Origin of the sequence: Actinokineospora inagensis DSM 44258, assembly GCF_000482865.1 — a bacterium.
GTDB lineage: Bacteria > Actinomycetota > Actinomycetes > Mycobacteriales > Pseudonocardiaceae > Actinokineospora > Actinokineospora inagensis.
Map to the genome: position 1 here is coordinate 237,561 of NZ_KI519517.1, position 114,626 is coordinate 352,186.

General features: G+C 70.6%; 109 protein-coding genes and 2 pseudogenes. 44 read left to right on the forward strand and 67 right to left on the reverse strand.

Annotated features, from left to right (window positions below; translation table 11 throughout):
- Positions 1-31 precede the first annotated feature (31 nt).
- Positions 32-760 (reverse strand): zf-HC2 domain-containing protein, encoded by a 729-nt coding sequence (locus H504_RS42710; RefSeq protein ID WP_026425641.1) that lies wholly within the window; start codon positions 758-760, stop codon positions 32-34.
- A gap of 65 nt (positions 761-825) precedes the next feature.
- Between H504_RS42710 and H504_RS0128975 the strand changes: the two genes are divergently transcribed.
- From H504_RS0128975 to H504_RS37595, 3 genes are all read left to right on the forward strand, one after another.
- On the forward strand, positions 826-1,380 hold the full coding sequence (locus H504_RS0128975) for a sigma-70 family RNA polymerase sigma factor (RefSeq protein ID WP_026425642.1): 555 nt from the start codon (positions 826-828) through the stop codon (positions 1,378-1,380).
- 63 nt (positions 1,381-1,443) lie between these two features.
- Positions 1,444-1,671: a hypothetical protein gene (locus H504_RS0128980; protein WP_157440697.1), complete on the forward strand. Its 228-nt coding sequence runs from the start codon at positions 1,444-1,446 to the stop codon at positions 1,669-1,671.
- A 97-nt stretch (positions 1,672-1,768) separates the two neighbouring features.
- Positions 1,769-2,242, forward strand: a complete 474-nt coding sequence (locus tag H504_RS37595) for a DUF6292 family protein (RefSeq protein ID WP_245614496.1) — start codon at positions 1,769-1,771, stop codon at positions 2,240-2,242.
- A 4-nt stretch (positions 2,243-2,246) separates the two neighbouring features.
- Here H504_RS37595 and H504_RS0128990 read toward each other — a convergent pair whose 3' ends face one another.
- On the reverse strand, positions 2,247-2,882 hold the full coding sequence (locus H504_RS0128990; protein ID WP_026425644.1) for a response regulator: 636 nt from the start codon (positions 2,880-2,882) through the stop codon (positions 2,247-2,249).
- Positions 2,879-4,000: a sensor histidine kinase gene (locus H504_RS0128995; RefSeq protein ID WP_026425645.1), complete on the reverse strand. Its 1,122-nt coding sequence runs from the start codon at positions 3,998-4,000 to the stop codon at positions 2,879-2,881. The genes H504_RS0128990 and H504_RS0128995 overlap by 4 nt, the downstream gene beginning before the upstream one ends.
- Before the next feature lie 147 nt (positions 4,001-4,147).
- Between H504_RS0128995 and H504_RS0129000 the strand changes: the two genes are divergently transcribed.
- Both H504_RS0129000 and H504_RS0129005 read left to right on the forward strand, forming a co-directional pair.
- A complete protein-coding gene (locus H504_RS0129000) occupies positions 4,148-5,062 on the forward strand; it encodes an ATP-binding cassette domain-containing protein (RefSeq protein WP_026425646.1) in 915 nt (304 codons plus the stop codon).
- Positions 5,059-5,829, forward strand: a complete 771-nt coding sequence (locus H504_RS0129005) for an ABC-2 transporter permease (protein WP_026425647.1) — start codon at positions 5,059-5,061, stop codon at positions 5,827-5,829. The genes H504_RS0129000 and H504_RS0129005 overlap by 4 nt, the downstream gene beginning before the upstream one ends.
- A gap of 50 nt (positions 5,830-5,879) precedes the next feature.
- On the opposite strand, the gene H504_RS0129010 is transcribed toward H504_RS0129005, so the two are convergent.
- Positions 5,880-7,301, reverse strand: coding sequence for an APC family permease (locus tag H504_RS0129010; RefSeq protein ID WP_051386366.1), 1,422 nt, complete (start codon positions 7,299-7,301; stop codon positions 5,880-5,882).
- Positions 7,302-7,439: 138 nt separating this feature from the next.
- On the opposite strand from H504_RS0129010, the gene H504_RS0129015 reads away from it, so the two are divergent.
- Together H504_RS0129015 and H504_RS0129020 are read left to right on the forward strand one after the other, a co-directional pair.
- A complete protein-coding gene (locus H504_RS0129015) occupies positions 7,440-8,045 on the forward strand; it encodes a TetR/AcrR family transcriptional regulator (RefSeq protein WP_026425649.1) in 606 nt (201 codons plus the stop codon).
- A gap of 1 nt (position 8,046) precedes the next feature.
- Complete coding sequence (locus H504_RS0129020; RefSeq protein WP_026425650.1) at positions 8,047-9,123, forward strand: DmpA family aminopeptidase; 1,077 nt, start codon at positions 8,047-8,049, stop codon at positions 9,121-9,123.
- Position 9,124: 1 nt separating this feature from the next.
- Here H504_RS0129020 and H504_RS39110 read toward each other — a convergent pair whose 3' ends face one another.
- The gene (locus H504_RS39110) at positions 9,125-10,360 is read right to left on the reverse strand and encodes a serine/threonine-protein kinase (RefSeq protein WP_157440699.1); all 1,236 of its coding nucleotides are present in this window, start codon (positions 10,358-10,360) and stop codon (positions 9,125-9,127) included.
- A 206-nt stretch (positions 10,361-10,566) separates the two neighbouring features.
- On the opposite strand from H504_RS39110, the gene lexA reads away from it, so the two are divergent.
- Positions 10,567-11,205 (forward strand): transcriptional repressor LexA, encoded by a 639-nt coding sequence (gene lexA, locus H504_RS0129030; RefSeq protein WP_026425651.1) that lies wholly within the window; start codon positions 10,567-10,569, stop codon positions 11,203-11,205.
- On the opposite strand, the gene H504_RS43730 is transcribed toward lexA, so the two are convergent.
- From H504_RS43730 to H504_RS0129050, 5 genes and pseudogenes are all read right to left on the reverse strand, one after another.
- Positions 11,202-11,324: a hypothetical protein gene (locus H504_RS43730; protein ID WP_281173676.1), complete on the reverse strand. Its 123-nt coding sequence runs from the start codon at positions 11,322-11,324 to the stop codon at positions 11,202-11,204. The two genes, lexA and H504_RS43730, sit on opposite strands and share 4 nt — an antisense overlap.
- A 35-nt stretch (positions 11,325-11,359) precedes the next feature.
- Positions 11,360-11,508: pseudogene (locus H504_RS40615) on the reverse strand (ABC transporter ATP-binding protein); the annotation flags it as partial.
- 408 nt (positions 11,509-11,916) lie between these two features.
- A complete protein-coding gene (locus H504_RS0129040; protein ID WP_026425652.1) occupies positions 11,917-13,251 on the reverse strand; it encodes an LLM class flavin-dependent oxidoreductase in 1,335 nt (444 codons plus the stop codon).
- Positions 13,252-13,354: 103 nt separating this feature from the next.
- The gene (locus tag H504_RS0129045; RefSeq protein WP_051386368.1) at positions 13,355-14,536 is read right to left on the reverse strand and encodes an ROK family protein; all 1,182 of its coding nucleotides are present in this window, start codon (positions 14,534-14,536) and stop codon (positions 13,355-13,357) included.
- Positions 14,537-14,652: 116 nt separating this feature from the next.
- A complete protein-coding gene (locus tag H504_RS0129050; RefSeq protein ID WP_026425654.1) occupies positions 14,653-15,219 on the reverse strand; it encodes a TetR/AcrR family transcriptional regulator in 567 nt (188 codons plus the stop codon).
- A gap of 77 nt (positions 15,220-15,296) precedes the next feature.
- On the opposite strand from H504_RS0129050, the gene H504_RS0129055 reads away from it, so the two are divergent.
- On the forward strand, positions 15,297-15,929 hold the full coding sequence (locus H504_RS0129055; protein WP_051386369.1) for a hypothetical protein: 633 nt from the start codon (positions 15,297-15,299) through the stop codon (positions 15,927-15,929).
- Here the strand turns inward: H504_RS0129055 and H504_RS0129060 are convergent.
- The 9 genes from H504_RS0129060 to H504_RS0129100 all read right to left on the reverse strand — a co-directional run bounded on the left by H504_RS0129060 (position 15,926) and on the right by H504_RS0129100 (position 24,941).
- Positions 15,926-16,186 carry a hypothetical protein gene (locus tag H504_RS0129060; RefSeq protein WP_026425656.1) on the reverse strand — a complete coding sequence of 87 codons (261 nt, stop codon included), beginning with the start codon at positions 16,184-16,186 and terminating at the stop codon, positions 15,926-15,928. The genes H504_RS0129055 and H504_RS0129060 overlap by 4 nt on opposite strands.
- Positions 16,183-17,388 carry a putative T7SS-secreted protein gene (locus H504_RS37605; protein WP_051386370.1) on the reverse strand — a complete coding sequence of 402 codons (1,206 nt, stop codon included), beginning with the start codon at positions 17,386-17,388 and terminating at the stop codon, positions 16,183-16,185. The genes H504_RS0129060 and H504_RS37605 overlap by 4 nt, the downstream gene beginning before the upstream one ends.
- A complete protein-coding gene (locus H504_RS37610; RefSeq protein WP_157440701.1) occupies positions 17,388-17,696 on the reverse strand; it encodes a hypothetical protein in 309 nt (102 codons plus the stop codon). Before H504_RS37610 ends, H504_RS37605 begins: the two co-directional genes overlap by 1 nt.
- 953 nt (positions 17,697-18,649) lie before the next feature.
- The gene (locus tag H504_RS0129075; RefSeq protein WP_245614497.1) at positions 18,650-19,912 is read right to left on the reverse strand and encodes a multidrug effflux MFS transporter; all 1,263 of its coding nucleotides are present in this window, start codon (positions 19,910-19,912) and stop codon (positions 18,650-18,652) included.
- Complete coding sequence (locus H504_RS0129080; protein ID WP_026425658.1) at positions 19,882-20,895, reverse strand: alpha/beta hydrolase; 1,014 nt, start codon at positions 20,893-20,895, stop codon at positions 19,882-19,884. Before H504_RS0129080 ends, H504_RS0129075 begins: the two co-directional genes overlap by 31 nt.
- Positions 20,892-21,902 (reverse strand): alpha/beta hydrolase, encoded by a 1,011-nt coding sequence (locus tag H504_RS0129085; RefSeq protein WP_051386372.1) that lies wholly within the window; start codon positions 21,900-21,902, stop codon positions 20,892-20,894. Before H504_RS0129085 ends, H504_RS0129080 begins: the two co-directional genes overlap by 4 nt.
- Entirely contained in the window at positions 21,902-22,858 is a 957-nt protein-coding gene (locus H504_RS0129090) for an aldo/keto reductase (RefSeq protein WP_026425660.1), read from the reverse strand. The genes H504_RS0129085 and H504_RS0129090 overlap by 1 nt, the downstream gene beginning before the upstream one ends.
- Before the next feature lie 19 nt (positions 22,859-22,877).
- Positions 22,878-23,984 (reverse strand): zinc-binding dehydrogenase, encoded by a 1,107-nt coding sequence (locus H504_RS0129095; RefSeq protein ID WP_026425661.1) that lies wholly within the window; start codon positions 23,982-23,984, stop codon positions 22,878-22,880.
- A 234-nt stretch (positions 23,985-24,218) separates the two neighbouring features.
- A complete protein-coding gene (locus H504_RS0129100) occupies positions 24,219-24,941 on the reverse strand; it encodes an SDR family NAD(P)-dependent oxidoreductase (protein ID WP_026425662.1) in 723 nt (240 codons plus the stop codon).
- Positions 24,942-25,656: 715 nt separating this feature from the next.
- Between H504_RS0129100 and H504_RS0129105 the strand changes: the two genes are divergently transcribed.
- The 6 genes from H504_RS0129105 to H504_RS0129130 all read left to right on the forward strand — a co-directional run bounded on the left by H504_RS0129105 (position 25,657) and on the right by H504_RS0129130 (position 32,275).
- On the forward strand, positions 25,657-27,201 hold the full coding sequence (locus H504_RS0129105; RefSeq protein WP_026425663.1) for an ABC transporter substrate-binding protein: 1,545 nt from the start codon (positions 25,657-25,659) through the stop codon (positions 27,199-27,201).
- 70 nt (positions 27,202-27,271) lie between these two features.
- Positions 27,272-28,213, forward strand: a complete 942-nt coding sequence (locus H504_RS0129110) for an ABC transporter permease (RefSeq protein WP_026425664.1) — start codon at positions 27,272-27,274, stop codon at positions 28,211-28,213.
- Positions 28,210-30,069 (forward strand): dipeptide/oligopeptide/nickel ABC transporter permease/ATP-binding protein, encoded by a 1,860-nt coding sequence (locus H504_RS0129115; RefSeq protein ID WP_035306622.1) that lies wholly within the window; start codon positions 28,210-28,212, stop codon positions 30,067-30,069. Before H504_RS0129110 ends, H504_RS0129115 begins: the two co-directional genes overlap by 4 nt.
- Positions 30,066-30,899, forward strand: a complete 834-nt coding sequence (locus tag H504_RS0129120; protein ID WP_026425666.1) for an ATP-binding cassette domain-containing protein — start codon at positions 30,066-30,068, stop codon at positions 30,897-30,899. Before H504_RS0129115 ends, H504_RS0129120 begins: the two co-directional genes overlap by 4 nt.
- A 20-nt stretch (positions 30,900-30,919) precedes the next feature.
- On the forward strand, positions 30,920-31,510 hold the full coding sequence (locus tag H504_RS0129125; protein ID WP_026425667.1) for a TetR/AcrR family transcriptional regulator: 591 nt from the start codon (positions 30,920-30,922) through the stop codon (positions 31,508-31,510).
- 42 nt (positions 31,511-31,552) lie between these two features.
- Positions 31,553-32,275, forward strand: coding sequence for an alpha/beta fold hydrolase (locus H504_RS0129130; protein ID WP_026425668.1), 723 nt, complete (start codon positions 31,553-31,555; stop codon positions 32,273-32,275).
- Between the two features lie 71 nt (positions 32,276-32,346).
- Here H504_RS0129130 and H504_RS0129135 read toward each other — a convergent pair whose 3' ends face one another.
- Positions 32,347-32,778 (reverse strand): PPOX class F420-dependent oxidoreductase, encoded by a 432-nt coding sequence (locus H504_RS0129135; protein WP_026425669.1) that lies wholly within the window; start codon positions 32,776-32,778, stop codon positions 32,347-32,349.
- A 793-nt stretch (positions 32,779-33,571) separates the two neighbouring features.
- Between H504_RS0129135 and H504_RS0129140 the strand changes: the two genes are divergently transcribed.
- Positions 33,572-34,231 carry a papain-like cysteine protease family protein gene (locus tag H504_RS0129140; protein ID WP_026425670.1) on the forward strand — a complete coding sequence of 220 codons (660 nt, stop codon included), beginning with the start codon at positions 33,572-33,574 and terminating at the stop codon, positions 34,229-34,231.
- Between the two features lie 79 nt (positions 34,232-34,310).
- Here the strand turns inward: H504_RS0129140 and H504_RS0129145 are convergent, their stop codons facing one another.
- Entirely contained in the window at positions 34,311-35,123 is an 813-nt protein-coding gene (locus H504_RS0129145; protein ID WP_026425671.1) for a S1 family peptidase, read from the reverse strand.
- 272 nt (positions 35,124-35,395) lie between these two features.
- Here H504_RS0129145 and H504_RS0129150 point away from each other — a divergent pair, with 272 nt between their 5' ends.
- The 4 genes from H504_RS0129150 (at position 35,396) to H504_RS0129165 (ending at position 39,642) form a co-directional block, all read left to right on the forward strand.
- Positions 35,396-36,544 (forward strand): actin cross-linking domain-containing toxin, encoded by a 1,149-nt coding sequence (locus H504_RS0129150; protein WP_026425672.1) that lies wholly within the window; start codon positions 35,396-35,398, stop codon positions 36,542-36,544.
- Between the two features lie 159 nt (positions 36,545-36,703).
- The gene (locus H504_RS37615; RefSeq protein ID WP_157440703.1) at positions 36,704-37,495 is read left to right on the forward strand and encodes a CmcJ/NvfI family oxidoreductase; all 792 of its coding nucleotides are present in this window, start codon (positions 36,704-36,706) and stop codon (positions 37,493-37,495) included.
- A gap of 90 nt (positions 37,496-37,585) precedes the next feature.
- Entirely contained in the window at positions 37,586-38,008 is a 423-nt protein-coding gene (locus H504_RS0129160; protein WP_026425673.1) for a TIGR03667 family PPOX class F420-dependent oxidoreductase, read from the forward strand.
- 746 nt (positions 38,009-38,754) lie between these two features.
- Complete coding sequence (locus H504_RS0129165; protein WP_026425674.1) at positions 38,755-39,642, forward strand: SDR family oxidoreductase; 888 nt, start codon at positions 38,755-38,757, stop codon at positions 39,640-39,642.
- Positions 39,643-39,649: 7 nt separating this feature from the next.
- Here the strand turns inward: H504_RS0129165 and H504_RS0129170 are convergent, their stop codons facing one another.
- The 4 genes from H504_RS0129170 to H504_RS0129185 all read right to left on the reverse strand — a co-directional run bounded on the left by H504_RS0129170 (position 39,650) and on the right by H504_RS0129185 (position 43,122).
- The gene (locus tag H504_RS0129170) at positions 39,650-40,204 is read right to left on the reverse strand and encodes an RICIN domain-containing protein (RefSeq protein WP_026425675.1); all 555 of its coding nucleotides are present in this window, start codon (positions 40,202-40,204) and stop codon (positions 39,650-39,652) included.
- A gap of 226 nt (positions 40,205-40,430) precedes the next feature.
- Positions 40,431-41,402 carry a D-alanine--D-alanine ligase family protein gene (locus H504_RS0129175; RefSeq protein ID WP_026425676.1) on the reverse strand — a complete coding sequence of 324 codons (972 nt, stop codon included), beginning with the start codon at positions 41,400-41,402 and terminating at the stop codon, positions 40,431-40,433.
- Positions 41,399-42,514 carry an alanine racemase gene (gene alr / locus H504_RS0129180; RefSeq protein WP_026425677.1) on the reverse strand — a complete coding sequence of 372 codons (1,116 nt, stop codon included), beginning with the start codon at positions 42,512-42,514 and terminating at the stop codon, positions 41,399-41,401. The genes H504_RS0129175 and alr overlap by 4 nt, the downstream gene beginning before the upstream one ends.
- Positions 42,511-43,122: a M15 family metallopeptidase gene (locus H504_RS0129185; protein WP_026425678.1), complete on the reverse strand. Its 612-nt coding sequence runs from the start codon at positions 43,120-43,122 to the stop codon at positions 42,511-42,513. The genes alr and H504_RS0129185 overlap by 4 nt, the downstream gene beginning before the upstream one ends.
- Before the next feature lie 180 nt (positions 43,123-43,302).
- On the opposite strand from H504_RS0129185, the gene H504_RS0129190 reads away from it, so the two are divergent.
- The 7 genes from H504_RS0129190 (at position 43,303) to H504_RS37620 (ending at position 48,886) form a co-directional block, all read left to right on the forward strand.
- A complete protein-coding gene (locus H504_RS0129190) occupies positions 43,303-43,641 on the forward strand; it encodes an ArsR/SmtB family transcription factor (protein ID WP_026425679.1) in 339 nt (112 codons plus the stop codon).
- Positions 43,638-44,102, forward strand: a complete 465-nt coding sequence (locus H504_RS0129195; RefSeq protein WP_026425680.1) for an SRPBCC family protein — start codon at positions 43,638-43,640, stop codon at positions 44,100-44,102. The genes H504_RS0129190 and H504_RS0129195 overlap by 4 nt, the downstream gene beginning before the upstream one ends.
- Positions 44,099-44,686 (forward strand): dihydrofolate reductase family protein, encoded by a 588-nt coding sequence (locus H504_RS0129200; protein WP_026425681.1) that lies wholly within the window; start codon positions 44,099-44,101, stop codon positions 44,684-44,686. The genes H504_RS0129195 and H504_RS0129200 overlap by 4 nt, the downstream gene beginning before the upstream one ends.
- Positions 44,687-44,755: 69 nt before the next feature.
- Complete coding sequence (locus tag H504_RS0129205) at positions 44,756-45,835, forward strand: M20 family metallopeptidase (RefSeq protein WP_026425682.1); 1,080 nt, start codon at positions 44,756-44,758, stop codon at positions 45,833-45,835.
- An 86-nt stretch (positions 45,836-45,921) separates the two neighbouring features.
- Complete coding sequence (locus tag H504_RS0129210; RefSeq protein WP_035306627.1) at positions 45,922-47,145, forward strand: ABC transporter substrate-binding protein; 1,224 nt, start codon at positions 45,922-45,924, stop codon at positions 47,143-47,145.
- Positions 47,142-48,029 (forward strand): carbohydrate ABC transporter permease, encoded by an 888-nt coding sequence (locus H504_RS0129215; protein WP_026425684.1) that lies wholly within the window; start codon positions 47,142-47,144, stop codon positions 48,027-48,029. The genes H504_RS0129210 and H504_RS0129215 overlap by 4 nt, the downstream gene beginning before the upstream one ends.
- On the forward strand, positions 48,029-48,886 hold the full coding sequence (locus tag H504_RS37620) for a carbohydrate ABC transporter permease (protein ID WP_084468348.1): 858 nt from the start codon (positions 48,029-48,031) through the stop codon (positions 48,884-48,886). The genes H504_RS0129215 and H504_RS37620 overlap by 1 nt, the downstream gene beginning before the upstream one ends.
- 85 nt (positions 48,887-48,971) lie before the next feature.
- On the opposite strand, the gene H504_RS37625 is transcribed toward H504_RS37620, so the two are convergent.
- Complete coding sequence (locus tag H504_RS37625; protein ID WP_051386375.1) at positions 48,972-50,120, reverse strand: MFS transporter; 1,149 nt, start codon at positions 50,118-50,120, stop codon at positions 48,972-48,974.
- Between the two features lie 135 nt (positions 50,121-50,255).
- Here H504_RS37625 and H504_RS37630 point away from each other — a divergent pair, with 135 nt between their 5' ends.
- The 5 genes from H504_RS37630 to H504_RS43410 all read left to right on the forward strand — a co-directional run bounded on the left by H504_RS37630 (position 50,256) and on the right by H504_RS43410 (position 54,357).
- The gene (locus H504_RS37630) at positions 50,256-50,948 is read left to right on the forward strand and encodes an HAD family hydrolase (RefSeq protein WP_051386376.1); all 693 of its coding nucleotides are present in this window, start codon (positions 50,256-50,258) and stop codon (positions 50,946-50,948) included.
- Positions 50,949-51,216: 268 nt separating this feature from the next.
- A complete protein-coding gene (locus H504_RS0129235) occupies positions 51,217-52,425 on the forward strand; it encodes a S1 family peptidase (protein ID WP_051386377.1) in 1,209 nt (402 codons plus the stop codon).
- Between the two features lie 96 nt (positions 52,426-52,521).
- Positions 52,522-53,442, forward strand: coding sequence for a helix-turn-helix domain-containing protein (locus H504_RS37635; protein ID WP_051386378.1), 921 nt, complete (start codon positions 52,522-52,524; stop codon positions 53,440-53,442).
- 158 nt (positions 53,443-53,600) lie between these two features.
- Positions 53,601-54,137: a transposase family protein gene (locus H504_RS44145; protein WP_245614498.1), complete on the forward strand. Its 537-nt coding sequence runs from the start codon at positions 53,601-53,603 to the stop codon at positions 54,135-54,137.
- Positions 54,022-54,357: a transposase family protein gene (locus H504_RS43410; RefSeq protein WP_245614499.1), complete on the forward strand. Its 336-nt coding sequence runs from the start codon at positions 54,022-54,024 to the stop codon at positions 54,355-54,357. The genes H504_RS44145 and H504_RS43410 overlap by 116 nt, the downstream gene beginning before the upstream one ends.
- 60 nt (positions 54,358-54,417) lie before the next feature.
- Here the strand turns inward: H504_RS43410 and H504_RS0129250 are convergent, their stop codons facing one another.
- The 11 genes from H504_RS0129250 to H504_RS0129305 form a co-directional block, all read right to left on the reverse strand.
- Entirely contained in the window at positions 54,418-54,867 is a 450-nt protein-coding gene (locus tag H504_RS0129250; RefSeq protein WP_026425686.1) for a cupin domain-containing protein, read from the reverse strand.
- A 20-nt stretch (positions 54,868-54,887) separates the two neighbouring features.
- Positions 54,888-55,595, reverse strand: a complete 708-nt coding sequence (locus tag H504_RS0129255) for an alpha/beta hydrolase (protein WP_026425687.1) — start codon at positions 55,593-55,595, stop codon at positions 54,888-54,890.
- On the reverse strand, positions 55,592-56,596 hold the full coding sequence (locus H504_RS0129260) for an LLM class flavin-dependent oxidoreductase (protein ID WP_026425688.1): 1,005 nt from the start codon (positions 56,594-56,596) through the stop codon (positions 55,592-55,594). The genes H504_RS0129255 and H504_RS0129260 overlap by 4 nt, the downstream gene beginning before the upstream one ends.
- Positions 56,593-58,260 carry an FAD-dependent oxidoreductase gene (locus H504_RS0129265; protein ID WP_035306630.1) on the reverse strand — a complete coding sequence of 556 codons (1,668 nt, stop codon included), beginning with the start codon at positions 58,258-58,260 and terminating at the stop codon, positions 56,593-56,595. The genes H504_RS0129260 and H504_RS0129265 overlap by 4 nt, the downstream gene beginning before the upstream one ends.
- On the reverse strand, positions 58,260-59,588 hold the full coding sequence (locus H504_RS0129270) for an NtaA/DmoA family FMN-dependent monooxygenase (RefSeq protein ID WP_026425690.1): 1,329 nt from the start codon (positions 59,586-59,588) through the stop codon (positions 58,260-58,262). Before H504_RS0129270 ends, H504_RS0129265 begins: the two co-directional genes overlap by 1 nt.
- Positions 59,585-60,421, reverse strand: a complete 837-nt coding sequence (locus H504_RS0129275; protein WP_026425691.1) for an ABC transporter ATP-binding protein — start codon at positions 60,419-60,421, stop codon at positions 59,585-59,587. Before H504_RS0129275 ends, H504_RS0129270 begins: the two co-directional genes overlap by 4 nt.
- The gene (locus H504_RS0129280) at positions 60,418-61,263 is read right to left on the reverse strand and encodes an ABC transporter ATP-binding protein (protein WP_026425692.1); all 846 of its coding nucleotides are present in this window, start codon (positions 61,261-61,263) and stop codon (positions 60,418-60,420) included. Before H504_RS0129280 ends, H504_RS0129275 begins: the two co-directional genes overlap by 4 nt.
- Positions 61,260-62,120 carry an ABC transporter permease gene (locus H504_RS0129285; RefSeq protein ID WP_026425693.1) on the reverse strand — a complete coding sequence of 287 codons (861 nt, stop codon included), beginning with the start codon at positions 62,118-62,120 and terminating at the stop codon, positions 61,260-61,262. Before H504_RS0129285 ends, H504_RS0129280 begins: the two co-directional genes overlap by 4 nt.
- A gap of 354 nt (positions 62,121-62,474) precedes the next feature.
- A complete protein-coding gene (locus H504_RS0129295; protein WP_026425695.1) occupies positions 62,475-63,458 on the reverse strand; it encodes an ABC transporter permease in 984 nt (327 codons plus the stop codon).
- Positions 63,448-64,971: an ABC transporter substrate-binding protein gene (locus H504_RS0129300; protein ID WP_211239420.1), complete on the reverse strand. Its 1,524-nt coding sequence runs from the start codon at positions 64,969-64,971 to the stop codon at positions 63,448-63,450. The genes H504_RS0129295 and H504_RS0129300 overlap by 11 nt, the downstream gene beginning before the upstream one ends.
- Before the next feature lie 23 nt (positions 64,972-64,994).
- Complete coding sequence (locus H504_RS0129305; protein WP_026425697.1) at positions 64,995-66,383, reverse strand: LLM class flavin-dependent oxidoreductase; 1,389 nt, start codon at positions 66,381-66,383, stop codon at positions 64,995-64,997.
- 300 nt (positions 66,384-66,683) lie between these two features.
- Between H504_RS0129305 and H504_RS0129310 the strand changes: the two genes are divergently transcribed.
- The gene (locus H504_RS0129310; RefSeq protein ID WP_026425698.1) at positions 66,684-67,553 is read left to right on the forward strand and encodes a LysR family transcriptional regulator; all 870 of its coding nucleotides are present in this window, start codon (positions 66,684-66,686) and stop codon (positions 67,551-67,553) included.
- 8 nt (positions 67,554-67,561) lie between these two features.
- Here H504_RS0129310 and H504_RS0129315 read toward each other — a convergent pair whose 3' ends face one another.
- Positions 67,562-67,972, reverse strand: a complete 411-nt coding sequence (locus H504_RS0129315; protein WP_026425699.1) for a hypothetical protein — start codon at positions 67,970-67,972, stop codon at positions 67,562-67,564.
- A 163-nt stretch (positions 67,973-68,135) separates the two neighbouring features.
- Here H504_RS0129315 and H504_RS0129320 point away from each other — a divergent pair, with 163 nt between their 5' ends.
- Both H504_RS0129320 and H504_RS0129325 read left to right on the forward strand, forming a co-directional pair.
- The gene (locus H504_RS0129320; RefSeq protein WP_026425700.1) at positions 68,136-69,287 is read left to right on the forward strand and encodes a helix-turn-helix domain-containing protein; all 1,152 of its coding nucleotides are present in this window, start codon (positions 68,136-68,138) and stop codon (positions 69,285-69,287) included.
- 16 nt (positions 69,288-69,303) lie between these two features.
- Positions 69,304-70,257 (forward strand): annotated as a pseudogene (locus H504_RS0129325) (NsdA family TPR-like regulatory protein); the annotation flags it as partial.
- 67 nt (positions 70,258-70,324) lie between these two features.
- Here the strand turns inward: H504_RS0129325 and H504_RS0129330 are convergent.
- Entirely contained in the window at positions 70,325-70,810 is a 486-nt protein-coding gene (locus H504_RS0129330; protein WP_026425702.1) for a carboxymuconolactone decarboxylase family protein, read from the reverse strand.
- Positions 70,811-70,952: 142 nt separating this feature from the next.
- Between H504_RS0129330 and H504_RS0129335 the strand changes: the two genes are divergently transcribed.
- The gene (locus tag H504_RS0129335) at positions 70,953-71,834 is read left to right on the forward strand and encodes an RNA polymerase sigma-70 factor (protein ID WP_026425703.1); all 882 of its coding nucleotides are present in this window, start codon (positions 70,953-70,955) and stop codon (positions 71,832-71,834) included.
- Between the two features lie 5 nt (positions 71,835-71,839).
- On the opposite strand, the gene H504_RS0129340 is transcribed toward H504_RS0129335, so the two are convergent.
- Together H504_RS0129340 and H504_RS0129345 are read right to left on the reverse strand one after the other, a co-directional pair.
- On the reverse strand, positions 71,840-72,772 hold the full coding sequence (locus tag H504_RS0129340; RefSeq protein ID WP_026425704.1) for an Acg family FMN-binding oxidoreductase: 933 nt from the start codon (positions 72,770-72,772) through the stop codon (positions 71,840-71,842).
- Positions 72,769-73,617 (reverse strand): universal stress protein, encoded by an 849-nt coding sequence (locus tag H504_RS0129345; RefSeq protein WP_026425705.1) that lies wholly within the window; start codon positions 73,615-73,617, stop codon positions 72,769-72,771. The genes H504_RS0129340 and H504_RS0129345 overlap by 4 nt, the downstream gene beginning before the upstream one ends.
- 154 nt (positions 73,618-73,771) lie before the next feature.
- Here H504_RS0129345 and H504_RS0129350 point away from each other — a divergent pair, with 154 nt between their 5' ends.
- On the forward strand, positions 73,772-74,068 hold the full coding sequence (locus tag H504_RS0129350; protein WP_026425706.1) for a trypco2 family protein: 297 nt from the start codon (positions 73,772-73,774) through the stop codon (positions 74,066-74,068).
- The gene (locus H504_RS0129355; protein WP_026425707.1) at positions 74,055-77,744 is read left to right on the forward strand and encodes a trypsin-like peptidase domain-containing protein; all 3,690 of its coding nucleotides are present in this window, start codon (positions 74,055-74,057) and stop codon (positions 77,742-77,744) included. Before H504_RS0129350 ends, H504_RS0129355 begins: the two co-directional genes overlap by 14 nt.
- Here H504_RS0129355 and H504_RS43735 read toward each other — a convergent pair.
- The 10 genes from H504_RS43735 to H504_RS39115 form a co-directional block, all read right to left on the reverse strand.
- On the reverse strand, positions 77,741-78,598 hold the full coding sequence (locus H504_RS43735) for a zinc ribbon domain-containing protein (protein ID WP_051386379.1): 858 nt from the start codon (positions 78,596-78,598) through the stop codon (positions 77,741-77,743). The genes H504_RS0129355 and H504_RS43735 overlap by 4 nt on opposite strands.
- A gap of 599 nt (positions 78,599-79,197) precedes the next feature.
- Positions 79,198-79,752: a phage tail protein gene (locus H504_RS0129370; protein WP_026425710.1), complete on the reverse strand. Its 555-nt coding sequence runs from the start codon at positions 79,750-79,752 to the stop codon at positions 79,198-79,200.
- On the reverse strand, positions 79,749-80,153 hold the full coding sequence (locus tag H504_RS43910; RefSeq protein WP_026425711.1) for a hypothetical protein: 405 nt from the start codon (positions 80,151-80,153) through the stop codon (positions 79,749-79,751). Before H504_RS43910 ends, H504_RS0129370 begins: the two co-directional genes overlap by 4 nt.
- Positions 80,150-82,087 (reverse strand): putative baseplate assembly protein, encoded by a 1,938-nt coding sequence (locus tag H504_RS0129380; RefSeq protein ID WP_026425712.1) that lies wholly within the window; start codon positions 82,085-82,087, stop codon positions 80,150-80,152. Before H504_RS0129380 ends, H504_RS43910 begins: the two co-directional genes overlap by 4 nt.
- A complete protein-coding gene (locus H504_RS0129385) occupies positions 82,087-82,521 on the reverse strand; it encodes a GPW/gp25 family protein (RefSeq protein WP_026425713.1) in 435 nt (144 codons plus the stop codon). Before H504_RS0129385 ends, H504_RS0129380 begins: the two co-directional genes overlap by 1 nt.
- 1 nt (position 82,522) lies before the next feature.
- Positions 82,523-82,819, reverse strand: coding sequence for a PAAR domain-containing protein (locus tag H504_RS0129390; protein WP_035306637.1), 297 nt, complete (start codon positions 82,817-82,819; stop codon positions 82,523-82,525).
- A gap of 58 nt (positions 82,820-82,877) precedes the next feature.
- Positions 82,878-84,644 (reverse strand): VgrG-related protein, encoded by a 1,767-nt coding sequence (locus H504_RS37650; RefSeq protein ID WP_051386380.1) that lies wholly within the window; start codon positions 84,642-84,644, stop codon positions 82,878-82,880.
- Complete coding sequence (locus H504_RS0129400) at positions 84,641-85,351, reverse strand: CIS tube protein (RefSeq protein WP_026425715.1); 711 nt, start codon at positions 85,349-85,351, stop codon at positions 84,641-84,643. Before H504_RS0129400 ends, H504_RS37650 begins: the two co-directional genes overlap by 4 nt.
- 13 nt (positions 85,352-85,364) lie before the next feature.
- Positions 85,365-85,787, reverse strand: coding sequence for a phage tail protein (locus H504_RS0129405; RefSeq protein WP_026425716.1), 423 nt, complete (start codon positions 85,785-85,787; stop codon positions 85,365-85,367).
- Positions 85,788-85,796: 9 nt separating this feature from the next.
- Entirely contained in the window at positions 85,797-86,351 is a 555-nt protein-coding gene (locus H504_RS39115) for a hypothetical protein (protein WP_026425717.1), read from the reverse strand.
- Positions 86,352-87,702: 1,351 nt separating this feature from the next.
- Between H504_RS39115 and H504_RS41705 the strand changes: the two genes are divergently transcribed.
- Positions 87,703-88,233 carry a hypothetical protein gene (locus H504_RS41705; RefSeq protein WP_157440704.1) on the forward strand — a complete coding sequence of 177 codons (531 nt, stop codon included), beginning with the start codon at positions 87,703-87,705 and terminating at the stop codon, positions 88,231-88,233.
- A gap of 311 nt (positions 88,234-88,544) precedes the next feature.
- Here the strand turns inward: H504_RS41705 and H504_RS42200 are convergent, their stop codons facing one another.
- The 9 genes from H504_RS42200 to H504_RS0129460 form a co-directional block, all read right to left on the reverse strand.
- Positions 88,545-88,703 carry a DUF6760 family protein gene (locus H504_RS42200; protein WP_169735477.1) on the reverse strand — a complete coding sequence of 53 codons (159 nt, stop codon included), beginning with the start codon at positions 88,701-88,703 and terminating at the stop codon, positions 88,545-88,547.
- Positions 88,700-89,158 (reverse strand): hypothetical protein, encoded by a 459-nt coding sequence (locus tag H504_RS0129425; protein ID WP_026425718.1) that lies wholly within the window; start codon positions 89,156-89,158, stop codon positions 88,700-88,702. The genes H504_RS42200 and H504_RS0129425 overlap by 4 nt, the downstream gene beginning before the upstream one ends.
- Positions 89,155-89,595, reverse strand: coding sequence for a phage tail protein (locus tag H504_RS0129430; RefSeq protein WP_026425719.1), 441 nt, complete (start codon positions 89,593-89,595; stop codon positions 89,155-89,157). The genes H504_RS0129425 and H504_RS0129430 overlap by 4 nt, the downstream gene beginning before the upstream one ends.
- A gap of 29 nt (positions 89,596-89,624) precedes the next feature.
- Positions 89,625-91,139, reverse strand: a complete 1,515-nt coding sequence (locus H504_RS0129435) for a phage tail sheath family protein (RefSeq protein ID WP_026425720.1) — start codon at positions 91,137-91,139, stop codon at positions 89,625-89,627.
- A 125-nt stretch (positions 91,140-91,264) separates the two neighbouring features.
- Entirely contained in the window at positions 91,265-92,923 is a 1,659-nt protein-coding gene (locus tag H504_RS39120) for an eCIS core domain-containing protein (protein ID WP_051386381.1), read from the reverse strand.
- 26 nt (positions 92,924-92,949) lie between these two features.
- Positions 92,950-94,926, reverse strand: coding sequence for an ATP-binding protein (locus H504_RS0129445; protein WP_026425721.1), 1,977 nt, complete (start codon positions 94,924-94,926; stop codon positions 92,950-92,952).
- The gene (locus tag H504_RS0129450) at positions 94,923-95,600 is read right to left on the reverse strand and encodes a Pvc16 family protein (RefSeq protein WP_026425722.1); all 678 of its coding nucleotides are present in this window, start codon (positions 95,598-95,600) and stop codon (positions 94,923-94,925) included. The genes H504_RS0129445 and H504_RS0129450 overlap by 4 nt, the downstream gene beginning before the upstream one ends.
- Before the next feature lie 10 nt (positions 95,601-95,610).
- Positions 95,611-98,619, reverse strand: a complete 3,009-nt coding sequence (locus H504_RS0129455) for a DUF11 domain-containing protein (RefSeq protein WP_026425723.1) — start codon at positions 98,617-98,619, stop codon at positions 95,611-95,613.
- A 153-nt stretch (positions 98,620-98,772) separates the two neighbouring features.
- The gene (locus H504_RS0129460; RefSeq protein ID WP_245614500.1) at positions 98,773-99,396 is read right to left on the reverse strand and encodes a response regulator transcription factor; all 624 of its coding nucleotides are present in this window, start codon (positions 99,394-99,396) and stop codon (positions 98,773-98,775) included.
- Positions 99,397-99,548: 152 nt separating this feature from the next.
- Here H504_RS0129460 and H504_RS0129465 point away from each other — a divergent pair, with 152 nt between their 5' ends.
- The gene (locus H504_RS0129465) at positions 99,549-100,832 is read left to right on the forward strand and encodes a COG1470 family protein (RefSeq protein WP_026425725.1); all 1,284 of its coding nucleotides are present in this window, start codon (positions 99,549-99,551) and stop codon (positions 100,830-100,832) included.
- 14 nt (positions 100,833-100,846) lie between these two features.
- Here H504_RS0129465 and H504_RS0129470 read toward each other — a convergent pair whose 3' ends face one another.
- From H504_RS0129470 to H504_RS41710, 5 genes are all read right to left on the reverse strand, one after another.
- Entirely contained in the window at positions 100,847-102,229 is a 1,383-nt protein-coding gene (locus H504_RS0129470) for a GH1 family beta-glucosidase (RefSeq protein ID WP_026425726.1), read from the reverse strand.
- Positions 102,230-102,235: 6 nt separating this feature from the next.
- Positions 102,236-103,054, reverse strand: coding sequence for a carbohydrate ABC transporter permease (locus tag H504_RS0129475; protein ID WP_245614501.1), 819 nt, complete (start codon positions 103,052-103,054; stop codon positions 102,236-102,238).
- 8 nt (positions 103,055-103,062) lie between these two features.
- Complete coding sequence (locus tag H504_RS0129480; protein WP_425394089.1) at positions 103,063-103,962, reverse strand: carbohydrate ABC transporter permease; 900 nt, start codon at positions 103,960-103,962, stop codon at positions 103,063-103,065.
- Entirely contained in the window at positions 103,959-105,209 is a 1,251-nt protein-coding gene (locus H504_RS0129485; RefSeq protein WP_026425729.1) for an extracellular solute-binding protein, read from the reverse strand. The genes H504_RS0129480 and H504_RS0129485 overlap by 4 nt, the downstream gene beginning before the upstream one ends.
- A gap of 1,016 nt (positions 105,210-106,225) precedes the next feature.
- A complete protein-coding gene (locus tag H504_RS41710) occupies positions 106,226-106,432 on the reverse strand; it encodes a hypothetical protein (protein ID WP_157440705.1) in 207 nt (68 codons plus the stop codon).
- A gap of 10 nt (positions 106,433-106,442) precedes the next feature.
- Between H504_RS41710 and H504_RS41715 the strand changes: the two genes are divergently transcribed.
- Positions 106,443-106,637: a hypothetical protein gene (locus H504_RS41715; RefSeq protein ID WP_157440706.1), complete on the forward strand. Its 195-nt coding sequence runs from the start codon at positions 106,443-106,445 to the stop codon at positions 106,635-106,637.
- A gap of 458 nt (positions 106,638-107,095) precedes the next feature.
- Here H504_RS41715 and H504_RS0129500 read toward each other — a convergent pair whose 3' ends face one another.
- Positions 107,096-107,728, reverse strand: coding sequence for a helix-turn-helix transcriptional regulator (locus tag H504_RS0129500; RefSeq protein WP_026425731.1), 633 nt, complete (start codon positions 107,726-107,728; stop codon positions 107,096-107,098).
- Positions 107,729-107,805: 77 nt separating this feature from the next.
- Entirely contained in the window at positions 107,806-108,186 is a 381-nt protein-coding gene (locus H504_RS37665) for a hypothetical protein (RefSeq protein ID WP_051386382.1), read from the reverse strand.
- Between the two features lie 183 nt (positions 108,187-108,369).
- Between H504_RS37665 and H504_RS0129510 the strand changes: the two genes are divergently transcribed.
- From H504_RS0129510 to H504_RS0129520, 3 genes are all read left to right on the forward strand, one after another.
- A complete protein-coding gene (locus H504_RS0129510) occupies positions 108,370-110,160 on the forward strand; it encodes an AfsR/SARP family transcriptional regulator (protein WP_026425732.1) in 1,791 nt (596 codons plus the stop codon).
- A gap of 40 nt (positions 110,161-110,200) precedes the next feature.
- Positions 110,201-113,824: an ATP-binding protein gene (locus H504_RS0129515; RefSeq protein ID WP_157440707.1), complete on the forward strand. Its 3,624-nt coding sequence runs from the start codon at positions 110,201-110,203 to the stop codon at positions 113,822-113,824.
- A 188-nt stretch (positions 113,825-114,012) separates the two neighbouring features.
- Positions 114,013-114,626: transposase family protein (locus tag H504_RS0129520; protein WP_084468377.1), on the forward strand; the 614-nt coding region annotated here is incomplete at its 3' end.

Genomic DNA, 114,626 nt, shown 5'->3' on the forward strand with positions numbered 1-114,626 from the left:
CAAGACCGCCCCGGTGCGGTCAAGCCAGGTCTTACGCCGCTCGTCTGTGGGCGGTTGGGCGGAGGTGGCGCGGCCTGTGCTTTCGCGGGTTTGGCGCCCAGTCCCCCGGCTTGGCACTAGGACCCAAATCCTGGTCACCCTCCACCGCCGGCGTGCCGGGGGTGGGTTCGCGGCGGTGTGCGCGGGCGACGAGGTAGAGCAGGGCGAGGCCCGCCAACAGTGGACCGTGCGAGACCACGCGGATGGCGGTGGCGCTTCCGGCGATGATGTCGTGTGCCGAGAACAGCAGCAGGATGCCGACGAATCCGCTGAGGGTGGGGAGCAGGCCGGTGGCACGGTGCGCCTGCACGGCGGCGACGAGCAGGCCGATGCCGAGGGCGAGGTTCCAGGCGGCGCCCTCGTTGAACAGGTGGCTGGCCAGGTCGTGGCCGGTGAGTTCGTGGCCGGCGTGGTCCCCGGTCGCGCCGGTGAGGAACTGGGCCATGGCCAGCCAGACCTGGATCAGGGCGACGACGACGAGTGCCACCCGGGAGCCCAGTGCGGTTGGTTTGGGGCGGACCGCCAGTACCGCGTCGACGAGGTCGGGGGGTTGTTCGGCGGGGCGGACCCGGATGGTCCTGGTCAGGTGTTCGGCCTTGGCCTGCCACTGGGCGCAGGTCGGGCACTGGCCGAGGTGCGCGTCGACGTCGGCGGTGGGGGCGGGTTCGGCCTCGCCGTCGAGTCGGGCCGAGAGCGCTTCACGGCAGGTTTCACAGTCCACGTGGTGAATGGTCGCGCCGGTCGGCCCGTTGGTTCCCGACGGGGGTGTGGTTACGATCCGCGACCGTGAGCACACCCGATGACGACGTGACGCGCTGGGCGCTGCGGGCCCGGTCCGGTGACCGGGACGCCCTGGAGCGCTTCGTGCGGGCCACCCAGCGGGACGTCTGGCGGTTCGTCGCCCACCTCGCGGACGTCAGCGTGGCCGATGATCTCGCGCAGGAGACCTACGCACGGGCGCTCACCACGTTGCGTGGGTTCGCCGGGCGTTCGTCGGCCAAGACCTGGCTGTTGGTGATCGCTCGCCGGGTCGTCGTCGACCAGGTGCGGATGGCCCGGTCCCGGCCGCGACTGGCCTCGGGGGCGGGCTGGGAACTGGCCGCCGATCGCGGCTCACCGGTCAGCGGCGCCGAGGCGGTGGTCGAACTGAACATGTTGCTCGACGCCCTGGACCCGGACCGGCGCGAGGCGCTGGTGCTGACCCAGGTACTCGGCCTGCCCTACGCCGAGGCGGCGGCCGTGGTGGGCTGTCCGATCGGCACCATCCGCTCCCGGGTCGCCCGAGCGCGTGAAGACCTCGTCCGCGCGGTCGAGGGTGGTTCCGCCACCGAGGTGGGTTGATCCACTGGTCACCCGCCCGTGTACACCGGCACGGGGGTGGACGACATGCAGTACGGTCGGTTCATGGCGGATGAACCCGGTGGTCCCGTGCTCGGCCCGACGCTGGCCGAGTGGCGCAAGGCCCGGGAGGAGACGGAGCGCCACCTCGCCACCGAGACCGACCTGCCGGACGTGCCGTGGGTGCAGCGACTCGCCGATCTGCTGACCACCGAGCGCTCGTGGCAGGACCAGTACACCGAGCTGGTCGCGCTCGACAGCAGTGAGGGCCGGTTCCCGCCGTCCAACCGCTGAGTCCGCAATGCACAGTCCGCAGTGCACAGTCCTCAATGGACTGTGATGGAATGCCGAAGCGACAAGGAGATCGACGCGTGGTCGAAGGAACAGCCAAGTGGTTCGACGTCGAGGGCCCGCGCGCCGCAGCGGTGCCGGTCCGCTGACCGCCGCGCGGCGCGTCGTGGTCTCGTCGGACGTGAACGCCCGGGGCGAGCCGGTGCGACTCGTCGCCGCGCTGGAGACCTACGTCCACCAGGTCGCGGTGCTGATCGGGGTACCGGTCGAAGCCGTGGCGCACGAGGTCACCGACACGGCCACGGCGTACGTCGGCTTGGCCGAACGACTTCCCGACTTGCCCGCCGGTGACCTGATGCTCGTCTGGGACGAGCGGCTCGGGTGGTACATCGGCGTCGAGCCGCACGGGTCCGTGATCTCCTACCTCGGCGGCCACGTCGTCCCCACTCCGGCTGAGGTGGCCCGCTTCGTCGCGGACGTCATCGCCGGTCACCACCTGAGCGAGGCGGGCACCGTCACCCCGCTGCCCGACCGCCAGGCGCTGGCGGCGCGCATGGTCGCGGTCTCGTCCTGAGCGCTCACGCGGTGGCGAGCCCGGCCTGGTAGGCGAGGATCACCAGGTGGACGCGGTCGCGGGCGGAGAGCTTGAGCATGATGTGGGCGACATGGGCTTTGGTGGTGCCGGGGGTGATGTGCAGGCGTTGGGCGATCTCGCTGTTGGACAGCCCCGCGGCGATGAGGGTGAGCACTTCGCGTTCTCGTGGGGTGATGGCGGTGAGCCGGTCCGTGCGCGGTGGGCTGGTGTACGCGGCGATGAGTTTGCGGGTGACGCTGGGGGAGAGGAGCGCGTCGCCCGCGGCGACGACGCGGATGGCGGCGAGGAGGTCGGTTGACGGGGTGTCCTTGAGGAGGAATCCGCTGGCGCCCGCGCGGAGGGCGGCGAAGACGTACTCGTCGAGGTCGAAGGTGGTCAGGACGAGTACGCGCACCTCGGGCAGGGTGGCGGTGATCCGGCGGGTGGCCTCGATGCCGTCCAGTTCGGGCATGCGGATGTCCATGACGACGACGTCCGGGGGGTCGGCGGTCGCCAACTCGACGGCATCGGCCCCGTTGGCGGCCTCGGCGATGACGGTGAGGTCGTCGGCCGAGTTGACGATCTCGCGGAAGCCGGTGCGGATGAGGGCTTGGTCGTCGGCGATGAGCACCCGGATCACGAGTGGTCCCCGTGCGGCAGTCGGGCGGCCACCTCGAAGCCGCCGGGTATCGGGCCTGCGCTGAGTTCACCGCCGCAAAGCGTCGTCCGTTCGCGCATTCCGATGAGGCCGTGACCGCCGGGACCGGGTGAGCCGCCGCGGCCGTTGTCGGTGATCGTGAGGAGCACGGCGTCTTCCGCGTAGGCGATCGTGACTCGGCAGGTCTGGGTCTCCGCGTGTTTGACCACGTTGGTCAGGGCTTCCTGCACGATCCGGTACGCCGAGACGTCGATCCCGGCGGGGAGCGGGTGGGGCGTGCCGTGCAGCACGACGTCCACGTCGACCCCCGCGCTGGACGTGCGTGCGACCAGCTCGTCCAGCCCGGCGAGGCCGGGGGCCGGTTCGAGTGATCCGGGGGAGCGCAGCACGCCCAGCATGCGGCGCAGTTCGGTCAGCGCTTCGCGGCCGGTGGTCTCGATGACGCCGAGGGCGGCCGCCGCCGCGGCGGGCTTGCGGTCGAGGACCAGCCTGCCCATGTCGGCTTGAACGGTGATCACGCTCATGCTGTGCGCGACGACGTCGTGCAGTTCCCTGGCGATGCGCAGGCGCTCGTCGGTGACCAGCGCCGCGCGCTCACGTTCCCCCTGCGCTGCCAGGGTTTCCGCGTAGACGCGGTACTGGGCGCGCAACATCCCCGCACCCCAACCGATCACCACGACAGCGCCGGGTAGCAGCACTGTCACCCACTGTCCATTCCAGACTACCCCGCCCGCGACCACGGCCAGGACGACCGCGAGCGCCACATAGGACCGACGGGAACCCAGTGCTGCCAACGAATAGGCGACCAACGCCATCGGCACCGACGCGAGCGGCACCACCGGCACCACCGACGTGGCCAACGACAGTCCGAACGCCGGGACGCCCAGCCCGAACGCCAACCACGGCCGACGGCGCAGCACGAGCGGTACGGCGAGGAGCGTGGCGCCGAGCAGACCGACCAGGCGCGACGTGGGCCCCGTCCCGCTGATCAGCGGACCTCCCCACGCCAGCACGACAGCGACCGCCGCGAGGCAGTCGAGCGCGAACCAGTGTCCCGGTCGCAGCCGCCGCAGCAGCGGTGGGCGCACGTCGATCCCCATCGGCCGACCGTAGCCGAGCGGCCGGAGCGCACACATCATTCCCCGGTCGTATGCCCACGGGCATACGCCGGTGGGTACCCGCCCGCGCGGCGATGACGGCCCCGCCCCCCGCCGGGCACGGTGAACCCCAGCAGAAAGGACACCACCATGATCGAAGCCGATGAGTTGACCAAGACCTACGGCCGCCGCCGCGCGGTCGACCGGTTGACCTTCCACATCCCACCCGGCCGGGTGACGGGGTTCCTCGGGCCCAACGGCGCGGGCAAGTCCAGCACCATCCGCCTTGTCCTCGGCCTGGACTCGCCGACCCACGGCCGGGTGCTGGTCAACGGGCGGCCGTACCGGGCGTTGGACCGGCCGTTGCGCCGGGTCGGCGCGCTGCTCGACGCGAACGCCGTGCACGGCGGCCGCCGGGCCCGCGACCACCTGCGATGGCTCGCCGAGACCAACGACATCCCGCGGGCCCGGGTCGACGAGGTGCTGGGCCTGACCGGCCTGACCGAGGTGGGACACCGGCGGGTCGGTGGGTTCTCGCTCGGGATGAAGCAGCGGCTCGGCATCGCCGCGGCGCTCATCGGCGACCCGGAGATCCTGATCTTCGACGAGCCGGTCAACGGCCTCGACCCGGACGGGGTGCACTGGATCCGCGGGCTGATCCGGTCGCTGGCCGCCGAGGGGCGCACCGTGCTGGTCTCCAGCCACCTGATGAGCGAGATGCAGTTGACCGCCGACCACCTGCTGATCCTCGCCCGGGGCAGGCTGCTCTCGGACGCGGCCATGGCCGACCTGGTCCGCTCCGGCGGCGGTGACGTGCTGGTCCGCACCGCGGGTGACTCACCGCTCGCCGCGCTGCTGACCGCCGGGGGCGCCACGGTGACCCCGGAGTCCGGCCGGGGTTTGGTGGTGACCGGGCTCGACCCGACCCGGATCGCCGAGGTGGCCGCCGCGCACGGCATCGCACTGGTCGAGTTGACCCCACGCGCGGCGTCGCTCGAAGAGGTCTTCCGCCGCATCACCGATCCCGAACTCCAGTACCGCGCCGACCGGGAGGGGACCCGATGACCGGCCTGATCGCCGCGGAGTGGACGAAGCTCCGCTCGGTGCGCTCGACGCCATTGGTCCTCGCCGTGGCAGCGGTGTCGACCATCGTGATCGCCGTGGTCCAGGCCCGCTCGGCGGCGAGCGCGTGGGACAGTTGGGGTCCGCGCGCCCGCGCCGAGTTCGACCCGGTGTTCTCGACCTTCTCCGGATTCCAGTTGGCGCAGTTGGCTTTCGGCCTGCTGGGTGTCCTGGCCGTCACCGCCGAGTACGGCACCGGCACGGTCCGGGCCACCTTCGCCGCCGCACCCCGGCGCGGCCGGGTGCTCGCCGCGAAACTCCTCGTCGTCGGCACGCTCACCCTGGTCGCGGGGGAGGTGCTGGCGTTCGCGGCCTTCTTCGCGGGCCAGATGGCGTTGGCGGGCAAGCACTTGGACACCGGACTCGGCGACCCGAACGTCCTGCGCGCGGTGCTGGGCCAGGGTTTCTACGTCGCCACCGTGGCCGTCCTCGGCGCGGCGATCGGCACCGTGCTCCGACACACCGCAGGCGCGACCGCGCTCACCACGGGACTGTTGTTCCTCGCGCCGACAGTGCTCAAAGCCTTCTCCGCCAACGGCTCCACGGCGTTGACCCACTGGGCGCCGGGAGTGGCCGCCGAGGGCCTGACCTGGACCAGGTTCCACGACCCGGAATGGCCGACAGCCGGGTTCGCGCTGCTGGTCTGCCTCACCTACCTCGCGGTGACCGTCGCCGCCGCGGCCTGGTGCTTGACCCGCCGCGACGTCTGACCCGCCTGAACCGCGGTGGTGGCCACCGGCGGATGGCCACCACCACCGGGTCATGCGGTCGCTTCCTGCTCCTCAACCGACCCGTGCAGTTCCCACTGCCCGCGCCTGCGCAGGACGAACAGGTAGTACAGGGTCGCCACCACGGCGATGCCGATGGTGGTCAGCAGGCTGGGCCGACCGACCGCCGGGTCGAGCGCGTTCTGCCAGATCACGTACACGAGGGCGGCCAGGGCCACCACCGGGGCGATGGGGAACCACGGCATCCGGTAGGCGGCGTGTCGGGTTGAGCCGTTGCGGCGGCCGTTGATCACGGCGACGCACAGGAACGCGTAGACCGCCACGATCGAGGTTGAGGTGACGACCAGCAGGAAGTGCTCGTCCACGAAGCACAGGGCCGTGCCGAAGATGCCGGTGACGATGGTGGCGATCCACGGGGTGTTGGTGCGCGGGTGGATGGCGGCGAGCGCCCGGCTGATCGTTCCCGGCCAGGCGGCGTCGCGGCCGGTGCTGAAGACCATTCGGGAGGTGATGAGGATGATGGCCAGCACCGCGTTCAGGATGGCCAGCGCGATCGCCAGGCTGATGACGGTGTTCAGCGTGGACCCGCCGCGAGCGGTGACGAAGTAGCTCATCATGTTGTCCGAGGAGAACAGGTCGGTCAGCGACGGGGCGCCGATGAGGACCGAGGTGACCGGGATGAGCTCGGCCAGCACGGTGATGCCCAGCGCCCAGAGGATGGCGCGGGCGATGCCGCGGTGCGCGTTGGTGGTCTCCTCGCCGAAGTAGACCGCGGAGCCGTAGCCGTTGTAGGAGAAGATCGCGACCGCCGCGGCCGCGGCGATGATGCCGAACGAGGTGGGGCTCAGCCCGCCGTCGCCGGTGGCCGCCATCGGGGAGGCGACCAGGTCGCCGATGCCGCGGGCCGGGTTGACCAGGCCGAGGGCGGTGACGATCACCAGCGCGACCATCTCGATGGCCAGGAAGACGCCGGTGATCCAGGCGTTGACCTTGATGTCGAACACCGCCAGCACGGTGGCCGCCGCCGTGGTGACGCCGGCGACGACCGGGCCGTTCAGGCCGGGGATGAGCACCGACAGGTAGGTGCCGACGCCCAGGGCGATGACGGCGATGATGAGCAGTTGGGTGATCATCAGCAGCCCGAGCGTCACGAAGCCGGGCAGCTTGCCCAGGGTGCGCGCCACGATGGCGTACTCGCCGCCGCTGAGCGGGTAGGCCGAGGCCAGTTCCGCGTAGACGAACGCCATGAACACGCCGACCACGGCCGCGATGACGAAGCTCCAGAACGCGCCGCTGCCCGCCTGGGTCACCACACCGGGGGCGATGATGAAGACCGAGGACGCGGGCGAGATCGCCGACAGCGTGATGAGCAGCGTGCCGAGCACTTTCAGGCCCCGGCGCAGGCCGGGGGCGGGGGGTGACGAGGTGGGCAGGGAGGGCGCTGGATCCGGCATGGCGGGTCTCCTCGAACGAGTTCTTTGACTGGTCATCAAAGAACTCAATGTGGCGTACGTCAATAAGGAACCACAAAACATCTGTGTTACGGCACCGAGTACTTGCGTTCTTTGATGATCGGTTGAAGAATCACCGGCATGCCGAGACCCAGCAGGGCGCACCACAAGCGTGGTGAGCTGATCGCCGCCGCGCGGCAGGCCGTCCTCGACCGGGGCGTGCTCGACCTGCGGTTGCGCGACGTCGCCGACCAGGCCGACATGTCCACCGGATCGGTCCTGTACTACTTCCCGACCCTCGGTGACCTGCTCTACCAGGTGCAGACCGAGGCCGTCGAGCGGTTCTGCGTGGACCGCGAGGAGGCCGCCCGCCAGGAGCCGGACCTCCGGCGCAGGCTGGTCGCCACCATCCGGGCCGGGTTGCCCACCGGCCAGGACGACGAACTGTGCGTGCTCATCTACGAACTCGGCGCGTACGCCCGCCGCGACCCGGCCTACGCCGCCCAGCACATCCGGTTGTGCGAGCGGCAGGTCGCGCTGTACTCCACGATCCTGGAGACCGGCGCGGCCACCGGCGTGTTCCGGCTGACCCGCGACGCCACCACGATCGCGCGCAGCCTGGTCGCCCTGGAGGACGGGCTCGGCCTGCACCTGACCCAGGCCGTGCCGACCTTCACCACCCCCCAGGCCGAGGCGATGCTGATCGCCTACGCCGCCGACGCCACCAACTGCCCCCTGGAGTCCTGACATGCGCGCCCGCGACCTCGGCCTGCGGCTCACCGGCGTCACCGGTCCGCACAACGCCATCACCGACGTCCCCGGTGTCCAGGTCGGCTACACGACCCTCGTCGACGGCGACGCGGTCCGCACCGGGGTCACCGCGATCCTGCCGCGCCCGCCCGCCGACGTGCACCTGCCGTGTGCGGCGGGCCGGTACTCGCTCAACGGCAACGGCGAGATGACCGGCTCCGCGCTCATCGACGAGATCGGCCTGGTCCGGCTCCCGGTGCTGATCACCAACACGCACGCCGTCGGCCCGTGCCACCGCGGCGTGATCGACTGGGTGGTCCGGGAGAAGCCCCAGGTCGCCGAGCAGTGGCTGCTCCCGGTGGTCGCCGAGACCTGGGACGGCTACCTCAACGACATCAACGGCCCGCACATCCAGCCGTCGCACGCCGTCGCCGCCATCGACGCCGCCACCGGTGGTCCCGTCGCCGAGGGTTCGGTCGGCGGTGGCACCGGCATGAACTGCTACGCCTTCAAGGGCGGCAGCGGAACGTCTTCACGCGTAGTCGAATACGGCTCGGATTCCTACACGGTCGGCGCTTTCGTCCAGGCGAACTTCGGCTCCCGGCACGAGCTGACGGTCACCGGTGTCCTGGTTGGACAGTCCATTGCGGACGACAACCCGATGGAGGACACCGACTGGCTGATCCCGCCCGGCGCGGGCTCGGTGATCGCCGTCATCGCCACCGACGCCCCGCTGCTGCCCGGCCAGTGCACCGCGCTGGCCCGCCGCGTCCCGCTCGGTCTCGCCCGCACCGGCACGACCGGCTCGCACTTCTCCGGCGACATCTTCCTGGCGTTCTCCACCGGCAACCGGCACACGCCGTCCGAGTTCCCGCACGGCGACCCCGGCTACGACACCGTCCGGCACATCCCGTGGAACCGGATGGACGACTTCTTCGCCGCCGTGGTCCACTCGGTGGAGGAGGCCGTGCTCAACGCCCTGGTCGCCGCCGAGACCATGACCGGCCGCCTCGGTCACCGCTCGCCCGCGCTGCCCACCGACCGCCTGCTCGACCTGGTCAAGTCCGCCCGGTGAACTAACGGCCCGGTCCGCGGTGGGTCTTCTTGACCTGTCCGGGTGGGATCTTCTTGGCCTGGTCGGTCGCCACCGTGGTGTCGGTGGTGTCCTGGGTGTCCTTGTCGAGGTTGACCACCACCTCCGGGGCGGTGGTCGCCTGCGCGGGGGTCGTCGTCACGGGGGCGGCGGCGGTGGACGTGACCGGGTCGCGGGTCGCGGGTTTGTGTCGCGGGACGACGAGGGTCGAGTCCGCGGACGACGGTGCCGGGAGCCGCGCGGCCGGTGTGCCGGGTGTCGCGGTGGTGTCGGGCGGCGGGGGCGCGTCCGACGAGGTGGTCGGGGTGGACAGCGACCACGCGAGCACCCCGGCGGTCAGCGCCGTCACCGCCGATCCCGCGACGACCAGCACCCTCGGCGCGACCTTACGGCGCGACCGGACCCGCTGGTCGGCGCGCAGGACTCGGGCGCAGCCCGCGGCATCGGGTCGGCGGCGCGGCGCCAGGGCGGTCATCAGGGAGAACAGCCGCACCAGGTCGTCGGGCAGGTCCCTGGGCACGGCGGGTGGCCGGTGCAGTCGGGCGACGGCGGTCTCGATGTCGGTGCCCTCGTACTCCGGCTTGCCGCTCAGGCACTCCAGCAGCACCAGGCCGAGCGCGTAGATGTCGGCGGGGCAGCCCACCTCCACCCCGGCGACCTGTTCCGGCGCCAGGTAGGCCGCGGTGCCGGTCATCCGGCTGCTGCTGGTCAACCGGGGCGACCCGAGCAGCCGGGCGAGGCCGAAATCCGCCAGCACCGCCCGGTCGTCGCGGGTCAGCAGGATGTTCGACGGCTTGATGTCGCGGTGCACGATCTCGTTGCCGTGCACGCAGGCCAGCGCGTCGGCCAGGTTCGCGCCGAGCCTGCGCACCCGCTCCAGCGGCAGCGGCCCGTCGGCGATCGCGTGCCGCAGGGTCGGCCCGTCGACCAGGCCCAGCACCAGGAACGAGTGCGTGTCGTGGATGCCGCTGTCGTGGATCGGGACCAGCCCGGGGTGGTCCAGGCTGCGCAGGATGCGCACCTCGGCGTCGAAGCGCCTGCGGTCGGCCAGGTCCGAGTCGCGCCGGAACACCTTGACCGCCACGAACCGGTCCAGCGCGCGGTCGCGTGCCCGGTAGACCTGGGCCATCCCGCCGATCCCGATCACCTCCGCCAGCCGGTACCGACCGGCCAGCAGGTCCCCGGGCGCGGGCAGCGTCACCCCTCGTTCGTCTGGCACTCCAGCAGCATGCCCTGTCCGCCCACCGGATACCAGCGGCCGTCGAACCCTCCGTCGTCCTACTGTCCACAGGGGACCGACGGTGTATCGGGCAGGTTCACTAGCCCGATTGGACTACGTCGCCCGCCGACCGCGCCGGGCCGTTCGGGCCGGGGAGCGCCGACACCCCAGGTCGCGGGCAGAACCGGGTTGCATAAGATCTCCCGGTGGCCGACTTCGACGACTACCCAGACACCACCGTTCTCCCGGTGCGCCAGCAGCAGATCTTGGCGGCGGTGCGGGACTGGGTGGTGGAGCACGGCTACTCGCCCAGCACCCGGCAGATCGGCGACGCCGTCGGGCTGCGGTCGTCGTCGGCGGTGAGCAAGCACCTGGCGAGCCTGGAAGACCGGGGTTACCTGCGGCGCGGCACCTCCGTCACTCGCCCCATCGACGTCCGGCTGTTCCTCGGCCCCGCGCCGGGCAACGGCTCGTCGGTCTCGGTGCCGGTGGTCGGGCACATCGCCGCAGGCACGCCGATCACCGCCGAGGAACAGGTCGACGACGTCCTCGACCTGCCGAAGGAACTCACCGGACGGGGCACCGTGTTCGCCCTGCGGGTCCGGGGCGACTCAATGGTGGACGCCGCCATCTGCGACGGCGACATCGTGGTCGTGCGCCAGCAGCACGAGGCGCACTCCGGACAAATCGTAGCCGCGATGATCGACGACGAGGCCACCGTCAAGGTCTACCGTCGCAGCAACGGCCACGTCTTCCTCGACCCCCGCAACGACGACTACCCCGTGCTGGACGGGGACAACGCCACCGTCCTCGGCATCGTCGTCTCCGTCCTGCGCAGCGTCTAGCGGCTCCGGTCCGGGCGGCGTTCGAGCACGGACACCCCGGATGCCGGTGACACGGTCGGCAGCACCACCTTCTGGAACACCCGGTGCGCGGGCAGATCCATCGAACGGGTCGGCTTCACCGACCGCCACGACCGCGCTGAACGGCGGCAGGAACCGCCTCCAGTTCGAACTCGACGTTCCCGATCCCAGTGCGCCACGGCCACAGGACGTACTGCTGGAACACGATGCCCCGGTCCAGGCCGGACCCGGCGACCGGGACACCGCCACCTGCCCGTTGGTCGGCTGGGCCAGGCCCGCCAGCAGCGCCCGGCTCCCACACGACCGCTCCACGAACCCCTCCGAAGGCCCCCGCGCGCGGCCCAGCCCCCACCCTTCCCGGGGGGCGTCCCCGGGGCCAGTCTACCGGCTGGGCAAGATCGACAGGGGGTGCTGCCGGGGGCTGTGGACAACTCGGCGCCATGGGGGTGCCGAACCACGTTGTGAGCGCGACTCACACAGCGAGGGTGGGCCGAGACGAGCACACGCAGGCCGTGAGAACCGCCAGTTCCCGCAGCCCGCCCGCAGCGCGCCCGCCGCAGCCCGCCCGCAGCGCGACGCCGCTGAGGGCGAGGAACGGGCCGCCACCAGTGGGCCGGTCAGCGACAGCAGCGTCTTCACCGGGAGCTTGCCGAGCGTGGCGAATCTTCTCGATGCGCTGGTGTCCCCACCTAGTCAGCCTGCGGGGACGAGCCGGGGCGAGTCGAACCCGTCCGCCGGGCGGGCCAGGCCGTAGTGGTCGCGCAGGGTCGTGCCGGTGTACTCGGCGCGGAACAGGCCGCGGGAGCGCAGGATCGGTAGCACGGTGTCGATTAACTCGGTGAGCCCGGACGGCAGCAGCGGCGCCATCACGTTGAACCCGTCGGCCGCGCCGGTGGTGAACCACAGCTCGATGTGGTCGGCGATCTGTTCCGGGGTTCCGGTGACGACCTGGTGACCGCGGCCGCCGCCCAGCCGGGACAGCAGTTGCCGCAGGGTGAGCCGTTCGCGTTCGGCCAGGTCGCGCACCAGGGCGAACCGGCTCTGCGCGCCGTTGACGGTCTCCGGCAGCGGCGGCAGCGGTTGGTCCAGCGGGTGCCCGATCAGGTCGACGCCGATCATCTCGGAGAGTTGGCGCACCGCGCGGGCGGGCACGATCAGCTCGTCGAGTTCGTCGGCCAGCCGCCGTGCCTCGGCCTCCGTCGATCCCAGGATCGGCACGATGCCGGGCAGCACCTTGAGCGAGTCGACGCCGCGGCCGTGTCCGGCCAGCCTGCCTTTGAGGTCGGCGTAGAACTCCCGGCCGGACTCGATGGTCTGGTGCGCGGTGAACACCGCCTCCGCCCACTTCGCCGCGAACGCCTTCCCGTCCGCCGACGACCCGGCCTGCACCAGCAGCGGGTGCCCCTGCGGGATGCGGGGTGTGTTCAGCGGGCCGCGGACCTGGTGGAACCGGCCCGCGTGCGCGATCTCGCGAACCCGGTCGGGATCGGCGAAGCGCCCGCTGTTCCGGTCGACCACGACGGCGTCGTCGGCCCAGCTATCCCAGAGCGCGGTGACCACCCGCAGGTACTCGTCGGCCCGCTCGTAGCGCTCGGCGTGGTCGGCCGCCGCGCCCAGCGAGAAGTTCTGCGCCGCCCGGTCGCCCGCGGTGGTGACGATGTTCCAGCCCGCTCGACCGCCGCTGATGTGGTCGAGCGAGGCGAACCAGCGGGCCAGGTTGAACGGCTCGCTGTAGCTGGTGGACGCGGTCGCGATCAGGCCGATCCGGGAGGTCACCGCCGCCATCGCGGTCAGCAGGGTGATCGGCTCGAACACCTGCGCCGCCGTGTGTTCGACATCGCCCCAGACCTGCACGCCGTCGGCGAGGAACACCGAGTCGAACCCGCCCGCCTCGGCGATCCGGGCCAGTTCCTGGTAGTGCCGGACATCGCCGAGCCGGGCCGGGTCGGTGCGCGGGTGCCGCCACGCCGCCTCGTGGTGACCCACCCCCATCAGGAAAGCGTTGAGGTGCAAGGGGCGTTCGGACATGGCTGTGCTCCAGGAATGGGCTGGGATTCGACCGGATGAGCAATTTCCGCGGCACCATCCTGTTTCAGCCGCTCACGGCCGGTCAACTTTGCGACCGGTGAAATTAATTCCTGCCCAGCCGGTGGGACGCCGCCGCGACCAGCGCGCCGACCGGGTCCCGGTACACCTCGCCCAGCGCCACCCCGGCCGCCGACAGTTCGAGGATGTCCGTGGTGGGGACCCCGCTCGCGCGCACCGACCGCGCGGGCTCGGCGCACACCAGCGACCGGTCCCGCACCTCGGCCCTGATCGCGTCCAGGCATTCCGGGATCGCCGCCGCGCCGAGCTCCGCCACGATCAGCACATCCGGGTTCACGATGTCGTACAACAACGCCGCCGCCCGTCCGACGACGTGTCCCCGTTCGATGAACAGGGTTCGCGCGGCTTCGTCTCCCTCGGTCGCCGTCCGCAGCAGTTCCCAGAACGGTGTCGCGGCGACCCGGTGCGCCCATGCCTGATCGGATACCGTCGCCTCGAAACAACTGAAATGACCGCTCGCGCAACGGATGTCCGGATCGCCGACCGGTAAATGCGCCACGACACCCGCGCCCGAACGTCGCCCCCGGTGCACTTCCCGGCCGGTTCGGACCGCCGCGTCAACGACATTGCCGACGAAGAGGTACAGCACGGACTCGTCCGGATCGACGGTTCCGAACAGTTCCTCGGCGTGCATGAGCCCTCTGGTGTGGTTGTCGACGTAAACCGGCAACGGCACCTGTCCGGCCACGACATCGCGCACCGGCACCGCCCGCCACCCCAATGACGGGTGCTCGACCAACACCCCGGCGTCCGCGTCCACCCAGCCGCCGGTGGCGACCCCGACCGCGCGCGTGCGCTCCGGGTCCACCCATTCCGCCGCGGCTTCGGCGATCTTGCCGACCATCGAGACCGGGTCTTCTCCCTGGTAGGGCACCCGCCGTTGCCGCACCACCCGTCCACACAGGTCCACGACACCCACCGTGCCGAACTCGTGCGCCAGGTGGATCCCGATGACCTCGCACGCCTCCGGGTTCACCGCCAACGGCACGTGTGGGCGACCGACCCGCCTTTCCGGCCGGACCGCGGTTTCCCGCAGCAACCCGCTGTCCAGCAGCAGTGAACTGTGCCTGGTCACCGCGGCGCCGCTCATCCCCACCAGCCGCGCCAACGCCCGTCTGGACAGCGGTCCGTGCCGCACTGCCGCGCGCAACAACGCGGCCGTACTGGCCGCGAACCGGTCGTCACCTTCCCCCAGGACCGCCGACACGTCTTCGATCGTCGCACGGCCGTGTCGGTTCCGGAGGTCGTTCCACAGCGCGGGAAGACTTGCGCGGGCGGGCCTACTGGTTTCCGCACCGGAGTCGAGTGTCCACAGTGGCCTGTTCAGTGCGTGCGCAGCCCCACGGTCACCGCGTCGATGAGCCGTGCGGTGTTCCTCGATTCCCGGAGTGTTCGTTCGGCGACCCAGGTGATTCCGCCTGCCAACAACAGCACGTCGTCCGCGGTCAATTCTGCGCGCACCGATCCCTGTTCTTGCGCGCTTTTCAGCAATCCGGCCAGTTCGGTTCGCATTTCCGCGACCGGTCCGGGAACCGGGTCGAGCGCGCTGTCCACAATGGACGCTGACGCGCCGCGGTAGACGGCGACCCGGTCGACGAAGGTGTGCAGCCACTCGACGAGGGCGGTACCCGCGTCGGCGGACTTCGCGAGTTTCCGCGCCTGGGTGGCCAAAGTGGCGACCCGGTCGGCGAGAAGCCCGGCGACCAGGGCCTCGCGGTTCGGGAAGTGGCGGTAGAGGGTGCCCGCGCCGACCTTCGCGCGCTGGGCGATCTCGTTGAGGGAGGCACCGGTGCCGTGCTCGGCGAACGCGGCGTCGGCGACCTTCAGGATGCGCTTGTGGGTCGCGCGGGCGTCGGCGGGTTTGCGCCGTCGGGCGGCGGGATCGGCCATGACCGCCAGCCTAGCGGAGAAGATCTCCTGTCGATGATCCGCCGTGGACCGTCAGTGGACCATGTTAGCTTGCCGCCATGGCTGAGCTGATCCAGGACGCGGCACACGGCGCCGAGTTGACCGAGCGGGTCCTCGACGTGGTCCGCCAAGACCCGACCCGCCCGATGTTCGACTACCCGAGCGTGTCGTGGGTGGACGGGGCGCCCACCCCGATGGCGCCGGACGTGCTGGCATCCCTGCGTTTCCCGTCCGGCCGCCCGCTGACCCCCAGCCTGCGCGCCTGGCTCGCGTTCGACACCACCCTGTTCGCGCGGCACCACTGGTTCACCGACACCGGCGCCCTGGCCCCACGCCCCCTCGACGCCATCGTCACCGCGGAACTGGGCCAACCGTGGGGCGAGTGCTACGCCCCGATCGCCCTCCCGGAGTGCTTCCTACTCCCCGGCGGCTCCGACTCCCGCCGCGTCCTGGTCGTCACCGAACCCGACTCGGCCGGGGAGTACCCGATCGTGGCAATCGACGTCGACGACATGCCCTTCGTCGGAATCATGTTCCCCGGCTTCGACGTCTACGTCGCCGAGGCCGCAGGCCTGCTCACCTTCGACTTCGACACCTACACCGCCATCGAGAACAACCCCGTCTACCGCCCCCGCGTCCGCCACCACACCCACCTCTTCGCAGGCGAAACCTACGCCGAATACCCGTTCTAACGCAGCGAGTCGTTTGGCCACCGGGTCATGAACGCGCCGAGCGCGTTGTCAATCCGCTTGCCCATCTCGTCCGGCTCATGCCCAGGTCCGTAGTGCTCACTCAACGCATCGATGAAGGTTTCCTCCACGGTCTCCCAGTCTTCGACCGTCGGCGTGGTACTGGCTCGGAGGGTCGCCAAAAGTGCTGGATCGCGGTGCTGCAGCACCGCGACAAAGACGGCGCGGTGCGGCTCAGGCATCTCGTCGATGACGCTCATGGGCTTCTCCATCCCGCGCTGTTGCGTGCCCACGCCGTGACCACTTGGCCTGCCTTGTTCAAGTTGACGGTGGCATTCTGGCCGACGTATCGGTAGGTGCCACCGTACTTGTCGGGAATGTAGCGGGGCGGCTTGGTCGGGTTGGCTACGGCGTCGACCACCGCCTCGTCGTTGACGCCGTGGCCATCGCGTGACTGGATCTGTTGTTCACCGTGCTCGGTGCGGCCGGTGATCTCTTTCGGAGCCTCGAACGAGGGTTCCCCACCACCCGACCCACCGCCGTTGTCCGGCTGCACGGGTTCGACGTGATCATCGCCGCCCGCCTGGATCGCCAACGCGGCCATCGATGCGGTGGTGATGCCGATACCGGTCGCCATACCCGCCGCGGACACCGCGTTGACCGGTATGCCGACCACCGCGCCGACACCGGTGGCGTCGAGCAGCAGGCCGCCTCCCTCGCCCACCGCGCTGATCGCCGTCAGGCCCATCCCGGCGGCTGCGGTGAACACCTCGCCGGGATGGTGGACGATGGCGTTGCCGAACGAGGCGACACCGTTGACCACGTGGGCGCTGACGTCCTTGATGCCGTGCCAGACATCACCGGCCACGTCCTCGATGTCCGACCCCAACTCCGAGAGCCAACTGGGTTTGGGCGGGGCCTTCTCACGCACCCTGTCCACGATGTCGGCAGCGGTGTTACCGGCTTCGGCGAGTTGTTGCCGAGCATGACCCAGCATCTCGCGGGCTGTCTGTCGTCGCGCTTCGCCGGGATCGACGAACGGGACGTCAGACAGCACGGAGCCGGTGGCAGCGGCCTGCGACTGGGCTTGCCGCACCGCCCGGTCGTGGTCGGCCCGTGCCTGGTTGGTTGCGGCTTGGCCTTGGTCCCACTCGCGGATGGCCTCGGCCGCTTGGCCCTGCGCCCAGATCAGCGTGGCGACGTAGTGGTCCACCGCCGTGGCGGCCGAGTGGAAGCAATCACCGGCTTCCGTCCACTTGCCCGGCTGACCTTCGAACGCCTGTCGGAAACCATCCGCAGCCGGACCGCTCCACCCATCCGCGGTGTCGATGCGCGCCAAACCGGCACCAGCCTCGCCCAGCATGTCCCCATAGGACATGAGCAGGTCCACCGACAAGGTGAGAGAATCCGGGTTGCCCGGGATGAGCACAGCCGGATCGTTTGTCTGACCCAGTTCGGTCATCAATTCCCCGCTGGATCCGGACCAGGAGAATCGAACACTCCCGCGGTGGCGTGTTCGACCTCGACATACGCGGCGACACTGGCCCGCAGGCGATCAGCCACCGCCCGACCGTCCTCTGCCAGGTTGCCCACACCCCGATCCCACCGATCGCAGAACTCCGCCACCGACTCGGCCAAACGCTCGTGACCCGCGACCGATGTGTCGACCTTGATGCCACCCACCCTGTTGTTGGCCACGTCGTACAACACGCCGTCAATCCCCTGGGACGCGCTCGTCAATGCGCCGAGGTCAACTCGGAACCCGGTCACCATCACCTCTCGACATCCGCGCCGGACAAAGGCCGCGCCTCGAACCGCGACACGTACCTTGTACTGCAACGGGCGTCACACACCCCCCGGAAACGGCACCACGCCACCCGATAAGCGGATCGGGAACCTGTCAAATGGGACCAAATCGCCAACCGTGTCCAGCGATACCCTCGACTTGACCGCGCTGTCGATACACCCCGCGCGTCTCCGCCTTCATCGACGGCGACCGTCACGCCCGCATCGGCACCCGGTGGTGCACCGCTCCATCCCACGTTGCTCGATGCGGCACCAATGTGTTCGCATCGGGCGGCGGAGGTCTGGTCCGCAGGTCCTTGGTCCAGTCATTGATCCAGCGACGGTCGTCGGTCTCGAGTCCGGTGACGTTGCGGCGCGCGGGTGGCAACTCGCCGCACCAGTGCTCCACTGGGTACTGCTGGTCGGGGGACAGCGTCCGGGTCTCGACCGAATGCGGTTCGAGCCCATCTCGTCGTCGGTGATCAGGTGCCGCCGAGGCACGTCCGAGAGTCTCCAGTCGATCGCCGACAAACCGCGACCGCCACGTCGACACGGGTATTCCGCGAGCCCCCTGATATCCATGGCGACCTCGCCCATCGGTCACCCAGCTCCGCCGGTCGCGGCGTCGGGTTCAGCATCGCCACGCCTGCAACCGCCAACGACTCGGCACGTCAGAACGCCACTCGCCGCCCCACGCCCATAGCCCGAAGTTATCCACAGACCTTGCGTGACCCCACCGATTTTGCTTCAGCACCGGTAGACTGCCCTCGGGGACGCCCCCCGGGAAGGGTGGGGGCCGGGCTGCGCCCGGTGGGGTGGCGGTAAGAGGCGGTGGTTGGGGGTGGTCGACCGGGCTCCCCGCCGCAGCTGTCGGGGCGGCGAGCGCCGGAGGGCGGGGCCAGACTTTGCCAGGACCCTATGGGCGGGGCGGTAAGGGGTTACAGGGCTCCCGGCGGGACGACCTCCACCTCAGCCTCGATCGCCGCCACCACCGGCTCAACCGGACGTCGGCGGAGTCGAGGAACGACGGCGACGCAGACCAGCACCGCCGCGCAGCCGTAGGCCACCGCCATGGTCAGGCTCATCGACAGTGGGCTGGTTCCGCTCAACGACACCAGCGGCGCCACGATGGGGCCGACCGCGAACGAAGACGTTCCCAGCAGGGCCGCCGCTGTGCCCGCTCGTTCGCCGTGGTCGGCCAGGGCGAGGGCGGAGCCGTTGGACTGGGTTCCGCCGCCCACCAGCATTTGCAGGGCCAACGCGATCAGCAGGACTACCAGTCCGGCGTGGAACAGCACCGACACGCACATCGCCACGGCGGCTGACGCGGTGATCACTGTGCCGACCGTGTACATCCGGGCAGGCCCGACCCGGCGGACCACGACGCGGTTGATTTGGGCGCCGACCACCGACATCACGGCGTTCGCGGCGAAGCAGACGCTGAACCACTGGGGGGACAGGCCGAAGCTGTCCTGCAGGACGAAGCTGATCGACGCGAGGTAGGTGAAGAAGGCGACCCCGCCGAACGCGCCGACGACGAGGAAGCTCAGGAACAGCCGGTCGCGCAGGACCGCCCGGAACTGGCCCGTGCCGCCGCCGCTGGTGTGTCGGGCTGATGGGGGCAGGCTTTCCGGCAGCGATGTCATCGCGAGCACGAACAGTCCGGCGCCGATGGCGGCGAGGACGGCGAAGATGCCGCGCCAGCCGATCACGGCGGCCAACTGGCCGCCGACGACCGGGGCCACGATCGGGGCGAGCGCCCCGACCGTGGTCAGCATCGCCAGCAGCCGGACCAGTTCCACGCCCTCGGCCAGGTCGCGGGCCACCGCGAGGCAGATCACGATCCCGGCCGAACCGGACAGGCCCTGGAAGAACCGGGCCGCCAGCAACAGTTCGACCGACGGTGTGACCGCGCAGACCAGGGAGAGCACGGCGAACATGCCCACCCCGATCAGCAGCGGCGTGCGCCGCCCGTACCGGTCGCTGAGCGGCCCCACCACCAGTTGACCCAGCGCCAAGCCGAGCATGCAGGCCGACATGGTCGCCTGGGCCAAGCTCTGGCTGGTGCCGAGATCGGTCGCCAGCCGGGGCAGCGCGGGCATGTACAGGTCCATCGAGATCGGGCCGAACATCTCCAGCAGGCCCAGGACGATGGCGACCCGGCGCAGGCTCACGTGTCCGGCAGGATCCGCCGCAGCCACGACAACCGGGTGGCTTCGGCGGACCTGGACACCTCGGCGTCGGGGGAGAAGCCCGCGAAACCGTGGTAGCCGCCCGCCCAGACGTGCAGTTCGGCCTGGCCGCCGGTGGCCCAGATGCGCAGCGCGTACTCGGTCGCCTCGTCCCGGAAGATCTCCGCGGCGCCGACGTCGATGAACGCGGGTGGCAGGTTGGACAGGTCGGTCATCCTGGCCGGGACCTGGTACGGGCCGACCTGGTCGGTGCCGCGCGACTCGCCGAGGATGGCGTCCCAGGCGCAGTCGTTGTTGTTGCGGTCCCAGGCGCCGCGCAGGTCGTACTGGCGGGTGGACACCGAGGTGTTGCGGTCGTCGAGCATCGGGCACATCAGCATCTGCCCGGCGATGTGCGGGCCGCCGCGGTCGCGGGCCAGCAGCGACACACCGGCGGACAGGCCGCCGCCCGCGCTCGCCCCGGTGACGATGATCTTCGTCGGGTCCAGGCCGAGCTCGGCGGCGTGCTCGGACATCCACACCAGACCGGCGTAGCAGTCCTCGACGGCGGCGGGCGCCGGGTGCTCCGGGGCCAGTCGGTACTCCACCGACACGCCGACCGCGTTGTACCGCAGCACGTCGCCGACCAGCCCGGCGATGCCGAAGTACCGGTTGCCCAGCACCATCCCGCCGCCGTGGATGCAGTAGAAGCCGGGGGCGTCCACCAGGTCCACGTCGCGCGGCTTGACGATGGTCAGGATGATCTCCGGGGCGCCCTCGGGGCCCGGCACGGTGCGGTCCTCGACGGTGACCGGCAGGTCGCCGATCATCACCTCGACCGGCGGGATGATGGTGGCGAAGTGGTCCCGGTTGACCAGGATGGTGTCCTTGCGCAGCGGGATCCGCTCGACCATGTCCAGGAACCCGGCGAGCCCGGCTTCCAACTGCGGGTCGTAGGGCACCGGCGGGTACTGGCCCGCCACGTAACCCGCGGCGCGGTACGGCTCGGTCATGCGTTCCCCAATCCGAGCACCCGGCGGAACCACGAGGTGCGGGTGGCCAGCGCGGCCTGGCTGATGTGCCACTCCGGCACGTACATGTCGAACCCGTGGAACGCGCCGCTCCACACGTGCAGTTCGGCCTGCCCGCCGGTGGCCCAGATGCCCAGGGCGTACTGGGTGTCCTCGTCGCGGAACGGCTCGGCGCTGCCCACCTCGATGAACGCGGGCGGCAGGTTGGCCAGGTCCTTGGCCCGGGTGGGCGCGGCGTAGATGGAGACATCGTCGGTGCCGACCTTGTCGCCGAGCAGCGACCGCCAGCCCGCCAGGTTCGCCTCGCGGGTCCAGGTGCCGATGCCCGCGTACTGGTGGCTGCCGACCGTCGTGTTCGTGTCGTCGATCATCGGGCACAGCAGCAACTGCCCGGCCAGGGCGGGGCCGCCGCGGTCGCGGGCCAGCAGCGCGACCCCGGCGGACAGGCCGCCACCGGCGCTGCCGCCCATGACCACGATCCGGCTCGGGTCCACGTTGAGCTCGGCGGCGTGCTCGGACATCCACACCAGACCGGCGTAGCAGTCCTCGACCGGCGCCGGGTCCGGGTGCTCCGGGGCGAGCCGGTACTCGACGTTGACCGCGACCACGCCCAGCTCCAGCACCAGGGCCAGCAGCCGACCGACGTCCATGTTGCGGTGGCCGACCATCATGCCGCCGCCGTGGATGTTGTACAGGCCGGGCACCGGCGCGGTCAGGCCGCGCGGGGAGATGATCGTGATCTCCAGGTCCGGCGCGCCCGCGGGACCGGGGATGCTGCGCTCGACCACGTCGACCGGCGCGTCGCCGACCTGCACGGACGCGGGCGGGAACATCGCGGCCATCGCCTGCCGGGCACCGGGGATGGTCTCGGGGGTGAACGGCGGCGCGTCCTTGGGCACCAGGTACTCGAGCGCGGGCTCGATCTCCGGGTCGAACGGCACGGGAGTGGGACGGGACACTGCGGACTCCTCGCTGGTGGGAACGGACATCACGGCCCCTCGGGGTTCACGATGCCCCGGTCGACCCAGAACGGCTCGACCAGCGCGCGCAACTCCTCGGCGCCGACCCGCTCGACCAGGTCGACGGCGGCGAGGTTGTCCTCGAGCTGGGTCAGCCGGGTCGCGCCGAACAGGGTGGTGACGTTGGCCGGGTGGGTGAGGGTGAAGGCGACGGCGAGCCGCGCCGGGCTGGTGCCGAGCTTCGCGGCGACCTCAGCGACGCCTGCGGCGGCGGCCCGGACGGCCTCGCGCACGCCGCCGGGGTCACGGCCGAGCTCGCGGGTCTCGCCGCTGCTCCCGGCCAGGATGCCGCCCTCCAGCACGTCGGAGGACTGCATGCTGAACCCGTCGGCGAACAGCGCGGCGAACGGCTCGCCGTCCGGGATGGACCGGCGGCCGACGCTGTACTTGAGCTGGGCCAGTTGCGGGCCGGGCACACCACGCTCGGCGGCGATCTCGCGCATCCGCCGGATGTTGGCGGCCGACCAGTTGTTGACCCCGTAGGCCCGGATGCGGCCCGCAGCGGTGAGGTTGGCCAGGTCCTCGACCAGGTCTTCGAGCACGACGTCGTCGGTGCGGATGTCACCGAGGACGACCAGGTCGGCGACCTCGAAGCCGCCGCGCAGGAAGGCGTTCTCCAGTTGCGGGCCGAACCCGTGCTCGCCGAAGCCCTCCAGCCACAGCTTCGCCGAGACCAGGTACTCCTCGCGCGGGATGCCCGACGCGCGCATCACCGCGCCCCAGATGACGTCGGTGAACACCGGCGTCATGCCGGGGATGCTGTAGACCCCGACGTCGAACAGGTTGACCCCGGCGGCCACCGCCGTGCGGATCATGGTGACCGCGTCGGCGAAGTCCATCCGGTCGTAGGTGTGCCAGGAGCCGAGCGAGAGCAGCGAGACGTCCAGGTCGGACGTGCCGACCCGGCGGCGGGGCAGGGGGGACACGGGGCCTCCTACAGGGGGATCAGGCGAGACGGGGGTCGATGACGGCCTTGACCTCGTCCAGGCGGTGCATCGCGGCGATCCGCTCGGAGGCGCCGGACAGGCCGACCGGGGTGCCGAACAGGTCGTCCCAGGGCATCCGGGTGCCGAAGGCGCGGAAGAACTCGATCGCCTGGTGGTAGTCGGAGATGTCGCCGTTGAGCGAGCCGGAGATGGTCAGCTCCTTGCCCATCACCATGCCCAGCGGCAGCGGGGCGCCGACCGGGCCGGTGGAGCCGACGATGACGACCTGGCCGCGCTGGGCGGCCATGGCGACCGCCTCGGGGCCGACCGACGGCGCGCCGGCGAAGTCGAGCACCAGGTCGGCGCCGCGGCCGCCGGTGAGCTCCTGGACCCGCTCGATGATCCCCTCGGAGCCCGCCGCGATGTCCACGGTGGCGTCCGCGCCGAACTCGCCTGCCAGGGTCAGCCGGGACTCCGGCGCCCCGACGGTGATCACCTTGGCCGCGCCGGAGATGTGCGCGACGGCGGTGGCGAAGATGCCCAGCGCGCCGGAGCCCTGCACCACGACCTGCTTGCCGGTGAGTCCACCGACGTAGGAGAACGCGCGCAGCACGGTCTTGGCCGCGCAGCCCGCCATCGCGGCCCAGGTGCTCGGTACCTCTTCGGCCAGCAGCAGCTTCGCCGCGCGGGGCACCACATAGGCGTACTCGCACAGGCCCGCGGTGGCGTACGGGGGAACGTCGGAGCGCTGCAGGAAGCCGTAGCCGCGCTTGGAACAGGCCACCGGCTCGCGCAGCACGACGCAGCCGTAGCACTCGCCGCAGGTCGACTCCGACCAGCCGATGCGGGCGCCGACCTGGATGTCGCGGCCCAGCGCGTCCTTGGTGCCCGCGCCGACGGCGACGACCTCGCCGACCATCTCGTGGCCGAGCACCATCGGCAGCATGCCCGGGAAGCTCATCTTCCCGGACCAGATCTCCACGTCGGTGCCGCACAGGGTGGCGGTCGAGACGTGCACCAGCGCGGCACCGGGCTCGATCTCGGTGGGCAGCGGGAGTTCGGTCAGGTCCAGCGGCTGCCCGTGCTCGGTGAGCACCGCCGCGCGGGTGGAGGTCGGGACGGTCATCGGGGTCCTTCCGTGGCGAGCGGTGATGCGGATCTCATTAGTCTACGACTGTTGATTTTCATCTGGACGGCGGACCGACCACAGTGGACTGGAGTGGGCCGGGCCAACCGGGTGCCGCGGGCGGGTCATCGGATGATTCTCCGCCCGACCCCGGGGTTCTGGCGAGATCGGGTGGTTCGACAGATGTCGAACCACCGCGACCCCGGTATCACAATCGGATAACCAAACCAGACCTCAGACCAGCAGTTGTCCGCCGTCGACGGGGAGGCTGACGCCGGTGATGTGCGTGGCCTGGTCGCTCGCCAGGAACACCACGGCGGCGGCCACCTGCTCGACCGGGGCCAACTGCCGCAACGGGATGCGGCTCGTCCAGGCTTCACGAGCGGGTGAACCTTCCGGCATGCCCATCGCCAGCATCGGCGTCAGCACCGGGCCGGGGGCCACCGCGTTGACCCGGATGCCGTGCTCGGCGAGTTCGATGGCCGACCACCTGGTCAGCGCGTCCACGGCGGCCTTGCTGCTCTCGTAGGCGCCCATGCCCGGGGTGGGCTGGCGGCCGCCGATGGAGGACAGGTTCACCACGACACCGCGGGTGCCCTGGTCGACCATCCGGCGGGTGACCTGCTGGGTCATCAGGAAGGTGCCGTTCACGTTGGTCTGCAGGATGCGCAGCATGTCCGCGGCGGGCAGGTCGAGCAGCCTGCCGTGCACGGTGAGCAGGCCCGCGTTGTTGACGAGCACATCGACCTGGCCGATGTCGTCAAGGGCCTGGTTGATCGAGCTCTCATCGGTGATGTCCAGCGTCAGCCCGCGCACGCCGAGCGCGGCGGCCGCGTCCTGTGCGCCTTGGACGTCCGTGAGGACAACGGTGTCACCCAGTTCGGTGAACGCGGTGGCGATCGCGCGGCCAATGCCGCCTGCGCCCCCGGTCACCACAACGGTGCGGGCAGAGGTCATCGTCGGTTCCTCTCGACGGCCCGGGAATCGGGTCAGTATACAAGCGTAGAAAATAAACCCCGGTCGCCACAAGGGGAACACCCCGGTCGAGGTGGTGCGTGGCCGGGGGCGCACTCGGCGGGGACTGGTCGGCCCACGGCGTGGTCGATGAGGGTCGCTCGGTTCCACACCTGGAGACTTGAGCAAGGAGAAGACACGGTCCGGACACGGATCGGACTCGAACCGCCGCGGGGGATCGCGTTGTCGGCCAAGGCGCGACACAGTCCCGGCGCAAGGTCGCCATGCCGCTACGGTGCTCTGCCATGGCGTACCCCACGGAGCCGGGCCCCGACCCGCCGGATGATCTTCGGTGGATCGCGGACCGGACCCATGTGACGTATTGCACGCCGCGATGTGAGCGGCGCGCTGTACCGGTCCAGGCGGTCCTGACCACTACCCTCCGCGGTTATCGGTCATCCCGCTCCCGTTCCCGGGTTAGCCCGAAAGTGGCTACCCGCGCAGGATTTTCCGACCGACAGCCGGGTGGATGGTCAGTAACTTCCGGGGAAACTGCTGGTCAGTCCCCCGTTGATTTTTTTGCCGACGAACGTAGACTATCCCGCACCACGGTGAGCCAGGTCTCACCTCTTGATCTAGATGCTCAGGCGAGGACCAGCCCGCGACAGCGGTGCGTGACCCCCACCGGCAGTCCATCACCAGAGAGAAGAAGGACTCGATGACGAGGACACGGACATCGGCACTGGTCGCGATAGCCGCAGTGGCTACCGCGCTCGCCGGATGCACCAGCGCAGGCGACAGCAGCAGCGGCGGCAGCGGAGGCTCCTCCGGCGGCAGCGACATCACCGACCTCAAGGCAGGCGTGTTCCTGGACGTGACGTCCTGGGACCCGGCCAACGCCGACATCGGCTTCGACGGCCCGTACCTGTCCGCGGTCTACGACCCGCTGGTGTCGCTGGACAACTCCGCCAAGCCCGCCCCGGCGCTGGCGAAGTCCTGGGACTGGTCCACCGACCGGCTCACCCTGACCTTCCACCTGCGTGACGACGTCACCTTCGACGACGGCACCAAGTTCGACTCGGCCGCCGCCGTGGCGAACCTGGAGCACCTGAAGTCCGGGGTCCGCTCCAGCCAGGCTTACCTGAACGTGTCGAGCTTCGCCGCCAAGGACGCCACCACCGTCGAGGCGCACCTGTCCAAGCGGGACGACGCGCTGCTGTACTTCATGGGCCTCGGCCGCAGTTGGATGGCCTCGCCCAAGGCGATCACCGCGAACTCGCTGGCCGACGGCCCGGCCGGTTCCGGCCCGTACACCTACGACAAGGGTGCCTCGCAGCCGCAGGGCCAGTACGTGTTCCACAAGAAGGACAAGCACTGGGACTCGGCGACCTACCCGTTCACCAACGTCACGCTGTTCCCGATCACCGACCAGACCGCGAGCTTCAACGCGATGCTGTCCGGTCAGTTGAACATGCAGTTCGGCAACGCGGCGAACAACCAGAAGGCCAAGGACAACAACTGGAACACCGCGTCCAAGGCCGCGTCCTGGGTCGGCGTGCAGTTCGCCGACCGCACCGGCGCGCAGGTCAAGGCGCTCGGTGAGCAGAAGGTCCGCCAGGCCATCGCGCTGGCCTTCGACGCAGCGGGCATCCTCAAGGCGGTCGGCAACGGCTCCGGCACCGCGACCACCCAGTTGTGGCCGGTGGACAGCCCGGTGTACGACGCGTCGCAGAACGACAAGTACAAGACCGACATGGCCAAGGCCAAGCAGTTGCTCGCCGACGCGGGCTACGCGAACGGCTTCTCGGTGAAGATGCCGATGTCGCCGATCTTCCAGGCCTGGCAGCCCGCCGCGAACCAGACCTTCGGCGACCTGGGCGTCAAGGTCGAGTGGGTCGACATGGCCATGCCCGACTACCAGAAGAACGCGCCGACCTACCCGATGTTCCTCGCCGTCATCGCGATGGACAGCGACGACATGGCGACGCTGACCGACCAGGTCACCTCGAAGCAGTGGTACAACCCGAACCCGGCCGTGGACGCCTTCCCCGAGGTCAAGGCCCTCGTCGACCAGGTGCAGAACGCCGAGCCGGGCCAGGCGCAGACCGACCTGCTCAAGCAGCTCAACGCGAAGCTGGTCGACCTCGCCTGGTGGGACGTCTGGTACCAGGCCGACAACACCTACTTCAGTGTCAAGGGCATCAAGGTCACGCCCATCACCGGCATGATGTTCCCGACGTTGAAGTTCATCCAGCGCGGCTGACGCGCCCGGTGCTCCGGTGGGTCCGTCCGTCCACAGCGGACGGGCGGGCCCGCCGGTGAGGAGCGGTTACATGCTTTCCTTCATCGCCAAACGCCTGCTCTCCGGGATCGTGCTGCTCCTGGTGGTCACGAGCGGCACGTTCTTCCTGGCCCACCTGGCCATCGGCGACCCCACCCAGGGCCTGCTCGGCAACAGCGCCACCCCGGCCCAGTCGGCCGCGCTGCGCGCCAAGATCGGCTACGACGACCCGCTGCTGGTGCAGTTCTGGAACTGGCTCTCGCACGCGGCCACCGGCGACTTCGGCAAGTCCTGGCGCAGCTTCCAGCCGGTCGGTGACACACTCGCGCTGCGCATCCCGGTCACCCTTTCGGTGGTCATCGTGGCGCTGCTGCTCGCGGCCGTCTTCGGCGTGCTGATCGGCATCATCTGCGGCCTGCGCCCCGGCGGCGTCCTCGACCGCGTGCTGAAGGTCGCCTCGGTCGTGCTGTTCGCGCTGCCCGGTTTCTGGGTCAGCATCCAGTTGGTCATCCTGTTCGCGGTCAACCTGCACTGGTTCCCGGTGATCGGGTACACCTCGCCGGACAAGGACCTGGGCGGGTGGTTCCGGTCGATCACGTTGCCGTCGATCTCGCTGGCCCTCGGCGCGATCGTGCTGATCGCCGAGCAGTTGCGCAACGGCTTCATCGAGGTCGCCAACCAGGACTTCGTGCGCACCCTGCGCGCTCGCGGCCTGTCCAAGCGCCGGGTCACCATGCACGTGCTGCGCAACGCCTCGCCCGCCGCCCTCACCGTGCTGGCCCTGATGTTCGTCGGCCTGCTCGGCGGCGCGGTCGTCGTGGAGACCGTGTTCACCCTGCCCGGTATCGGCACGCTGACCCAGTCGGCGTCGCAGATCGGCGACATGCCGTCGCTGCTGGGCGTCACCGCCATCACGGTGGCGTTCGTCGTCGTCATCAACTTCCTGCTCGATCTCGTGCTCGGGTGGGTCAACCCGAAGGTGCGCGAGCGATGACCGCAGCCCCGTTCCCGACCGCGCTCGCACCCGTCAAACGGGTGTCGCTGCTGCGGCGCTTCCTGCGCAGGCCGATGGGCGTGATCGCCCTCTTCCTGTTCCTGATCGTGGTGTTCCTGGCCGTCTTCGCCCCGCTGCTGGCGAAGTTCGACCCGAACCACGTCGACTTCAACCTGGTCTACGCCCGGCCGGGCAACGGTCACGTCCTCGGCGGCGACAGCGCGGGCCGCGACCTCTACTCGCGGCTGCTCTACGGCGCCAAGACCACGCTGTGGGGCGCGCTGATCACCTGCGTCGCGGGCCTGGTGATCGGGGTGCCCGCGGGCGTGTCCGCCGGGTACTTCGGCGGCACCCTGGACCGGATCCTGACCTGGATCAGCGACGCGCTGCAGTCCGTCCCGGCCATGATCGTGCTGCTGGTCGTCGCGGCGGGCTCCGGCCAGTCCTTCCCGGTCCTGATGATCGCCCTCGGCGTCTTCCTCGCCCCTGGCTACTACCGGATCAGCCGGGCGCGGGCGATGTCCGTGCGCCGCGAGCCCTACATCGACGCCGCCAGGGTCTCCGGCATGACCAACGCGCGCATCCTGCGCACGCACATGATGCGCGCGGTCTACCCGCCGCTGGTGGTGCAGACGGCGCTGACCGCGGGCATCGCCATCGGCATGCAGGCGGGCCTGCAGTTCCTCGGCATCGGCTCGGCGAGCACGCCGAGCTGGGGCCAGATGATGAACGACGGGTTCCGCAACATCCTGAGCTACCCGATCCTGCTGCTCTGGCCGTCGATCATCCTCGGCGTCACCGTCGCCGCGCTGGCGCTGATGGGCTCGACGCTGGCCGACCTGATCAGCGTCCGCGCCGAGCAGCCGACGCCGCGGCTGCGGGCCAAGGCCAGGCAGTGGATGGCCACGCCGCCCGCCGCGTCCGACCTGCCCGCCCGCGAGCCCAGCGGCATGCACGCCCACCAGATCGAGAACTGCGCCCTGCGGGTGGACAACCTGCGGGTCGGCTACGCCACCAAGGCGGGCCTCAAGGAGGTCGTGCGCGGGGTCTCGCTGGACGCCGCCCCGGGTGAGGTGCTCGGCATCGTCGGCGAGTCCGGCTCGGGCAAGACGCAGACCAGCTTCGCCGTGCTCGACCTGCTGCCCTCGGGCGGCACCGCGGTCGCCGACGGCATCTGGATCGGCGGCAAGGAGGTCTCCCGGCTCTCCGCCAAGGACCGCACCGCGCTGCTCGGCCGGGAGATCGCCTACGTGCCGCAGGAGCCGCTGTCCAACCTCGACCCGTGCTACACGGTGGAGCGGCAGCTCGTCGAGCCGCTGCGCCGGGTGCACGGCATGTCCAAGGCCGACGCCCGCAAGCGTGCCCGCGAAGTCCTGGTCCGGGTGGGCATCACCGACCCCGACCGGGTACTGCGCTCGTACCCGCACCAGATCTCCGGCGGCATGGCGCAGCGCGTGCTCATCGCGGGCGCGGTGTCCGGGCGGCCGTCGCTGCTCATCGCCGACGAGCCCACCACGGCGCTGGACGTCACCGTGCAGGCCGAGGTGCTCGAACTGCTGCGCGAGCTGCAGCGGGAGTACGGCATGGCGCTGATGATCGTGACGCACAACTTCGGCGTGGTCGCCGACATCTGCGACCGGGTCGTGGTGATGAAGGACGGCCGGATCGTCGAGACCGGCGCGGTGGAGCGGATCTTCCGCTCGCCGGAGGACCCGTACACCGCCGAGCTGATCAGCGCGTCCCTCGACGACGCCGACGGACGGCACGAACTGGACGAGGCGTGGGCGGCCAACGGCTCGTCCGCCGCCGAGGGCCGCAGCGCCGCGCACGCGGCCGGAGAGGACGGCGCACGATGAGCGGGGACACCTCGCCACTGCTGCGGGTCGACGACCTGGTGGTGGACTACCGGCTGGCCCGCGGGGTCCGGTTCCGCGCGCTCAAGGGCGTGTCCATCACCGTCGGCGCCGGTGAGTGCGTCGGCCTGGTGGGGGAGAGCGGCTCGGGCAAGTCGACACTGGGACGGGCCCTGCTGGGCCTGGCCCCGGTCGAGTCCGGGAAGGTCACCTTCGACGGGCAGGACATCACCCACGCGAAGGGCACCGCCCGCCGGAAGCTGGCCAACGACATCCAGGTCGTCTTCCAGGACCCGTACGGCTCGCTCGACCCCACCATGACGGTCGAGGAGATCCTGGCCGAGCCGCTGGAAGTCACCGGCACGTCGAAGAAGCAGGCGCGCGCGGTGGTCGCCGAGATGCTCGACCGGGTCCGGCTGCCCGGCGACGCCGTGCACCGCTACCCCAGCGAGTTCTCCGGCGGCCAGCGCCAGCGCATCGCCATCGCGCGGGCCCTGGTCCGGCGGCCCCGGCTCATCGTCTGCGACGAGCCGGTCAGCGCGCTGGACCTGACCACCCAGGCGACCATCCTGGACCTGTTCATCGACCTGCAGCGCGAGACCGGGGTCGCGTACCTGTTCATCTCGCACGACCTGGGCGTGGTCCGCCGGGTCTGCCACCGCACGTCGGTGATGTACCAGGGTGAGATCGTCGAGTCCGGGCACACCAGGGCGGTCACCGAGGAACCCGACCACCCGTACACCAGGCGGCTGCTGCTGGCCGCCCCGGTCGCCGACCCGGCGCGCCAGGCCGAGCGCCGGGCCGCCTGGCTCGGCCTGCGCGACTCGGCCTAGTCCGGGGTCGGGGAGGCACCATGCCGAAGGTCATCGATCACGACCAGCGGCGCCGGGAAATCGTCGAGGTCGCCAAGAGGCTGATCGCCGAAGGGGGTTTCGAGGCGGCGACGATGCGCAGCATCGTCACCGCCGCCGGTTTCGCCAACGGCGCGCTCAAGCACTACTTCGCGGGCAAGGACGGCATCATCGCGGCCACCTTCGAGAGCGTCCTGGAGGAGACCGCGCAGCGGATGTCCGAACTGGACCAGGACCTCGGCCCGGTCGACTCGCTGCACGGTTTCGTCGAGGCGGCGATGCCGCTGGACGCGGAGCGGATCACCTCGGCCAGGGTGCTGCTGGTGCTGTGGGGCCATTCCGTGGCCAACGCCGACCTGGCGACCCAGTACCGGCAGTTGCTGACGCTGTGGCGGGCCGAGCTGACCCGCCGCATCGCCGCGGCCTGGGACTGCGGTGAGGACGCCGACGGCCCCGCCGTCGGCGTGCTCGCCGACGAGATCATCTCGGTCACCATCGGGGCGAACGTGACCAGCCTGATGCACCCGGTCGGGGCACTGGTGGACCGGTACACCGCGTACATCGATGAGCTGATGGCGCGCGTTTCCGGCTGATCCGGGCTGGACCGGCGTCCAGGTAATGTCTACGCTCGTAGAATGAACAGCTCTCCCGCGCTGACCACCCTGACCCGGCCGGACGCCGCCGTGTCCGGCCCGCCGGTCGTGCTCATCCACGGTTTCGCCACCAGCGCCGCCATCGACTGGCCCGCCGACCGCTGGGCCGCCCCACTGGCCGCCGCGGGCCGCGAGACGATCGCCGTGCACCTGCCCGGCCACGCGGGCGCCCCCGCCGTCGCGTCGGCCGACGAGGTCACCACCACCGAGTTGCTGCGCCGCCTCGCCGAGGAGATCGGCACCGAGGAGGTCGACCTCGTTGGCTACTCGCTGGGCGCCCGGATCGCCTGGGACCTGGCCGCCACCGGCGCGCTCAAGGTCCGCAAACTGGTCCTCGGCGGCCTCAGCCCGATGGAGCCCTTCGCCGTCGTCGACCTCGCCGCCGCCCGCGCCGCCGTCCAAGGTGGACCCCCGCCCACCGACATGATCACCGGCTTTATCGCGAACATGGTGGCAGGCCAGGACTCCGACTCGCTGCTGCGCCTGGTCGAGGGCCTCGCCCGCGAACCGTTCGACCCGGCAGGCCGCGCCCCCGAGGTCCCAACCCTGTTCCTGGCAGGCGATCAGGACCCGATGTCCCAGGGCATCGACAGCCTGGTCACCCGCGTCCCCGGCGCAGAGCTGCAACGCGTCCCCGGCGACCACGTCGGCGCCCTCGCGGGCGACGACCTGCGGTCCGCGGTGTTCGGCTTCCTGGGGGTCTGATCTTCCGGAACTCCAGACGGCGCGGTGCAGACCTGCACCGCGCCGTCTTCGTCGTTTGTGGACTGTCCTGATCAGCCGATCCGTTGCCCGTAGACGTGGTCGACCGTCATGACCATGAGGACGCGCCGGTCGGCGACCATGACCGCGCGGTACTCGTCCCAGTCCGGGTGTTCGCCCGCCGCCAGTCGGTAGTAGTCGACCAGGGCCTGCACCTCGGGTCCGTGTGGATCGTCGCCAGGGCCGGTCAGCGTGGCCACGCCCTCGGCGGTGGCCCAGGACCGGCCGTTGGCGGCGGTGACCTCCAGGGTGGCGCGCGGGTCTCGCCGGAGGTTGGCCGTCTTGGCCCGGCCCTCGGTCATCGAGACGTAGACGAGTCCGGCTGTGGTGTCGTAGAACGGCTGCACCGGTGACAGTTGCGGTCTGCCGTCCGCCTTGATGGTGGCGAGCACGCCGAGGTTGCTTTCCGCGAGCAGCGCGCGGGGGTCGAACGTCGTTGTGGTCATGTCGGTGCCAAGCAACCACCGGTCGTGCCTATTCCCGGTGGGAGCGTTCACCGAAACGACCCCGTCAGCCGCGAATGTTGCGGCTTGACCTGCGCGCCGTGCCCCGGAGACGGGTGAACGATCACAGCCTGCGTGGTGGTGATGGCCGGGCGTTGTGGGCACACCGGATGCGCGCGACGGTGGTTCGGTAGGCCGCCGGACCCGGTCGGATGTGTTCAAGTCCTTATCCCACAAGGAGAAATCTCGTGGATCGACAGATTCTGCGGCGTGGCTGCTCACCGTGCCCACCGTCAAGGAGACGTCGAGGACCGAGCGGCCCGCCACGTGGGTCATCAACAGCGATGGGTACTCGCACTGGGCGGCGGTAGGGTCGACGGCGACCAGCCCGGGGGCCAGGACGTCGGTCCCGACGAGCAGCGTCAGGGCGTCGGCCTCCCGGTTCAGCCAGTCCTCGGCCTGCTCCGCCTGGATCGGGTTGGCGACACTGCGCAGCACGAGGTGCCGGGTGCCCCCGGCTGGCGACGACCGGCGCCAACGGTCCCGGCAGCACGCCGCTGTGTCGAGTGTGGACGTTCACCGCTTTCCGTCGGAACCGTTCACGGCCGGGCCGTTGCCGACCGGGAACGTCCCGGGTGCGCGGTGTGATCCGCTCGGGGCGCTGGTGAACGATCACGGCAGGCGTGGTGGCGATGGTCAGGTGTTGTCGGGGCGGCGGTTGCGCGCGACGGTGGGCTGGTAGGCCGCCGGACCCGGTCGGATGTGTTCAAGTCCTTATCCCACAAGGAGAAATCTCGTGGATCGACAGATTCTGCGGCGCGGGGTGCTTGCCGTGCCCACCGTGGCGTTGGCAATGGTGTGTGTGGTGAGCCCGGCGGTGGCTGACTCGTCGCTGCCGAACGGGCTGATCAAGACCGGTGACCACATCGGTGTCGTCAAGGAGATCGTGCCAACGCGCGCCGCGATGACCGCGCCGATGGTGGCGAAGAAGCTGACCTACACCCAGCAGGTGCAGCAGCAGGACAACTGGTGCTGGGCCGCGACCGGCGCCAGCATCGAGCGCTCGTTGGGCGGCACCGCCACCCAGCGGACGTTCTGCGCGGCGGGCAAAGGCGCGCAGCCGGGGTACTGCCCGAACGAGGGCGCGGAGATCCCGGAGATCGTCCGCGGGTTCCAGGGCACCGGCTTCCAGGCCCAGGACGCGGGTGGCACCGTCAGCTACGCCACCATCGTGGGCCAGATCGACGCCGGGAGCCCCAGCCTGACCGGCATCTACTGGACCTCCGGCGGCGGGCACGCCGAGGTCATCTACGGCTACGACCAGGCGAACAAGACGATCCTGCTCGGCGACCCGTGGCCGTCGTACCAGCGGTATCAGACCTGGGCGTACAACCGGTACCTGAGCAACGCCCAGTTCCAGTGGGGCGACACGATCGTGAACATCACCAAGGGCTGAGCCGCGCAACGGCCGGACGTGTGCGGGGTCGCGCGCACGTCCGGCCGTCGCAGTGGTCGGGCTTGTGGCCCTCAGGTGCCTACCTGGGCAGCGTGCAACCCGGTGCGGTCAGGGTGAACTGGTTGCCGGTGGTGATGCAGGCCGGGATGTTGTAGGTCTCCTGGGCGTAGCCGATGTTGGCGTGCACGGTGACCTGTCCGGTCTGCGATACCTCGCACGGGTTGTTCAGCGTGCAGCGCTGCCCGTCCTCGTTGATGGTGTTGTTGATCGCCACGACCTTGCCGCTGCTGTTGTCGATGACCGGCGACCCGGAGGTGCCGCCGATGACGTTGCACGGCGCGGTGTAGCGGACCGAGTCGGTCCAGGTCCAGTTGCTCTCCTTGACCTGGTAGGCGAATCCGTCGACGTTGCAGTTGTAGATCCGCTTCCAGTACCCGGACACGACCGAGATGTTCGCACCCTGGGTCGGGTGCGTGGTGGACAGCTCCAGCGCGCGGGTCTGGTACCGCGACTGGATCTGCGCGTAGGTGCTGCCGACCTGGTAGAACGACACGTCGGTGTTCTTCATCGTGGCGTAGGCCAGCTTCGTCGCGCGCAGCGTGCCCAGCGAGTTGCCGCTGGGGCCGAGCAGGGTGAACGTCCGGCTCGACGCCTGGTTGACGATCACCTCGTTCGCGCCCATCAGCTTCACGCAGTGCCCGTTGGCCATCACCAGCGCCGGATCGCTGTCCTTGGCGGCGGGGGGACGGACCACCGAGCCGGAACAGTTGTCGAGCGCGACGATCGCCGAGAAGTTGGCGGCGGCCACGGCGGTGTCCGCGGGGGCCGGGCTGGCGGTTAACACCGCTCCGGCCAACGCGGCGGTGAGCACGCCCACCACTCGCTTCATCATCGAAAGGTCCTTCCGATAGCAGGGTTTGCCACCGGACAGACTCATCCGCGCGCCGTTCACTCACCACCCCCGATCGGGTGGCAACGAAACCCGGCAAACCGGCTGCCCGCAGAAGAATCGGGCGCGGTCGTGACGAGGGGTGCGCGCGAAGTCCACGTTCGACCGGCCGGCTACCACCCACTGGTCCATTCGAGTGATCAAGGCCGGTGGCCCCGAATGTTCGCCGCCCGGCGGACGATGCCGCCAGTGTTGATCTTGCGTCGAGCCCCGGAGTGTCCACCGTGTACGAATCCCCGTCGTTGACCCCGCTCAGCTACCGCACGAAGTTCGCCGGGCCGTCGGTGGGGACCGAGCAGGAGTTCCTCGGGGTGCGGGTGGGCAAGAAGGCGAACGGCGGGTCGTTGCTCGCCGAGGTGGTCAAGGACGGCGAACTGCTGGTGCAGGTCACGACGGACATCGGCGGTGGTGGGGACGCGCCGGAGGGCTACCGCGGCTACACGCTGGAGCTCAAGACCAGTCCGACCGAGGTCTCCGACGATGGCGGGTGGTCGCGGCGCACCAACGCCGTCAAGGAGGTGCTGAACGCCATCGGCCAGTTCGTGCTGAGCAAGGACGACTGCTCGTTCACCACCGGGGACCTCGGCGAGTTCGAGGTGGTCGTCCACAACTCCGACCACGTGGTGTACAAGGACTCGTCGTCGAGCGGTGTCACCCGCAGCAGCAAGCACGCGACCTACGGCCTGCCGTTCGCGCACCTCGGCACCGACGAGTCGGGCGCCGAACTGGTGCGGGCGGCGGGCTGGTACCGCGAGTGGTCGGTGGAGTTCGACAAGATCACCGGTGAGTGGGCCGACGAGAACCGCGCCCGCGCGGTCTTCTACTACCTGCGGTCCGTGCTGCTCAAGCTCACCGACCTGACCTCCTCGTACTCCTTGGCGGTGCACAACCTCAAGGAGCTCAAGGGTTTCACGGGCAACCTCTACGACTCGCACGTCAAGAACAAGTGGGGGGTCCTGCCGAGGACGGCGCCGTGGCGCGCGTTCGACCTGTTGTCGATCGGCGACCAGAAGCTCCTCAAGCCCACCCTGGTGGCCCGCCCCAACGAGGTCACCGACCAGGCGATCTGGACCGCCGCCGTCTGGCACATCGTGCAGGGACTCGACCTCGCGGGCCACGCCCCGACACCGCCGGTGTTCACCGAGGTCGAACTCCCCGGCACGCTGTTCGAGTTCCGCTCCTCGATCCCGGTGACCTTCAAGCACGCCTTCGTCGTGCTGGAGGGCGAGAGCGTCGGATTCGCGGGCGACAAGCCCACCAAGGTGAACATCGACCCCTCGGACACGGTCAACATCCTCCGGGTCAGCCTGAAACCCCCGTACCAGGAGGACTCGGACTCGGACGATTCCGACTCCGACGACTGATCTGCCGCGCGTTCGCCCGGCCGTCAATCGGCAACATCCGCCTTTTCCCGCGCGAAGGCACCGATGATTGTCGGTTGCGGCCGTGCGCGGACTTCCCGTACAGAGGAATGGACGGCGGGGGAGAGCCGCCGCCATTCGCCGACCACGGGGGGGTTCGCGATGAACGGCCATGTGACAACGACGGTCCGGTACCTGGCACCGAGTTGGCGGGATGTGGACAAGGTGCCGATCATCGCCGGGTGGGCCGACCTGGCCGCCCACACGGTCGCGCACACGGTGGACGTGCACGACGCCCACGCGACGGACTGCGATGTGGAGACCACCGGCTTCCAGCGCGTCCCGCACCGCACGGCCGTCACCGATTTCCGCGACCCGGCGGCCGTCACCCGCACGTATTTCCCGGAGGTCGCCGCGCTGGTTGGTGAACTCACCGGGGCCGACCACGCGATAGTGACCCACCACTTCATCCGATGGGGTCATCCGGCAGATTTCGACGCGGGCTACGCCGGATTCCTGCACGGTGACAAACCGCTCACCGACCCCGTCGGCTATTCCTGGGACCGCGTCGACGAGCTCGACCTGCGCCTCGACCCGGCCGACGACTGGGAGTTCGCCTGGTACAACACGTGGCAGCCGGTCGACCACCCGGCGACCCGCAACCCGCTCGCCCTCATCGACGCGCGCACCGTCGCCGCCGCCGACTACCACCCCTACAGCTACGACGGCGGCGCCACCCCGAACCTGGAGACCGTGCCGCTGCACAACCCGGCGCACCGCTTCCACTACTTCCCGGACCTCACCCCGGACGAGCTGATTGTCTTCAAACAACTGGAAACCCGCCCGGCCCGCACCCCGACCTGCCTGCACTCGGCGATCGACACCCCGGCCCCGCCGGACACCCCGCTGCGCCGCAGCATCGAGGTCCGCTGGATGTGCGCGTTCCGGCGGTGATGTCCACACGGGAGTTGGTCCGGTCGGGAACACGCGCGGCGCACAGCGCGTTGCGCTGGTTGGCCGACTGATCAAGCAGGGGAGCGTGGCATGGCGGAGTTGCTGGACCTCGACAGCGAGTTCGGCGCCCGGATAGCGCGGCGGCTGGCGACGGACATCGCCGGCTGGTTGACCTCGGTCGACCAGGCCGGGACGCCCCAACCCACCCCGGTGTGGTTCTGGTGGGACGGCGCCACCGCCCTCATCTACAGCATGCCGTCCGCCAAGCGACTGGCCCGGCTGCGGACCAACCCGAACACCGCCCTCCTCCTCGCCGACACCGTCGGCCACGACTTCGCCGTCCTCACCGGCACCCTCACCGAGGCCCCGGAAGCCCCACCCGCCGACCAACACCCCGACTACGTCGCCAAGTACGCCGAGTCAATCGAACGCCTCTTCGGCACCCCCACCAACTTCGCCGCACGCTTCACCATCCCCCTCCACTTCACCCCAACCCGAGCCCGCGGCGCCTGAGCCCCCTCAAGAAGCACCGTGTCCGTCCCACGCCGCGCTCCACGGTCACCATCGGCGGCACCGCTCGCCCCGGCGATGGCACCGACCGCGGTTGTGCACTTGCCGAATCGGACGGCTACCACCCAGCCCTCACCGAGTCCCAGCCCTCACCACCGGCGACCGCACCCACCACAACAACATCGACAACCACACCTACTCGAACTTCCGCTGGCACCAACCCGCCTCCGGGCGGCCCCCACCCTTCCCGGGGGGCGTCCCCGAGGCCAGTCTACCGGTTGGGCGAGATCGACAGGGGGTGGTGCTGTTGGCTGTGGGCAACCGGGAAGGTTGTGGACAACTCAAGCCCTACATCCGGGATCGGGGCGGCAGCGGTGCCGGCCAACACGCGAGCCACGTCTTCCAGATCGGACAGTCGGTCCCGAGGACGTCGCGCTGCCACTGCGGTTGGCGGGGACGGGGCGTCGAGGTCGGGAATGGTTGGCCCGCTTGGAAGTCGCACGCGGTGCCCACCAATCGCAAGGGGGCGACTTGGGCGTCGACCCCGCGAGTTCGGCAGTGCGCTCAGGGGGGCAGTCATGGGCACGGTGCTGACCGGTTCGGCGCCGCGTTGCCATCGGAGGCCAGGCACACGGTCGTACAGGTGCCGGATCGTCATCGCCGCGGTCGTCTCGGGCTGGTCCTTGTCGTGTTGCGGTCGTGGCGGGCGCGGCGTAGCCAGGGAGTGTCGACCTTGAAGGAGAACTGACATGCGCGTGTTCGTCACCGGCGCCACCGGGTGGATTGGCTCGGCCGTCGTCGACCAGTTGCTTGACGCCGGGCACGAGGTCACCGGTCTCGCCCGCTCGGACGCCTCCGCCGCCGCGCTGCGGGCCAAGGGGGCCCGCGCCCACCCGGGAGACCTCGACGACCTGGACGGAATCCGGGCGGGCAGCGCGGCCGCTGACGCCGTCGTCCACCTGGCCAACAAGCACGACTTCGTCCACCCGGAGGTCAGCGACCGCGCCGAACGCGATGCCGTCCAGGTCATCGGCGACACGCTCGAAGGCTCCCACCGCCCGTTCGTGGTCGCCTCGGGCCTGGGGCTGCTGTCGCCCGGTGGAGTGGCAACAGAAGCGGACCGATCTCCGTTCCACGGCCCGGAATCGCCGCGCGGCGGCAGCGAGAACCTGGCCCTGGAGTACGCCGACAAGGGTGTGAACACGATCATCGCCCGTTTCGCGCCCACCGTGCACGGGGCGGGCGACCACGGTTTCGTCGCCGTCCTGGTGGCCGCCGCCCGTTCGCGGTCGAGTTCGGGTTACGTCGGTGACGGCGCCAACCGCTGGTCCGCTGTGCACCGCACCGACGCCGCCCGACTCGTCCGCTTGGCGATCGACAAGGAAGCCCCCGCGGGCACGATCCTGCACGCGGCCGCCGAGTCCGGTGTCCCGACGCGCGCCATCGCCGAGGGGATCGGTCAGGGTTTGGGTCTGCCGGTCGTCTCCGTCGCCGAGGACGACGCCGCCGCCCACTTCGGTTGGCTCGGCCGCTTCTTCGCCCTCGACATGACCGCCACGGCCGACACGACCCGCGCCCTCCTCGGTTGGTCACCCACCGGCCCAACCCTGCTGGAAGACCTTCCGAATTACTTCTAGAACGGGGTCAGTTGTAAGGCCGCCACATGAATTCGCCGCTGTCGTTGCACGTCCATTGGATGATCCAGGCGCCGGGGTTGGTGCGGCCACCGCCGACGGCGACGCATTTGCCGGTGTGGACGTTCTGGAACTTGTAGGCGCCGGGGAACGCGGGTGAGGTGGAGGGGATCAGGGTGAAGATCTCGTCGGCCGTGCCGTTGCAGTCGTAGATGCCGACGGGGGCGCCGTCGGAGGTGTTGCCGCTCCAGATGGACAGGCACTGGCCGTTGGCCTCGCTGACGAGTTCGTAGTTGTTGCCGCCGGTGTTCGTCGCGTACCAGTAGATGGTGGGGTCGCCGTTGGGGGAGCAGTTCTCCTGCCGGTTCGCGCCCCGCTGGTTGGGGGCCCAGGCCAGGCAGAGCCCGCTGTTGGTGTTGCCCCACCGGTAGGTGCCGTTGGGGATGACGCCGGTGACCGTGGCGTCCGCCGGTGCCGTGGCGATGATCGTGGTCAGGCCCAGTGCCACGGCCAAAGCCGCGCCGAGCCGGGCGAGACCACGTCCACGTCGGGTCGCGATGAGCATTCCCACTCCTCCGCTGTCCTGTTTACCGGGACCAGGGCAGGCGTTTTCCCGCTGATATGGGGGAAACTCTTGCCGTGGGCTGAGCGTGGTCACCGCCGAGCGGAGGTCCGGTCCGTCGACGAGCCCAGTCAGAATCCTGGAGGATCCCGTTGCGTGTCAAGATCGTCACGTGGCAGGCGGGGGAATAGGTCCAATCACCGCTTTGTGCTGAGGTGGCCGGTTTTGGTCAGGTCGAGACGATCCGCGTGGCCGCTTGGAGCAGGTGGTCCAGCAGGTCCGGATAGGACAGCCCGGCCGCCGCGAAGATCTTGGGGAGCTGGGACGCCTCCGTCATCCCCGGCATGGTGTTGACCTCGTTGAGGATTGGGCCCGACTCGGTCAGGAAGAAATCCACCCGGGCGACGCCGCGGCAGCCGAGGGCGCGGTACACGCGAAGTGCGGCGGTTGTCAGCAGCGCCGACTCGTGGTCCGACAGCGGCGCGGGCACCACGAACTTCGCCCCGCCGCTGTACTTGGCCACCGTGTCGAACAGGCCATTGTGGACAATGATCTCCAATGGCGGCCCGGTCCGCGGCCCACCCTGGGGATCGTCGAGGACGGCGATGTCGATCTCCCGTCCGATCACCAGGTGCTCCACCAGCGCCCGGTCGTCGTGCTCCAACGCGGCCAGGATCGCGGGCCGCAGCTCCGCCTCCGACCGCACCAGTCGCACTCCGAAGCTCGACCCGGCGGCCACGGGCTTCACCACCACCGGTCGCTCGAACGCCACTTCGTCCGCCGACGTCACCAGTGTGCCCGGTGCGGTGCGAACCCCAAGCGCTTCGGCCAGCAACTTGGTGGCCCACTTGTCCATCGCCAGCGCCCCCGCACGCGGCGGCGAACCCACGTACGGCAACCCCGCCAGCTCGCACAACGCGGCGATCGCGCCGTCCTCGCCCAACGGCCCGTGCAGCAACGGAAGCACGATGTCGCATGTGGACAGTGCCTGCATCGCGCCCGCGAGGCTCCCAGCAGGCGACACCCCGAACGCCCGGCCGTCGCCGTCGCACCACACGCCGTCGCGTCCGATGGTGAACGCCACCGCCTCGTACTTCGCGGGGTCGAGCGCAGCCCGAGCCGATGCCGCCGATGCCCGGGACACGTCGTGTTCGACGTTCTGCCCGCCGCCGATCACGGCCACCCTGATCCGTTGCCTCACCGCACGCTCCGCCGCACCCGGTGACCGATGCCGGTCACGATCTCGTGTGGGATGGTCCCCGCCCACACCGCCCACTCTTCGACCGTCGGCTCATCAACCGCAGGCTGGCCGCCGGGGCCGAACACCACCGCCTCGTCACCCGGTTCGACCGGGAGGTCACCCACGTCCACCACGGTCTGGTCCATCGAGATCACGCCGACGACCGGGCACCGCCTGCCCGCGACCAGCACCTGCGCCCGGCCCGACGCCGCGCGCGGCAGTCCGTCGGCGTACCCGAGGGGGAGCAGGGCGAGTGTGGTCGGACGGCCGGTCACGCTGGTGTGCCCGTACCCGACGCCGACACCAGCGCCGACCCGCCGGACCTGGGCGACCGGTGCGGTGAGCCGCAATGCCCGCCGCAACCGGGTGCTGCCGGACGGGTCGATGCCCACCAGACCCGCGCCGATCCGGACCATGTCCAGGTGCGCGCCGGGGTCGGTGAGCGTCGCGGCGGTCGCGGCCAGGTGCCGCAGCGACGGACGCAACCCGGCTCGTTCGGCCATCGCGACCCCGCGTAACAGCGCCTGTTTGCCGTGCTCGTCGGCCGAGTGACCCGGGTATGCGGACATCGCCAGGTGGCCCATGATCCCCACGACCTCCACCTGCCCGGCGAGCTCCGCCTGCCGCGCGGCGGCCATCAGGTCGGGCCACTCGTCGGGTGCGGCGCCGTCGCGGGCCAGGCCGGTGTCGAGTTGCAGGTGGACGCGGACCCGACCGCCCGCCCCGGCGATGGCCGCGAGGTGCCGGGTGCTCGGCACGGCCAGGTCGATCCGGTGCCGGACCGCGGTCGCCACGTCGACGTCCACCGGGTTCAGCCAGCTCAGCACCGGCTCGGTCAGCCCGGCCGCGCGGACGGCGACGCCCTCGGTGATCGACGTGACCCCCAGCCACGTCGCGCCGTTGGCCACCGCCGTCCTGGCCACGTCGGCGAGGCCGTGGCCGAACCCGTCGGCCTTCACCACCGCGAGGACGTCGGGCGGTCCGACCCGCACGAAGTGGCGGGTGTTCTCGGCGATGGCGGCGAGGTCGACGGTCAGGGTGGCGCAGGTGCGGGTGGCGGTCGGCGCGCTCACACCGCCACCGGGGCCCGGACCGGACCGTAGAGCGCGTGCCGCGCGCCGGTCATCAGCGCCCAGTAGCGGTCGCCGTACGACCAGTGCCACCACTCGGTCGGGTAGTTGACCAGGCCCGCCTCGCCGAGCACGCGGGCGAGCAGCGTCCGGTTGCGCCGGGCCTCGTCGTCCACGTCGGCGTGGAAGAAGCACGCGCCGCCGCTGCGCTCCGGGGTGTCGTCGATCTTGGTGCCCAGCCACAGGTCCACGCCGTCCGCGTCGACCAGGGTCAGGTCGACGGCCGCCCCCGCGACGTGCGGCGCGACCGCCATCGGCGCGACGAACCGGCTGTAGAGGCGGGTCAGCTCCACCTCGTCGGCGTCCGGGTGCAGCGACCGCAGCTCGCCCCGGTACTCGTTGATGATCGCCTGCTGGTCCGCCGCGGACCGGTACCCCTCGACGACCCGCAGGTCCACCCCGGCGGGCAGCGCGGACCGGGCCAGCGTCAGCCGCGCCGCCAGTCCCGTTCGGACGGACACGTGTGCCGCGAAGGGCAGCGGTACCAACGGATCGCCGTTGTCGAGCAGCCGAACGGCGTGCACCAGCGGGTCGGAGAGCAAGATTGCCATGGCGCCAAATGCTAGGAACGGCGCCCCGACTCCCGGGTCAGCCGGAAGGACTCCCTCGGTAACCGAACGGCCGATTCGCCGTCCCCACCCATCGGCCGATCGGCCGAGCGCCCCCTTGACGCGGGGCGAGCCGGTACCTATAGTCAACACATCGGTTGATAAAGAATCGAGTTGAGCAACATGGCTGTTGATGAGGAGCGGCTGGACCGCGCGTTCGCCGCGTTGGGCGACCCGGTGCGGCGGGCGATGATCGCGCGCCTGTCGCTGGGGGACGCGACGGTGAACGAGTTGGCCGAGCCGTTCGCCATCACGAAACAGGCGGTGTCGCGGCACATCCACGTGTTGGAGGTGGCCGGACTGATCACCCGCAGTCGGGACGCCCAGCGGCGGCCGTGTCACCTGGACGCGGCCGCGTTGGAGGAGTTGACCAGTTGGATCGACCGCTACCGGCTGGCCGCCGAGCAGCGCCACCGCAGGCTCGACGCGGTGCTGGAGAACATGGAGGAGCAGGAGAAATGAACGAGACGACGATCACCGCCCCACCTGGGACGCCGTTCATCGACATCGTCCGGGAGTTCGACGCGTCCCCGGCGCGGGTGTTCCGCGCGTGGACCGACCCGGAGATCGTCCCGGACTGGCTGGGACCCGCCGGGATGACGATGGACCTGGTTGAGTACAACGCGACACCAGGTGGCAGATACCGGTACTTCCACCGCGACGGTTCGGGGGAGCACGGCTTCCGGGGCGTCTTCCACGCCGTGGTCGCCAACGAGCGGATCGTGCAGACCTTCCAGTACGACGGTTGGCCAACCGAGGTCAGCCTGGAAACCGTGACCTTCGAAGACCTCGGCGGCCGCACCCGCGTCCACACCCACGCGGTGTACCCGTCGGTCGAGAGCCGGGACGCGATGATCGCCAGCGGCATGGAACGCGGCGTGCTGGACTCGATGTCGCGTTTGGACGGAGTGTTGACCCGATGAGCAAGGTCCTGTGTTCAATGGCCGCCTCCGTCGACGGTTTCGTCACCGGCCGGAACTCCGTCCCCGGCCGTGGTCTCGGCGACGGGGGTGTGCTGCACGACTGGTACTGGAACGGCGACACCCCGAGCACCGTGGTCCCGCAGTTCCGCCTCTCCGAGGTCACCCGCCGCTTCGTCGACCCCTTCGCCGCCAGCGTCGGCGCGGTCGTCGCCGGCCGCACCAGCTACGACGACACCAACGGTTGGGGTGGCGGCAGCCCACACCTCAACGCCCCGCTCATCGTCGTCAGCCACCGCCCCGCGCCGCCCGACGCGCCTCAACAATTCGTCACCACCATCGAGGAGGCGGTCGCGGCGGGCCGCGCCGCCGCCGGTGACCTCAATGTGGCGTTGATGGGCGGCGGGGTGCTCACCTCGGCCCTCATCGCGGGGCTGGTCGACGAGATCGTCATCCACCAGGTCCCCATCCTCCTCGGCGCGGGCCGTCGACTCTTCCAGGACCTGCCTGCCCACGTGCCCCTCACCCTCGTCCAGGTCGTACCCGCCCCCGGGGTCACCCACCTCCACTACCGAGTGGAGCGATGACCGTGCGCGCATGACGGACAACTCGCGCGGGCAGCCGGGACAATGGTGGGGACGGGGAGGAGACCACCGGTGGATCTGGCGGAGTTCCTGAGCGCGGGCGAGGAATTGTTGGCCATCCGGTCGACGGCCGATCGGGGCCCGGAGTTGCTGCGGGCGCTGGAGTTCGTGCTGGACTGGGTGGGGCCAGGGTTCACCGTGGAGCGGTTCGAGTCCGGCGGCAAGCCCAGCGCGCTGTTGTACTCCGGGGTCCGGCCCGCACGATTCCGGGTGGTGCTCAACGGGCACCTCGATGTGGTTCCCGGCGCGGACGGGCAGTTCCGACCGCGCCGGGAAGGTGACCGGTTGTACGCGCGTGGGGCCCAGGACATGAAGCTGTCCGCGTTGGTGCAGGCCACGGTGTTCCGCGAGGTCGGGGCCCACCTGCCGGTCGCGCTGCAACTGGTGACCGATGAGGAGGTCGGCGGTCACCACGGCACCGGCCACCAACTGGCCCACGGCGTGACGTCGGACTTCACGGTCATCGGGGAGCACAGCGGCCTGCGGCTCGTGATCGAGTCCAAGGGACTGCTGACCGCGCGCGTACGGGCCCACGGCGCCGGCGCCCACGGTGCGTATCCCTGGTTGGGTGACAACGCCGTGCTCACCCTGATGCGCGCGGTGGACGGGATCTTGTCCAAGTATCCGGTGGGGGAGCGGGAGGTCTGGCGCACGACCGTGAACGTCGCCCGGGTCGAGACCGGGGACAACGCGGTCAACCAGGTACCCGCCGCCGCGACGGCGTGGCTGGACATCCGCTACCCGCCGGACGACCGCGACTTCGCCGACCGCACACCCGCCGAGGTCGCCGACCACCTCAGCGGCCTGTGCCCGCCGAAGGTGACCGTCGAGGTCGACCGGGTCGAGCCGCCACACCACGCCGCACCGGACCACCCCGACGTCACCGCGCTCCAGCGGGCCGCCCATGCCCAGGGCTTCACCGGCGACTTCCTGCGCAAACACGGCGCGGCCGACGCGCGCTTCTACCACCAGCGCGGCATGACGGCGGTGATCTTCGGCATCGCCGGGGACGGCCAGCACGGCCCGAACGAATACGCCGACCTGACCACCATCGAGCCGTACTACCGAGCGCTGCGCGCATTCCTCTCCTGAGCTCCACCGCTCCGGCTGGTGGGAACGGTCGACAAACGATCACCGTGGTTCGACAATTCCTGACGCGGCTATGTGGAGGAGGCGGGATGGATCGGCGGTCGTTCCTGGTGGTTGCCGGGTTGTTGGGGGTCGCGGCCTGCGGGTCGAACACGGGGCGCGGGGAGGGCGGTGGCGCGCTCAAGCACTGGTACCACGCCTACGGCGAGGACGGGGTGCAGGACGCCGTGCGCCGTTACGCGGCGGCGTACCCGGGCGCGAAGGTCGAGGTGCAGTGGAACCCGGGGGACTACGACTCGAAGATCGTGACCGCTCTGCAGAACAGCGCGGTGCCGGACGTGTTCGAGGCGCAGGTCAAGGCGGACTGGGTGCGGCAGAAGCAGGTGGTGCCGCTGGACGACCTGCTCGGCGACACGCGCGACGACTTCGTCCGCGCCCTGCTGGACTCGCAGACCGTGGACGGCAAGCTCTACGGCATCCCGCAGGCCATCGACACCCAGGTCCTCTATTACCGGCCGAGCCTGCTGGCCAAGGCGGGTGTCGCCCCGCCCCGGACGGTCGACGAGCTGGTCGACGCCGCGAAACGTCTCACCACCGGGTCCCTGCACGGACTTTTCGCGGGCAACGACGGGGGCGTCGGCGTGTTCACGGGGCCGCTGCTGTGGTCCGCCGGTCTGGACTTCCTCACCAAGGACGGCAAAGCCCCCGGCTTCGACGACCCGCGCGCGGCGACGGTGTTCGGGAAGCTCCGCGACCTGAACCAAGGTCTGCTGCTGGGCGCACCGACCGACTGGTCCGATCCGGGTGCGTTCGTGGACGGGCGGGTGGCGATGCAGTGGACCGGGCTGTGGAACCTGCCGAAGATCACCGCCGCCCACGGCACCGACGTCGGTGTGCTCCCGTTCCCACGGTTGGACGACAGCGGCGCGGAATCGGTGCCGGTCGGTGCCTACAGCGCGATGGTGAACGCGCGCAGCACGAACATCGACGCCGCCAAGGCATACCTGAAATGGCTGTGGGTCGAGAAGACCGACTACCAAACGGAGTTCGCGACCGCGTTCGGCGCGCACCTGCCCGCCCGGCAGAGCCTGGCCGCCAGGGCTCAATCGCTCCACAGTGGACCTGGTAAGGATGCCGTCGGGTTCGTGACCGGCGGCGGTCGGATCGCCAGTCCGGCCCGCTGGCCCGCGCGCGCCAACACCGCCCTGTCCGATGCGGTGTCCCGCGTCGCCCGCCAGGGAGCCGATCCGGTTGGCGAGCTGCGTTCCGCCGTGGACATCGCCAGGACCGAGATCGCGCGGCTCGACCGGTGACCCGCGGGGCCACGCGTACGTTCTGGCTGTTCGTCGGTCCATTCGCGGCGGGGTTGCTGCTGTTCACCTACCTGCCGATCGGCTGGAGCGCGTACCTCAGCCTGTTCGACGCCCGCAACACCGTCACCCCAACGGATTTCACCGGGTTCGACAACTACCGGGACATCCTCACCGACCGGGCCTTCCTCGACAGCATCGGCACGTTCACCCTGTTCGCCGTGTTCATCATCCCGACCACGGTGGTGCTGGCTCTCGTACTCGCGTTGCTGGTCAACCAAATCCGGTTCGCGCGCGCGTTCTTCCAGTCGGTCTTCTTCCTCCCGTTCGCCTGTTCCTATGTGGTCGCTTCGCTGGTCTGGAAGATGTCCCTGTTCTCCGGTGTGGACAGTGGTGTGGTCAACACGGTCCTCGGCTGGTTCGGCGGTTCACCGCGGGCGTGGATCGGCACGGTCGACCCGCCGCTGTACTGGGTCGTGCTCGTCACCGCTCGGCTCTGGCTGCAACTCGGCTTCTACATGATCCTGCTCATCGCCGCCCTGCGGCGGATTCCCCGGTACCACTACGAAGCCGCCGCCATCGATGGCGCGACCCCGTGGCAGTCGTTCCGCCACGTCACCCTGCCCGGCCTGCGCGGAGCCCTGATCGCCGTCCTCACGCTGAACCTCATCAACGCCTACCAGGCTTTCGACGAGTTCTACAACATCCTCGGCGACTCCCGCGGCTACCCACCGTTCGCCCGCCCGCCGCTGGTCTACCTGTACTACACGTCCCTCGGCTCGGGCGGTCAAGACCTGGGCCGGGGGAGCGCGGGCGCGGTGATCCTCGCGCTGGTCATCGCCCTCGCCACCCTCCTGTCCGGCCGCGTCTTCCGCCGGGCACGCTGATGCGGTCCACCCTGCGCTGGATCGCGCTGATCATCGCCGCTGTCGTCTTCCTCGTGCCGTTCTTCGTGCTGGTCCGAGACGGCGTTGCCACTGGATGGTCCACAGTGGAGGAAGTGTTCACCGATTCGGACCTTTCCTTCGCGCGCAGCCTGCTCAACTCGACCATCGTCGCTGTTCTGCAGACGGTGGGGCAGATCGTCCTGTGCTCGCTTGCCGGATACGGCCTCGCTCGCATCCCTTATCGGCACGCGCCCGTGGTGTTGTATGCCATTGTGGCCACCCTCATGGTTCCGACGGCGGTCACGTTCGTACCCAGCTTTGTTGTCGTCTCATCGCTTGGGTGGCTGTCCGACTTCCGCGGCCTGGTTGTCCCCGGGCTGTTCAGCGCGCTCAACGTTTTCCTCTTCCGCCAGTACTTCCTGGACTTCCCGGTCGCCCTGGAGGAAGCAGGCCGACTCGACGGACTCAGCGCCTGGGGCACCTATTGGCGGATCGTCATCCCCAATTCGACCGGTTTCCTCGCCGCCATCGCGGTCATCGACTTCATCGGCAGTTGGAACCAGTTCTTGTGGCCACTGCTGATCGCACAGGACTCATCGACCTGGACGGTCCAAGTCGCCCTGTCCAACCTGCTCACCGCACAAAACCCCCAACCAACCCTGCTGTTCGCCGCCGCCGCGGTCTCACTCCTACCCATAGTCCTGCTGTTCATCATCGCCCAGCGCTACCTCGTCCGCGGCGTGACCGACATGGACAACTCAGCACCCCTGACTGGTCCGGGCGGCCCCCACCCCATCCCGGGGGGCGGCCCCGGTGCCAGTCTACCCGCTGGCGGGCGCGGTGAGGGTGTCGTGTGAATGCTGGGGATGCCAGGGGCTGGTGTGGATAACTTGGCGCCACCGAGGGGTCCAGGCAGCCTCGACGAGTTCCCCCGGGGCCGGTCTAGCGGCTGGCGAGTTCCGTGGGCGAGACCGGACTCGCCGGGGAGTAGCGGGCAGTGAGGAGCGCGGCGACCAGGCCCAGTGCCGCGAAACCGGTGAGCGTGAGTGGGATGCGCGAGGGCGTGTCGGGGTCCGCCAACACCCCGACGACGGCGGGTTGGACGGCGTTGGCGAGCATGCATCCCATCACCACCACCGAGTTCGCCAACTGCGCCCGCGGGGTGTGCGGTGCCATCCACGCGAGCGTGGTGGGGAACACCGGGGCGAGCGCGAACCCGGCGAGCGCGTAGCCGACGACGGCGAGGTCCGGGTTCATGGCCGTGGCGAGCGCGGCCGTGGCACCGGCGAGTCCCCCGCACACCAACGCGGACGGACGCAATCGGTGCAGGGCTGCCGGGATCACCACCCGCCCGACCGCCAACCCCGTCCAGAACAGTGCGGTCAACCGGGCCGCGTCGCCCGCCGCGGTGCCCGTCCAGGTCAGGTGTGTGCTTTCCCAGGCACCGACCGAGGTTTCCAGACCGGCGTAGAGGAAGCCGATGACCGCGAACGGAAGTGCCGCCGTCAAATCCGAGCGCGTGGGGTGCGTCGTCGGCTCGCCCGGCGCGGTGAGGCGAGTCGCGGGCACCGCCACCACCGCGAAAACGACCCCGAGCGCCAACGGCAGCCGGACGCCGAGACCACCGACAGCCGAGGTGAGTAACGGACCGATCACGGCGCCAACTCCGAACGCGGCGTTCAGCAGGTTGACCATGAGCACGCCCCGCGCCCCGAACCCCCGGGCGAAAACCGTGTTGAGGTGCACGACCAGACCACCGAACCCGGCCCCACCGACGACGGCGGCCCCGAGCACCACCGCCCAACCCGGCGCGAGCACCATCCCGGCGCACCCCACCCCGAACGCGACCAGCGGACCGACCGCCGCCACCCCGCGCGGCACGAACCGCCCGAGCACCGCGTTACCCAGGACCGCCGCCAACGCGCCAAGGTTGTACGCACTGATCACCGACCCGCCGCCCGCCGGACCCAGCCCGTACCGCGCCCGCAGAAACGGCAACCCGGCCCCCAACGACGCGGACACCATCCCGACCGCCACGAAAACCAGGAACCCGGCCACAACCCGCACCCGCGTCGGCCGTTCGGGGTCCACAGAGTCCACAGTGGTCTCTCGACTCCCTCCGGATCGGCTCCCGTCCCACCGTATGTGACGCCAACCCGGTTGGAAAGCCCCGCCCGCGAGCCGCCGATATCATGACCCGCGCCCACCACCCGGGAGGAGACCACCGTGCCCACCGCCGACGCCGTCCTGTTCGACATGGACGGGGTCATCGTCGACTCCCGCGCCGCCATCGAAGCCGCGTGGGCGACCGCACTCGCCCACCACACCGGCCGAACCCTGACCGACACCGACATCCACGAGCACGTCCACGGCCGCACCGGCGCCCACACCGTCGCCGCCCTCTTCCCCGACCACAGTGCCGCCCAACACCGCGAGATCTGGGCCCACGTGGACCGCTTGGAGGAAACGGCGCCGTACCGGATGATCCCCGGGGTCCGGCAGTTCCTGGCCGCGTTGAACAGTGCCGGTGTCGTGGTCGGGCTGGTGACGAGCGGGTGGACCGCGAAGATCGACCACGTGGTCGGCCTGCTCGACCTCCCCGACCCGTTCGCGGTCGTCATCAGCCGCGATGACGTCGCCAACGGCAAACCCCACCCGGAGCCCTACCTGACCGGATGCGCGGCCATCGACGTGCCACCGGAACGCACCCTCGTGTTCGAGGACTCACTCAGCGGCGTGCGATCAGCCGTCGCGGCGGGCACCACCTGCGTCGCGATCGGCGACCCCGCCCTCACTGCGGCAGGCGCGATCGCCTCGGTCGAGGACTTCACCGGGCTGTCGCTGGAACGGTCCGTCCCCGGGGAGTTCCGGCTAAACGGGGTTGCCGCGCCAATCGCCATCCGGGCCACCGCGCGTTGATTGGCCTCCGCCCCTATTGGACCTGAACGGGTTTCACCGCCGGGAAATTGGCCGATAATCGTCGGCGTGTTCAGTGTCGGGTTTTCTGTCTGTGAAAAACCGCGATAGCGGTGGGCCTTGTCTGCGCCACGGGACAGGTAGGAGAGTGCTTTTCCAGCGGTCCGGTGTCCCCCCGGTCGCTCCGGGGATTGGTGGACTGGGAATGCGCGGCAACGTTATTCCCATAACTCCTGCGTGCATCGAACCCGGTTGGAGAAAGCGTGGATTCATGGCTATCACCCTGAGGAAGGGCCTGATCGCGGGTATCGCGGCGAGCGCGGTGCTCCCGGTGGCGATCTTCGCGGGCGGGGCGTCGGCGACGGCGGCGCAGCAGGCACCGAGGTACCAGCCGGAGATGGTGGCCGCGTTGGCCAAGACGCTCGGTGTGGACGAGAAGGCCGCGGTCGCACGGCTGGATCACGAGGCCGACCAGCAGCAGAAGCTGGACGGGCTCACCCGCGGCGGGCTGCACGCGGATGGCACTTTCGTCGACTCGAACGGCAATCTCACCGTCAACGCGGTGGACGCCGCGTCGGCGGACAAGGCCAGGTCGGCGGGGCTGTCGGTGCGTACGGCGGCGCGTGGCGAGGCGGCGCTGGACCGGATCCAGGCGCAGCTCGACCAGGTCGCCGCCCGGCAGGTGCCCGCGGGCGTGGCGTCGTGGAGCGTGGACGTGGCCGCCGACGTGGTCGAGGTCGAGGTCGCGGACGGGTCGAAGCCCGCCGCCAAGGCGTTCCTGGCGGACGCCGCGAAATACGGTTCGGCCGTGCGCGTGGTCACCGGGCAGGAGCTGCAGACGCAGGCCACGGTGTACCCGGGCAGCAAGATGACCATCAACGGCGGTAGCGGCTACTGCTCGGTCGGGTTCGGCGCGCGCAACTCGTCCGGCACGCAGTACCTGGTCAGCGCGGGTCACTGCATCGCGGGCCTGCCGAGCCTGTACTACAACAACTCGATCTTCGCCCGCGGCACCGCGACCCGGTTCAAGGTGGGCACCAGCAGTGTGGACATGGGCGTGGCGGCGGTGACCTCGGGCAACTCGATCGCCACCCAGGTCGGCACCTGGGGTGCCCAGGGCACCATCGCGGTGAAGGGCGGCAGCCGCGCGGCCGTCGGCGCCTCGATCTGCAAGTCCGGCGCCACCAGCGGTTGGACCTGCGGCAGCGTCAAGGCCTATAACGTCACGGTCACCTACACCGACCAGAACGGCGGCCCGGACACCGTGGTCAAGGGCCTGGGCAGCTCCACCGTCTGCACCGCCCCCGGCGACAGCGGCGGCGCCTACATCTCCGGCAACCAGGCCCAGGGCATGACCTCCGGCGGCCCGACCGGCCAGACCTGCACGTTCAACGGCGGCAACCAGAGCGGGAAGTCCTCGTACTTCCAGCCGCTGAGCGACGCCCTGTCCTACTACGGCCTGACCCTCAACGTCGGCTGATCCCCGGCACTGTCGCCGTCACCCGTCGGGGTGGCGGCGACAGTGTTGTGCGGGTGATACTCGCTCCCCCCGGCCGCCGAGAGAAGGGAGCGCTCCGTGACCGCGTTCCCCCAAGACCAGGACGAAGTGCTGCGCAAGGAGACCTTCAGCGAGGCGCTACGGGCCGCGATCCACCGCCGGGACCTGACCCTGGACCGGATCCGCAGCCGACTCGCCGCGCGCGGGGTGGACGTCAGCCTCGCCACCCTCAGTTACTGGCAGCAGGGCCGCAGCCGCCCCGAACGGGCGAAGTCACTGCGCGCGCTGCGCGAGTTGGAGGCCATCCTCAACCTCCCGTCGAACGCCCTGTTCGACCTGCTGGACCCGCCGAAACCACGCGGCCGCCTGGTGGGCCTGGCCAACGGCGTCACCGGCGCCCGCCTCTACGGCGACAACTCCCCGATCCGGGGCGTCCTGGGCGGCTCCTTCGAACACTTCAACGACGGCATCCAGCCGATGAGCCTCGCCGAGACCTGCGAGGTCGACGCGAGCCGGTCCCTGCGCCGCATCACCACCGTCCACGTCCTGCGCGCCATCCACCCCGACCAGGACCGCTTCCTCGTCGTCCACGGTGTGGATGAAGGCGACGCCATGCCCACCGACATCCGCGTCCACACCGGCCACCTCGGCGACACCCGCATCGACACCGCCAACGGCTTCTTCGCCGCCGACATCCACTTCGGCCGGGTGCTGGCCAAAAACGAAACCACCATCGTCGAATACGAAACCGTACTCGGCGAGAGCCCCACCCCCTCCCGCTTCCACGAACACCGCTTCCGCACCCCCGTACACAGCGTCCTCCTCCGCGCCCGCTTCGCCCCAGACGCTTTACCAGCCCGCTGCTACGCCTATTACCGAGACTCGGTACCGTCATCCGCCAAACAACGCCGCCGCTTGGCGATTGACGGTTCCCATACGGTGCATTCATTCTTGCCGAGGTGTGCGCCCGGGGTGCACGGGTTTTCCTGGCAGTGGTAACCGGGCATCACCGGATTTGCGTTACACAGAGGGTTATTCAGGTGGATTCTGGTCACGCCCCTGTGATCATCAATGTGGGGGCGGTTGATAGGGACAGCGGCCGGTTTGGGAGAGTTCGGTTATCACGCCAGAGACTCTCAACGAACGGACCGCCTGACATGTGTCATGCCACCGGCCTGGCGCGGGTCTCCATCGAGAACGTGTGTGCCGCGATTCACCACGGAACCGGCGGGCCGACTCGACGGTGGCCGCCGGTGTCGGGGTTGTTCACCTCGGTGGTGGTCACCTTGGCCTATCTGCGCCGTGATCGCGTTCAGGCGGAGTTGGCGGAGGCGTTCGGTGTGTCGCGGTCGACGATCAGCCGCGCGATCACGGCATTGACTCCCGTGCTGGGTGAGATTCTCCATGACTGCATCCCCACGGCCGACGACGTGGACGACGAGGTCCGGCCCATCGTGGATGGGACTCTGTTGCCGTGCCGGTCGTGGGCGTCGCGGCCCGGCCTGTACTCGAAGCGGCATCGTCGGACCCGGGGTCGACGTGCAGGTCGCGTGTACCGTGGGTGGTCGGATCGCGTGGGTGTCGGATCCGATCGACGGCCGCCATCACGGCATGCACCGCATCAGACGGTCGGGAGTCTTGGACGGTCGGGACACCAGGACATGGCTCGGCGACAAAGGCCACATCGGCAGTGACATGATCACTCCCTTCCGCAAGCCACGCGAACGTGAGCAACCGCGGTGGCGGAAAGACGTCAACTTCCACCACAACAAGATCCGTGTGGCCGTCGAACGAGTCATCGCCCACCTGAAGACCTGGCGCGTCCTCCACACCGACTACCGGAGACCACCCAACACGTTCCCGGCCACCATCACGGCAGTCATCGGACTCTACTTCTACGCACGCTCTGAATAACCCTCATAGTGCGCCAAGGTCCGAAGGGGAGCAGTTCACGGGCGTGTGCGGCGGCCGCTGCTAATCGAGGGGGAGTTCGACCGGGGCCCAGAGGCTGGGGAGGTTGACCACGACCCCCTCCTGGCTGCTTCGCGCGATGATGACCACGGCGGGTTCGTCGCCGGGGTTTTCTTCGCGGTGGGGGACGTAAGGGGGGACGAAGACGTAGTCGCCGGGGCCGGTTTCCAGGCGGACTTCCTGGTCGCCGTCGGCGAAGACGAAGACGGGGTGGCCGGATTTGATGTAGATGGCGGTTTCGGCTTCGCCGTGGTGGTGGTCGCCGGAGTTGGTGGCGGGGGCGACGTGGGTTTCGCCCATCCAGACTTTGGTGGAGCCGACGGTTTTGCCGGAGACGGCTTCCAGTCGGCGCATGCCGGTGGTCTGGTTGGTGTCGCCGGTGAGGTCGGTGGCACGGATGTGGCGGAGGGGGCGGTGCCAGTGTTCGGTGCCCGCCACTCGGTCGTCGGTCATGGTGTTGCTCCTGTCTGGGGTCACCAACTGCTGGACTCGACCGTGATCACCGGGACGAGCCCGTTGCCGAGGGTTTCCAGGAAACTCACGACCTCCGCGGCGACCGAGCGGTGTTGTCGGTCGTTGAGCACGTCGTGGTGTGCGCCGCGCACGACCGACAGCCGGGCTCTCGGCAATCCTGCCACCGCCTCGGCCAGGGCGGCGCGGTCGGCGAGGGGGTCTTCGTCACCGATGAGGACGAGGACCGGGAGGTCGGTGGACACGCTGGTCAGGGTGTCGGGGAGCGTCGAGCGGAGTGCGCCCCGTGCGACGCCGGGGTCCCCGGTCAGCACCTCGCGGTGGACGGGGCACGACGTGCGGACGTCGAGTTCGTCGGTCCAGTCCTCGACGGTGGCCGCGTGGCCGGGCAGTCCGGCGAGTACGAGGGCGTCGGCCGTCCACGGCACGTCCGCCAGACCCGCCAGCATGGCCGCGCCGCTGTCGGCGCCGACCAGGACCAAGGGGCGGACGACGTCGTCGACCGACTCGCCCAGCCCGGCCGCGAACCGCTGCGAGGCGTCCTCGTCGAGCTGGGGCGGGTCGACGACCCGGACCTGGTACGCGTCGGCCGCGAGCCGGGTGGCGAACCGGACGTAGGTCGCCCTGGTCTCACCCCGCCCCGGTACGACGACGACGGTGCCGCGAACGCGCAGCCCGGTCGGGACGGGGAACTCGGTGTGCGGGCTCACCGCGGGCTCCTTTCCGCGGCCGGGTGCCACCCGAGGGCGGGGGCGACCTCGGTCGCGATGAGTTCGAGTGCCCGGATCGCGACATCCTGATCCGGTACGGCGGGGTTGAACTGGGTGATCAAATCGGTGGCGACGGGCAGCACCCGTTCGCGGGACAACGCCTCGACGATCTCGTCCGGGTGCCCGTAGAACGAGTGGAACCGCCGCAGGGCCTCGTCGACGTCCAGGGCCGCCGGGAAGCCGCTGAACCGCTGGGCGGCCTGGTGCACGTCCGCGGCGATGTGGGCCAGCGCGGTCCGCCGGTCCTTGGCGGGGAAGACGAACCTGGACAGGCCGATGCGCGGCGGTCGGGGCTGAGTCCACGCGGCGAGGTACGCGTCGGCCCACGGTCGCTGTACGTCGTCGGTGGGTTCGTCGTAGCCGTAGGCGGCTCGGTTCAACAGCAGGTTCGAGCCCGCGGCGGCGGCGTACTCCGCGCCCGCCGCGCTGAACACGCCCTGCCAGATCCGGTCGTCGAACCCGCTCGCCGGTGGCTGGATCGTGAAGCCAGTCGACCCCACCTCCTCGTTCGCCAGCGCCCGGCGCAGCACCGCGAGACCCTCGGTGGTCAGCTCCCGTTTGCGCGCGATGTCCCGCCCGAACGCCGCGTACTCCGCCGGACTGCCGCCGCTGCCCACCCCGACCTCGACCCGTCCGCCGCTGAGCAGGTCGACGACCGAGATGTCCTCGGCCAGCCGGACCGGGTCTTCCAGCGGCAGCACGGTGATCGCCGTCCCCAAGCGGATGCGGCTGGTCCGGGCGGCGGCGTGCGCCAGGAAGGTCCACGGTGAGGACAGGCCGCCGCCACCGAGCGGGACGTGGTGCTGCGCCACCCACCCGATGTCGAACCCCAGTTCGTCCGCGACCACGAACAGTTCTTGGGCGTTGCGGTAGGTCTGGGCCACGTCGTCGCCGCGACCTTGCACGTGGGTCAGGAATCCGAGGCGGAACCGGGTCGTCATGCCTCTGCTCCCGTGGCGCCGACGAGTTCCGCCGCCCGGTCCAGTGTGCCGCCGAGGACACGGTCGAACACCGCCGCCGCGCCACCGGCGGGGAGTGTGGTCCCGCGCCAGGCGACGTGCTGGTCGGGGCGGATGAGGACATCGCCGTCCCCGTACAGTTCCCGCGCCGCCGGCTCGGTCAGGTGGACGACGGTGAACGGCAGCGACCGCGTGGAAGCCTCGACGATGAAGGCGTGTTCGGTATCGCGGTTCTCGGTCAGCGACAACAGGGCGAACTTGTCGCCGATCCGGTCGTACAACGTGCCGCCGTACGGGTCGACCAGGCCGTTGGGGGCGCGGTGGCCGGGACGCGGGTCGTCGGCGTACACATCCGCGCGCCACGGCTGCTCGACCTGGTCGTCCTCGTACCAGATCACCGGGGACCGGTCGTAGCGCTCGTCGAAGGTCACGCCGTCAGAACCCAGCCGGTTGGCCCGGATGAGGTCGCCGATCGCGGCTCGGCGGTCGTTGGCGTCCTGGCTGACGTCGTCGTCGGCGGGGACGCCGAGGGCGCGGATCTCGGCGAGGGTGGCCTGGTTGCGACGAGACCGGTCGAGTGCGTAGTCGGCCACCCGCCAGTTGTGCGGGCGGCGCTCGCTGTCGTACGAGTCGAGCAGCGCGTCGGCGGCGTACCCGGCGAGGACGGCGGCCAGTTTCCAGCCCAGGTTGACCACGTCGCCGAAGCCCTCGCCGAGGTTGCCGCCCGGGGTCCGCACGTGCGCGGCGTCGCCCGCCAGCAGGACCCGGCCCGCGCGGAAGGTCTCCGCGACCCGGGTGGCGTGGTAGAAGGTGGTGGCGGAAGCCAGTTCCAGGTCCAGGTCGAACCCGAAGGACGCCCGAGCGGTCGCCAGAAGGTCCTCTGTGGACGGTTGGTGGTCGAGCGGGAACGGTCCGGCGTACACCCGCCATTCGCGGGGGGAGATCGCCGCGAGGAAGCCGTCCGCGTGCTGGTTGAACACGATGTTGGTGCCGCTGGGCGCCGGGCCGACGCGGTCGGAGATGTCCCCGGTGCGCACGACCAGCCGCAGCCGCTTCTCCGGCGCGTGCTCGCCCTGCCGGGTGATGCCCGCGAGCGCCCGGACGGTGCTGCTCCCGCCGTCCGCGCCGATGACGTACCGCGCCCGCACCACCTTCTCCCCGAACACCGCGTCGACACCGGTGGCGTCCTCGTGCAACTCCGTCAACCGCCATCCGCCGGACACGCTGACCCCGCGCGCGGCCAGGTGCCGCAGGAATACTTGCTGCAGAGCGGTTTGCGGCCGACGGATGGCCTCCTCTGTGGACACCCCGCCGCCGAACGACGGCCTGCGGTTGGGTACCAGCTCGTGTCCCACCAGTGAGGTGACCAGGCGGATGCCCTGGTTCCACTCGGGCGGGAACGTCCACTCGTCGCGGATCGACTGCAGCACACCCCACCGGCGGAAGTGCTCGACCACCCGCTGGGTGTGCCCCATCGCCCCCGCGCGGACCAAGGTCGCCCCCGCCGCCCGGTCGACGACGGCGACGTCCACCCCCCGACCGCTCAGTTCCAGCGCCGCCGCCAGCCCGACCGGACCCGCGCCGACGACCAGCACATCCACGTCGGCGGGCGGTGTCGACACCGGGAACAGCACGTCGCCGGGCATCAGGCGGTCACCAGGGTGTGCCGGTTGGCCGGGATCGGCAGGCCGAGGTTGCCGCGCAGCGTGTCCGCCTCGTACTCGGTGCGGTACAGGCCGCGCTCCTGCAGCAGCGGGATCACGCCGTCCACGAAGAGGGACAGGTCCTCGTCGTTGCGGAACGCGAGGTTGATCCCGTCGAACGTGCCCGCCGCGAACCACTGCTCGATGGTGTCGGCGACCGTCTTCGGCGAACCCACGAACGGCGACTTCTTGCGCTCGTTGAAGGTGGCCACGACCTGGCGCAGCGTCAGACCCTCGGTCTTGGCGCGCTCGATGATCCGCGCCGCCCCGGTCCGGCCGCCGCGCTCGGCCAGGTGCGCCACGTCCGGGAACGGGGCGTCCAGGTCGTACTGGCTGAAGTCGTGCGCGCCGAACGCCCGCCCGAGCAGGCCGACGTTGCGGTCGAAGTCGTCGTCCTCGGCGAAGATGTCCGCTTCCCGGCGCTGCGCGGCGGCGTCGGTGCCGCGCACGACCGGTCCACCGTGGATGAAGATCTTGATGTGGTCGGGGTCGCGGCCGGTGAGGGCCGTGCGCCGCTTGATGTCCGTATAGTACGCATGTGCGTCCTCAATGGACCCACCGGGCGCGTAGATGCCCTCCGCCACCTGGGCGGCGAGGTTGCGGCCCTCCTCGGAGACGCCGGCCTGGAAGATCACCGGTTGGCCCTGCGGCGACCGGGACAGGTTCAGCGGGCCGTCCACCCGGAAGTGCTCGCCCGCGTGGTTGAGCGCGTGCAGCTTCGACGGGTCGAGGAACACGCCGTGCTCGACGTCGGCGGGGAAGGCGTCGTCCTCATAGGAATCCCACAGGCCGCGCACGACCTGGACCGACTCCAGGGCGCGGCCGTACCGGGTCGCGTAGTCGAGGTGCTCCTCCAGGCCGTAGTTGCGGCTGGTGCCGGTGTCGAAGCTGGTCACCACGTTCCACCCGGCGCGGCCGCCGCTGATGTGGTCGAGCGAGGCGAACCGGCGGGCCAGGTTGAACGGCGAGTTGTAGGTGGAGCTGGCGGTGGCGACGAGTCCGATGTGCTTGGTGTGCGTGGCGACCGCGGACAGCAGTGTCAGCGGTTCGAGCCGGTTCAGGTAGTGCGCCGGGTAGGTGGCGTTGATGAACTGGCTGTCCACGATGAACAGCGCGTCGAACAGGGCGTGCTCGGCCGCCTTGGCCTGCGCGATGTAGTAGTTGATGTCGATGCTGGCGTTCTTGGCGACGCCGGGGTCCTTCCACAGGCCGTGTTGGCCGGGGCCGCCGACGCCGTACGGGTGCAGGGCCAGGTGGAGCTTGCGGGTCATCGGGGAGTTCCCTTTCCGGAGTGCAGGAGTTCACGCAGCGCCGCGCGTTCGGCGCGACCGGCCGCGGCGGTGCGCAGCGTCGGCGCCGAGCCGATCAGCAGGCGGGTGTAGGGGTGGCTTGGCTTGGTGACGACCTCGCGCGCGGTGCCGACCTCGACCACCTCGCCGCGGTAGAGCACCGCGACCCGGTCGGCGATCCCGGCCACCGAGCCGAGGTCGTGCGAGATGAACAGCAGCGCGATGCCCGCGGTCCGCAGGTCCTTGAGGATCTCCAGGACCTGCACCCTGGTGGCCGCGTCCAGCGCGCTGACCGGCTCGTCCAGGATGATCAGCCGCGGCTCGGTGATCAGCGCCCTGGCGACCGCCACCCGCTGCCGCTGCCCGCCGGAGAGCTGCTCGGGCAGCCGGGTCAGCAACTCGTCGTCCAGGCGCACCCTGCCCAGGTAGGCCCGTGCCCGGTCGACGGCCTCGCGGCGCGGCACCCCCTTGAGCAGCAACGGTTCCATCAGCGAGTCGCCGATGGTGAGGTCGGGGTCGAGGCTGCGCAACGGGTCCTGGAACACGTACTGGACCACGCCCCGCCGCCGCACCGCCCGCCACTGCCGTTCGCGGTGACCGGTGACGTCCTCGCCGTCGATCACGATCCGGCCCGCCGACGGGCGCACCAGCCCGAGCGCGGCGCGCGCGAACGTCGACTTGCCCGAGCCGGTCTCGCCGATCAGGCCGACGATCTCCCCCGCGTCGATGCTCAGCGACGCGCCCGCCAGTGCCCGCCGCCGCTGCCTCCGGTGTCCATAGTGGACTTCGAGGTCGCGCACATCGAGAACCGTCACGACTCCTCCAGGAACCGGTCGAGTCCGTACTGCTCGTGCTCGGCGACGAGCAGCCGGGTGTAGTCGTGCCGCGGGTTGTGCAACACCTGCTCGGTCGGACCCTGCTCGACGACCTCGCCCTCGCGCATGACCAGCACCTCGTCGCACAACTGGGCGACCACGGCCAGGTCGTGCGAGACCAGGACGATGGCGAGGCCGGTGCTGTCCCGCAGGTCCGCCAGCAGGTCGAGGATCTCGGCTTGGACGGTCACGTCGAGCGCCGTCGTCGCCTCGTCCGCGATGAGCACCCGCGGCTCGGCGGCGATCGCGGCCGCGATGAGCACCCGCTGCAGCATCCCGCCGGAAAGCTCGTGCGGGTACTGGGTGTAGACCAGTTCCGGGTCGCGCAGGTGGACCGCGGCGAGCAGTTCCGTCGCCCGTCGCCGCGCCTCCCGCCGCTTGGCGCCCTTCTTCACCCGGATGACCTCGGCGACCTGCGGGCCGACCGGGATCGACGGGTTCAGGTAGGACGCGGGGTCCTGGAACACGGCGCTGATCGTCGACCCGCGCAGCTCGGTCAGCTCCGCCCGGCTCAGCGCGGCGACGTCCTTGCCCGCCACGTGGATGGCGCCCGCCGCCACCTCGAACAGCGGCGGCAGGATGCCCAGCACCGCCCGGCAGGTCAGCGTCTTCCCGCTGCCGGACTCGCCGACGATGCCGACCACCCGACCCGGCGCGAGCTCGAAGCCCACCCCCTTGACGACCTCCCGACCGTCCACTTGGTGTCTGATGTGGACGCTGTCGACCGTGAGGACCAGACCGTCCACCGCGGTCTCCACCGGGCTCTCGCTCAGTGCTGTCATGCCCTACCCCCAACCAGAGCGGCCTTGCGGGAATCGGCCAGCGCCCGCCCCGCCCCACCGGACACGTCGCGGATCGCGTCGGCCAGCACGTTGCCCGCCCACACCGTCACCATGATCAGCAGCGCGGGCGCGAACGGCGCCCACGGCTGGTAGCTGAGGTAGCCGAGGTCGGCGGCGAGCAGACCGCCCCAGGTCGGCGCCGGGGGCTGCACCCCGATCCCGAGGAACGACAGGCTGGACACGATGATGAACCCGACGCCCAGGGTCTGCGCCAACGCCACCGCGATGGGCGGCAGCACCTTCCCCCACACGTGCCGCCGGATGATCCAGCCGAGCGAGGCACCGGAGATGAGCGCGGCCTCGACGTACTGCGACCTGGCCACCGCGAGCGTCGCCGCCCGCCCGACCCGGTAGAACAGCGGCGAGACCAGCGCCCCGGTCACGAACATCGCCTGCGTGATCCCGTTGCCCAGCAGCGCCGTCACGGCCACCGCGAACAGCAGGAACGGCAACGCGACCAACGTGTCCGCCACCCGCAAGGTGATCCACTCGAACACCCGCCCCAGGTACACCGACAGGATTCCCGGGATGGCACCGACCACCAGTGCCATCACGGTCACCTCCAGCGCCCCGACCACGCTGACCCTGGACCCGTCGAGCAGCCTGCTGAACACGTCCCGACCCAGGTAGTCGGTGCCCAGCCAGTGCCCGCCGGACGGCCCGACGAGGGTGTCCGGGCTGGTGGCCAGCGGGTCGTGCGGGGCCAACAGCGGCCCGAACACGGCGAGCAAACCAACCCCGACCAACACGACGACCGCGATCCGACCGGAGGCGAGGGAGAACACGCGCCGAACCACCGCTCACACCCCCCGCTCGACGAGCACTGCGCGGCCCATGGCCACGGTGACCTGTGGGTGGGTGTTGGACCGCCTGACCACTGCGAGGTGGTGCGGACCTGATCCAACTGCCCGTTGGGCGGTGGGCGCCACGGAGCCCGGGACCACGGTGATCCCGTTCGGCACGGCATCCGCGATGTGGCCGTGACGCGACACCGGCCCGACCGTCCGCCAACCTGTGGGGACCTGCCTGCCCGGGTGGTCCGGCCAGTTCGTGCTGGACGGCCTGCTGGACGGTGTGGTGGTCGGCGGTGCCGACCGCGTCCCGACTGCGCTACGGCTTGCCACGAAGGACAACACTGGGCGAACCACCGCTCACACCCCCCGCTGGGCGGCGGGCGCCACCCGACCGAGGATGATGTTGATCAGCAGGTTGAACACCACCACCAACACCACCGACACGACGAGCACCCCCTGCACCGCGGGGACGTCACCGGCCTGCGCCGAGTCGTTGGCGAACCGGCCGAAGCCCTGTAGGCCGAAGATCCACTCGGTCACCACGGACGCGCCGACCAGTGACGGGAACTTGATGCCGAGGGTGGCCAGGGCCGGCCCCACCGCGTTGCGCAGCACGTGGCGGAAGAAGATCCGCCGCGGGCCGAGGCCGCGCACGACGGCCCCGACCACGTAGTTCTCCCGGTAGGCCGACACGAGCCCGGTGCGCAGTTGCCGCGCCACGTCGGCCACCACGTCGAAGCTCAGCGCCAGCGCGGGCAGGATGACGTGCGCCAGCCACGGCCCGATCCCCTCGGTCGCCGGGATGTAGCCGCCGGAGGGCAGCAGGCCCAGTCCGACCGCGAAGATCTCGACGAGCACGATGCCGACCACGAACGGGGGCATCACCGACACGACCGTGACGAACCCGGTGATCGCCCGGTCCAGCCAGGTGCCCTGCCGTGCCGCGGCCACCGTGCCCAAGCCGAGGCCGAGCACGGTGCCGATCACCAGCGCGAGCACCGCCACCGACAGGCTCACGCCGAGACCGAGCCCGATCAGGGTGGACACGTCGGCGCCGTTGACCCAACTGACGCCGAACTGGCCGTGCAGCACCCCGCTGAGCCAGTGCCAGTACTGCACCAGGAACGGCTGGTCCAAGCCCCACAGGCTCTCGATGTTGTGGATGGCCTCGGGGGTCGCCTCCTCGCCCAGTTGCAGCCGGGCGGGGGACAGGCCGCTCATCGCGCGCAGCGCGAACGTCACGAAGGTCGCCACGAAGAACACCGGGACAAAGATGGCGACCGAGCGGGCGACCGTGGCCAGGAACCGGGTGCCCGCCCGGACCGCCCGGTCAGCCTGCACTGATGGTCACCCCGGTCCAGTCGAGGTGCGCCGGGTTCTTCGGCAGCGCCGAGATGGACTTGCTCTTGGCGACCAGGTTCGGCGGGGCGTAGGTGAACACCAGCGCCTTACTCGCCAACCCGGCCCGGGTGGCCGCCTGCAGCGCGGCGGGGTAGTCGGGCGAGTCGAGCGGGGTCTGCCGCACCTTCGCCACCGCCTCCTCGAACCCGGCGGGCTCGTAGGGCGTGCTCAGGTTCAGCGGGCCGTTCGGTCCGAAGTGGGCGGTCAGGGTCTGCACCGCGGAGTCCCGGCCGGTGGTGCCGTACAACGAAAGCGTCAACTGCTTGGCGAAGAACGGCTTCGACCAGTTCTTGTCCACTTTGATCGTGATCGTGATGCCGACCGCGGCGAGCTGCGACTGGACGATCTCGGCGGCGGGCTGCGCCTCCGGGATCACCAGGTCCAGCTTGATGTCACCCGGGTGGAAACCGGCCTCGGTGAGCAGTTGCTTCGCCTTCTCCGGGTCGTAACCGTACTTGCCCTTCGACTGCGGGTCGTAGGCGATGTAGCCCTCGGGGAACGGCTGGTCGGTCGGCTCGCCATAGCCGAAGGACAACTTGTCGACGAACTCCTTGCGGTTAACCGCGTACCGGACCGCGTCGACCACCTTGTCGTTGGTGAACGGCGGCTTGTTGACGTTCAGGCTGATGTTGGACGCGTTGAAACCGGGCTGGGTGAACACGTCGAGACCGGCCTTCTTCGCCGCGTCCGCCTGGCTCGGCGCGATGTCGGCGAAGTTGTAGACACCGGTCTGCAGCCCGGAGACCACAGTGGACGCGTCCGGCGCCGAGGTCAGCTCCACGTTGTCGATGTGGATGTTCGCCGCGTCCCAGTAGTCCGGGTTCTTCTTCAGCACCGCCTTGGTGCCGGGCACCAGTTGCGTGACGACGAAGGGGCCCGCGCCGACCGGGTTCTGGTCCAGCTTCGTCGGGTCCCCGGCGGCCTTCGGGCTGGCCACCTGCAGCACCCGCTCGCCGAGCAGTTGCGGGATCTGGTGGTCCACCTGGGTCAGGTGCACCACCACGTCCAGATCGGTCGCGGTGACCGAGCCGATGGACGTGAGGTCGCCGAACAGCGCGGAGTTCTTCTGCGTCTTCGCCCGCTCGATGGCCGCCTTGACCGCGGCGGCGTCCACCGGGGCGCCGTCGGAGAACTTCAGGTTGGGGCGCAGGTGGAAGGTCACCTCGTCGCCCTTGGCGTTGTACTCCCAGCTCTTGGCGAGGTCGGGCACCGCCTTGCCGGTCTCGTCGGTCTTGGTGAGCGACGCGTAGACGAGGGCGAGCTCGCGGAACTGGGCGCCGCTGCCACCGACCACCGGGTCCCAGTGGGTGGGGAAGTAGGTGGAGGTCCACTTGAGCGTGGCGGGGCCGCCGGAGGACGTGGTCGCCCCGCTGCTGCCGCACGCGGTGAGCGCGGAGACGAGGACCGCGGCGGACGCGATTCCCAGGGCGGCGCGGCGAACGGTGCTGGACATGAGGCGTCTTTCCTTCGGTGCGGTCATCGGGCGATCAGGGCCGGGCTGATGGGGTCTGGGGTGGGGGAGTCTGGGGTGGTGGCGGCGGTTCGGGCGGCGGTGTGCCGGTTCTCCGGGACGGGCAGGCCGAGGTTGCCGCGCAACGTGGTCGACTCGTACTCGTCGCGCACCACGCCGCGCTCGCGCAGGATCGGCAGCACCCGGTCGGTGAACAGGGCGAACTCGCTGGGCGCGTTGACGGTGACGTTGATCCCGTCGAACCCGCCGCCCTCGAACCAGCGCTGGATCGTGTCGGCGACCGTCGTCGGCGACCCGACGAACGGCGACCGCGCCTGCGCGCTGAGGTGTTCGACGACCTGCCGGAGGCTGAACCCGTTGTCCGCGGCCAACTTCGTGATCGCGTTGGCCTGTGTGCGGAAGCTGCGCTCACCGAGGTGCGCGACGTCCGGGAAGGGCGCGTCCAGGTCGTACCGGGTGAAGTCGTGCCAGCCGAACGGCCGCCCGAGTTCCTTGAGCGCGCGGTCGAAGCTGCGGCCACCCAACCGGGCCTCTTCCTTGGCCAGCGCTTCCTCGTCGGTGTCGGCGATGACCAGCGAGATCCCGGGCAGGGTGAGCAGGGTGTCCGGGTCGCGGCCCTTGGCGGCGGCCCGGTCGCGCAGCTCGGTGCGGAAGGCCCGCGCCTGCTCCAGCGTCCTGGCGTGCGTGAAGATCACCTCGGCGACGGCGGCGCCGAGGTCGCGGCCCTCCTCGGAGTCACCGGCCTGGAAGATCACCGGCTGCGCCTGCGGGGACCGCTCCAGGTTCAGCGGGCCGACCACGGAGAAGTACTCGCCCTTGTGGTTGAGCGCGTGCTGTTTGGTCGGGTCGAGGAAGGTGCCCGCGGCGCGGTCCCGGGGGAACGCGTCGGCCTCGTAGGAGTCCCACAGACCCTGGGCGACCTGGACGTGTTCGAGCGCGCGGCCGTAGCGGGTGGCGTAGTCGAAGTGCTCGTCGCGGCTGTAGTTGCCCGCGGTGCCTGCGTCGCCGCTGGTCACCACGTTCCAGCCTGCGCGGCCGCCGCTGATGTGGTCGAGCGAGTACAGCCTGCGGGCCAGGTTGAACGGCTCGTTGTAGGACGTGGTGAAGGTGCCGACCAACCCGATGTGTCTGGTGTGGACGGCGATCGCGGACAGCAGCGTCACCGGCTCCAACCGGCTCAGGTAGTGGTTGGGGGAGTTCTCGGTGATGAACTGGCTGTCCACAATGAACACGAGGTCGAACTTCGCCGCCTCGGCGGCCTTGGCGCGGTCGATGTACCAGTTGACGTCGACGCTGGCGTTGGCGGGGATCTCGGGGTCGAGCCAGGTGGCGTGCTGGCCCGGCCCACCCACCCCGAGGAGGACGGCGCCCAGTTTGAGGGTGCGTCGGGACATGGCGATCCAATCTCACGTTTCGGGCAGGCGGACGCACCCCGACGAACGTCCGGTATTGGCGGACACCGCCCACTGGGGGACGATGCCGGGTGGGGACGAGGGGGCGGGTGGCGGGAGAAATTAGATACAGATCGCGGCGCCGCACCGGGCGTGGTCGACCCAGCGACGGCACGTGAGCATCACGGCGGCTGGTCGGTTCATGACACCGAGGATGACCTGTGTGGCAAGCAGGTGTCCAACGATGTTTCATGATGCGGATGCATCATGATTCGTGATGGTTGCTCCGGTAGCTTCCGGTGCATGGAGAAGGTTCTGGACATCGTCCCGCTGCGCAGCTTCGTCGCGGTCGCCGACCGCGGCGGGTTCCAGCGGGCCGCCACGCACCTGCACCTGAGCCAGGCCGCGGTCAGCCAGCACGTGCGCAGGCTGGAAGCCGCCACCGGTCGCCGCTTGGTCGAGCGGGACGGCAGGCGCTCCCGGTTCACCCCCGACGGCGACCAGCTCCTCGGCTACGCCCGCCGCATCCTCGCCCTGCACGACGAGTCCCTGCGCAGCTTCGACGTCGAGGACGAGGCGACGGTCGTCATCGGCTCAACCGAACACGCCGCCGCCCAACTGCTCCCCCTGCTCACCGCCGCCCTGGAGCGCTTCCTCCCCGACCACCGCGTCCGCTACCGCCTCGACCGCGGCACCGCTCTCCGCGCGGACCTCGGCGCGGGCCGCCTCGACCTCGCTCTCCTCCTCGGCCCCGCCGACGACCCCCTCGCGTCCCACGTCGGCGACCTCGACCTCACCTGGTACTCGGCCCCCGGCTGGACCCGCCCCACCGGCCCCATCCCGATCGTCGCCTTCGACAACCCCTGCGCCCTGCGCACCCGCGCCCTGGAAACCCTCGCCGACCACCGCATCACCGCCGAGATCGGCGCCGAGGCCAACCAGTTGGCAGGCGTCCACGCCGCCACGGCGGCGGGCCTCGGCGTCGCCGTCCTGGCCACCTTCGGCACCACCCCCCAGGGCCTCACCCCCCGCCCCGACCTCCCACCCCTCACCCCCCTTCCCCTCGCCGTCTGGCGCCGCCAGGCCCTCGACCCGGCCGTCTTCTGGCACACCACCTCCGCCCTGCGCCACCTGCTGGCGGCCGCCACCACCCCCATCGCCCAGGGCGCCTGACCCCCTGGTCACCTCGCGCCCACTGCCTGCCAGCGCAACCACTGCAGTACCCAGTCGCCGGTCTTGTCGTCGTCGGTCCCGTAAAGCCTGCTGGGCTCCAGCGGCGCGTACACCGTGATCGGCGTGCCGTCCGGCAGTTCCGCGTAGGCCTGTGCCTGCGGATCGTCATCGCTGTAATGCAGGATCAACGACGCGGGGCCGAGGGTGTCGAGCCAGGCCAGCAACCGAACACAACTCGCGGGCTGCTCCACCGCCGACACGTAGATCTCCACCCTGGCCGGCCGATCCCTGCCCGCCAGCACTCCCACCGCGCCAACCGACAAGTCCGGATGGTGGGCCAGGTGCTCCCGCACAGCCGACGTCGCACGATCGAGCGATGCCCAGGCGGCCACCTCGGCCGCCCCCGGAGCGGTGGTCATGCTGATTTCCTCCACGGAGACACAAAAGTGACGGGTTGCGTGCTGGATAATTTCGATCCCCGGTCATCCCGGGGCCTTACCTCGGGAGTAGCGTGTCGGTCGCGGGGTGTGATCGGAAGGTTTCCGGCGTTCACAGCAGTTCACAAGCAGAGGAGCGATCCGCGTGCACGAGACCGGGCGGGTGCTCAGAGCAGCGCGGGAAAACGCCGGACTCAGCCTGGCAACGTTCGCCGCCCGCGTTCACTACGGCAAGTCGACCCTGAGCATGGTGGAGACTGGGCAACGAACAGCCACCCCGGAGTTGGTAGCCGCATACGAGCGAACGCTCGGCGTTCAAGGGTTGGGTGACGACGTGAATCGACGAGAACTCCTCGCGGCGACAGCCGCGCTGCTGGCCGGAACGGCGATCTCGGACCCCGCCGCCCGACTCCTGGACGGGCTGTCCAGTGCCGGGCACACAGGTCAAGTCGGCCGCTCGGAGGTGGAGGCCATCCGACATGCGGCCGCCGTCTACACCGCGATGGACCTCAAGTATGGCGGCGCGGTCACCGCCGATCTGTCCCACAGCGCTCTGAGGTGGGCTGTTGGGCTCTTGGACGCGCCGATGAGGGACGACATACGGGTCGAACTCCACGCTGCGGTGGGTTCGCTCGCGGATCGGACGGCCTGGATGCATTTCGACGCGGGGCGGGGCCACTCCGCACGTACGCTCTCGACTCTTGCGCTGCGCACGGCTGACGGAGGCGCTGACCCGGACTTGCGTGCCCACGTCTTGCTCGACATCGCCATGCAGGTCGGTGAAGTCTTCCCCGGAGAAGCTGCCAAACTGATTGACTCGGCTCTCGCGGACCGCCGGGTGTGCTCATTGGAACGCGCGAACCTGCACGCGGAGATGGGCCGACACTCGGCGAAGGCAGGTGACAAGCAGAAGGCGCTGCAGCACATCCGCCGGGCCGAGCTGTTGGCCTCGTCCGGTGGCGATGCCCCGATGTGGGCCGGATTCCTCACGGTGAATCACCTCGATGCCGTCATCACGCGTTCGCTGGCCGCCGCGGGTGAGCACGCGGAGGCAATCCGGCGGTTCGAGAACCTGTTGCCCCGGGTAGGTGACGATCGGCTCCGTGGTCGCGCTGGGTGGATGATCGATCTTGCCGATGTGTACACCGATACCGGAGAGCTGGAGCGGGCGGCCACCCTGGCTCGGCAGGCGGACGGCGCGCTCCAGGAGGTTCGATCAACGCGGAAGGCGGCCAAGCTGGCCGCACTGAAATCACGCGTGACGCAAGCAAGGCACGGACAGTCACGGCAGAGTTGACAGCCGCTCACGCGTTGACGGGTTGGGTGATGACGTGAACCGACGGGAACTGCTCGCGGTGACGGCCTCGCTGCTGGCCGGACCAGCGATGTCAGACCCAGCCGCTCGTCTGTTGGACGGGCTCTCGACCACCGGACACACGGGTCAAGTCGGCCGGACCGAGCTGGAAGCCGTCCAGCAGACCACGGCCGTCTACACGGCCATGGACCTCAAGTTCGGCGGCGTGGTCACCGCCGATCTTTCCCGCAGCGCTCTCAACTGGGCCGTTGGACTCCTGGACGCCCCCATGCGGGACGACACACGGGCGGCACTGCACTCGGCGGTGGGGGCACTCGCGGATCGGACCGCGTGGACGCACCTTGACGCGGGCAAGACCCACTCCGCGCGCAAGCTCTCGACCCTGGCCCTGAAGACCGCCGACAGTGGCGCTGATCCGGACATCCGTGCCCACGTGCTGTTGAACATCGCCACGCAGGTTGGTGAGACTTTTCCGCGTGGTGCGGTGAATCTGGTCGGCTCTGCCTTGTCCGATCGCCGGGTGTGTTCGCTGGAACGCGCGAACCTGCACGCGGCGATGGGTCGGCACCTCGCGAAGTCGGGTGACAGGCAGCAGGCCCTGCACCACATCCGCAAGGCGGAGGCGTTGGCCGCGACCGGCGGGGAGACACCCGAGTGGGCCGGGTTCCTCACGCAGAACCACCTGAACTCGATCATCGCGCAGTCGCTGGCCACCGCGGGTGAGCACACGGAGGCGATCCGGCGGTTTGAGGACCTCCTGCCGCGAATCGGCGATGACCGCAGGCGCGGCCGCGCTGGGCGGATGATCGACCTCGCCGAGTTGTACGCGACCACGGGCGACCTGGACCGGGCGAAGTTCCTCACGCAGCGGGCGGGCGGGGCCTTGCGTGAGGTGGGGTCGGCGCGGACCACGGCCAGATTGGCCGCGCTGAGGTCGCGTGTGGAGGCGTGATCCAGACATCTGGGGCGTGTCCCGGCCAAGCCGCCCGTTCCTGGCCGGGACAGGTCGGGTCAGAGGGTCAGTGGGTCAGTTCGGCGAGCATGCCGGGGTGGTAGGTGCCTGCCGGGTTGCGGACGATGATGTTCATCCGGTTGGCGGCGTTGATCAGGCCGAGGAGGCAGACCAGGGCGGCGACCTGGTCGTCGTCGTAGTGTTCGCGGACGCGGGACCAGGTTTCGTCGGTGACGCCCTGGTGGGCGTCGGCGAGGCGGGTGCCTTCCTCGGCGAGGGCGAGGGCGGCGCGTTCGGCGTCGGTGAACTCGGTGGCCTCGCGCCAGGCGGCGACGAGGTTGAGGCGGGTTTGGGTCTCGCCCGCGGCGGTGGCGTCCTTGGTGTGCATGTCGACGCAGAAGGCGCAGCCGTTGATCTGGCTGGCGCGCAGGGAAACCAGTTCCTGGGTCGACTTCGGCAGCGGTGAATCGGCGATCACCAGGGCCGCGGCTGTGAACCGCTTGACGAACTTGACGGCGACGGCGTTGTCGAGCATGGCGAAACGGGGGATCATGGTCCCGTCCTCCCTGTGGTGCTTGTCGAGTGCCCACCAGACGCCGGTGGCCCCGAGCCGTGTGACAGCGTGGCGGCGTGAGCTGGAACACCGTCACAAACCGGCGCGGCCGGGTGTCTGATGCGGACGGAGAGGAGCACCGATGACCCAGGACCCCGCGACCCAGGACTTCATCACCCACCGCAACCTGCTGTTCACGGTCGCCTACGAGATGCTCGGCTCGGCGGCCGACGCCGAGGACGTGCTGCAGGAGACCTGGCTGCGCTGGACGACCGTCGACCTGGACACCGTGCGGGACCGCCGCGCGTACCTGGTCCAGATCACCACCCGCCAGGCGCTCACCCGGCTGCGCACCCTCGGTCGCCGCAAGGAGTCCTACGTCGGCTCGTGGTTGCCCGAGCCGCTGCTCACCTCCCCGGACGTCGCCGAGGACGTCGAACTCGCCGACAGCGTGTCGATGGCGATGCTGCTGGTGCTGGAAACGCTCACCCCGACCGAACGGGCGGTGTTCGTCTTGCGCGAGGTGTTCGACCTCGGGTACGACGAAATCGCCGCCGCCGTCGACAAGAGCGCCGCCGCGGTGCGGCAAATCGCCCATCGCGCCCGTGCGCACGTCGCCGAACGCCGCCCACGCGGCAGCACGTCCCCCGCCGAAACCCGCGACGCCCTGCGCGCGTTCCAGGGCGCCGTCGAAACCGGGGACCTGCGAAGCCTCCTCGACATCCTGGCCCCCGACGTCACCTTCGTCGGCGACGGCGGCGGAATCCGCCAAGCCATCCCGAACCCGGTCGTCGGCGCGGCCAAGGTCGCCAGGCTACTGGCCGGTGGACTGTCCAAAGTCGACGGCTTCACCCTGCGGCAGGCCGAGGTCAACGGTCACCCCGCCCTCACCTTCCTGCTCAACGGCGAAGTCGACACGGTAGTGGCGATCCGCATTGACGACGGACTTGTCACCGGCCTCTACGCGGTGCGGAACCCGGACAAGCTCTCGCACATGGACCGGGAGACCACCCTGCACCGGTGAGCAGATCACGGGAGGGTGGTGGTGACATCGGTGACGGGACGGCGGGGCGTGGGGACGCCGGGGTGGCCGTACCCGATTCGCAGGACCAGGTGGGTTGTGGCGCCGACCAGGGTGTTGAGGGCGGACAGGGTTGAGGGCACTTCGATCGGTTGTGACAGTGGTGACACGGCCAGTCCTGCCGCGCAGGCTTCCAGCAGGACTCGTTGCAGGGCTTGGCCTGCGACCAAGTCGTAGGTGGGTGTGCTGCCGATTGTGGTGAGGGCGGCCAGTAGCGGACGGCGTTCGAAGGCAACCGATCCAGCGGTGGAGCCCAGGTCTCGTAACACCAAAAGGGAGTCTGGTGTGGACGGTCGTCCGGCTGCGAGAGGTGGGATGCCGTCGGGGCCCAGCCAGGCCGATACTTCCGCTACGTGGTCGGGGTTTTGGCCGAGTACGTGGTCGGCGCGGCGGATGAGGTCGGTGATGGTGCCCAGGGGCGCCGGGTGGTCGATCAGGTGGAGGTCGGCGCCTTCCTGCGTGGCGGCGCGGGCCATGGCGGTGCGGGCGGGGGTGGGGACGGGCCAGTCGAGGAAGGGGCGGCGGTTGGTGTGGCGGCGCCAGACGGCGTCGAAAAGGGTGTGGTGGTGGGTGGAGGGGTGGTGTTTGCCGTCGAGGGTCGCGGTGGCGAGCAGGTCCGGGGTGGCGCGGTCGGGCAGGATCGCGACGGTCGTGTGGTGACCGGCGATGGCCAGCGCGAGCCGCAGGGTGAACAGGGCGGCGCCGCAGGCGATGCGGGCCTCGTGCGCGTCCGGGTCGGTGATCGGTAACACCCGGGTGCGGTCGAGCCACAGGTCGACGGCGTCCGGGCGGATCGTGAACCGCCAGGGTTGGGTGTTGTAGGGCGACGGGGCGCGGACGGCGGCGGCGACCGCGGCGCGGATGACCGAGACGGTGGTCATGGGCGGACGACGGCAACGGGGCACTGGCCGTAGTGCAGTACCGCTCGCGCGGTCGAGCCCATCCCCAGCCCGGTCAGTGCGTGCCTGCCGTGTTTGCCGACCACCAGCAGCGACGCCCCGGCGCTCCGCTCGACCAGCACAGCGGCGGGTTGACCGCGGGTGACCACACGCTCGACCAGCACGTCCGGGTACTTCTCGCCCAGCCCGGCCAGGAGTTCGGCCAGTTCGAGATCTGCGCTGGTGGCCAACGCCTCCCAGTCGACGACCTCGGGCAACGGCACCCACGCGCCAGCGAACGACGCATCGTGCCAGGTGTGGACGGCGGTCAGCGGCACCCGCCTGCGGGACGCCTCGGCGAACGCGAACTCGGCCGTGGCCAGGCTGGACTCCGACCCGTCCACCCCGATGACCACCGGTCCGCCCTCGGTCGCCGCCGCGCGCAGCACGACCACGGGGCACTGGGCGTGCGCGCTGACCGAGTCCGACACCGACCCGAGCAGCAGCCCCTCGAACCCACCGACGCCGCGGTGGCCGGTGACCAGCAGCGCGGCCTCCCGGGACGCCTCGATCAACTGTTCCACCGGCCACCCCGCGCGCAGGTCTTCGTGCACCTCAACACCGGGGTCGACCTCGGCGGCGGCGTCTGTCAGCAGGGTCCGGCCGTGTTCGACGACGCTGTCGGTAACCTCCACCGGGTACTGGGCTGACGGCGGTAGATAGACGTGCACCAGCCGCAGTGGCAGCCCGCGCAACCCGGCCTCGGCGGCGGCCCACACCACCGCCTCGGCGCTCGACGGTGAACCGTCCACGGCGACGACGACCGGGGGACGAGTGGTACTGGTCACCGGACGCTCCTCTCTCTCCTCGGAGTACACCTCCAGATTCCCCGCGCGGGGCCGGTTCGACGCACTTTCGGAGGCCACCGGTCGACGGGACCTTGGTCCCGAGAAACCAAATGGGATCTTCCACCGATAGCACCGGTGTCGGGAGGAGTGGCGGATGAGGATGGACCTGGTCGAGCTGGTCGGGCACCTGCGCGAACAGTTGGCCGACGCGGTCGAGGCGGGGGCCGGGGCGGACCTGAGGTTCGAGGTCGGCGCGGTCGAGGTCGAGGTGTCGGTCGTGGTCGAGCGCGAGGCCAAGGCGGGCGGCAAGGCGAAGTTCTGGGTGGTCGAGGCGGGGACCGACGCGAAGCTCGCGCACCACCACACCCAGCGGATCAAGCTGTCGTTGACGCCGACCCGCGGCCAGGAGTCGGTCGCGATCGCGGGTGTCGAGGCCGGTGCCGAACGCTGACCGGGCGCGGGTCGCCGAGCTGATCGTCACCGGACCCACCGGCGCGTGGCGTGGTTCCGGCTACCGGGTCACGACCGGGTCCGTGCTGACCGCCGCGCACGTCGTGCGGGGCGCGACGAGGGTCGAGGTCCGGTTCCTGCCCGACCTGCCCGGCTCGTGGTCGGTCCGCGCGCGGGTGGCGTGGACGCACGATGGGACCGACCTCGCGGTCCTCGCCATCGATGCTCCGGACACCGTCCCGAACGTGGAGTTCGGCGTGGTCGACTGGCGGCGGGCCGCCGTCCTCGCCGCGCACGCCGTGGGGTTCCCCCGGTGGAAACTGCGCACCGACGACGACGGCAGCAAGTTCCGCGATGCCCACCAGGCCACCGGCACCGTGGCCACCCTGTCCCACTGGCGAAGCGACACCCTGGAGTTCACCGTCCCCGTTCCGCCGGAGGCCGTGGCGGTGGGGTCACCGTGGGAGGGTATGTCCGGCGCCGCCGTGTGGGTGGACGGCGCGATCGTCGGTGTGCTCGCCAGGCACCACCACAGCGACGGCCCGGGTCGACTCACCGCGAGCAGGGTGAACTACCTGGGTGGCGCCCAATCTTTGGTCGGCTACCCGGACGTGCCGCGCGACGTGGTCCCGCAGGAGCCCGCGCAGGTGGTGAGCGCCGCTTATCGCGACGAGTTGAAGACGATCGCGCCCGTTCAACTGTTCGACCGCGTGGACGAACTCGACGAGTTGGTCCGGTTCTGCGCGGGACCCGACCCGTACCAGTGGTGGCAGGCGGGACCGTGGGCGGGCAAGTCCGCGCTGCTGTCCTGGTTCGCGCTCAACCCACCCGCGGGCGTGGACGTCGTGTCGTTCTTCATCACCAGCCGCTACGTGGGCCAGTCCGACAGCGACGCCTTCCTCGACGCCGTGCTGGAGCAGTTGGCGGCCCTCGTCGGTGAGTCCCCGAGCGCGGTGCTGCACGCGCGCGCCGGACAACTGCGCCGGTTGATCGAGGCCGCCGCCGCCCGCGCCGAGTCGACCGGTCGACGGTTGGTGCTGGTCGTGGACGGTCTGGACGAGGACACCAGCGGCGCCGCGCGCAAACCCAGCATCGCCGGTCTTCTCCCCGAGTCTCCGCCGCCTGGCCTGCGGGTGTTGGTCGCCAGCCGTCCTTACCCGAGTCTCCCCAAAGACGTCCGTGCGAGCCACCCGCTGCACGCGCTGGTCCCGATCCAACTGTCGGTCGCCGAGGCCGCCGACGACCTCGCCCGCGCCGCCAACGACGAACTGGACACCCTGTTCGAGGGCCCCAACCGCGATGTCCTGGGTCTCATCACCGCATCCGGCGGTGGCCTCACCCTGGATGACCTGCACGAACTCACCCACCTGCTCCCGTACGACCTGGAGCGCCTGTTCACCGGCCTGTTCGGCCGCAGCATCCGCGGCCGGGTGTCCAGCCTGGGGCAGGCCCCCGTCCACGTGTACCTGTTCGCCCACGAAACCCTCCGGGTCACCGCGGAGGCCCTGTTCGGCCCGGTGGTCGCCGACTTCCGCGCCCAACTCCACGACTGGGCGGACGGTTACCGCGCCCGGGGCTGGCCCGCCGAGACCCCGGTCTACCTCCTGCGCGGCTACTCCCGCATGCTCGCCGCCGCGAACGACCGCTCCCGCTTGCTCGCCCTGGTCACCGACGCGCGCCGCCGCGACCGCATGCTCGACCACTCCGGCGGCGACGCCCTCACCACCGCCGAACTCACCACTGCCGCCACCCGCTTCGCCGACCCGCCCGACCTGGCCGCCCTGCTCGTCATCGCCTACGCCAAGAACACCGTGGTGTACCGGAACATCTGGGTCCCCGACCACCTGCCCGCCGTCTGGGAGTCACTGGGCGAACGGGACCGGGCGGTCGCGCTGGCCGAGGGCACCGGCCGGATCGACGCCTACATCGAGATGATCCGGTCCGCGACGGACGAGGACCGGGCCACCGCGCTGTTCCAGCACGCCCTCGCCATCAGCGCCGGGTTCGACCAGGGCGCTAGTCAGGCCACCCGCTTGCTGGAAGCCCTGAGCGTGGCGCTGAACGCCGGTGTGCGGCTATCGATGTCCGAAGTGGACAATCTGCTCGACCGGGCCGAACGGTTGGTCGAGAACGATCGGGACCCAGCTCAGGTCGCTTGTGGACTGGCCCGGCTCGCCCGCGACGCCGCACGGCTGGGCTGGACTGCGAGGGTCCGACCGCTGATCGAACGCTTGGACCACAGTAGACTCCGGACCCGGGAATTCCTCTATCTGGCTGAGGCTCTATGGCGTGCCGGACATCAAGACGCCGCCCGCGTTTGGGCCGACCAGGCGCGCGACGAGGTGGAGTTGGTCCCGCTGCTCGACACCGCGACGGTGATGGGGGACGCCGCCGACGCGATCATCGCTCGCATCATGGGCAAGGCCGCGGAGGACCCAGCGGAGTACGTCGAGTTGTGTGAGGCCTTGATCCGGGCGGGCCGACCCGAACTGACCGCCCGAATGCGGATCAGGGTCGGGTCGTTGGAGCGCGAGATACCGACCATCAACCTCACCCTCCGCGCCATGGTCGAGTCCAGCCCGCAACGTGCCCGCGAACTCGCCACCCAGGCCGAGCAAGCGGCCCGCTCCACCACTGACCCCAAGACCAGGATCAACCTGCTCATCACCGTCGGTCGTCTCGTCACCGCGCCTGAACTCGCTTTCCGCCTTGCCGATTCCGCATCACGGATGCTGAGCCAGGTTGATGTGTACGCGTACGACCGCATCACCATCCTCGCCCAACTCTCGACGCTCTTGACCAAAGCGGGCCGAGACGGCACCGCGTTCGCGGAAGAAGCCTGCCAGGGCCTGCGGGACGACGATTACCACAACGCTTTACGGCTGGCAGGCGCATTCCAAGCGGGGGGCGATCTGGCCCGCGCCGAGAACCTGATCCGCAGGCACGAGTCATACCGCTTCAAGGAGAACCTGGCGTCATTGGCTGTGGACGCCGCCAAGCACGGGGATCGCCAGCTCGTCCACCGGCTCATCCCGGAAGTCGTGTCGGCTCGATTCAACGGCGACGACGTCGACAGCCGGGTTTATCTCCTTATCCGAGCCCACATCGCCTTGGGCGAACTCGACCTCGCCCAAGACGCCACCCGCAGCCTGACCGACCACTCCCGTCGGATCTGGGCCTGGTCCTTGATCGCCCAGGCCGCGCCCCGAGACCTCGCGCTGACCTGCGCCACCACCGCCGAAGACCTCGCCATGGCGATCCCGAATATGGTCAGGCGCGCGATCAGCATGGACTCGGTGGTCAAAGCCCTCGCCGCCGCAGGAGAACCCGAACGCGCCCTCCACCACCTCGACGCCACCCTCGCCGTCATGCCCGATTTCGCCCAAGAACTCGGCGAATCCCACCGCCACGACACGATCGTCGACCTGGCCCTTGGCGCGGCCATGGCACACGACCTCCCCCGGGCGGAATCCCTGCTACAGACCGTCCCGCCGAGCTACCGCAAACAAACCCTCGCATCCCTGGCCGATGTCCTGCTCACCCAGGACTGCCGCGCCGATGCCGTCCGCTTGCTCGCCGAGGCACTGAACGCAGGCGAGTTCCACCGCGCGCTTCCGGTAGTGGCCGAGGCCGATCCTGGAGCAGTGGAAGCACTCGCGGAACACCTGCTCCGCTAGCGGCGGAAGAATTCGACCTCGCCGAGGGCGATGTGGGTGGTGGGGGTGAGGCCGGTGGCGGAGCGGATGTGCAGGGTGACCTTGGTGACGTCGGAGATGCCGAGGTCGGTGCGTTGCGGGCCGGGTTGGTCGGCCAGGGAGATGGGGACGGCGGTGGTGGTGCCGTCGGAGGCGGTGGCGGTGAGGTCGATGGCGGACGGGCGCGCTTCGTCGGTGAAGTGGTCTTGTTCGGCGGTGGGGCCCGCGTGGATGACGATGGCCAGGAAGCGGAAGGGTTGGGAGAAGGTGAAAGTGACGTCGGCGCCGGGGGCGGGGGAGCCCCAGTAGCGGTTGGACAGACCATCGGCGGCGGCTTTGGCGGGGTGGCCGGGTACCTCGGCGGTGGCGGTGATCGTGTGCGGGCCGATGGCGACGGGGGTGGCGAGCTTGTCGCGGATGTCTTGGTACACCCCGTTGATCTGGGGGTAGAGCAGCACCCCCAGCAGGACCAAGGCGATGACGACGAGCAGGGCGGCCAGGCGGCGGAGCCAGCGGGACCGGTCGCCGTGCCAGGACCAACGGCGGCGGCGTTGCCGGGCGACGGCAGCGGCGGCCGCGTCGGTCAACGGGGTGGCGCACCGGCGGCAGAAGTTGCGGTCAGGCGGGTTGGGAGTGCCGCAGTTCGGGCACGGCGGTCCGACGGTCGGGTCAGCCGCGACGGTGGTACTCGCCACCGGGCGCCGGGCGACCGGCCTGCCAGGGAGGACGGCGGCGGTCTCCTCATCGGGTTCTTTGGGCTGTCCGGGCGATACCGGACCGAAGGCCGATGCGGTCGGCGGGAAGTCGTGCGGGGCGGGGGAGTTGCCCTCGGCCACCGAGTTGTCGGACGACGACGTGGGTTCGGTGGACGGTGCGGCTGCCGCGTGGGAGCCGGGCCGCGACTGGCTTGTGGTCGGTTGACCGGTGGACGACGCGCCAGACGCGGGGTCGCCGGGCCGCGACTGATGTGTGGTTGGCGGGGTTGTGGTTGGCGTGGGGTCGCTGGACGGCGACCTGCGTGTGGCAGGCGGAGTTGCGGCTGGTGCGGGTGGCGTGGGGTTGCCGGACCGCCAGCGGCGTTTGGCTGGCGGAGTTGCGGTTGGTATGGGGTCGCTGGGCCGCGATTGGCCTGTGGCTGGCGAAGCTGTGGACGGCGTGACTGGTGTGGGGTTGTTGGGCTGCGCGCGGTGTGTGGTAGGCGATTGGGGTGTGCTGGCGTCGGGCTGCGCGGTGGGCGGGGCCGTGTCGGTGGGGTGCGGCTGGGGTGTGGCGGAGTGGGGTGGCTGGTCGGGCCTCGGCGAGGGCGTGCCCGGATCGCCGGGGGGTTCCGGGCGGTCGGCGGGTTGGGTGGACCAGCCGAGGTAGGTGCCGCAGTTGCCGCAGAAGTCGTCGGTGGCTGCGACGGTGGTGCCGCATACCGGGCAGGGGCGGGTGCTCATCGGGGGTCCTCCGGGGGTGCGCTGAGCACCTCGATCCGCGCGGTGAGGTGCAACGGGCAGTGCGCGGCGACCACGGCGGTCACCTGGTCCCGGTCGGCGGCCGCCCGGTCCGGCCAGACGGTGACGACGAGTGTCGGGGGCGACCCGGGCAGCCCGGCTTCCGGGTCGGCCGACCACGCCACCCCCGGCCCGTCGTCGATCCGCACGCCGACCCCCAGGGCCAGCCGGAGGCGTTCGGCGAGGCCGCGGACTGTGCCCCGGTCCCGGTGCAGGCCGACCGCCCGGTGGACGAGTTCGCGGCGGACGTGGTCCGGCCAGCGTGGGTCGAGGTCCTCGGCGACCCAGGATGACAGCCACTCCAGGAAGTCCTCCGGGGTCAACCCCGGGGCGAGGTAGCGGTCCAAGTTGTCCAAAGTGGACAACACAGCCGACAGGACGTCGTCGAGGCCTGCGGTGAACCGTTGGGCGAAGTCGTCGGCCGCGTACAGCGAGGGCAGCAACTCGCCGATGGGGTGGGTGCTCGGCAGTGAGGGCAGTCCGACGCGGGTCATCCGGTCACCGTGACCTGGTGCTGGTGGGAGAACACCAGCGAACTCGGCGTCAGCTCGACCCGGTCCAGCCGCCCGCCCCGCGCCCCGGTCAACGGGTTCGCCGGGAAAAGCAGGATCTCCTCGACCATGCCGACGCCTTGAACCCTTTGGAGGACAGCGAAAACCTCCCCGCACTGCACGGCCCGGCCGAACGGCCAGCCGGTGTGGGTCACACCGTCACCGTGACCTGAGCTCGGTGTCAGTTCGACCCGTTCCACTCGGCCACCTCGTGCTCCCGTCAGAGTGTTCGCTGGGGACAGCAGGATCTCGTCGACCATGTCGATGCCTTGGGCCCGTTGCAAGACAGTGACAGTCTCGGCGTAGTGCACGGGCCGCCGGAACGGCCAGCCGACGCGGGTCATCCGGTCACCGTGACCTGGTGCTGGTGGGAGAACACCAGCGAACTCGGCGTCAGCTCGACCCGGTCCACCCGCCCGCCCCGCGCCCCGGTCAACGGGTTCGCCGGGAAAAGCAAGATCTCCTCGACCACGCCGACGCCCTGAACCCGTTGCAGGACAGCGAAAACCTCCCCGTACTGCACGGACCGCCCGAACGGCCAGCCGGTGCCGTCCGGACCGCCGGTCAGCGGGTCCAGGTAGCCGTACAGCGCGTCCTGGGCCGCCGCGCGGACCCGGTCGACGTCGGGGTCGTTGGCGATCAGGCGGGTGACGACGGTGATCCCCTGGTACCGCGGTGGCCCGACCACAGCCCGGGTGCCCAACAGCCGTCGGGTGTCGAGGTGTCCCGCCACCGCCGCCAGGACGTCGTCGGACGGGACCAGTTGCTCGATCCGCAGCCGCTCGCCGAGCCCACTCGTCGCCGAGGGAACCAGCAGGACCCGCGCCGCTCCCGGCTCGTCCTCCGCGGGCAGACACCGCACCCGCGCCAACGACGGCGCCGCCTCCCGGGCCAGGCGCTCGTAGTCCGACGCGGTCACCGCCCGGTCCTGCACCCGGAGCTGGTGCGGTGCCCGCACCCGGGCCTCGGCCACAGTCTCCCCGTCGACCCCGCCCCGAGCGGCCTCGCGGTTGCCCACGGTCGACACGTACGGCACCGAGCTGCGCAGCACCGAGATCGCGCCGCGCGCCACGTTGCCCGACCGGCCGCCCCCGGTCCGGTACCGATCGATCCGGATCACCGAACCCTTCGGCGGAACCGCGCCGTAGTTGCGCAGCAGGCCGTCTGGTTCGCGGACGGCGGGCGGGAAGTGGACCTCGCCCAGCGTCGCGTCGAGCACGACGTGCCGGTCGTCTGGGCCGGAGTCGCCGAAGTGCTCGACGACCGTCCACTCCTGCCAGCCCGCGCCGTCGGAAACCAGCACGACGACCGGGGCACCGTCGATGAGGACCGGGGTTCGCGGCAGCGTGAACCGCTGGCCCGGCACACCCGCCGACTGGCCGAGCGGCACGTCCGGCACGGTCTCCGCGTGCTCGACGGTGGTGGTGCCGCCGATGGTGAACGCCTCCGCCACCCGGATCGTGGGCGACTCGCGGTAGAACGGTTGGCCGGGTTCGGGTTCGGTGACCCGGCAGCGCAGCCAGCCCGCCCGCTTGCCCGCCACCACGGACTCCACATGGCCCGCGGGTACGTGCAGCACGACCTCACCGGGCCGGTTCAGACCACCGGTACTGTCCTCATCGGTCTCGCAGGCGGTCCACCCGCTCCCGTCCCACGCCTCCCACACCAACGGCGGTTGGCGCGGGTCGACGCCGATACCCTCCACTCGACTGTCCAATCGCAACACCACGACACACCGGGGGGTTGCCGCCGTCAGCCCGAACATCGTCGAGTCGCCCGCCGTCGGTGCTGCCTGGAAGCACCGCACGTCTTGGCCCGCGGCGAGATCCTTGGACCGGTCGGCGTGCTCACCCGCCGCCGACCGGGTCACCAGCGCGTCGAGTTCACAAGGGATGATCGGCAGCGGCTCGGCCGTCGCGAACACCACCGCCTCGACGGCCTCCGTGCGCGGTGTCGCCACCTCGGTGCCGACCGGCAGCAGCACCACCTCGGCCTGCGGCGCGGACAGCCAGAACGTGACGTCGGCGCGGGCGGCGGTCGGCGGGAACAGCCGGACGCCGAGCAGGTCGAGGAACGCCAGGTAGTTGCGCTCGGGCACCCGGTTGAGCCGGTAGACGAGCTGGTCGACCATCTGGGCGAAGGTCTCGATCAGGGTGACCCCGGGGTCGGACACGTTGTGGTCCGTCCACTCCGGACAGCGGCGCTGCACGTACCGCTTGGCCTCGTCGACCAGTTGCTGGAACCGGCGGTCGTCCAGGTTCGGGGCGGGGAGCACCATCAGGCGACCTCGCCTTCGACAGCGGGGGAATCGGCGGGGTTGTCGGAGGGGATGGTGTAGAACGGGAAGACCAGGTTGCGCTGGTCGTTGGTGGCCCGGATGGCGTAGTGGATCGAGATGTGCAGCGTGCCGACCTCGTTCGGATCGTAGTCGATGTCCACTGTGGTCACTTCGATCCGGGGTTCCCACCGGTCCAGCGCCGAGCGCACCGCGCGGGCGAGCTGACCGGCGGTGGCGCCGTCGGTCGAGGCGAACACGTGGTCGTGGATGCCGCAGCCGAACTCCGGCCGCATCGGCCGCTCCCCGGGCGCGGTGCCCAGGATGAGCCAGATCGATTCCTCGATCTCCCGGTCGCGCTCGACCATGCCGATGCCGCCGGTCGGGCCGACCCGCAGCGGGAATCCCCAGCCGCGGCCGATGAAGTCGGTGCGCACACTACCCTCCGATGCGGACGGTCAGGGCGCCGGTGATGATGTTCGCCCCGCAGCTCGACTTGTCGCCGACCCTGGCCGCGACCAGGCCGCCGATGAGCACCCGGCCGATCCGGGGCTGGATCACGTTGCCCGGCCCGAGCGCGGCGTGCGGCGGGATCGGGCAGGCGACCGTGCTGCCGATCACGGCGGCGGGCATGCCCCCGATCAACACGGTGGCCACCCGCGTCGCCGCGGTGGGCGGTGGTGGTCCGACCGCGCCGCCGTGGCTGGTTTTGTCGCCCACCCGGACCGCGAACATGGTCGTTCTCCCTCTGTTGACGCCGACTCTGTTGACGCCGAATCCATGTGATGTCAACTCAGTTGATCTCGACCGCGAGGCCCTTGAGCTTGGCCAGGCCCCTGGCCTCGACCGCCGCCGTGCCGCCCTGGACGGTGGCCGCCCCGGTGGCCTCGACCGACACGCTCTGTCCTTTAAGGACAAGGCTGCCCCGCTTGGCGTCCACGGTGATGCCCCGGTCGTCCATCCGCAGCGAGCTCAGGATCCGACCGCCGCCCCGGCCGCGCACCCGCACGTCGATCCGGCCGTTCTTCTCGTCCAGCACGACCTCCAGCCGCTTGTCGCCGCTGGCGATCCGCACCCCGGACTTGGTGGTCGCGTCCAGCAGTTCGACCCGGTTGCCGGTGCGGGAGACCAGCGACCGCCGGTTGACCCGGCCGGACTTGGCGTCGACCAGCGGAACGTCGTGTTCGGACGGTTTGTCCAGTCCGTTGTAGAGCCCGCCCAACACGTACGGCCGGTCCAGGCTGCCCTGCTCGAACCCGACCAGCACCTCGTCGTTGACCTCCGGGCTGAACACGCCACCGCCGCGGACCCCGCCCCACTGCACGGTGCGGACCCAGTCGGTGACGTAGTTGTCGTCCAGCCACGGGAATCTCAGCCGCACCCCGCCGCGGTTGGTCGGGTCCTTGATGTCGGTGACCACCCCGATCGCCAATCCGGGCAGCCGCGGCGACCGGGCGGGCGCGTTGGCCCCCGCGACCAGACCGGCCAGCGACCGGTCGGCGGACGCGCTGACCGTGACCGTCGTCCGGTAGCCGACCCGCGGCTCCAGGACATGTCGAACGGCCGTGGCGGTGTACTTGCCGGAGAAGGCCTCGCCCGCGTTGCCCAGCGCGACCGGGGTACCCGCGCGGAACTTCGGGTTGCCCTCCACGACCACCTCCAGCTCGCCGTACCCGGCGGCGGCCGACGCGGCGACTCCGCGCGCCATGGCGTCGGTCTCGGCCTGCGTGCCGTGCGGGGTGTCGGCGACCAGCAACCGCGCCCGAGGCCCGAACCGCGCGGACGGCGACAGTCCCGGTTGGACGGTCTTGCTGATCAACGACGGCTCGACCGCGACGAACGCCCGTTTCGTCTTGACGTCCCACGCCCGGACCTCCACCGACTTGACCTGGTCGGCGCTGGTCAGCGTGGCGTGCACGGCGGTCGTGTTGCCGCGGTAGTCCATCACCAGCGGGTTGTTCTCCGCCGTCGGTGCCGGGGCCTTGCTCGCCGGTTCCGGTTTGGTCATCTGCAACACGCCCTTGTCGTCGACCCGCAGCAGCACGCCGTGGTCGTAGGCGAGCTGGGACAGGAAGTCCCAATCGGACACCGCGGCCTGGCTGAGCTGCGTGTAGGTGACCGGCGAGAGCTCGACCCGCCCCACCGGCAGCCCGGCGCCCTTGGCGACCTTGCGCACGACGTCGGACGCGGTCATGTTGCGGAACGCCTCGACCTTGCGGCCCCGGAACAACCGGTGCGCCACGCTCATCGCGTGGATCACCGTGTACGCGCCGCTGCCGTCCTTGTCCAGTTCCAGCGCGGTCACCTCGCCGGTGAACAACTGCTCCTGCGCGGTCCCCGCGACCGTGGACACCGCCACCTCCAGCCGGGTCCCGATGGTGATGCCGGTGTCGGCCAGCAGCTCGTTGTTGTCGTCGCTGTAGGTCAGGATCGCCGCGTTGGGCAACCCGACGCTCTCGTCGATCGTGCAGCTCACCAGCTTGGTGAACCACTTCTCGGTCAGCGGCGCTGGCGCGCTGACGATCGGGTCGGCGGTGTACAGCCGGGCCGCCAGGCTCACGCGAGCACCTCCACGTCGTCGGACTCCCCGCCGGGGAGCAGGAGTTCGCTGCCGACCGGCAGCACCATCGGGTCGTCGATGCCGTTGGCCTCGGCGATCACCCGCCACCGGGTCGCGTCCCCGTACTCCCGCCACGCCAACTGCGGCAGGCTGTCCCCGGCCACCACCCGGTGCGAGCGGCGCGTCTCCGGCGACCCGGAGGTCGGGTTCTGGCCCGCCGTGGCCGCGCTGGCCTCCTCAATGGACAGAGCGCACTTGGCCCGCAGCGGGGTGCCGTCCACATCGAACAGGGCGTAGTCCACCGACAGGTTCGTCAGCACCCCGTCGAACGACGTCGTCGACGCCGTGCCCCACTCGAACCGCACCCACGGGCTGGCGGGTTTCTTCCGGTTCAGGCTCTGCTTGGTCGGCACGCACGCCCGCAACAGCGTCTCCACCCGCTCCTCCACCGAGTCGTCGTGGGTGGCGGTGGCGTCGAGGAAGATCTCCACGGACAACGTGCGCGGTCCACTTCCGACGAACTCCGGCAGCGACGTGCTCCGCGCCATCCTGGACGGCTTGCGCCGCCACTCGATGCTCTTGGCCAGCGACAACGTGTTCGGGTTGAACTGGAACCGCACGCTGTCGATCCGGCCGCCCGGCGCGGCACCGACCCGCGCGGGCGGCTCCAAGACCACCAACCGGGCCCTGGCCAGGCTCTGCGCCATGTTCGGTCCTTTCTCAGGAGGCCAGCAGGCCCTCGTGCGCGAACTCCAGCGTTTCCTTCGCCGCCTGCGAGTCGGCCGGGTCGAACGACGGCCCGTCCCACCGCACCGGCACGATGCCCTGCACCTGCCACCGCATGATCGGTGTCCCGTCCGGCGCCAGCGCCACGATCTCGCCGCTCTTGCGCTCCACCCGGCGCACCACCTCGTTGAGCCAGCGCACCACCTTCGCCGAGTCCGCCGTCACCGGCCGGGTCATGGTGATGTTCGACCAGGTGATCCGGGACGGCAGTTGCCAGGTGAACCCGTTGTTGCCGCCCTCGGTGAACTGCTCCACCTCCATCTGCGCGCCGAGCCCCTGGCAGGTGTGGAACTCGCCGAGGTCGTTGCCGCCGATGGTGAGCTGGAAGAACACGGAAGAAGCGAAGACGTCGGTCATGGGTCCCTCTCAGCGGCGGTGGTCGTTGCGGCGCCCGGCCCGCTCCCGGCCGTGCCGGAACTCGGCGCGCAACAGGCGCATCAGCGGGTCGACCAGGTCCCGGGCGAGCTCGTCGAAATCGGACCGGCTCGGCTTCGCGGGCTTCTCGGCCGGGGCGGACGTGGCCTGGCGCTGCACCGGACGCGGAGCCGGTGCGGCCTTCGGCGCGGCGGTACTGCGCTGGACCGGCGGGGTCTGCGCGGGCGGCGCGGGCTTCGGCGTGGCGACCGGGTTCCGGCGTACGGCTGGTGTGACCCGCTGGGCGACCTTCGGCGGCACCGGTCGGACGACGGGGTGCGCCGCATGCTCTGCCCGTGGCGCCGAGACGACCGGCCGCACCTGCGCGCTGTCCCGCCCGAGGGTCGGCTTACCGGCTCGCTGCACGGGAGCCGGGGCCGGGTGCACCTTCACCACCGGAATCGACCCGACGCTGGACGCCGACGCGCGCGACTTGGTTGGCGCGAGCAGTACCTGCTGCGGTGCCTCGACTCGTATCGCTGTGGGCTCGGTGCGGTGCGCGGGCACGATTGGAGCGCCTAAGACAGGAGCGGTCGAGGCCACCGCCCGCGACACCACAGTTGGGCCGCTGGGCAAGGGGGAGGTGACCGGAGTCGTCGCCCGAGGAGTGGACACTGTCGGGGCGCTCAAAAGATCGGGCTTGGGTGCGACCACGGCGCGCGACACGGGGATCGACCTGTCCGGGCTGGGCGCGGCAGGTGCGGTGGCCGGGGCGCCCAGTACCGGGGTGAGCCTGGTCGGTTCGGGTGGCGTGACCGGCTTGCCGGGAGTGGGTGCACCTGGTGTGGAGACGACCGGTGCTGGACTCGATCCGCGAGGTGTTGACGTGGTTGGGGCACCTCGCACGGGAGCCATCGGGCTGGGCTGGGGTGCGGTAGGTGAGACCACAGCGCGCGACACGGAGACCGGCCTGTTGTGCGTGATCGGTGCTGGAGTCGATCCACGAGGTGCCGAGGTGTCCTGTGCGGGAGCCAACCGGCCGGGCTGGGGTACGGCCAAGGCGCGCGACACCGGGATCGGCTTGTCGGGAGCAACCGGTGCGTGAGGTGTCGAGACCGCCGGGGCGCCCCGCGCAGAAGTCAACCGAGTGGGCTGAGGTGCGGCGGGTGCGGCCACCGGGATCGACTTGTCAGGAGCGACTGGTGCTGGAGTCGAAGCGTGAGGCTTAGCGGTGGCGCCCTGCGCAGGAGTCAACCGAGTGGGCTGGGGCGCGGCGGGTGGGGCCACGGGGATCGGCTTGTCAGGGGTGACTGGTGTTGGAGTCGATGCGTGAGGCGTTGGGCTGTTCTGCGCGGGAGTCAACCGGCCGGGCTGGGGTACGGCCAGGGCACGCGACACGGGGATCGGCTTGTCGAGAGTGACCGGTGCTGGAATTGATGCGTGCGGCGCCGGGGTGACCCGCGCGGGAGTCAATCGGGTGGGTTGGGGCGCGGTTACGGGGATTGGTTTGTCGGGGGTGACTGGTGTTGGAGTCGATCCACGAGGTGCCGAGGTGTCCTGCGTGGGAGCCGACCGGGGGAGCTGGGGTGCGGTCGGGGCCACCACGGGGATCGACTCGGTGAGGGTGGGTGCACCTGGTGTGGAAACGACCGGTGTGGGGACAATGGGGGCGCCCAACACGGGAGCCGACCGAGTGGGCTCGGGCCTGGTGGGCGAGGCCACGGCCCGTGACACGGTGATCGGTGCTGGAGTCGATGGGCGAGAGGTGGCGCCCTGCGCAGGAGTCGACTCGCCGGGCTGAGGTGGGGAAGGCGAGGAGACGACCGGTGCCGGAGCTGATCGGTCGGGCTTGGGCGCGGTGGGCAGGGCCACGGCGATCGGCTTGGTGGGGGTAGGGGTGACTGGTGCCGGTGTCGAGATGAGTGGAGCACCCAACACGGGAGTCGACTTGCCGGATGTGGGTGCCGGAGTCGGATTGTCGGGGGAAGAGAAGACCGGCGCACCGAGCATCGGTGTCGACACACGAGCAGGGGCGGGGCTGCTGGTCGGTGCTCGCCTGACCGGAGTGGAGGACACCGCAGGAGCGCCCGGCACGGGCTTCGCAGGCGGAGAGGACGCGGCCGGGGCACGCAGCACTGTGGTCGGCGTGGCGGGGGAGGCCACGACACGTGGCTCGGGGGTCGACTCACCGCGCACCGGCGCCGGATCGCCCAACATAGGAGCAGACTCGTCGGGAGCGATCACCGGTAGTGCAGTCGTTGAGCCGTTGGATACGGCGGTCACGATCGGCGCCGGGGGAGTGGCCGATACGACCGGCGTCCCCGAGTTGGGCGTGCTGTGCACAGCGAGAGCGGGTGCCCGCTGCACCACCGGTTCGGTGCGTGGCCCCGACTCGACCTTCCGGCTGATCACCGGACTGGCAGGCGACGGCTCAGCCCCGCTCACCTGAGCATCGACCGGTGCCCCGACCGCCAGCAGCAACGGTCCACGCGGAGCCGACTCCACCCCCGGCGCCCGCAGCACCCCGTGTGCCACCCCCGCAGGGGCCGACGCCGATGTCGAGTGGGACATGCCGCCCATCAGGGACGGGTTGTGCCACGAGGCCAGGGTGGAGCGGAAGGCGACCCCGTCCGAGACGGACACGCCTTCCCGCGCCGTGGTGGGGGTGAGCGGTGGCAGCGCCCGCCAGCCGCCGTCCCAGGCCGGGCGGTCGGCTGCCCGCTTCGGCTTGCGGAAACGGTCCAAGATGGACATTGAACCTCACCCCCCGTCGTTGATCCTGGTGTTGATCCGGCTGATCTCCCGCACCCACCTGGCGCGCTCGTCGTGCGGCAGGTCGAGGATTTCCTCGCGCGGCCAGTGGAAGTGGTACGCCACGTACGCGACCTCCTCGAGCAGCCGGTCGGGCGCGTACGTCACGATTCCCCCAGGCGCCCACCTGCCAGGTCGACGTCGAAGGTGGTGCCGCAGGACGGGCAGGACACGCCCGCCCTCGTGTGGCCCTCGCTGTTGATCCGGCGGTAGAAGTCCTGCAGGAACGCGATGTCGGTGGCGTACATCTGCTCCACCACACCGGCGTGCACCTCGGACACCCCACCCAGCTCGGTGATCACCTGGCTGAGCAGCACGACGCTGAGGTACGCCGGGTTCTCCTTGACCCGCAGGTCGATCAGCGGCCGCAGCTCGTCGCGAGCGGTGGCCAGGCGCATCCGGCCGGTGCGGTGCGTGGTGCCGTTCTGGTCGACGTAGCCGCGGGGCAGCTCGAAGGCGAACTCGGTGTGCGCCGGCTCGGGCTGCGCCGACCGCGCCTTGCTCTTGCGACCGACCTCGACCAGTTCGTCGAGGTTGTCCAGGCTGATCGTGCGGCGCCTCATTCGACCTCGATGTCCTCGAAGGTGATGGTGACCTTCTCCGTCGCGCCGGTCGACTCACCGGCCTTGAGCGAGGGGCCCTCCCACTTGCTGGCCCAGCCGTTCATCAACTGCATTCGGCGGACCGTGTTGCCCTCGCTGTCCTTGACCTCGATGGTGATGTTCTGCCGCGCCGAGTTGACCGCGCCCTTGTTCAGGGTCTCCTTGAGCCACTTGGTGAACTCGCTGCTCTGGTCCAGCCCGCGGGTCAGCACGATCTCGCCGCCCTTGCGCGCGCCGGGCTGCTTGCGCAGCAGCGGCTTGCCCTGCGGGGTCACCTGGGACACCACGACGACGTCCTCCTCGACGGTCAGGCCGCTCACCTCCTGCAGCGACTCGACCTCGTACCCACCGAGCTGCACCCCGAAGATGTGCGTGGAAAGCGCGTCGCCCTCTGCCATGGCCTACCTCTCCTCAGATCCCTGGACCGTTATTCGCTGACGAGGCTGGTGCTGTCGGAGTACTGCGCCAGCCGGAACACCACGAACTCGGCTGGCTTGACCGGTGCCACGCCGATCTCGCAGACGACCTGCCCGAGGTCGATGGACTCCTGGGGGTTGTTGTCCCGGTCGCACTTGACGTAGAACGCCTCGTCCGCGGTGCGGCCGAACAGCGCCCCCTGGCGCCACTGCTCGGTGAGGAAGGCGGTGATGTTGCGCCGGATGCTCGACCACAGCCGGTCGTCGTTGGGCTCGAACACCACCCACTGGGTGCCGATCAGGATCGACTCCTCCAGGTAGTTGAACAGCCTGCGCACGTTCAGGTACCGCCACGCCGGGTCGGAGGACAGCGTCCGCGCGCCCCACACCCGGATGCCGCGGCCGGGGAAGGCGCGCACGCAGTTGACGCCGATCGGGTTGAGCAGGTCCTGCTCGCCCTTGCTCAGCCCCAGTTCCAGGTCGACCGCGCCGCGGATGACCTCGTTGGCCGGTGCCTTGTGCACACCGCGTTCGACGTCGTTGCGCGCCCAGACGCCCGCGATGTGGCCGGACGGCGGGACGATCGAGTTGCGGCCCGCGGCCGGGTCGAACACCTTGATCCACGGGTAGTACAGGGCGGCGTGCTTGGAGTCGTAGCCCGCGGTGTCCTGCCGCCAGTCGCGCACCTGCTGGGCGTTGAGGCCGGGCGGGGTGTCCAGCACGGCGACCCGGTCGCCCATCTGCTCGCAGTGCGAGATGATCGCCAACTGCACGGTCTTGACGCCTTCGAGGTCGATCGCGCCGCGCTGGTAGGCGCCCATCAGATCGGGGACGGCGACCATGGTGACCTCGTCGACCGCCTCCAGGCCGCCGAACCCGGTGCGCGCCTCGGCGTCGCCGATGTACTCGGACGCGTTGACCGGGGCCGACTCGGCGGGCTTGTCCGCGGTGGCCAGGGTGACCGACTGGCGCTCTGGGCGGGCAGGCGCGGTGCCGGACTGCTCGGTCACCGTGATCAGCTTGGACCGCTCGCTGACCTGGGTGACCACGTAGTTCTTGACGTTCTTGCGGGTCGACACGTCGAACGTCTCGGCGACCTTGCCGCCTTGGCGGACCAGCAGCTTGAACCGGTCGTCCGGCGGGTTGTCCCCGTCGGCGTCGGCGATCTCCACCGAGACGTCCGGTCCGGCGTCCGGGCGCGGCGCGACCAAGAGCCCGCCGAGGGTCACCGGGACCGGCGCGGGCGGGGCGGCGTCCGGCGCCGGGCCGCCCACCCGCACGACGTAGGCGGAGCCGCCGCCGTTGCTGAAGTACCCGTACAGCGCGTGCGGCAGGTAGGTGCCCTCGACGAAACCGCCGAACAGTTGCGCGTACTGGTTCCAACTGGTCACCAGGGTCGGTCGGTGGAACGGTCCCCGCTCGGCGAACCCGACGAAGGCGGCGACCGCCGTGCCCACGCCCTCGATCGGTCGCGCCCCGGACTGGACCTCCTCCACGTACACGCCTGGGGAGAGGTACTGCGGCATGCTCGCTCCTCGTCGTTCAGATCTGTTGTCCCGCACCAGGTTGGCGCGGGGGGCGGTACTTGCGGCAGGTCCGCCGGACTCTGCCGCGGGGCACCGCGGTTGCCCTGCCGGTCAACCGCGCCGGGTCAGCTCCTGGACAGGTCGCCTGCCACCCGGATGCCGAACTGGCGCCACAGGGCGGCGAGGACGCGTTCGAGCACCTCCGCCTCGGACAGCGGTTGCTGCCCCTGCGGGAGGTGGCCGTTGACGAAGTCGCGCAGACCCTGGCGGGTGGTGGGGGTCGCGGGCAGGGTGAACGAGAACGGGCCGGTCGCGCCGCCACCGCCCGCCCCGCGGGCCGGTGGGATCTGGCCGTGGTGCATGTAGGCGCCGCCCTGGTAGTTCGTGTCGGGCCCGATCGGGGCGCCCGAGCTGATCACGCCCACCGCGTGGCCGCCCGCTTCCTGGCCGACGAACCGCGCCGCGTCCGGTGACCCGGACAGCAGGTAGACGAACTGGTTGTCGGGTTGCCCGTCGGTGTCGGGCAACCCGATGCCCCGCCCCGCCCCGGGGACCAGGCCCTGGGCGTGGATCGGCGGGATGGCCCGCCTGCCGGTCAGGTGGGCGTGGATGTCGATCCCGGCGGGCAGGTTCGCGACCGCGCCGAACCGGCCGCGCAGGGCGGACAGGTCCAGGGTCTCGTCGTCGCTGCTGCTCTCGCCCTGCTGCCCCGGGCGGGTCCGCGCCGGTCCGCCGATGCCCATCGGCTGCGCCGACGACCCCGGGATGCCCATCGGGATGGCGGGGGTCGCGGCGGGCCGCTGGGGGGCCGACGCGGACTGGATCTCGGCGCGCTCGGTGGCGATCATCTGCACCAGTTGGGCGATGATGGCGCGCTTGTTCTGCGCCCGCGCGTTGTTGATGCTGATCGTGGTCGCCTGTGCCTGGTTGTTCTGCCAGGCCTGGACGGCCTGCTCCAGCGCGGTGAGGATGTCGCCGCGCTGGGTGAGCTGGGTGTTGTCCTGGATGGAGATGTAGGCCCGGATGGCGCGGGTGATCGGCGGCCAGAACGACTGCCGCAGGCCCATGCCGCCGGGGTCCTCGCCCAGCGCGTCGCGGACCGTGTCGGACTGCCGCCAGTCCCTCGGGGACCGCTGGACGGGGGCCGCGTCGTGACTGTGCGCGGCAGGCCCGGCGTGGTCATGTGCGCTGTGGTCGGGTCCGGCATGGTTGTGTCCACTGTGGTCGGTCGCGGGGGCGCTCATCGCCTTGGTCGCCATGTCCTCGGCTGCCCGTTCGTACTGGTCGCCGGGGTCGCTGAGGGCAAGGCCGTCGCCCGCCGGGGTCGCCGACACGGGGCCTTGCCGCTGCTGGACGACGTGCCACAGCTCGTGCGCCAGGGTGTGGTCGTCCCCGCCGCCCCGGCCGAGGACCACGTGTTCGCCGGAGGTGTACGCGCGGGCGCCGATCCGGTCGGCCGAGTCGGCGGCGGCCGAGTCGTTGTGCACGCGCACGGAGGAGAAGTCCGCGCCCAGTCGGGACTCCATGTCGGACCGGACACCATTGGCCAGCGGCTGACCCGATCCGCTGAGCACCTCGTGCACCCCGGTCGACGACTCGTGTGTCTCTTCTTGCTCGACCTGTTCGGCACTGTCCAACAGTTGCGCCACGGCCGCGTTGCCGATCGACCGCTGCAAACCGCGGATCGCCCGCAGCCCGGAGCTCGCTTCCGCGGGCGCGTTCGTGGACAGGGGTGCCTGCTGCCGCGTGGGCTTGTCCGCCCGGTCCTGCTCGTGTTCGTGCACTGTGCCTCCTCGGGTGGTCAAGCTGGTCAAGCTGAACGTGCGGCGGGCGGGTCGAACTCCTCGTCGACCACGAGCCTGCCGAGCTTGCGGTACTCCTGGCGCACGGAAGCGACCAGATCGGCCATCGCGACCGGCCGGTCCGCTGCCGCCGCCGCGTAGGCGGCGCTGATCGCGCACGCCCGGATCGACCCGCCCGCCAGTTCGAACCGGTCCGCGACGGTGCCCAGGTCCACATCGGCCGACCGGGGCATCGCGGTGCCGAGGCAGCGGTCCCACAGCGCGGCCCGCTGCCCGGCGTCGGGCAGCGCGAACTCGGCGATCACGTCCAGCCGCCTGGTGAATGCGTCGTCCACATTGGACCGCAGGTTGGTGGTGAGCACCGCGACCCCGCCGAAGGACTCCAGCCGGGACAGCAGGTAGGCCGACTCCAGGTTGGCGTACCGGTCGCGCGCGTCGGAGATCTTGGACCGCTTGCCGAACACGGCGTCGGCCTCGTCGAACAGCAGCACGCCCTGCACCCGCTCGGCCTCGGTGAAGATCCGCTCCAGGTTCTTCTCGGTCTCGCCGAGGTACTTGTCGACCACGGTGGCCAGGTTGACCACGTACAGGTCCATCCCGATGGCGTGCGCGACGACCTCGGCCGACATCGTCTTGCCGGTACCCGACTCGCCCGCGAACAACGCGACCACGCCGCGACCGCGACCGCCGCCGGGCCGCATGCCCCACTCGCCGAGTACCCGGTCGCGCAGCCGCGCCCGCTGGGCGAGGTCGACCAGTTGGTCCCGGGTGGCGTTCGGCAGCACCAGGTCCGCCCAGCCGACGGCGGGCTCGATCCGTCGGGCCAGCCTGCGCAGCCCGGAGCCGTTCGTCGCGCGCACACCAGCCTGGATGTGCCCGAGCCCCAGCGGCCGCCCGTCCAGGGCGGCGTGCCGGGCGGCGACCGAGACGATCCGCTCCACCTGGGCGCCGCCGACCCGGTAGACGCCGACCCCGGTCACCACGTCGGCGGCCACGGGTTTGCCGGTGGCCGCCGTGATCGCGGTCGCCCAGGTGTCCGGCGAGCCGCCGGGGGAGTGGGCCACCGGGATCGACAGGACGGTGCGCGACGCCCAGTTCGCCTCCCAGGGAAGTCCGCTGTACAGGACCAGCGGCACACTGGTCCCACTGCCTGCGCTGCCAGCACTGCCCACGCCGTCGACCAGGGCGCGCAGCCCCTCGGGTGCCGACTCCACCGGTCCGACGACGATGCCCGCGCCGCGCAACCGGGCCTCGCGCACCAGTGGCACCACCACCGCGTCGGTCAGCGCGTCCGGGTCGACCACGACCGCCGTGCCCAGGGCCTCGACGGCGACCCGGTGCGCCTCGCCCGCGATGTCGTGCAGGTGTACCGGTCCCGCCGCCGTGGCCTCGAACAGCCGGGCCGCGAACGGGCTCGGTCCCTCGCTCGCCACCAGCACCTCGGCGGCCAGTGCCGGGTCGGGGTTGTCGTCGCCGAGCAGGTGCGCGACCACGCGGTCCGGCACCCGCAGCGTCCGGGACAGCGCCGCGGCGGTCGGGTCGGTGACCTCCACCAGGCCGCCGGACACCAGCGGCGCGGCGGGGGACAGCCGGAACCGCCCCAACCCGGCCTGCGGCAGTCCACACAGTCGCAATGCGAGACCGACTGTGGGTCGGCGCCTGCTGATGTCGTCGTTGAGGTAGCCGTAGAGCTGTTCGAACCGGGCGTCGATGTCCGGCGCGATGGCGACCAGCAGCAGGTTCAGCTCCACCTCGTCCAGCCCGAACCGCTCGCCGAGGGTTGACCACCGGCCGGAGGGTTGCTCAATGCGACTCAGTGGCACCGGTGTGACCGGGGTGTCCAGCACCCGGTGGACGTCGGCCTGGGTCAGGTAGAGCGCCCGGCGCGGGTCGGCGAACCCCGGGTCGCCCTCGGCGCGGTCGCCGATCGCCGCCCGGACCCGGTCCTCCAGCTCGGCCAGCCGGGCCAGCAGGTCAGCGCTCACGAGATCGGGCCCTGCCGCCTGCGCCGGGTGGGTTTCGGCCGGGTGACGGCGAACCCGTTGCCCTCGGCGGTGGTCGGACCGTCGTAGCGCAGCCGGTGCCCGGTGGTGCCCGGCTCGCCGTGCAGCACCATGCCCTCGGTGACCGGTGGCCCGGCCGGTGTGTGGTGGCCGATCAGCGGCGCGAGCACCAGTACGTCGATCGCCGGTTTCAGCTCACCGCCGAGGGCGGACCAGATGTCGGTGGCCGCGCTGCCCGACGACACCGGACCGGCGGTCTCCATCGTCACCGACAACCCGACCTGGGACAGGGTCCCGGTCAGCCACCGGTCGTCGATGCGCTCCCGGCGGGCCAGACAGGACAGCGCCTGCGACAGCAGCCGGTGCTCGTCCTGCGGCCGGTTAGTCCACGCCGTCACCAGGTACGACAGCCGGTACCAGCGCGGCGGCTCCCGCCACCCGGTGATCGTCCCGTCCTCGTCGAGCTCCTCGGCGGCCCCGGTGCCGCGCCGCGTGCGGTCCTCCCGGATGTCGTAGAGGAACACGTTGATCGTCGGTGCCGTCCGCCGCGCCGTCCAGTCGGTGGTCGGCGCGTCGAACGCCAGTTCACCGCCGCCACCGGGCACACCGCCGTCCTCCAGCAGCCTGCGCAGCGCCTCGTCGACCTCGTGGATCACGTCCGCCCCCTCACCGTCTGGCCACCATGTCCGGCGGTCCGATCGCGCCGGTGACCACCAGGAACGGCGTGGTCGCCGGGCGGAACCCGGGGCCGGTCGCGGTGATCGTGCGCGGCCCGGTCTGATCCTTGGTCAGGATCAGCAACTGGGCGATGAACGTGCCGTTGCCCACCGGGAACGTGGGCGCCGCCGCGGCCGTGATCCCCGGGGTCCAGGTCAGCACCACTGGCACGCCAGGCGGGAAGTCCTTCCCGCGCACCGAGGTGACGAACCCGGGCTTGCCGATGTCCGGCACGGCGATGATCGTCGGCAGCAGCACCCGCATCGGCGCGACGGCCGCGTTGTCCGCCAGGTTGTTGTCGGTGCCCGTGGTGCGCAGCAGCCCGCGCACCTCCGTCTCACCGGGGGCCTGCGGCGCCAGCACGACCTGGACCAGCGCGGCCGCGCCCGGCGGCAGGTCGGGCAGTTGGCAACTCGTCTGGCTGCACCCCGGCGGAAGCGACTGCACCGGGATGCCTGCGGGCAGCGCCAGGTCCAGGCGCAGTCCGGTGGCCAGGCTGGCGCCCCCGTTGCGCGCGGTGTAGGTGACCGTCGCCCGACCATCCACATAGGACGGATTGGGGTTCACCACGACCGAGAGCGCCGGACCGGCCGGTGGCGGGGGCGGTGGTGGCGGAGGAGGCGGCGGGGGAAGATCGGGCAGGTTGATCTCGACGTCGGTGCCTGCCGCGTTGTCCGCCGGCGCGGAGTCGACCACGGGTCCGTTGACGGTCCACTGCAGCCGGGACCGCTCGGCCGCCACGGCCGTGAACTCGGCGGTGATCCGAATGGTGTCGCCCGGTGTCTGCGGGCCCAGAACACACCGCTGCTCGACCGGGTCGCACTGGCCCCGGTCGGATCGCAGGTCGCGCAACCGCAAGCCCGCGGGCACGGACACGGTCACCACCGCGGACGGATTGGTCGCCGGACCGTGGTTGACCACGTCGACCGGCACCTGCACTTGGTCGCCGACCGTCGCGGTGATCTTGGGCGGCGCCAGCACGGCCAGGTCGACCGGCTGCTGCCACGTCGGTTCCTTCTGCCTTCCGAGCAGGTCCCAGTCGAGCCGATCCAGTTGGCCGGTCTTGAGGTTCAACACGGCCAAGGCCTCTTGGGCTCGGGCGTCGGCCGCCCGGCGGGTGGTCAGCACGAGCCGGTCGCCTTCGGCCGAGAACGCGACGTCCCGGGGCTGGAACGGGCCGGTCGCGCTGGTGATCGGGCCGGCGCAGGACGAAAAACCCGCGGGCAGCGCGGCCCGGCAACTGTTGTCCGACAACGTCACCAGCAGCACGCCGTCGTTCTCGCGGTTGAACGCGAGCACCCGGCTGTCCGGGCTGAACGTGGAGCTGTCGTCGGTGACCGCGCAGTCGAACCCGCACACCGCCCTGGTCAGGTCGCGTTGGTCGGTGAGGGTGTCCGCGCGGGCGACCCACACATGGTTGTCGCGCACTTCGCCGGTAGGCCCATCGGTCACCAAGCCCCGGGTGAACGACAACGTCCGTCCGTCCGGCGACCACGCGGGCTGGGTGTCCTCTTGGTCGGCAACCTCCGGCGGCGGCTCCAACTTCCGCCGCACCGCCCCGGTCGCCGGGTCGATGACCACGACCCTGGCCTTGCCGCCCGCCGGTCGGACGCCACCGGGGGAGCGGCGGGCGAACACGATCGACCGGCCGTCCGGCGACCACGCGGCGTCGAACTCCCAGTCCGCGGGCTGCCGGTCGGCCACCGGCACCCGGTGCGGGTTCGAGCCGTCGGCGTCGACGATCCACAGCCGCTGCACGCGCCCGCCGCCGCCGTCCTCGAACCGCGTCACCAGGATCTGCCGACCGTCGGGGGAGTAGGACTCGCGTTGCGTCCACGGGTCGTAGTCGGCGCGGGGGTGGAACAACAGGTTCGGGTCGTTGACGCTCTCCGGGTCCTCCCGCAGCACGGGCACGCCGAGATCCCTGGGGTCGGTGCCGTCCGGCAAGACGTCTTGCAGCGTCGCGGTGTTGAACGTCGGCGCGGAGGTCCGGGACACCAGCAACTGCTGGACGCCGCCGAGCACCCGCCACGTGGGCGAGGCGACATCGCGGTTCTCGGCCAACAAGAGATCGGGGGCGACCGGCGAGGGCAACGTGGTCGCGTCGATGCAGTAGACCTTCAGCACCGTGGGATCGGCCGTACAGGTGCAGACCTGGTCCTTGGACAGGAACAACAGGTTCACGCCGTCGGGTTTCCAGGCGGGAGATTGGGTGTTCCACGCCGCGTGCGCGCCACCGAGCACCGGCGTGCCGGTCGTCGCGCCACCACCGAGGACCCGGACCTGGGTGCGGCCGCCGCCGAGGTCGACGGTGTACGCGAGCCTGCCGTCGACCGGGTTCCACGCGGGCTGGCCTGCCGACCCGTCCGGGTCGTCGGTCAGCCGCCGGGTCGGGCCGCCCGCGAGGGGACGCGCGTAGATCTGCCCGGAGCGGGTGAACGCGATGTCCGAACCGTCCGGTGAGAACGACGGTCCGGTCTCGTCCTGCGGTGTCTGGGTGAGCCTGCGTTCGCCGGTGCCGTCGACCCCCACGGCCCACAGGTCGCGTTCCCCGTTCTCGGCGGAGTCGAACACGACCGTGCGCAGGTCCGGTGACAGGGTCGGATGGGCGGCGTCCCGCTCGGTGGTCAGCCTGCGTACCGAACCGTCCGGCTGGGCGAGGTAGACCTGCGGGCGCGGGCCATCCCGTCTACTGGTGAAGACCACCAGCTCGCCCCGGGTGGACACGTCGTCGTCGAAGTGCGCCGCACCGGCGCCGAACAACGGTCGGGTCGCCGCCAACCGGTCCGGCACCGGGTCGTCCAACACGCCGACGCTGCGGTGCCCGGTGCCCGCGAAGGCGATCCGGGTCGGCGCCGGGGCGGGGTCGGCGGCGGACGGCGCCGCCATCGGCGCGCCCGCGGTCACCACCCCGGCCAACGCCACCAACACCAGCGGTACGACGAGGGTCCGGGACACAGGTGTCCTCCCGCGCTCATGGGCCACGCCGCGATCATCGTCCCGGCGGGGCACCGGTTCCGAGGTCCGATCGGGCACCGCCGCGGCGCGCCGGTTGCCCGCGCACACCGCGTCGCTGCCCGGCAGGCCCCGGAACGACTGTGGTCAAAACGGTCAGATGAGGCCGTGGCGCATCACGTAGCCCACGGCGTGGGCGCGGTTGCGCAGGTTCAGCCGGGTCGAGACCTCGTGCAGGACGTTCTTCACCGTCCGCTCGGAGTACGACATCTTCAGCGCGATCTCCGCCGTGTCCAGCCCCTCGGCGACCAGCCGCAGGATGTCGGTCTCCCGAGTGGACAAAGTGGACAGTGTCGGCGCGTTCGGGTCGAGCACCCCGCGCTGCAGCCTGCCCACGTGCGCGAGCAGCTTGTCCAATAGGTCGCCGGGCAGCACGGCCTCCCCGTTGGCGATCGCGGTCACCGCGCCGACCAGCCGGTCCTGGCCGGCCTCCGCGCGCCGCACCACCGCGGCCACGTCACACTCGATGGTGGTGCGCAACGAGTTCTGGTCGAACCGACCGACCACCAGACCGGTCCGGGACGAACCGGTCCGGCGCAGCCTGCGCAACAGCCGGGCGGTCTCGTCGTCCAGGGCGTCGACCACCACCAGCGACACCACCGCCTTGCCGTTGTCCTCGGTCGCCAGCACCTCGACCTCGGGCCGGGGGCGCAACAGGTGGACGGTGCCGCCGCGCAGGATCGGGTCTTCCGCGTACACCGCTACCGGGATTCTGCTCACGCTTTCCTCCTCCACACCGGGTGTTGCCCCCGATCCTGCGCCGTGCCAAGGGCCGCGGGCAGCCCTCCGCGCCGCGGTGTGCACCTGGGGTGCCCACCGACTGCCCTTTTCCCCCTGCCCCCGGTGGTCGCCGCCTGGCTAGCGTTGGCCGCGTGAGCACTACGACCGACTTCGAGCAGCGCACGGTGCGGGTTGTTCCCGGCGAGGAGACCACCACCGCGCTGACGGTGCGCAACGACAGCGACATCGTTGAGGCATATGGGTTCCAGGTGGTGGGTGACTGCGCGCCCTGGACCGAGGTCGAACCCGCCCGGCTCTCGCTCTACCCGGGTACATCGCAGACGGTCGTGGTGCGGCTGAGGCCACCGCGTTCTCCCGAGGTGCGCGCGGGTGACACACCCCTGGGCATCCGGGTGCTCCCGGTGGAACGACCGGACACGGCCACGGTGTCCGAGACGGTGGTGTTCATCGCCCCGTTCGCCGAGCAGCGCCTGGAACTGGTGCCCGCGAAGCGCCGCGCGTGGCGTTCCGCGCGGTACCGGGTGATCGCGCACAACGACGGCAACACCCCGATCGCGTTGGTGTTGACCGCGGGCGAGGTCGACGACCGGCTCCGCTACACGATCCCGAACCCGCCCACCGGGATCGAACCGGGCACCCAGGCCGATATCGACGTCCGGGTCCGGGTCGCGAAGCTGCTGTGGTTCGGCAAGCCGACGACGTGGCCGATCCAGTTGACCGGCTCCGCCGAGGACCCTGAACCGCGCGAGCACCCGCTCTCCGGTGAGTTCATCCAACTGCCGGTGTTCCCGCGTTGGCTGCTCGCCCTGCTCGCCGCGTTGCTCGCGCTGCTGCTGGCGTGGCTGTTGCTGGTGCGCCCGGCGGTGCGCAGCGCGGCGCGGGAGGCCGCGGACGACCAGATCGCCAAGGCGGGCAAGACCGAACCGAACATCCCGCCGCCGAACAACCCGCCCGCCACCTCGGCGCCGCCGTCCAGCGGCAACCCCAAGCCCGGCGGCGGGCAGACCCAACCGGGCGGGCAGCCGGGCACCGGCGGCACCGGCGGCACCAGTGGTGGCGCGCAGAGCTCCGACACGATCGAGGTGCGCACCAACACCGGCGACCTCGGCACCGGGACCTACCAGGTGCCCGCGGGCAAGGTCTTCCGGGTCACCGACATGATCGCGGCGAACTTCCAGGGCGACGAGGGCGTGCTGACCATCGTCTTCGGCGACCGCACGGTCACCACCATCGCGCTGGAGACCTTCCGCAACCAGGACTACCACTGGGTGACCCCGATCGACATCCCGGCGGGCTCGGCGGTCACGGTCAACGTCACCTGCGCCAAACCGGGCACCCCGGCGACCGGACGACAGGCCCGCAACTGCCTGGAACTCCTCAACGTCAGCGGCGAACTTGCCGACTTGCCGAATTAGTGATCGGCGGGAACTCAGTCGAACCGGTCGCCAAGCCCGGGTACCGCGTTGCGGCTGGCGACCTGGGCGAGGAAGCGGCCGCTGTCCTTGACCACCCGGCGCTGGCTGTCGAAGTCCACGTGCACCACACCGAAGCGGGGGCCGTAGCCCGAGGCCCACTCGAAGTTGTCCAGCAGCGACCAGGCCAGGTAGCCGCGCACGTCGGCACCTGCCTGGATCGCGGCGTGCACGGCCCGCAGGTGCTCGGCGAGGTAGCGGACCCGCTGGTGGTCGCGGACCCGGCCGTCGGCATCGACCACATCGGGGAACGCGGACCCGTTCTCGGCGACCACCAACGGTTTTCCGGTCCGCTCCGCGAGGTGCACGAGCAGGTCGGTCAGCGAGTCGGGGTGCTGTTCCCAACCGGTGACCGTCAGCGGTCCGCGCGGCGGCAGCACGGACATGCCGCGCAGACCGGGCAACGGGCAGTTGCTGGGCTCGGTCGGGTCCGGCAGCGACGCCACCCGGGTCGGCGCGTAGTAGTTGACGCCGATCCAGTCCACCGGTTCGGCGATCACCGCGAGGTCGCCGTCCTGGACGGCCGGGGTCAGCCCGTCCAGGTGCGCGATGTCGTCGAGCAGGTCCGGCGGGTAGCCGAGACCGAGGACCGGGTCGAGGAAGAACCGGTTGTGCACGGCGTCGAACCGGCGGACCGCGTCGTGGTGGTCGGGGGCGTCGGCCAGCGCGGGGGAGAAGTTCAACGCGATCGCCAGGTCGGTCACGCCCGACGACCGCAGCGCCATGGCCGCGTGACCGTGGGCGAGCAGGTGGTGGTGGGCGGCGCGCAGGGCGTCGCGGTGGCAGCGCCGACCGGGGGCGTGCTCACCGGTCCCGTAGCCGAGGAACGCCGAGCAGAACGGCTCGTTGAGCGTCGTCCAGCTCCGCACCCGGTCGCCGAGTCTGTTGTGGACGGTGAGGGCGTAGTCGGTGAACCAGGACGCGATGTCCCGGTCCAGCCAGCCGCCGCGCTCCTCCAGGGACTGCGGCAGGTCCCAGTGGTAGAGCGTGAGCACCGGGGCGATGCCGTGCTCGAGCAGGGTGTCGACCAGCCGGTCGTAGAACGCCAGGCCCGCCGGGTTCGCGGTGCGGCCGTCCGGCATGACCCGGGGCCAGGCCGTGGAGAACCGGTAGGCGGCGAGCCCGAGGTCGCGCACCAGGGCCACGTCCTCGCGGTAGCGGTGGTAGTGGTCGCACGCCGTCGCGCCGCTCGCCCCGCCGACCACCGCCCCGGGCACGGCGGCGAACACGTCCCAGACAGACGGCCCGCGCCCGTCGACGTCGACCGCCCCCTCGATCTGGTACGCCGCCGTCGCGGCACCCCACAGGAACCCCGGCGGGAAGGTCCGATCCCCAGTCACAGCGCATCAACTCCCGGTCTCGGCCGCACCACGCAACAGCACGGCGACGACTTTCCTGGCGAACAGCACGAACAGCAGGAGGACCGGCACGATGCTGACGAGCACCCCGGTCAGGACCAGTGGGTAGTCGGTGTAGTAGCCCCCGGCCAGTTGCGACAGCACGACCTGGGCGGTGGGGACGTCGTTGGGGTCCAGCGCCACCAGCGGCCAACTGAACTCGTTCCACGTCGTCGCGAACGACAGCATCGCCAACACCGCCGCCGGTCCGCGCAACGCCGGAAGCGCGACGTGCCAGTAGGTGCGCGCCAGTGAACAACCGTCCACCCGCGCCGAGTCGACCAACTCCGCCGGGACCGCCTCCAGGCAGGCCTGACGCATCCAGAAGACCCCGAACGCGCTGACCAACCCCGGCACGACGACCGCCGCCGGCGTGTCGTACCACCCGAGCGCGTCGACCACGATGAACAACGGCACGATCCCCAACTGCGTCGGCACCATCGCCGAGCCGATCACCACCGCGAACAGCGCGCCCCGCCCCCGGAACCGCAACCGCGCGAACGCGAACCCGGCCACGGTGCAGAACAGGGCGTTGGCCACGGCCACCACGCAGGCGATCATCGCCGAGTTCGCCATCGCCTGCCCCAGGTCGACCTTCTCGACGACCTCGCTCAGGTGCTCGGGCAACCGCGCGCCTGGTAACAGCGGTGGCGTCGGCCGGGCCAGGTCGGCGTTGTCGTGCGAGGCGACGACGAGCGTGGAGTACAGCGGGAACAAGGAGAACACGACCAGGGCGGCCAGTGCGGCAAGGCTCCCAAACCGTCGCATGTGGATGGTCATCGGCGGACGACCCGGCGGACCAGCGCCGTCGCCACCACGGCGAACACCGCGCACAACAGGAACAGCACCCAGGTCAGCGCGGCCGCGTAACCCGCGTCGAACCGGCCGAAACCGACCTCGTAGAGGTACATCGCCACGGTCTGGAACTGGCGGTCACTGCCGCCGGACCCGGCCAACCCCGTGCCGTCGAACAACTGCGGCTCGGTGAACAACTGCACCCCGCCGAGCGCCGACGCGACCACGGTGAACAGCAGCGTCGGGCGGATCCCGGGCAGGGTCACCGCGCGGAACCGCTGCCGGCCACCCGCCCCGTCCAGCGCCGCCGCCTCGTGCAGCTCCCGTGGTACGGCCCGCATCGCGGCCAGGTAGAGCAGGGCGGTGTAGCCGGTCCACCGCCACATCACCATCGTCGCCACACCCAGGTGCGCGGCCCACGTGTCCGACTGCCAACTCACCGGGGCGACACCGATCCGGCCGAGCAGGAAGTTCACGATGCCGTAGTCACGGCCGAACAGTTGCCCGAACACCAGCGCGACCGCGACCACCGGCACCACGTTGGGCACCAGCACCAACACCTGCCAACCCGCGCCCCGCCGCTGCAGCAGCGTCGCGATCCCCAGCGCGAGTACCAATTGCGGGACGGTGGCCAGCAGGAAGATGCTCACGGTGTTGCTGAGCGCGTTGTAGAACAGCGGGTCCACCAGCAGGTCCCGGTAGTGGCCGAGGCCGGTGAACGCGCCGCCGCCCGCGATCAGGTGCCAGCGGTGCACCGACACCCACGCGGTGTAGAGCAGCGGGAACACCCCGAACGCCCCGAACACCACGAAGAACGGCGCGATGAGCAAGTACGGGGCGATCCGGCTGCCCAGCCGACCCGACCTGCCCACCGCGTTCACCGCAGTACCGCGTGCGCTTCGTCGACCGCCTGCGCCCACGCCTGGTCGACGCTCTGCTTGCCGTCCTCGATCCGGCCGAGCGCGTGCCCGAACACCGGCCGGACATCCGCGTCCCGCACCCCACGGTGGTTGGGCCGCACCGCGTCCGAGGAGGCGGCGAAGATCTTCCCGATCGGCGCGTTGGCGAAGTACGGGTCGGTCTGCTTGAGCACGTCCGGGTCGTGGTAAACCCCCGGCTCGCTGGACAGGATGTTGTCCTTCTCGAACAACCGCTTCTGCTGCTCCGGCGCGGTCAGCCAGCGCGCGACGTCGTAAGCCTCCTTGGTGTGCGCGCCCTGCGCGGGCACCACCAGGAACGACCCACCCCAGTTGCCCGCCTTACCCGGCACGGTGGTCACGTCCCACACCCCGGACCCGCCCTGCCCACCCGCCTGCTTGATCTGCGCCAACATCCACGCCGGACAGGTCATCGTGGCGAACGCACCCTGGCTGATGCCGACGTTCCACTCCTGCGTGAACGTGGTCAGATTCGCCGTCTCGTGCTTCGCGCCGAGCGACCCCGCCAACCGGAACGCGGCCGAGACAGCCGGGTTCGTGTCACCGATGAACTTGTCGTCGGCCTTGGCGAAGTAGTTCTCCTCACTCTGGTTGATCATCGCGGTGTAGACCGTGCCGGACGAGTCGGTGAACCTCGCGTTCGGCACCGCCGCGCTGAACCGGTCGGCAACCTTCGCGTAGTCCTGCCACGTCGGCCACAACGCGGCCAACGCGTCCCGGTCGGTCGGCAACCCCGCGCGGGCGATCAGGTCCTTGCGGTAGCACATGGCCAGCCCACCCATGTCCGTCCCCAACCCGAGCACGGAGTCGCCGTCAACCCCCTGCGCCCACTTCCACGGCGACCACTGCCGCTGCAGATCACGCGCCCCGAACGTGCCCAGATCGACGAGTTTGTCCCGCGACTGCCGCAGCGCGGGCATGTACTGCTCCTCCACCGCCACCACATCAGCCGCCCCTTTGCCTGCGGCCAACGCCGTGATCAACCCCTTGTGATGCGAGTCGAAGTCGCTGACCCGCCCCACCACCTCCACCCCCGGATGCGCCTTCTCATACTCGGCGAACAACGGCTCATAGCCGAACTCCCCGAACGTGGCCACGGTGATCCTGATCTTGTCCTGCCCCGCACTCGCCGAACACCCGGCGAGCAACACCGCCAAGACCGCCACCAAAGCCGCGAGCACCCCTCGCATCCGCTCTCCCCTCACCCCGAGTTCGTCGGCACCACCGTGCGCGATCAAGTGACACCCGCGCACCACAGGGGCGGTGGTGTTGCCCGATGCGACCGGACCACAGTGCCCAAACGGGCAGCCCCGGTCGCAGTACCCAAACAGTCCGACCAGTCTCCCGCGCCGACGACCCGCCCGACCGCATGCCCGACAGAGCCGACCCGACCACAGCGCCCGACCACCCCCCGGGCTCGTCCGACTGCGGCTTACCCACAACAGCCCCCGTTGTCCACAGCCCAGCGCCAAGCCCACTTGACAAGTCGCCCTTCGCGCTATCGTCAGGAATGGGCCCCGGTGCCCCGGGTGGGCGGGCTCCTGTGTCGGGGTCGGTGGGGTGCGCGTCAAGCGCGAGACCGGGTGAAGACGGCCGACTACCGCTGCGTGCCGGACCTGCTGTCCACCACTCGAATCGCTAGCACGCTGGCTCGGTTATCCACAGTGTGTTGGCTTGTCCACAGCTCGACCGTTCTCTCTCTTGACAAGTCGCCCTTCACGCTACTGTCAGGAATGGGCCCCGGTGCCCCGGGTGGGCGGGCTCCTGTGTGGGGGTCGGTGCGGTGCTGGTCAAGGTCTCGTCCGGGTGAGCAAGTACTAGGGCGGGCTGACCAGCCTGACCAGGGCCGTGGGCCGTGGACACCCTGTAGGCACTCAAGGCGGTGACGTGCCACGTGCGCGAGACTGGGTTTTCCGCCGCGAGTTGGGCCGCCATCGTGGTCATGCGGATGTCGCGGAACAGGTGGTATCCGGCCCAGTCGGACGTCTCGGCGCGGGAGATCCAGGCGAATGAGTGGTGCTTGATGGTGGTGTGCACCAGATCCCATTCCGGTGGGCCGACGCCGGTGCGCTCAAGGTCGAGATCACGCTGGATGGAAGTCGGAAGACCGCGTTTTCACCCACGCGAAGGGCGACTGCCCCAGCCGACGCCAACCCCACCTGGACACAAGCCCGATCGAGCGCTTCGCGGATGGCGTGCGGCTCGCTCATCGTGACGTGATCTTCAACCGGTCGCCGATCGCGCTGCGGGGTTCCACGACTTCTGTTCGCCGGTGGTGTTCGTTGGCGAAGGCGCGCAGTTCGACGAGGTCGTCGGTGGCCCGCCGCGAGGTGATGGTGCCCACCTCGGCCAGCGCACGGGCGATCGACGTCGCGTGGCGGGAACTGGATGTTGAGGAGAGGGAGGTAGTCACCTCCTCGCCCGTGGACTTGCGAACCCGGGCCAGTCGGCGGCAGGAGTTCCGCTATAACCGTCGGCGGCGGATGAAGCCGACCTACACGCATCTGATCGACGACGTCGAGTTCATCTGCTCCGCGCGTGATCTGGAGACGACGATCGGGCAGTTACGCAGACTTCTGCGAGCATCGGATCGGAGCGATGTCGTGGTTCGACCTTGACGGTGCGTTGTTGCACCGCGATCGCGGCGCATGCGCTCAGCGAGGGCCAGATCTTCCAGTTCATGAAGAACTCGCCGTTGAACTGGAACAACGCCTGCGGTCCGCCAAGAGGAGCGGTCGGGAGAGCGACTCGTCGATCGCCTGGTGGACAGCGCACCCAACGACCACCCGGACGAGACCTCGACCCACACCCCACCGACCCCCACACAGGAGCCCGCCCACCCGGGGCACCGGGGCCCATTCCTGACAATAACGCGAGGGGCGACTTGTCAAGAGGGCTTGGCGCTGTGTTGTGGACAACCGGATCCATTGTGGATGGGCCGCTGCCTGTTGGGGCAGCACAGCCCGGCCGCGATGGGCAACCGGAAACCCCCCGGTCAATGACGCGGGGCTCGAGGGTGGGCCGCTGGGTGGTCGTTTGCTCCGCCTAGCCACCGGTCTGACCGCCGGGGTTGCGCTCAGATCACCCCCGCGCGCAGGGCGTAGGCGACGGCGTGGGAGCGGTTTCGGAGGTTGAGGCGTCGGGTGAGGCCGTGGATGACGTTTTTGATCATTCGTTCCGAGTAGCACAGTTCGACCGCGATCTCGGCTGTGTCGTGGCCGTCGGCCATCAGGCGCAGGACGTGGATTTCCCGTGCGGTGAGGCCGGACGCGGTGAGGCCGCGTGGTGCCAGGAGTTCGCGTTGGATGCGGTCGAGGTGTTTGAGGAGGCCGCCCACCAGGTCCGGCCCAAGTACCCCGCCCCCCTCCGCGGCGGCCAGGACCGCGTGTGCCAGCCGTCCCCCGGTGGCCGCTGCCCGTGGCAGTACCGCGACCACCCGGCACTCCACCGCGGTCAGCAGTTCCGCCTCGGTCACCCCGTCTGCCACCAGCACCACTGGCGTGCCGAACTCCTCGGCCGCTTGGCGCAGTTCGGCGACCAGGTCCGGTGTGAACCGGTCCGCCCCGACCACTTGGACCGCGGTGGCCGCGGTCTGCTTGCCCGCCACTTCCAGCCGGGGGTGCGTGCCCAGTTGCCCGGTCAGCCCCGCCAGCGTGAGCGGGTCAGCCGACCGGACCACGACCTGCACCCTCGACGTCGTGCCCGTCATCGTGTTCCCTTCCCCGACGCTCGTGTGGCACCAGCGTGGCGGGGCTGACTCAACGAATCCTCCATGCCCGCGGGGGGTCACGGTTCTTCCGGCAGTCCCGCCGCCCGGCGGAAGGCCTCGATGTACTTGGGCAGCTCGACCAGCGCCTGCTCCCAGCGGCCCGCGGCGATCTGTTCCGCGAACACCGAGTCCACCGCGACCTGGTCTTCCTCGGGGGACAGCTCGACTCCCGCCGTCTCGCGCAGCCTGCGGGACAGCTCGGCCAGCCGCACCCGGTCGCGCACCGCCTCCAGCGTCCCGCGCAGTTCCGCGATCACCCGCCTGCCGACCTCGGGTTCCACCACCAGCCAGCCGCGGTCGGCGAGCTGGAGGAACAACTCGCCCGCGAAACCCTCGGCCGCCGGGCCGTCGTCCCCGGCCCACGCCGACCCGCCGTCTTCCTCGGACCAACCGTCCATCACACCTCCGCAGACAAATCGACCCCACCACGGCGGGGGCGGCGGCGGAAGCACGTGCGCCCGGGTCTGCCCGCGCACACCCGCCGGGTCTGCCCCCGGACCCCACTGACCGGTGGTTGCCCCGGCCTGTGAGACGGTCGTAACTTCGAGGTGACTGTGTGTGCTTGACCGGACGATCGGGCGATGACGGGGACGGCGGACGCTGTGCGGGACGGACGCGGACCGGGGCCGCTGTGGGCCGGGGTGCTCGGGCCGGTCGAGGCACGCCGCGGCGGTGTCGCGCTGCCACTGGGCTCGGCGGGCAGGCAGGTGGTGTTCGCCATCCTGGCCATGGGCGCCGACCAGGTCGTTCCCCGGTCCCGGCTGGTCGACGGGCTGTGGGAGCGGCCACCGGCCAGCGCCGCCCGGGTGATCCAGACCTACATCGGCGACCTGCGCCGGGTGCTCGACCCGGACCGGGCCCGCTGGACCTCGGGGCGGGTGCTGCGCACCACCGACGCGGGCTACGTCCTCGACCTGCCCGACGACGGCCTCGACCTGCGCGAACTCGACCGCCTCCGTGCCGTGGAAGCCGTGCGGACCACCGACCCGGCAGCCGCCCTCGCCGCCGTCGACGCCGCTTTGGCGCTCTGGCGCGGTGAACCGCTCTCCGGGTTGACCGGCCCGTTCGCCGACGGCCAGCGGGTCCGGCTCACCGAGCTCCGGTTGACGCTGCTGGAACGCCGGATGCGGCTGCTCGTCGACGGCGGCCGCGCGGTTGACGCCGCCGCCGAACTGGCCGTGCTCACCGCCGAGCACCCCGACCGCGACGGCCTGCGCGCGCTCCAGATGGCCGCGCTCGCCGCCAGCGGCCGCACCGCCCAGGCCCTGGCGGTCTTCCACCACGGCGGCACCCACCGACCCGGCCGTGAGCTGCTGGAACTGCACGAACGCATCCTCACCGGCAACCAACCCGAGCCGGTCGACAGCGGGTTCGTCGGCAGGCGGGCCGAGGTCGCCCTGCTCCGTGCGGTCGCGGCCCGACCGAGCGGCCTGGTCTGGGTGGAGGGGCCGCTCGGCTCGGGCAAGTCCGCGTTGCTGCGCGCGGCCCTCCCGGACACCGAGGTCACCTGGCACTCCGTGGCGGACCGGGCCACCGCGACCGCGCCGCCGCCGTCCGACCTGGTGGTGGTCGACGACCTGCACTGGGCCGCCGACCACGCCTTCCACCGGTTCCTGCGCTGGCACGCCCAGGGTGTCGTGCTGGTCGTCGCGACCCGACCGCGGCCGAACCTGCGCGCGCTGCGGGACCGGGCCACCCAGGTGATCACCCTCGGTCCGTGCGCGGACGAGGACATCGCCGCGATCGCCGCGGCCCACGATCCCGCGTCCCCGGTCGACACCCTGGTCCGCGAGTCCGGCGGCAACCCCGGTTTCGCGGTCGCCGTCATCGAGGCCGATGGCGACGTCGAGCGGGTCGCGGCCGCCCGGGTCGGTCAACTGCCCGCGACGCTGGTGGAACCGTTGCGCCGGGTCGCGCTGCTGGGGGACCGGCCCACCCGGGTCGAGGTCCTGGCGGCCCACCCCGGTGCCGACTGGCTCGCCAACGCCGTCGCGGCCGGTGTCCTGCGCGAATCCGGTGGTCAGGTGGTGTTCGCGCAGCCGTCCGTCCGCCGGGTGCTGCTGGCCGGGCTGCCGCGCGCGGTGCGGGTCGTGCTGCACCGCGAACTGGCCAAGGACCTGGCCGCCGCCGGAGCGCCCGCCGACCGGGTGGCCCACCACTTGATCGACGGCGCGGCCGCGATGGGAGGATGGGCGGGGGACTGGCTCGTGGGCAACGTCGACGCGATCACCCCCGGCCTCGCCGTGCAGGTGCTGCGCTTGGCGGTCGGCCAGGAGGAACTCCCCGCGGCGACGCGCAGCGGGTTCACCGCCACCCTCGTCCGACTGCTCCTGTTGGGTGAAAAACCGGCCGCTGACCGCCAGTGGTGGTGAACCGCCCACAGACCGCGTCCGTGCCCGGAGGGTGGAGCCCATGCGACCTGACTCGGCGGTGCCGGAACCGGTCCGGATCCGCGTCCTCGGCCCGATGCGGGCCTGGCGCGGCGACACCGAACTGCCCCTGGGACCGGCCCGGCAACGCGCCGTGCTCGGCGTGCTCGCCGCCCGCGCCGGCCTGGTGGTACCGCGGTCCGACCTGGTCGACGGGGTGTGGGGGGACAGTCCGCCCGCGAGTGCCCGGGGCAGCCTGCACACCTACGTCTCCGGTCTGCGCCGGGCCCTGGGCACCGCCCGTGACCTGCTGGAGTCGACCTCGGCCGGGTACCGGCTGCGGCTGGACCCCGCCGCGGTCGACGCCACCGCGTTCGACCTGGCCCGGACCACCGCCGCCCACCAGGGCGACGACGGCGACTGGCGCGGCGCCCGGCAGCGCATCGACGACGCGCTGACCCTCTGGCACGGCGACCCGTACACCGGCGTCCCCGGCCCGTCCGCCGAGTTGGAGCGCAACCGGCTGACCGAGTCCCGGGCTCGCGCCCAGGAACTGCGGGTGCGGGCGGTCATGGAACTGGGCGCGCACACCGAGGCCGTCGCCGAGCTGTCCGACCTGGTCCGCCGCGACCCCCGGCACGAGTCGCTGCGTGAGCACCTGATGCTGGCCCTCTACCGCTCGGGCCGACGCGCCGACGCGCTCGCCACCTACGACGACACCCGTCGCGTGCTGGCCAACGAACTCGGCATCGAGCCCGGTCCGGCGCTGCGCGACCTGCGGCAGCGGATCGTGGTGCGCGACCCCGGGTTGCAGCACCCGGCCGACCACCCGGCGGCGGACCTGCTGCACGTCGCGCCCGCCACGGCGACCCGCTCGGCCGGGCTCGGTCTGGTGGGCCGCGCGGCGGAAGTGGCCGTCCTGCGGGACATGGTCGCCGACGCGGCGGCGGGCCGGGGTCAGGCCGTGTGGGTGGAGGGCGAGCCGGGACTGGGCAAGTCCGCGCTGCTGGTCGAGGCGCTGGCCGATGCCGTCGAGCGCGGCTGCCAGCTCGCTTGGACCGCGGCGGACGACCACGGCCACCCTGCGCCGCTGCAGGCGATCATGCGCTGCCTCGCCGTCGCCGAGGACTCGCCCGATCCGGACCGCGCCGAGCTCGCCGCCCAGCTCACCCGCGACCCCGTCCACCACGGCTGGGGCCCCGCCGACCCGACCCCCGCCGCCGTCGACCGGCTGCTCGACCTGGTCGACCGGGTGTGCGCGGCCGCCCCGCTGGTGCTGGTGATCGACGACCTGCACCGCGCCGACCCGGCCAGCGTCCTGGTCTGGCACCGGCTCGCCGCCGCGACCCGCCAGCTCCCGCTGCTGCTGGTCGCGTCGACCCGACCCGCGCCCGGTAACGCCGAAGTCGGCCGCGCCCGACGCGGTGTCCTGACCCGCGACGGCAGACTGCTCGTCCTTTCGCCGTTGGCCACAACCGACGCCCAGTCGTTGCTGGGCGGTCTTGTCGGTGCCGACCCGGGTCCGCGACTGCGCGCGATGGCCGAACGGGCCGCAGGCAATCCGTTGTTCCTGCGCGAAATAGCGCACGCGTTGAGCCGAACCGGTGCGGTCCGCGTCACCGATGGAGTAGCCGACGTCGCCGCAAGTACCGCCGAACTGGCGCCGCGATCACTGCTGTCCGCAGTGCACCAAACCGTCGAACTGCTCTCCCCGGACACCCGCGCCCTGCTGCGCTCGGCCGCCTTGCTCGGCATCGAGTTCGGTGTGGAGGAGTTGGCCGAGGTCGCCGGGCTCACCGTCACCGATTTGGTCCACCGGCTCGACGAGGCGTTGACCACATCCGTTGTGGTGGAGGCGGGGGAGCGGCTGGCGTTCCGGCATTCCCTGCTGCACCAAGCGGTTTACGAGAGCATGCCGCCGGGAGAGCGCACCGCCGCCCACCGGGGCGCCGCCGAGGCATTGACCCGGATCGGTGCCGCCGACGAGCGGGTGGCCGAGCAACTGGCCGCGGGCCACGTCCCCGCCGACCCCTGGGTGACCGCCTGGCTCACCGCCCACCACGCCGCCATCGCCAACCGCGCCCCACTGGTCGCCGTCGCCGTCCTCCAACGGGTCGTCGACACGGGCGCCCACGCCCCGCAACTCGACGCCGCCCTCGCCCGCGCCCTGTTCCGACTGGGCCGTGACCCGTCTCCGGCCGCGACCGCCGCGTTGACCTGCGGCCTCGACCCGGCCGACGCGGCGGAGATGCGGCAACTGCTCGCGGCCACCTGCCACCGCTCCGGCAACGTCGGCGAGGCGATCTCCAGACTCCGCGTCGCACTGGCCATCCCGGACGCCCCCGAACTCTGGCGCGTCCGACACAGGTCGTTGCTCGCCAACTTCCGCCGCGGCGACCTCACCGACCTCGCCGCCGCCGAACGCCAGGCCCTGGCCGCCCACGCCGAGTCCGTCGCCGAGGGCGCGGGCTACCCCATGGCGCACGCCGCCCAGACCCTCTGGCTGATCCACTCGATCCGCCGCGACCACCACCAGGCCCTGACCTGGGTCGACCGCGCGCTCGACGAGGTCGGCGCCCACCCCGAACTCCGGTTCGACCTGCTGGACAACCGCATGTTCACCCTGCAGAACCTGGATCGCTTGACCGAGGCCGAGGACTCGTTGCGGGCGGCGCGTGAGGTGGCCGCTGGGAACAACCTCCCCGCCGGCATGCAGGTCTCCGCCGCCGTCCACCACTACTGGACCGGCCGCTGGGACGAAGCGCTGGCCGAACTCGACACCGTCACCGAGGACGGCCCGGCCATCACCTTCTACGGCCTGCGCGAACCCGGCCCCGCCGCCCTCCTCCTACACGGCGTCGCCGCCCTCATCGCCTGCCGCCGCGGCGACCACGCCCAAGCCGCCGCCCACCTCGACGCCGCCCAAGCCCACCTCCCCACCACCGACTCCGAACGCGAAAGCTGCGACTTCTACCTGGCCGCGATGGCCCTAGCCGCCGAACACCGCGGCGATCTTGCGGGCGCGTTGAGGTTGCTGGAACCGGTGCTGCGGCCCGACTACGCCCGGTTGATGTTGCGCCACCAGTGGTTGCCGCACGTCGTCCGGCTCGCGGTGGACGCGGGCGCGTTCGCTTCCGCGGCTGCTGCTGTGCGGGTTTGTGAGGAGGAAGCCGCGAACGAGGTGACTCCTGCCCGCGCCGCGGCCGCCTTGGCCCGCTGCCAAACCGTCCTCACCGGCGATCCCGACCCTGCCCTCTCCGCCGCCGCTCACTACCGCGCGGTTGGCCGACCGGTCGAACTGGCCGCCGCGTTGGTTGATGCCACGCTGGCGCTCACTCGGGTCGGCCGTGTTGCGGAGGCGGTGGGGGCGCGGGCGGAGGCCACGGCGCTGTTGACGGCGAACTCGGCGTATTGGGACCTGGAACGTCTAGACACCCGGATGCTCGCGCTCGGGTATCCGCGCGATGCGACGTTGCCGCCTGCGGGTGGGCCGGCCGCGTTGTCGGCGTTGGAACGGCGGATCGCGGGCATGGTGGCGCGGGGGATGTCCAATCCGGACATCGGGCTGACATTGTCGTTACCACGTCGGACGATCCAATCTCACGTCACGGCGATTCTTGCGAAGTTGGGCTCCAGCAGTCGGGGGGCGATTACTGATCATCTTTAGGGGTGTGCTGGTTGATGATCTTGTCGGTGGGTTCGTTTAGGCTGTTTATTAGGGGGTCTCGGGTCGGGTTGATCATGGTTCCGTGCTGGTCGGCTGGTCGGCCGATCGGATCTTGTCGGTGGTCGCGGCTAAGGGATGTCTCGTAACCCGGTGATCGTGTTGCGTAGGGCATGGTTGATCATGTGGGTGTGCAGGTGATCTCGTCGTCGCGGTCGGAGTGGATAGCGCCGTTCACCGGGTTGGAGCCCGGCCAGTTCCGCACGTTGGTGCGGGTGGTGGCCCAGCGGGGCGGTGACGCGATCGCCGACGGGCGTCCGGGCAGGCAATGGCGGCTGACGCTGCCCGACCGGGTGTTGCTGGTCGCGGTCTACTGGCGCACGAACCTGACCATGCGTCAGATCGGGCCGTTGTTCGGGGTCTCGCACTCCGCGGCGCATCGGGTGGTGGACTCCCTCGGTCCGCTGCTGGCGTTGGCGCCGGTACGCAAACGGCGGATCGACCAGGTCGCCATCGTCGACGGCACCCTGGTCCCGACCCGCGACCACCGCGTCGCGGCACGGTCGAAGAACCACCGCTACTCCACCAACCTGCAGGTCGCCATCGACGCCGACACCCGCCTGGTCATCGCCACCGGCGACCCGCAGCCCGGTAACCGCAACGACTGCACCGTCTACCGCGACTCCGGCATCGCCGAGCGCCTCGCGGGCAGGCCGGTGATGGCCGACGGCGGCCACCAGGGCAACCCCGGCGTGATCATGCCCTACCGCAAGCCCCGCGACGGCACCGAACTGCCCACCTGGAA

Excerpts from the sequence above, each read along its gene's own strand:
- H504_RS0129315 (WP_026425699.1), bottom strand. The coding sequence starts at position 67,972 with ATGACCACCGCTCCGGGGGCGGCCGAGGTGGCCGCCTGGGCATCGCTC.
- H504_RS0129510 (WP_026425732.1), top strand. The coding sequence starts at position 108,370 with ATGACGGGGACGGCGGACGCTGTGCGGGACGGACGCGGACCGGGGCCG.
- H504_RS37620 (WP_084468348.1), top strand. The coding sequence starts at position 48,029 with ATGCGGTCCACCCTGCGCTGGATCGCGCTGATCATCGCCGCTGTCGTC.
- H504_RS0129000 (WP_026425646.1), top strand. The coding sequence starts at position 4,148 with ATGATCGAAGCCGATGAGTTGACCAAGACCTACGGCCGCCGCCGCGCG.
- H504_RS0129190 (WP_026425679.1), top strand. The coding sequence starts at position 43,303 with ATGGCTGTTGATGAGGAGCGGCTGGACCGCGCGTTCGCCGCGTTGGGC.
- H504_RS0129125 (WP_026425667.1), top strand. The coding sequence starts at position 30,920 with ATGCCGAAGGTCATCGATCACGACCAGCGGCGCCGGGAAATCGTCGAG.
- H504_RS44145 (WP_245614498.1), top strand. The coding sequence starts at position 53,601 with ATGTGTCATGCCACCGGCCTGGCGCGGGTCTCCATCGAGAACGTGTGT.
- H504_RS0129130 (WP_026425668.1), top strand. The coding sequence starts at position 31,553 with ATGAACAGCTCTCCCGCGCTGACCACCCTGACCCGGCCGGACGCCGCC.
- H504_RS0129425 (WP_026425718.1), bottom strand. The coding sequence starts at position 89,158 with ATGAGGCGCCGCACGATCAGCCTGGACAACCTCGACGAACTGGTCGAG.
- H504_RS41705 (WP_157440704.1), top strand. The coding sequence starts at position 87,703 with ATGAGTGGAGCACCCAACACGGGAGTCGACTTGCCGGATGTGGGTGCC.
- H504_RS0129475 (WP_245614501.1), bottom strand. The coding sequence starts at position 103,054 with ATGCGACGGTTTGGGAGCCTTGCCGCACTGGCCGCCCTGGTCGTGTTC.
- H504_RS37665 (WP_051386382.1), bottom strand. The coding sequence starts at position 108,186 with ATGGACGGTTGGTCCGAGGAAGACGGCGGGTCGGCGTGGGCCGGGGAC.
- H504_RS0129390 (WP_035306637.1), bottom strand. The coding sequence starts at position 82,819 with ATGTTCGCGGTCCGGGTGGGCGACAAAACCAGCCACGGCGGCGCGGTC.
- H504_RS0129020 (WP_026425650.1), top strand. The coding sequence starts at position 8,047 with ATGCGCGCCCGCGACCTCGGCCTGCGGCTCACCGGCGTCACCGGTCCG.
- H504_RS0129040 (WP_026425652.1), bottom strand. The coding sequence starts at position 13,251 with ATGTCCGAACGCCCCTTGCACCTCAACGCTTTCCTGATGGGGGTGGGT.
- H504_RS0129010 (WP_051386366.1), bottom strand. The coding sequence starts at position 7,301 with ATGCCGGATCCAGCGCCCTCCCTGCCCACCTCGTCACCCCCCGCCCCC.
- H504_RS0129105 (WP_026425663.1), top strand. The coding sequence starts at position 25,657 with ATGACGAGGACACGGACATCGGCACTGGTCGCGATAGCCGCAGTGGCT.
- H504_RS0129515 (WP_157440707.1), top strand. The coding sequence starts at position 110,201 with ATGCGACCTGACTCGGCGGTGCCGGAACCGGTCCGGATCCGCGTCCTC.
- H504_RS0129195 (WP_026425680.1), top strand. The coding sequence starts at position 43,638 with ATGAACGAGACGACGATCACCGCCCCACCTGGGACGCCGTTCATCGAC.
- H504_RS0129120 (WP_026425666.1), top strand. The coding sequence starts at position 30,066 with ATGAGCGGGGACACCTCGCCACTGCTGCGGGTCGACGACCTGGTGGTG.
- H504_RS43910 (WP_026425711.1), bottom strand. The coding sequence starts at position 80,153 with ATGACCCGCGTCGGCTGGCCGTTCCGGCGGCCCGTGCACTACGCCGAG.
- H504_RS0129210 (WP_035306627.1), top strand. The coding sequence starts at position 45,922 with ATGGATCGGCGGTCGTTCCTGGTGGTTGCCGGGTTGTTGGGGGTCGCG.
- H504_RS0129280 (WP_026425692.1), bottom strand. The coding sequence starts at position 61,263 with ATGACAGCACTGAGCGAGAGCCCGGTGGAGACCGCGGTGGACGGTCTG.
- H504_RS0129370 (WP_026425710.1), bottom strand. The coding sequence starts at position 79,752 with ATGACCCGCGTCGGACTGCCCTCACTGCCGAGCACCCACCCCATCGGC.
- H504_RS0129160 (WP_026425673.1), top strand. The coding sequence starts at position 37,586 with ATGGCGGAGTTGCTGGACCTCGACAGCGAGTTCGGCGCCCGGATAGCG.
- H504_RS0129310 (WP_026425698.1), top strand. The coding sequence starts at position 66,684 with ATGGAGAAGGTTCTGGACATCGTCCCGCTGCGCAGCTTCGTCGCGGTC.
- H504_RS0129270 (WP_026425690.1), bottom strand. The coding sequence starts at position 59,588 with ATGACCCGCAAGCTCCACCTGGCCCTGCACCCGTACGGCGTCGGCGGC.
- H504_RS0129500 (WP_026425731.1), bottom strand. The coding sequence starts at position 107,728 with ATGACGGGCACGACGTCGAGGGTGCAGGTCGTGGTCCGGTCGGCTGAC.
- H504_RS37605 (WP_051386370.1), bottom strand. The coding sequence starts at position 17,388 with ATGACCGAACTGGGTCAGACAAACGATCCGGCTGTGCTCATCCCGGGC.
- H504_RS0129060 (WP_026425656.1), bottom strand. The coding sequence starts at position 16,186 with ATGAGCGTCATCGACGAGATGCCTGAGCCGCACCGCGCCGTCTTTGTC.
- H504_RS0129080 (WP_026425658.1), bottom strand. The coding sequence starts at position 20,895 with ATGACCGAGCCGTACCGCGCCGCGGGTTACGTGGCGGGCCAGTACCCG.
- H504_RS0129380 (WP_026425712.1), bottom strand. The coding sequence starts at position 82,087 with ATGGTGCTCCCCGCCCCGAACCTGGACGACCGCCGGTTCCAGCAACTG.
- H504_RS0129300 (WP_211239420.1), bottom strand. The coding sequence starts at position 64,971 with ATGTCCAGCACCGTTCGCCGCGCCGCCCTGGGAATCGCGTCCGCCGCG.
- H504_RS0129405 (WP_026425716.1), bottom strand. The coding sequence starts at position 85,787 with ATGACCGACGTCTTCGCTTCTTCCGTGTTCTTCCAGCTCACCATCGGC.
- H504_RS0129055 (WP_051386369.1), top strand. The coding sequence starts at position 15,297 with ATGGCTGAGCTGATCCAGGACGCGGCACACGGCGCCGAGTTGACCGAG.
- H504_RS0129265 (WP_035306630.1), bottom strand. The coding sequence starts at position 58,260 with ATGCCCGGCGACGTGCTGTTCCCGGTGTCGACACCGCCCGCCGACGTG.
- H504_RS37615 (WP_157440703.1), top strand. The coding sequence starts at position 36,704 with ATGAACGGCCATGTGACAACGACGGTCCGGTACCTGGCACCGAGTTGG.
- H504_RS0129350 (WP_026425706.1), top strand. The coding sequence starts at position 73,772 with ATGAGGATGGACCTGGTCGAGCTGGTCGGGCACCTGCGCGAACAGTTG.
- H504_RS0129050 (WP_026425654.1), bottom strand. The coding sequence starts at position 15,219 with ATGGCCGATCCCGCCGCCCGACGGCGCAAACCCGCCGACGCCCGCGCG.
- H504_RS0129115 (WP_035306622.1), top strand. The coding sequence starts at position 28,210 with ATGACCGCAGCCCCGTTCCCGACCGCGCTCGCACCCGTCAAACGGGTG.
- H504_RS0129170 (WP_026425675.1), bottom strand. The coding sequence starts at position 40,204 with ATGCTCATCGCGACCCGACGTGGACGTGGTCTCGCCCGGCTCGGCGCG.
- H504_RS0128995 (WP_026425645.1), bottom strand. The coding sequence starts at position 4,000 with ATGGGGATCGACGTGCGCCCACCGCTGCTGCGGCGGCTGCGACCGGGA.
- H504_RS0129235 (WP_051386377.1), top strand. The coding sequence starts at position 51,217 with ATGGCTATCACCCTGAGGAAGGGCCTGATCGCGGGTATCGCGGCGAGC.
- H504_RS0129085 (WP_051386372.1), bottom strand. The coding sequence starts at position 21,902 with ATGTCCGTTCCCACCAGCGAGGAGTCCGCAGTGTCCCGTCCCACTCCC.
- H504_RS0129335 (WP_026425703.1), top strand. The coding sequence starts at position 70,953 with ATGACCCAGGACCCCGCGACCCAGGACTTCATCACCCACCGCAACCTG.
- H504_RS0129305 (WP_026425697.1), bottom strand. The coding sequence starts at position 66,383 with ATGTCCCGACGCACCCTCAAACTGGGCGCCGTCCTCCTCGGGGTGGGT.
- H504_RS0129185 (WP_026425678.1), bottom strand. The coding sequence starts at position 43,122 with ATGGCAATCTTGCTCTCCGACCCGCTGGTGCACGCCGTTCGGCTGCTC.
- H504_RS0129005 (WP_026425647.1), top strand. The coding sequence starts at position 5,059 with ATGACCGGCCTGATCGCCGCGGAGTGGACGAAGCTCCGCTCGGTGCGC.
- H504_RS0129485 (WP_026425729.1), bottom strand. The coding sequence starts at position 105,209 with ATGCGAGGGGTGCTCGCGGCTTTGGTGGCGGTCTTGGCGGTGTTGCTC.
- H504_RS0129135 (WP_026425669.1), bottom strand. The coding sequence starts at position 32,778 with ATGACCACAACGACGTTCGACCCCCGCGCGCTGCTCGCGGAAAGCAAC.
- H504_RS0129250 (WP_026425686.1), bottom strand. The coding sequence starts at position 54,867 with ATGACCGACGACCGAGTGGCGGGCACCGAACACTGGCACCGCCCCCTC.
- H504_RS0128980 (WP_157440697.1), top strand. The coding sequence starts at position 1,444 with ATGGCGGATGAACCCGGTGGTCCCGTGCTCGGCCCGACGCTGGCCGAG.
- H504_RS0129435 (WP_026425720.1), bottom strand. The coding sequence starts at position 91,139 with ATGCCGCAGTACCTCTCCCCAGGCGTGTACGTGGAGGAGGTCCAGTCC.
- H504_RS0129330 (WP_026425702.1), bottom strand. The coding sequence starts at position 70,810 with ATGATCCCCCGTTTCGCCATGCTCGACAACGCCGTCGCCGTCAAGTTC.
- H504_RS0129400 (WP_026425715.1), bottom strand. The coding sequence starts at position 85,351 with ATGGCGCAGAGCCTGGCCAGGGCCCGGTTGGTGGTCTTGGAGCCGCCC.
- H504_RS0129110 (WP_026425664.1), top strand. The coding sequence starts at position 27,272 with ATGCTTTCCTTCATCGCCAAACGCCTGCTCTCCGGGATCGTGCTGCTC.
- H504_RS0129165 (WP_026425674.1), top strand. The coding sequence starts at position 38,755 with ATGCGCGTGTTCGTCACCGGCGCCACCGGGTGGATTGGCTCGGCCGTC.
- H504_RS0129015 (WP_026425649.1), top strand. The coding sequence starts at position 7,440 with ATGCCGAGACCCAGCAGGGCGCACCACAAGCGTGGTGAGCTGATCGCC.
- H504_RS0129430 (WP_026425719.1), bottom strand. The coding sequence starts at position 89,595 with ATGGCAGAGGGCGACGCGCTTTCCACGCACATCTTCGGGGTGCAGCTC.
- H504_RS0129260 (WP_026425688.1), bottom strand. The coding sequence starts at position 56,596 with ATGACGACCCGGTTCCGCCTCGGATTCCTGACCCACGTGCAAGGTCGC.
- H504_RS0129095 (WP_026425661.1), bottom strand. The coding sequence starts at position 23,984 with ATGACCGTCCCGACCTCCACCCGCGCGGCGGTGCTCACCGAGCACGGG.
- H504_RS0129340 (WP_026425704.1), bottom strand. The coding sequence starts at position 72,772 with ATGACCACCGTCTCGGTCATCCGCGCCGCGGTCGCCGCCGCCGTCCGC.
- H504_RS0129100 (WP_026425662.1), bottom strand. The coding sequence starts at position 24,941 with ATGACCTCTGCCCGCACCGTTGTGGTGACCGGGGGCGCAGGCGGCATT.
- H504_RS0129200 (WP_026425681.1), top strand. The coding sequence starts at position 44,099 with ATGAGCAAGGTCCTGTGTTCAATGGCCGCCTCCGTCGACGGTTTCGTC.
- H504_RS0129145 (WP_026425671.1), bottom strand. The coding sequence starts at position 35,123 with ATGATGAAGCGAGTGGTGGGCGTGCTCACCGCCGCGTTGGCCGGAGCG.